Origin of the sequence: Janthinobacterium glycogeni, assembly GCF_051380725.1 — a bacterium.
Classification (GTDB): domain Bacteria; phylum Pseudomonadota; class Gammaproteobacteria; order Burkholderiales; family Burkholderiaceae_D; genus Janthinobacterium.
Genome location: NZ_JBNYXP010000012.1, coordinates 1 through 110,326, shown reverse-complemented (window position 1 = coordinate 110,326; position 110,326 = coordinate 1). Strand labels below are relative to the sequence as shown.

Annotated in this window: 113 protein-coding genes, 1 other RNA gene and 1 pseudogene (1 of these 115 cut by a window edge); 43 read left to right on the top strand and 72 right to left on the bottom strand. The window is 63.3% G+C overall.

Translation table 11 applies throughout. The features are described from left to right. The 7 genes from ACQ4W4_RS23155 to ACQ4W4_RS23125 all read left to right on the top strand — a co-directional run. Window positions 1–1,831 carry the 3' portion of a 4Fe-4S binding protein gene (locus tag ACQ4W4_RS23155; protein ID WP_436543940.1) on the top strand. Its footprint begins 347 nt before the window's first position, so only the last 1,831 of its 2,178 coding nucleotides appear in the window; its start codon lies beyond the left edge, outside the window; it ends in the stop codon at window positions 1,829–1,831. Continuing rightward, window positions 1,831–3,129 (top strand): nitrous oxide reductase family maturation protein NosD, encoded by a 1,299-nt coding sequence (locus ACQ4W4_RS23150; protein WP_436543974.1) that lies wholly within the window; start codon window positions 1,831–1,833, stop codon window positions 3,127–3,129. The genes ACQ4W4_RS23155 and ACQ4W4_RS23150 overlap by 1 nt, the downstream gene beginning before the upstream one ends. Then, complete coding sequence (locus tag ACQ4W4_RS23145) at window positions 3,098–4,057, top strand: ABC transporter ATP-binding protein (protein ID WP_436543939.1); 960 nt, start codon at window positions 3,098–3,100, stop codon at window positions 4,055–4,057. The genes ACQ4W4_RS23150 and ACQ4W4_RS23145 overlap by 32 nt, the downstream gene beginning before the upstream one ends. Further along, window positions 4,041–4,865 (top strand): ABC transporter permease, encoded by an 825-nt coding sequence (locus ACQ4W4_RS23140; RefSeq protein ID WP_207780972.1) that lies wholly within the window; start codon window positions 4,041–4,043, stop codon window positions 4,863–4,865. Before ACQ4W4_RS23145 ends, ACQ4W4_RS23140 begins: the two co-directional genes overlap by 17 nt. Beyond that, complete coding sequence (locus tag ACQ4W4_RS23135) at window positions 4,862–5,383, top strand: nitrous oxide reductase accessory protein NosL (protein WP_099760590.1); 522 nt, start codon at window positions 4,862–4,864, stop codon at window positions 5,381–5,383. Before ACQ4W4_RS23140 ends, ACQ4W4_RS23135 begins: the two co-directional genes overlap by 4 nt. 96 nt (window positions 5,384–5,479) lie before the next feature. Next, window positions 5,480–5,797, top strand: coding sequence for a c-type cytochrome (locus tag ACQ4W4_RS23130; RefSeq protein WP_099760591.1), 318 nt, complete (start codon window positions 5,480–5,482; stop codon window positions 5,795–5,797). A 48-nt stretch (window positions 5,798–5,845) separates the two neighbouring features. Then, window positions 5,846–6,952 carry an FAD:protein FMN transferase gene (locus ACQ4W4_RS23125; protein WP_436543938.1) on the top strand — a complete coding sequence of 369 codons (1,107 nt, stop codon included), beginning with the start codon at window positions 5,846–5,848 and terminating at the stop codon, window positions 6,950–6,952. Here the strand turns inward: ACQ4W4_RS23125 and ACQ4W4_RS23120 are convergent. Then, complete coding sequence (locus ACQ4W4_RS23120; protein WP_436543937.1) at window positions 6,891–7,664, bottom strand: helix-turn-helix transcriptional regulator; 774 nt, start codon at window positions 7,662–7,664, stop codon at window positions 6,891–6,893. The two genes, ACQ4W4_RS23125 and ACQ4W4_RS23120, sit on opposite strands and share 62 nt — an antisense overlap. 104 nt (window positions 7,665–7,768) lie before the next feature. On the opposite strand from ACQ4W4_RS23120, the gene ACQ4W4_RS23115 reads away from it, so the two are divergent. Continuing rightward, entirely contained in the window at window positions 7,769–8,536 is a 768-nt protein-coding gene (locus tag ACQ4W4_RS23115; protein ID WP_436543936.1) for a class I SAM-dependent methyltransferase, read from the top strand. Window positions 8,537–8,694: 158 nt separating this feature from the next. Here ACQ4W4_RS23115 and ACQ4W4_RS23110 read toward each other — a convergent pair whose 3' ends face one another. The 17 genes from ACQ4W4_RS23110 to rnpB all read right to left on the bottom strand — a co-directional run bounded on the left by ACQ4W4_RS23110 (window position 8,695) and on the right by rnpB (window position 27,671). Continuing rightward, on the bottom strand, window positions 8,695–9,201 hold the full coding sequence (locus ACQ4W4_RS23110; protein ID WP_086139099.1) for a peroxiredoxin: 507 nt from the start codon (window positions 9,199–9,201) through the stop codon (window positions 8,695–8,697). A gap of 184 nt (window positions 9,202–9,385) precedes the next feature. Continuing rightward, a complete protein-coding gene (gene ftsZ / locus ACQ4W4_RS23105; RefSeq protein ID WP_034784974.1) occupies window positions 9,386–10,594 on the bottom strand; it encodes a cell division protein FtsZ in 1,209 nt (402 codons plus the stop codon). A 152-nt stretch (window positions 10,595–10,746) separates the two neighbouring features. Continuing rightward, the gene (gene ftsA / locus ACQ4W4_RS23100; RefSeq protein WP_010394955.1) at window positions 10,747–11,979 is read right to left on the bottom strand and encodes a cell division protein FtsA; all 1,233 of its coding nucleotides are present in this window, start codon (window positions 11,977–11,979) and stop codon (window positions 10,747–10,749) included. A gap of 49 nt (window positions 11,980–12,028) precedes the next feature. Then, window positions 12,029–12,847: a cell division protein FtsQ/DivIB gene (locus tag ACQ4W4_RS23095; protein WP_070222481.1), complete on the bottom strand. Its 819-nt coding sequence runs from the start codon at window positions 12,845–12,847 to the stop codon at window positions 12,029–12,031. A 1-nt stretch (window position 12,848) separates the two neighbouring features. Then, entirely contained in the window at window positions 12,849–13,817 is a 969-nt protein-coding gene (locus ACQ4W4_RS23090; RefSeq protein WP_436543935.1) for a D-alanine--D-alanine ligase, read from the bottom strand. Between the two features lies 1 nt (window position 13,818). Then, on the bottom strand, window positions 13,819–15,222 hold the full coding sequence (gene murC / locus ACQ4W4_RS23085; RefSeq protein WP_076568413.1) for a UDP-N-acetylmuramate--L-alanine ligase: 1,404 nt from the start codon (window positions 15,220–15,222) through the stop codon (window positions 13,819–13,821). A 10-nt stretch (window positions 15,223–15,232) separates the two neighbouring features. Beyond that, the gene (gene murG, locus ACQ4W4_RS23080) at window positions 15,233–16,327 is read right to left on the bottom strand and encodes an undecaprenyldiphospho-muramoylpentapeptide beta-N-acetylglucosaminyltransferase (RefSeq protein WP_436543934.1); all 1,095 of its coding nucleotides are present in this window, start codon (window positions 16,325–16,327) and stop codon (window positions 15,233–15,235) included. Continuing rightward, window positions 16,324–17,535: a putative lipid II flippase FtsW gene (gene ftsW, locus ACQ4W4_RS23075; protein WP_436543933.1), complete on the bottom strand. Its 1,212-nt coding sequence runs from the start codon at window positions 17,533–17,535 to the stop codon at window positions 16,324–16,326. The genes murG and ftsW overlap by 4 nt, the downstream gene beginning before the upstream one ends. Beyond that, on the bottom strand, window positions 17,535–19,091 hold the full coding sequence (gene murD, locus ACQ4W4_RS23070) for a UDP-N-acetylmuramoyl-L-alanine--D-glutamate ligase (RefSeq protein WP_436543932.1): 1,557 nt from the start codon (window positions 19,089–19,091) through the stop codon (window positions 17,535–17,537). The genes ftsW and murD overlap by 1 nt, the downstream gene beginning before the upstream one ends. Then, the gene (gene mraY, locus ACQ4W4_RS23065) at window positions 19,091–20,266 is read right to left on the bottom strand and encodes a phospho-N-acetylmuramoyl-pentapeptide-transferase (protein ID WP_070222491.1); all 1,176 of its coding nucleotides are present in this window, start codon (window positions 20,264–20,266) and stop codon (window positions 19,091–19,093) included. The genes murD and mraY overlap by 1 nt, the downstream gene beginning before the upstream one ends. Before the next feature lie 2 nt (window positions 20,267–20,268). Then, entirely contained in the window at window positions 20,269–21,699 is a 1,431-nt protein-coding gene (locus ACQ4W4_RS23060; protein ID WP_436543931.1) for a UDP-N-acetylmuramoyl-tripeptide--D-alanyl-D-alanine ligase, read from the bottom strand. Beyond that, window positions 21,699–23,207, bottom strand: a complete 1,509-nt coding sequence (locus ACQ4W4_RS23055) for a UDP-N-acetylmuramoyl-L-alanyl-D-glutamate--2,6-diaminopimelate ligase (RefSeq protein WP_436543930.1) — start codon at window positions 23,205–23,207, stop codon at window positions 21,699–21,701. The genes ACQ4W4_RS23060 and ACQ4W4_RS23055 overlap by 1 nt, the downstream gene beginning before the upstream one ends. A gap of 8 nt (window positions 23,208–23,215) precedes the next feature. After that, entirely contained in the window at window positions 23,216–24,994 is a 1,779-nt protein-coding gene (locus tag ACQ4W4_RS23050; protein WP_152254313.1) for a peptidoglycan D,D-transpeptidase FtsI family protein, read from the bottom strand. Further along, window positions 24,994–25,263, bottom strand: coding sequence for a cell division protein FtsL (gene ftsL / locus ACQ4W4_RS23045; protein WP_034748894.1), 270 nt, complete (start codon window positions 25,261–25,263; stop codon window positions 24,994–24,996). Before ftsL ends, ACQ4W4_RS23050 begins: the two co-directional genes overlap by 1 nt. Further along, complete coding sequence (gene rsmH / locus ACQ4W4_RS23040) at window positions 25,260–26,231, bottom strand: 16S rRNA (cytosine(1402)-N(4))-methyltransferase RsmH (RefSeq protein WP_436543929.1); 972 nt, start codon at window positions 26,229–26,231, stop codon at window positions 25,260–25,262. Before rsmH ends, ftsL begins: the two co-directional genes overlap by 4 nt. Window positions 26,232–26,240: 9 nt before the next feature. Then, window positions 26,241–26,669, bottom strand: a complete 429-nt coding sequence (mraZ, locus tag ACQ4W4_RS23035; RefSeq protein WP_034748899.1) for a division/cell wall cluster transcriptional repressor MraZ — start codon at window positions 26,667–26,669, stop codon at window positions 26,241–26,243. Window positions 26,670–27,331: 662 nt separating this feature from the next. Then, an RNA gene (rnpB, locus tag ACQ4W4_RS23030) (RNase P RNA component class A) lies at window positions 27,332–27,671 on the bottom strand. Between the two features lie 203 nt (window positions 27,672–27,874). Between rnpB and ACQ4W4_RS23025 the strand changes: the two genes are divergently transcribed. After that, entirely contained in the window at window positions 27,875–29,578 is a 1,704-nt protein-coding gene (locus ACQ4W4_RS23025) for a thiamine pyrophosphate-binding protein (protein WP_436543928.1), read from the top strand. Window positions 29,579–29,651: 73 nt separating this feature from the next. Here ACQ4W4_RS23025 and ACQ4W4_RS23020 read toward each other — a convergent pair whose 3' ends face one another. From ACQ4W4_RS23020 to ACQ4W4_RS22975, 10 genes are all read right to left on the bottom strand, one after another. Continuing rightward, window positions 29,652–30,194, bottom strand: coding sequence for a hypothetical protein (locus ACQ4W4_RS23020; protein ID WP_436543927.1), 543 nt, complete (start codon window positions 30,192–30,194; stop codon window positions 29,652–29,654). Between the two features lie 151 nt (window positions 30,195–30,345). After that, a complete protein-coding gene (locus ACQ4W4_RS23015) occupies window positions 30,346–31,443 on the bottom strand; it encodes a porin (protein WP_099409845.1) in 1,098 nt (365 codons plus the stop codon). Between the two features lie 973 nt (window positions 31,444–32,416). Beyond that, window positions 32,417–32,872, bottom strand: a complete 456-nt coding sequence (locus tag ACQ4W4_RS23010) for a nuclear transport factor 2 family protein (protein WP_436543926.1) — start codon at window positions 32,870–32,872, stop codon at window positions 32,417–32,419. Further along, the gene (locus tag ACQ4W4_RS23005; protein WP_436543925.1) at window positions 32,869–33,636 is read right to left on the bottom strand and encodes an SDR family NAD(P)-dependent oxidoreductase; all 768 of its coding nucleotides are present in this window, start codon (window positions 33,634–33,636) and stop codon (window positions 32,869–32,871) included. The genes ACQ4W4_RS23010 and ACQ4W4_RS23005 overlap by 4 nt, the downstream gene beginning before the upstream one ends. Further along, window positions 33,633–34,193 carry a DUF3833 domain-containing protein gene (locus tag ACQ4W4_RS23000; RefSeq protein WP_436543924.1) on the bottom strand — a complete coding sequence of 187 codons (561 nt, stop codon included), beginning with the start codon at window positions 34,191–34,193 and terminating at the stop codon, window positions 33,633–33,635. Before ACQ4W4_RS23000 ends, ACQ4W4_RS23005 begins: the two co-directional genes overlap by 4 nt. Continuing rightward, a complete protein-coding gene (locus ACQ4W4_RS22995) occupies window positions 34,181–35,464 on the bottom strand; it encodes an MFS transporter (protein WP_436543923.1) in 1,284 nt (427 codons plus the stop codon). Before ACQ4W4_RS22995 ends, ACQ4W4_RS23000 begins: the two co-directional genes overlap by 13 nt. Further along, window positions 35,461–36,009 (bottom strand): chalcone isomerase family protein, encoded by a 549-nt coding sequence (locus ACQ4W4_RS22990; protein WP_436543922.1) that lies wholly within the window; start codon window positions 36,007–36,009, stop codon window positions 35,461–35,463. Before ACQ4W4_RS22990 ends, ACQ4W4_RS22995 begins: the two co-directional genes overlap by 4 nt. A 2-nt stretch (window positions 36,010–36,011) precedes the next feature. Then, window positions 36,012–37,253: a class I SAM-dependent methyltransferase gene (locus tag ACQ4W4_RS22985; RefSeq protein WP_436543921.1), complete on the bottom strand. Its 1,242-nt coding sequence runs from the start codon at window positions 37,251–37,253 to the stop codon at window positions 36,012–36,014. Continuing rightward, window positions 37,250–38,047, bottom strand: a complete 798-nt coding sequence (locus ACQ4W4_RS22980) for a DUF1365 domain-containing protein (protein ID WP_436543920.1) — start codon at window positions 38,045–38,047, stop codon at window positions 37,250–37,252. The genes ACQ4W4_RS22985 and ACQ4W4_RS22980 overlap by 4 nt, the downstream gene beginning before the upstream one ends. After that, window positions 38,037–39,350, bottom strand: a complete 1,314-nt coding sequence (locus ACQ4W4_RS22975; protein WP_436543919.1) for an NAD(P)/FAD-dependent oxidoreductase — start codon at window positions 39,348–39,350, stop codon at window positions 38,037–38,039. The genes ACQ4W4_RS22980 and ACQ4W4_RS22975 overlap by 11 nt, the downstream gene beginning before the upstream one ends. Before the next feature lie 185 nt (window positions 39,351–39,535). Here ACQ4W4_RS22975 and ACQ4W4_RS22970 point away from each other — a divergent pair. The 6 genes and pseudogenes from ACQ4W4_RS22970 to rpoH form a co-directional block, all read left to right on the top strand. Further along, window positions 39,536–39,760: pseudogene (locus ACQ4W4_RS22970) on the top strand (MerR family transcriptional regulator); the annotation flags it as partial. Between the two features lie 123 nt (window positions 39,761–39,883). Then, window positions 39,884–40,495 (top strand): cobalamin B12-binding domain-containing protein, encoded by a 612-nt coding sequence (locus ACQ4W4_RS22965; RefSeq protein WP_436543973.1) that lies wholly within the window; start codon window positions 39,884–39,886, stop codon window positions 40,493–40,495. Between the two features lie 164 nt (window positions 40,496–40,659). After that, window positions 40,660–41,718 carry a signal recognition particle-docking protein FtsY gene (gene ftsY, locus ACQ4W4_RS22960; protein ID WP_436543918.1) on the top strand — a complete coding sequence of 353 codons (1,059 nt, stop codon included), beginning with the start codon at window positions 40,660–40,662 and terminating at the stop codon, window positions 41,716–41,718. 8 nt (window positions 41,719–41,726) lie between these two features. Beyond that, window positions 41,727–42,470 carry a cell division ATP-binding protein FtsE gene (locus ACQ4W4_RS22955; RefSeq protein ID WP_436543917.1) on the top strand — a complete coding sequence of 248 codons (744 nt, stop codon included), beginning with the start codon at window positions 41,727–41,729 and terminating at the stop codon, window positions 42,468–42,470. Further along, window positions 42,467–43,387, top strand: coding sequence for a permease-like cell division protein FtsX (gene ftsX / locus ACQ4W4_RS22950; RefSeq protein WP_070222518.1), 921 nt, complete (start codon window positions 42,467–42,469; stop codon window positions 43,385–43,387). The genes ACQ4W4_RS22955 and ftsX overlap by 4 nt, the downstream gene beginning before the upstream one ends. A gap of 405 nt (window positions 43,388–43,792) precedes the next feature. After that, on the top strand, window positions 43,793–44,686 hold the full coding sequence (rpoH, locus tag ACQ4W4_RS22945) for an RNA polymerase sigma factor RpoH (RefSeq protein ID WP_070222520.1): 894 nt from the start codon (window positions 43,793–43,795) through the stop codon (window positions 44,684–44,686). A gap of 89 nt (window positions 44,687–44,775) precedes the next feature. On the opposite strand, the gene ACQ4W4_RS22940 is transcribed toward rpoH, so the two are convergent. After that, on the bottom strand, window positions 44,776–45,042 hold the full coding sequence (locus ACQ4W4_RS22940; RefSeq protein ID WP_436543916.1) for a hypothetical protein: 267 nt from the start codon (window positions 45,040–45,042) through the stop codon (window positions 44,776–44,778). Between the two features lie 178 nt (window positions 45,043–45,220). Between ACQ4W4_RS22940 and ACQ4W4_RS22935 the strand changes: the two genes are divergently transcribed. Beyond that, the gene (locus tag ACQ4W4_RS22935) at window positions 45,221–45,673 is read left to right on the top strand and encodes a hypothetical protein (protein WP_436543915.1); all 453 of its coding nucleotides are present in this window, start codon (window positions 45,221–45,223) and stop codon (window positions 45,671–45,673) included. On the opposite strand, the gene ACQ4W4_RS22930 is transcribed toward ACQ4W4_RS22935, so the two are convergent. Together ACQ4W4_RS22930 and ACQ4W4_RS22925 are read right to left on the bottom strand one after the other, a co-directional pair. After that, complete coding sequence (locus ACQ4W4_RS22930) at window positions 45,670–46,017, bottom strand: antibiotic biosynthesis monooxygenase family protein (RefSeq protein ID WP_436543914.1); 348 nt, start codon at window positions 46,015–46,017, stop codon at window positions 45,670–45,672. The genes ACQ4W4_RS22935 and ACQ4W4_RS22930 overlap by 4 nt on opposite strands. Next, the gene (locus ACQ4W4_RS22925) at window positions 46,014–47,141 is read right to left on the bottom strand and encodes a cytochrome P450 family protein (protein WP_436543913.1); all 1,128 of its coding nucleotides are present in this window, start codon (window positions 47,139–47,141) and stop codon (window positions 46,014–46,016) included. The genes ACQ4W4_RS22930 and ACQ4W4_RS22925 overlap by 4 nt, the downstream gene beginning before the upstream one ends. A gap of 76 nt (window positions 47,142–47,217) precedes the next feature. Between ACQ4W4_RS22925 and ACQ4W4_RS22920 the strand changes: the two genes are divergently transcribed. From ACQ4W4_RS22920 to ACQ4W4_RS22905, 4 genes are all read left to right on the top strand, one after another. Beyond that, window positions 47,218–47,922 carry an ArsR/SmtB family transcription factor gene (locus tag ACQ4W4_RS22920; protein WP_436543912.1) on the top strand — a complete coding sequence of 235 codons (705 nt, stop codon included), beginning with the start codon at window positions 47,218–47,220 and terminating at the stop codon, window positions 47,920–47,922. Further along, window positions 47,919–48,644: an ABC transporter ATP-binding protein gene (locus tag ACQ4W4_RS22915; RefSeq protein WP_436543911.1), complete on the top strand. Its 726-nt coding sequence runs from the start codon at window positions 47,919–47,921 to the stop codon at window positions 48,642–48,644. The genes ACQ4W4_RS22920 and ACQ4W4_RS22915 overlap by 4 nt, the downstream gene beginning before the upstream one ends. Then, window positions 48,641–50,962, top strand: a complete 2,322-nt coding sequence (locus ACQ4W4_RS22910; protein WP_436543910.1) for a CPBP family intramembrane glutamic endopeptidase — start codon at window positions 48,641–48,643, stop codon at window positions 50,960–50,962. The genes ACQ4W4_RS22915 and ACQ4W4_RS22910 overlap by 4 nt, the downstream gene beginning before the upstream one ends. Window positions 50,963–51,034: 72 nt before the next feature. Continuing rightward, complete coding sequence (locus ACQ4W4_RS22905; protein ID WP_436543909.1) at window positions 51,035–52,687, top strand: patatin-like phospholipase family protein; 1,653 nt, start codon at window positions 51,035–51,037, stop codon at window positions 52,685–52,687. A gap of 70 nt (window positions 52,688–52,757) precedes the next feature. Here the strand turns inward: ACQ4W4_RS22905 and ACQ4W4_RS22900 are convergent, their stop codons facing one another. The 5 genes from ACQ4W4_RS22900 to ACQ4W4_RS22880 form a co-directional block, all read right to left on the bottom strand. Further along, a complete protein-coding gene (locus ACQ4W4_RS22900; RefSeq protein ID WP_034784905.1) occupies window positions 52,758–52,976 on the bottom strand; it encodes a hypothetical protein in 219 nt (72 codons plus the stop codon). Between the two features lie 93 nt (window positions 52,977–53,069). After that, entirely contained in the window at window positions 53,070–53,651 is a 582-nt protein-coding gene (locus tag ACQ4W4_RS22895; RefSeq protein ID WP_436543908.1) for a TerD family protein, read from the bottom strand. Between the two features lie 34 nt (window positions 53,652–53,685). Beyond that, the gene (locus ACQ4W4_RS22890; protein ID WP_436543907.1) at window positions 53,686–54,381 is read right to left on the bottom strand and encodes a TIGR00266 family protein; all 696 of its coding nucleotides are present in this window, start codon (window positions 54,379–54,381) and stop codon (window positions 53,686–53,688) included. 185 nt (window positions 54,382–54,566) lie between these two features. Then, window positions 54,567–55,142, bottom strand: coding sequence for a TerD family protein (locus tag ACQ4W4_RS22885; RefSeq protein WP_314606262.1), 576 nt, complete (start codon window positions 55,140–55,142; stop codon window positions 54,567–54,569). Window positions 55,143–55,273: 131 nt separating this feature from the next. Next, window positions 55,274–56,347, bottom strand: a complete 1,074-nt coding sequence (locus ACQ4W4_RS22880) for a DUF475 domain-containing protein (protein WP_436543906.1) — start codon at window positions 56,345–56,347, stop codon at window positions 55,274–55,276. Window positions 56,348–56,464: 117 nt separating this feature from the next. Here ACQ4W4_RS22880 and nhaR point away from each other — a divergent pair, with 117 nt between their 5' ends. The 3 genes from nhaR to ACQ4W4_RS22865 all read left to right on the top strand — a co-directional run bounded on the left by nhaR (window position 56,465) and on the right by ACQ4W4_RS22865 (window position 60,266). Then, window positions 56,465–57,379, top strand: coding sequence for a transcriptional activator NhaR (gene nhaR / locus ACQ4W4_RS22875; protein WP_436543905.1), 915 nt, complete (start codon window positions 56,465–56,467; stop codon window positions 57,377–57,379). Between the two features lie 123 nt (window positions 57,380–57,502). Further along, complete coding sequence (locus ACQ4W4_RS22870) at window positions 57,503–58,837, top strand: MFS transporter (RefSeq protein ID WP_436543904.1); 1,335 nt, start codon at window positions 57,503–57,505, stop codon at window positions 58,835–58,837. A gap of 88 nt (window positions 58,838–58,925) precedes the next feature. Further along, complete coding sequence (locus tag ACQ4W4_RS22865; protein WP_436543903.1) at window positions 58,926–60,266, top strand: hemolysin family protein; 1,341 nt, start codon at window positions 58,926–58,928, stop codon at window positions 60,264–60,266. Here ACQ4W4_RS22865 and ACQ4W4_RS22860 read toward each other — a convergent pair. The 6 genes from ACQ4W4_RS22860 to ACQ4W4_RS22835 are packed head-to-tail and all read right to left on the bottom strand — an operon-like array spanning window position 60,263 to window position 65,383. Further along, window positions 60,263–61,342, bottom strand: a complete 1,080-nt coding sequence (locus ACQ4W4_RS22860; RefSeq protein ID WP_436543902.1) for an AI-2E family transporter — start codon at window positions 61,340–61,342, stop codon at window positions 60,263–60,265. The genes ACQ4W4_RS22865 and ACQ4W4_RS22860 overlap by 4 nt on opposite strands. A gap of 42 nt (window positions 61,343–61,384) precedes the next feature. Beyond that, entirely contained in the window at window positions 61,385–61,978 is a 594-nt protein-coding gene (locus ACQ4W4_RS22855; RefSeq protein ID WP_436543901.1) for an SCO family protein, read from the bottom strand. Next, complete coding sequence (gene cyoE / locus ACQ4W4_RS22850) at window positions 61,975–62,874, bottom strand: heme o synthase (protein WP_436543900.1); 900 nt, start codon at window positions 62,872–62,874, stop codon at window positions 61,975–61,977. The genes ACQ4W4_RS22855 and cyoE overlap by 4 nt, the downstream gene beginning before the upstream one ends. Then, window positions 62,875–64,050 carry a COX15/CtaA family protein gene (locus tag ACQ4W4_RS22845; protein ID WP_436543972.1) on the bottom strand — a complete coding sequence of 392 codons (1,176 nt, stop codon included), beginning with the start codon at window positions 64,048–64,050 and terminating at the stop codon, window positions 62,875–62,877. It lies immediately after the preceding gene. A gap of 18 nt (window positions 64,051–64,068) precedes the next feature. Then, entirely contained in the window at window positions 64,069–64,698 is a 630-nt protein-coding gene (locus tag ACQ4W4_RS22840; RefSeq protein ID WP_436543899.1) for an SCO family protein, read from the bottom strand. Further along, window positions 64,679–65,383: an SURF1 family protein gene (locus ACQ4W4_RS22835; protein WP_436543898.1), complete on the bottom strand. Its 705-nt coding sequence runs from the start codon at window positions 65,381–65,383 to the stop codon at window positions 64,679–64,681. The genes ACQ4W4_RS22840 and ACQ4W4_RS22835 overlap by 20 nt, the downstream gene beginning before the upstream one ends. Window positions 65,384–65,461: 78 nt before the next feature. On the opposite strand from ACQ4W4_RS22835, the gene ACQ4W4_RS22830 reads away from it, so the two are divergent. Continuing rightward, window positions 65,462–65,662, top strand: a complete 201-nt coding sequence (locus ACQ4W4_RS22830) for a twin transmembrane helix small protein (RefSeq protein ID WP_034748996.1) — start codon at window positions 65,462–65,464, stop codon at window positions 65,660–65,662. Between the two features lie 119 nt (window positions 65,663–65,781). Here the strand turns inward: ACQ4W4_RS22830 and ACQ4W4_RS22825 are convergent, their stop codons facing one another. The 6 genes from ACQ4W4_RS22825 to coxB all read right to left on the bottom strand — a co-directional run bounded on the left by ACQ4W4_RS22825 (window position 65,782) and on the right by coxB (window position 70,484). After that, a complete protein-coding gene (locus ACQ4W4_RS22825) occupies window positions 65,782–66,642 on the bottom strand; it encodes a cytochrome c oxidase subunit 3 (RefSeq protein WP_070222559.1) in 861 nt (286 codons plus the stop codon). 40 nt (window positions 66,643–66,682) lie between these two features. Continuing rightward, entirely contained in the window at window positions 66,683–66,889 is a 207-nt protein-coding gene (locus ACQ4W4_RS22820) for a DUF2970 domain-containing protein (RefSeq protein ID WP_077399736.1), read from the bottom strand. A 9-nt stretch (window positions 66,890–66,898) separates the two neighbouring features. Further along, window positions 66,899–67,459 carry a cytochrome c oxidase assembly protein gene (locus ACQ4W4_RS22815; protein WP_035828639.1) on the bottom strand — a complete coding sequence of 187 codons (561 nt, stop codon included), beginning with the start codon at window positions 67,457–67,459 and terminating at the stop codon, window positions 66,899–66,901. Between the two features lie 13 nt (window positions 67,460–67,472). Beyond that, entirely contained in the window at window positions 67,473–67,589 is a 117-nt protein-coding gene (locus tag ACQ4W4_RS22810; protein WP_216350353.1) for a cytochrome oxidase small assembly protein, read from the bottom strand. Window positions 67,590–67,657: 68 nt separating this feature from the next. Beyond that, entirely contained in the window at window positions 67,658–69,262 is a 1,605-nt protein-coding gene (ctaD, locus tag ACQ4W4_RS22805; protein WP_219330106.1) for a cytochrome c oxidase subunit I, read from the bottom strand. A 13-nt stretch (window positions 69,263–69,275) separates the two neighbouring features. Then, window positions 69,276–70,484 (bottom strand): cytochrome c oxidase subunit II, encoded by a 1,209-nt coding sequence (coxB, locus tag ACQ4W4_RS22800; RefSeq protein WP_152254278.1) that lies wholly within the window; start codon window positions 70,482–70,484, stop codon window positions 69,276–69,278. Window positions 70,485–70,562: 78 nt separating this feature from the next. Here coxB and ACQ4W4_RS22795 point away from each other — a divergent pair, with 78 nt between their 5' ends. Further along, window positions 70,563–70,817: a hypothetical protein gene (locus ACQ4W4_RS22795; protein ID WP_436543897.1), complete on the top strand. Its 255-nt coding sequence runs from the start codon at window positions 70,563–70,565 to the stop codon at window positions 70,815–70,817. 131 nt (window positions 70,818–70,948) lie between these two features. On the opposite strand, the gene ACQ4W4_RS22790 is transcribed toward ACQ4W4_RS22795, so the two are convergent. Continuing rightward, window positions 70,949–71,872, bottom strand: coding sequence for a methyltransferase domain-containing protein (locus ACQ4W4_RS22790; protein WP_436543896.1), 924 nt, complete (start codon window positions 71,870–71,872; stop codon window positions 70,949–70,951). A 57-nt stretch (window positions 71,873–71,929) separates the two neighbouring features. Between ACQ4W4_RS22790 and ACQ4W4_RS22785 the strand changes: the two genes are divergently transcribed. Both ACQ4W4_RS22785 and trmL read left to right on the top strand, forming a co-directional pair. Further along, on the top strand, window positions 71,930–72,697 hold the full coding sequence (locus tag ACQ4W4_RS22785; RefSeq protein WP_436543895.1) for a ComF family protein: 768 nt from the start codon (window positions 71,930–71,932) through the stop codon (window positions 72,695–72,697). Window positions 72,698–72,728: 31 nt separating this feature from the next. Further along, a complete protein-coding gene (trmL, locus tag ACQ4W4_RS22780; protein ID WP_436543894.1) occupies window positions 72,729–73,199 on the top strand; it encodes a tRNA (uridine(34)/cytosine(34)/5-carboxymethylaminomethyluridine(34)-2'-O)-methyltransferase TrmL in 471 nt (156 codons plus the stop codon). A gap of 113 nt (window positions 73,200–73,312) precedes the next feature. On the opposite strand, the gene ACQ4W4_RS22775 is transcribed toward trmL, so the two are convergent. The 8 genes from ACQ4W4_RS22775 to ACQ4W4_RS22740 form a co-directional block, all read right to left on the bottom strand. Beyond that, window positions 73,313–74,062 carry a hypothetical protein gene (locus ACQ4W4_RS22775; protein WP_436543893.1) on the bottom strand — a complete coding sequence of 250 codons (750 nt, stop codon included), beginning with the start codon at window positions 74,060–74,062 and terminating at the stop codon, window positions 73,313–73,315. A gap of 16 nt (window positions 74,063–74,078) precedes the next feature. Next, window positions 74,079–75,311: a hypothetical protein gene (locus ACQ4W4_RS22770; RefSeq protein WP_436543892.1), complete on the bottom strand. Its 1,233-nt coding sequence runs from the start codon at window positions 75,309–75,311 to the stop codon at window positions 74,079–74,081. Window positions 75,312–75,344: 33 nt separating this feature from the next. Beyond that, window positions 75,345–79,043, bottom strand: a complete 3,699-nt coding sequence (locus ACQ4W4_RS22765; protein ID WP_436543891.1) for a tubulin-like doman-containing protein — start codon at window positions 79,041–79,043, stop codon at window positions 75,345–75,347. A gap of 36 nt (window positions 79,044–79,079) precedes the next feature. Further along, complete coding sequence (locus tag ACQ4W4_RS22760; protein ID WP_436543890.1) at window positions 79,080–79,523, bottom strand: hypothetical protein; 444 nt, start codon at window positions 79,521–79,523, stop codon at window positions 79,080–79,082. Window positions 79,524–79,567: 44 nt separating this feature from the next. Next, entirely contained in the window at window positions 79,568–81,037 is a 1,470-nt protein-coding gene (locus tag ACQ4W4_RS22755; protein ID WP_436543889.1) for a hypothetical protein, read from the bottom strand. Next, window positions 81,034–82,530: a hypothetical protein gene (locus ACQ4W4_RS22750; RefSeq protein ID WP_436543888.1), complete on the bottom strand. Its 1,497-nt coding sequence runs from the start codon at window positions 82,528–82,530 to the stop codon at window positions 81,034–81,036. The genes ACQ4W4_RS22755 and ACQ4W4_RS22750 overlap by 4 nt, the downstream gene beginning before the upstream one ends. A gap of 127 nt (window positions 82,531–82,657) precedes the next feature. After that, window positions 82,658–83,140: a D-glycero-beta-D-manno-heptose 1-phosphate adenylyltransferase gene (gene rfaE2 / locus ACQ4W4_RS22745; protein WP_436543887.1), complete on the bottom strand. Its 483-nt coding sequence runs from the start codon at window positions 83,138–83,140 to the stop codon at window positions 82,658–82,660. Window positions 83,141–83,184: 44 nt separating this feature from the next. Further along, a complete protein-coding gene (locus ACQ4W4_RS22740; protein ID WP_436543886.1) occupies window positions 83,185–83,424 on the bottom strand; it encodes a DUF3717 domain-containing protein in 240 nt (79 codons plus the stop codon). A gap of 134 nt (window positions 83,425–83,558) precedes the next feature. Between ACQ4W4_RS22740 and ACQ4W4_RS22735 the strand changes: the two genes are divergently transcribed. The 8 genes from ACQ4W4_RS22735 (at window position 83,559) to ACQ4W4_RS22700 (ending at window position 88,686) form a co-directional block, all read left to right on the top strand. Then, window positions 83,559–84,497, top strand: a complete 939-nt coding sequence (locus ACQ4W4_RS22735) for a hydrogen peroxide-inducible genes activator (protein WP_436543885.1) — start codon at window positions 83,559–83,561, stop codon at window positions 84,495–84,497. 58 nt (window positions 84,498–84,555) lie between these two features. Beyond that, complete coding sequence (gene ubiA, locus ACQ4W4_RS22730) at window positions 84,556–85,410, top strand: 4-hydroxybenzoate octaprenyltransferase (protein WP_436543884.1); 855 nt, start codon at window positions 84,556–84,558, stop codon at window positions 85,408–85,410. Window positions 85,411–85,518: 108 nt separating this feature from the next. Continuing rightward, window positions 85,519–85,875, top strand: a complete 357-nt coding sequence (locus ACQ4W4_RS22725) for an ElaB/YgaM/YqjD family protein (protein WP_436543883.1) — start codon at window positions 85,519–85,521, stop codon at window positions 85,873–85,875. Window positions 85,876–85,947: 72 nt separating this feature from the next. Then, window positions 85,948–86,325, top strand: a complete 378-nt coding sequence (locus tag ACQ4W4_RS22720) for a phage holin family protein (protein ID WP_436543882.1) — start codon at window positions 85,948–85,950, stop codon at window positions 86,323–86,325. Further along, a complete protein-coding gene (locus tag ACQ4W4_RS22715) occupies window positions 86,322–86,669 on the top strand; it encodes a hypothetical protein (RefSeq protein ID WP_436543881.1) in 348 nt (115 codons plus the stop codon). The genes ACQ4W4_RS22720 and ACQ4W4_RS22715 overlap by 4 nt, the downstream gene beginning before the upstream one ends. Window positions 86,670–86,758: 89 nt before the next feature. Next, window positions 86,759–87,316, top strand: a complete 558-nt coding sequence (locus tag ACQ4W4_RS22710) for a DUF3455 domain-containing protein (RefSeq protein WP_436543880.1) — start codon at window positions 86,759–86,761, stop codon at window positions 87,314–87,316. Between the two features lie 90 nt (window positions 87,317–87,406). Then, on the top strand, window positions 87,407–87,973 hold the full coding sequence (locus tag ACQ4W4_RS22705) for a sigma-70 family RNA polymerase sigma factor (protein WP_436543879.1): 567 nt from the start codon (window positions 87,407–87,409) through the stop codon (window positions 87,971–87,973). Beyond that, window positions 87,970–88,686 carry an anti-sigma factor gene (locus tag ACQ4W4_RS22700; RefSeq protein WP_436543878.1) on the top strand — a complete coding sequence of 239 codons (717 nt, stop codon included), beginning with the start codon at window positions 87,970–87,972 and terminating at the stop codon, window positions 88,684–88,686. The genes ACQ4W4_RS22705 and ACQ4W4_RS22700 overlap by 4 nt, the downstream gene beginning before the upstream one ends. Here the strand turns inward: ACQ4W4_RS22700 and proC are convergent, their stop codons facing one another. Further along, window positions 88,687–89,517: a pyrroline-5-carboxylate reductase gene (gene proC, locus ACQ4W4_RS22695; RefSeq protein WP_436543877.1), complete on the bottom strand. Its 831-nt coding sequence runs from the start codon at window positions 89,515–89,517 to the stop codon at window positions 88,687–88,689. A gap of 22 nt (window positions 89,518–89,539) precedes the next feature. Further along, window positions 89,540–90,241: a YggS family pyridoxal phosphate-dependent enzyme gene (locus ACQ4W4_RS22690; RefSeq protein WP_436543876.1), complete on the bottom strand. Its 702-nt coding sequence runs from the start codon at window positions 90,239–90,241 to the stop codon at window positions 89,540–89,542. 70 nt (window positions 90,242–90,311) lie between these two features. Between ACQ4W4_RS22690 and ACQ4W4_RS22685 the strand changes: the two genes are divergently transcribed. From ACQ4W4_RS22685 to ACQ4W4_RS22670, 4 genes are all read left to right on the top strand, one after another. Further along, window positions 90,312–91,355, top strand: a complete 1,044-nt coding sequence (locus tag ACQ4W4_RS22685; RefSeq protein WP_436543875.1) for a type IV pilus twitching motility protein PilT — start codon at window positions 90,312–90,314, stop codon at window positions 91,353–91,355. A gap of 3 nt (window positions 91,356–91,358) precedes the next feature. Continuing rightward, complete coding sequence (locus ACQ4W4_RS22680; RefSeq protein WP_436543874.1) at window positions 91,359–92,498, top strand: PilT/PilU family type 4a pilus ATPase; 1,140 nt, start codon at window positions 91,359–91,361, stop codon at window positions 92,496–92,498. A 1-nt stretch (window position 92,499) separates the two neighbouring features. Next, on the top strand, window positions 92,500–92,985 hold the full coding sequence (locus tag ACQ4W4_RS22675) for a glutathione peroxidase (protein WP_436543873.1): 486 nt from the start codon (window positions 92,500–92,502) through the stop codon (window positions 92,983–92,985). A gap of 184 nt (window positions 92,986–93,169) precedes the next feature. Further along, complete coding sequence (locus ACQ4W4_RS22670; protein ID WP_436543872.1) at window positions 93,170–95,278, top strand: putative bifunctional diguanylate cyclase/phosphodiesterase; 2,109 nt, start codon at window positions 93,170–93,172, stop codon at window positions 95,276–95,278. On the opposite strand, the gene glcF is transcribed toward ACQ4W4_RS22670, so the two are convergent. The 3 genes from glcF to ACQ4W4_RS22655 are packed head-to-tail and all read right to left on the bottom strand — an operon-like array spanning window position 95,271 to window position 99,093. Next, entirely contained in the window at window positions 95,271–96,509 is a 1,239-nt protein-coding gene (glcF, locus tag ACQ4W4_RS22665; RefSeq protein ID WP_436543871.1) for a glycolate oxidase subunit GlcF, read from the bottom strand. The two genes, ACQ4W4_RS22670 and glcF, sit on opposite strands and share 8 nt — an antisense overlap. Before the next feature lie 6 nt (window positions 96,510–96,515). Beyond that, window positions 96,516–97,586 carry a glycolate oxidase subunit GlcE gene (glcE, locus tag ACQ4W4_RS22660; RefSeq protein ID WP_436543870.1) on the bottom strand — a complete coding sequence of 357 codons (1,071 nt, stop codon included), beginning with the start codon at window positions 97,584–97,586 and terminating at the stop codon, window positions 96,516–96,518. A gap of 16 nt (window positions 97,587–97,602) precedes the next feature. Then, window positions 97,603–99,093 (bottom strand): FAD-linked oxidase C-terminal domain-containing protein, encoded by a 1,491-nt coding sequence (locus ACQ4W4_RS22655; protein ID WP_436543971.1) that lies wholly within the window; start codon window positions 99,091–99,093, stop codon window positions 97,603–97,605. Window positions 99,094–99,244: 151 nt separating this feature from the next. Between ACQ4W4_RS22655 and ACQ4W4_RS22650 the strand changes: the two genes are divergently transcribed. Next, a complete protein-coding gene (locus ACQ4W4_RS22650; RefSeq protein WP_436543869.1) occupies window positions 99,245–99,799 on the top strand; it encodes a cob(I)yrinic acid a,c-diamide adenosyltransferase in 555 nt (184 codons plus the stop codon). Window positions 99,800–99,862: 63 nt separating this feature from the next. Here the strand turns inward: ACQ4W4_RS22650 and ACQ4W4_RS22645 are convergent, their stop codons facing one another. The 9 genes from ACQ4W4_RS22645 to ACQ4W4_RS22605 all read right to left on the bottom strand — a co-directional run bounded on the left by ACQ4W4_RS22645 (window position 99,863) and on the right by ACQ4W4_RS22605 (window position 106,864). After that, complete coding sequence (locus tag ACQ4W4_RS22645) at window positions 99,863–100,051, bottom strand: hypothetical protein (protein ID WP_099665483.1); 189 nt, start codon at window positions 100,049–100,051, stop codon at window positions 99,863–99,865. A gap of 96 nt (window positions 100,052–100,147) precedes the next feature. Then, window positions 100,148–100,339 (bottom strand): hypothetical protein, encoded by a 192-nt coding sequence (locus tag ACQ4W4_RS22640; protein ID WP_436543868.1) that lies wholly within the window; start codon window positions 100,337–100,339, stop codon window positions 100,148–100,150. 91 nt (window positions 100,340–100,430) lie between these two features. Further along, window positions 100,431–100,622 carry a hypothetical protein gene (locus ACQ4W4_RS22635; protein ID WP_436543867.1) on the bottom strand — a complete coding sequence of 64 codons (192 nt, stop codon included), beginning with the start codon at window positions 100,620–100,622 and terminating at the stop codon, window positions 100,431–100,433. Between the two features lie 30 nt (window positions 100,623–100,652). Beyond that, window positions 100,653–101,018 (bottom strand): glutaredoxin family protein, encoded by a 366-nt coding sequence (locus tag ACQ4W4_RS22630; protein WP_436543866.1) that lies wholly within the window; start codon window positions 101,016–101,018, stop codon window positions 100,653–100,655. A gap of 90 nt (window positions 101,019–101,108) precedes the next feature. Beyond that, window positions 101,109–101,294, bottom strand: coding sequence for a hypothetical protein (locus tag ACQ4W4_RS22625; RefSeq protein WP_436543865.1), 186 nt, complete (start codon window positions 101,292–101,294; stop codon window positions 101,109–101,111). A gap of 280 nt (window positions 101,295–101,574) precedes the next feature. Beyond that, window positions 101,575–103,668, bottom strand: a complete 2,094-nt coding sequence (locus ACQ4W4_RS22620; protein WP_436543864.1) for an FUSC family protein — start codon at window positions 103,666–103,668, stop codon at window positions 101,575–101,577. Between the two features lie 167 nt (window positions 103,669–103,835). Continuing rightward, window positions 103,836–105,704 carry a 1-deoxy-D-xylulose-5-phosphate synthase gene (dxs, locus tag ACQ4W4_RS22615; RefSeq protein ID WP_436543863.1) on the bottom strand — a complete coding sequence of 623 codons (1,869 nt, stop codon included), beginning with the start codon at window positions 105,702–105,704 and terminating at the stop codon, window positions 103,836–103,838. Beyond that, window positions 105,705–106,616 carry a polyprenyl synthetase family protein gene (locus ACQ4W4_RS22610; protein ID WP_436543862.1) on the bottom strand — a complete coding sequence of 304 codons (912 nt, stop codon included), beginning with the start codon at window positions 106,614–106,616 and terminating at the stop codon, window positions 105,705–105,707. Beyond that, the gene (locus ACQ4W4_RS22605; RefSeq protein WP_034784821.1) at window positions 106,613–106,864 is read right to left on the bottom strand and encodes an exodeoxyribonuclease VII small subunit; all 252 of its coding nucleotides are present in this window, start codon (window positions 106,862–106,864) and stop codon (window positions 106,613–106,615) included. The genes ACQ4W4_RS22610 and ACQ4W4_RS22605 overlap by 4 nt, the downstream gene beginning before the upstream one ends. Window positions 106,865–107,269: 405 nt before the next feature. Here ACQ4W4_RS22605 and ACQ4W4_RS22600 point away from each other — a divergent pair, with 405 nt between their 5' ends. From ACQ4W4_RS22600 to ACQ4W4_RS22590, 3 genes are read left to right on the top strand one after another with little or no spacing between them, the layout of a single operon-like run. Then, window positions 107,270–108,370, top strand: a complete 1,101-nt coding sequence (locus tag ACQ4W4_RS22600) for an aromatic ring-hydroxylating oxygenase subunit alpha (protein WP_436543861.1) — start codon at window positions 107,270–107,272, stop codon at window positions 108,368–108,370. A 56-nt stretch (window positions 108,371–108,426) separates the two neighbouring features. Beyond that, complete coding sequence (locus ACQ4W4_RS22595) at window positions 108,427–109,350, top strand: DMT family transporter (RefSeq protein ID WP_436543860.1); 924 nt, start codon at window positions 108,427–108,429, stop codon at window positions 109,348–109,350. 13 nt (window positions 109,351–109,363) lie between these two features. Beyond that, complete coding sequence (locus tag ACQ4W4_RS22590) at window positions 109,364–110,227, top strand: sulfurtransferase (protein ID WP_436543859.1); 864 nt, start codon at window positions 109,364–109,366, stop codon at window positions 110,225–110,227. Between the two features lie 11 nt (window positions 110,228–110,238). Here ACQ4W4_RS22590 and ACQ4W4_RS27575 read toward each other — a convergent pair. After that, a partial coding sequence (locus ACQ4W4_RS27575; RefSeq protein ID WP_495542793.1) for an integrase core domain-containing protein occupies window positions 110,239–110,326 on the bottom strand: 88 nt, incomplete at its 5' end.

The following is a 110,326-nucleotide window of genomic DNA, read 5'->3' as shown; positions in this document are numbered from 1 at the left end:
CGTGCGCGTGATCAAGCATTCCGAACCGATCCTGCTGGCCGGCATACCGGAATCGGCGCTGCTCAAGTTCATCGGACAATATGTCGGCCTGCGCGGTGACGCCAGGCTAGAAATTGGCCGTGGCGGCGATGGCAGCGTGGGATTGGACGCGATCAGCGGCGCCACCGTGACGGCCATCGCCGAGAACCAGGTAATTTCCCGCAGCGCCTATGAGATCGGCCGCCAGGTCGGCATCTTCACTGCGGCGGCGCGGCCGCCAGCCCGCTTCACGCCGCTCGACGAGCGCCTCAACTGGGGCAAGCTGGCCGACGAGGGCTCGGTCGGCCGCCTGACGATCACCGCGCGCGAAGTCGGCGCCGACAGCGCACGCGGCGACTACATCGATCTCTACTTCGGCTACCTCAACACGCCGACGCTGGGCAACAGCCTGCTGGGCGAGGACAACTACCAGCGCCTGATGCGCGACCTCAAGCCGGACGAGCATGCGATCTTCGTCATCGCCATCGGCCAGACGTCGTTCAAGGGCTCGGGCTTTGTGCGCGGCGGCATCTACGACCGCATCCAGGTGCGGCAAGATCCTGAAACCTACACCTTCCGCGATACCGACTATCTCAATCTGTATCACCTGCAGCCCGGCGATGTGCCCCAATACCGCGAATCGGGCATCTTCATCGTCCGCTCGAAACACTTCAATCCGGCGTGGCCCTGGACGCTGACGCTGCTGGTCAATCAGTTGGACGCCAAGGGCGCCAAGACCTTCACCCACTACGACCAGACATACTGGCTGCCGGCCCGCTATCTGGAAGGCGGCCATCCGAAAGTGGTGACGGCGCGCCCGGCGTGGCAAAACATCTGGCTGGACCGGATTCCGCAAATCGGCTTCTTCGTCGCCACCCTGTTGTTTACCGCCATCTGGTACGCACGACGCGACCGGCTGGTGCGTGCATCGACGCGCAAGCACAAGCCTTTGATCAGCTGGCCGCGGCTGGTGCTGTGGCTCATCAGCGCCGGCTTCATCGGTTTCTACCTGAAGGCGCAGCCCAGCATCACGCAGATCATGACCTGGCTCCATTCGCTGATCCATCAATGGCGCTGGGAGCTGTTCCTGTCCGATCCGTTCATCTTTTTGTTCTGGTGGTTCATCATCATCACGGTGCTGATCTGGGGACGCGGCCTGTTCTGCGGCTGGTTATGTCCATTCGGCTCGCTGCAGCACCTGATGCTGAAACTCGGTTCCGCCATCGGCCTGAAACGCTGGCAGAAACTGCTGCCAAAACCACTGCACGACAAGCTGCGCTGGCTGAAGTACGCCATCTTCTTCGGCCTGATCGGCGTATCCATGTTCTCAATGGAGACGGCCGAACATCTGGCCGAAATCGAACCCTTCAAGACCACTTTCCTGGTCGGCGTATGGAACCGCAGCTGGCCATTCTGGCTCTTTATCGGCGCCATTCTGGGCCTGTCGCTGTTCAGCGAGCGCCCCTACTGCAAATACCTGTGCCCGATGGGCGCGGGCCTGGCGCTGCCCGGCAAGTTCCGTCTGTTCGGTCTGAAGCGCAAGGCAGAATGCACCAGCTGCCACGCCTGCGCCGCCGGTTGCGGCTCGCACGCCATCGACAGCCAAGGCAAAATCGATCAGATGGAATGCATGCTGTGCCTGGACTGCATGGTGATGTACTACGACGATCACGCCTGTCCCCCCCTGGTGAAAGAGCGCAAGCGGCGCGCTGCCAAGGGCGAAGCGCTGACGCGTATCGGCGCCGACGGCTACTTCCTTACGCTCGACAGCTTGCGCTCAACGCTGCCGTCGCAAGGCAAGGAAGACGCATGATGTTGGCGCCTTCCGCCCTGCTGGCGCTGATGCGCGCGCTGGTGCTGGCACTCATACTGGCCGGCTATGGGCCGAGCCTGGCCGCCGCCGTGCTGGAAGTGGCGCCGGGCACGTCGATCAATGCGGCCATCGCCAGTGCGCAGAAAGGCGACACACTGCTGATCGCACCCGGCAGATATAACGAACACGTGCTGGTCGACAAGGCGCTGACGCTGCAAGGGCGCGGCCACCCCACCATCAGCGGCCGAGGACACGGCGACACCATCCGCATCACCGCCCCCGACGTCACCCTGATCGGCCTGATCGTGATCGACAGCGGCGCGGACCTCACTGCGCAGAACGCCGGCATTTACATCGTGCCTGGCGCGCATCGCGTGCAGATCAACAACTGTCGACTGGTCGCCAACCTGTTCGGCATCTGGCTGCAAGGCGTTGACGATGCGCGCTTGCTGAACAACACCATCACCGGCCGGCGCGACCTGCAATCGGCGCAGCGCGGCAATGGCATCCAGGTGTACGACACGCGCGGAGCGCGCGTCACCGGCAACGAAATCAGCGGCACGCGCGACGGCATCTATGTCGACGTTTCGCGCGACGCGCAATTTCGCCACAACCGCATCCACCATGTCCGCTACGGCACGCACTACATGAACACCCACCACAGTATCTGGGAAGACAACGAGGTATATCTGAGCCGGGCCGGGCTGGCGCTGATGGAGGTGCGCAGCCTGACCGTGCGCCGCAATATCGCGTGGGGCAATACCGATCACGGCATCATGCTGCGCACCATCCAGGACTCGCTGATCGAAGACAACGTGGTGGCCGGCAACGACCGTGGTTTTTTCATCTATGACGCCGAGTACAACACGCTGCGCCACAACCTGATCATCAATAACCGCACCGGCGTGCACCTGTCGGCCGGCTCGTCGAACAACCAAGTCGATGGCAACGACTTCATCGGCAACCAGGAGCAGGTGCGCTTTGTTGCCGCGCGCGATGTCGAATGGGGCAAACAGGAAGGCAACTACTGGAGCAATTACAACGGCTGGGACCAGAACGGCGACGGCCAGGGTGACGTGGCGTATGAAGCGAACGACCTGGTTGACCGTCTGAACTGGCAATACCCGCTGCTCAAGCTGCTCGGCGCCAGCCCCGCGCTGCAGACGCTGCGCTTTGCCGCGCGTCAGTTTCCGCTGCTGCGCGCGCCAAGCGTAGTCGACCGCCATCCGCGCATGCGCCCGCTCTCACAGAATTGGAAGAAATGGAATGACATCGCTCCCCGCATCGAATACAACTGAAGCCGCCGTCAGCCTGCGCGGCATCCGGCATCGCTACGGCGCGCTCACGGTGCTGCAGGACGTCAGCTTTGACATCGCCCATGGCGCCATGTTCGGCCTGATCGGCCACAATGGCGCCGGCAAGAGCACGCTATTCAAGCTGATGCTCGGTCTGATCACGCCCTGCGCCGGCACGCTGCACGTACTGGGCCAGAACGCGGCCGAACCTGCCTTTCGCCAGACGCGCCGGCGCGTCGGCTATCTGCCGGAAAGTTTTCTCACCTACGATAACCTGAGTGGCCAGGAAGTACTGCACTTTTTTGCGGACTTGAAGCACATTGCGCGCGCTGCTTGCGCACCGTTGCTCGACCTGGTGGGCCTGACGCATGCCGCCGCGCGGCCGGTACAGGCGTACTCCAAGGGCATGCGCCAGCGGCTCGGCCTGGCGCAGGCTCTGCTGGGCGAGCCGGACCTGATCTTCCTCGATGAGCCGACCAACGGATTGGACCCGCAAGGCATCGCCGACTTTTACGCCATCTTGCGCACCGCGCAGGAACGCGGCGCCACCATCGTCATCACCTCGCACATCCTGGCAGAGATCGAGCACCGGGTCGACCAGCTGCTCATCATGCAAGGCGGCACGGTGGCCGCGCAAGGCACGCTGAGGCAGCTGCGGACGGGTACCCATGCGCCCCGGATGCTGACCATTACCGCCACGATTGCGCCTGCGCTGCAGGCGGGCGTGCGCGTGGCGCTGGCCGCGTTGCCGCTGGAGCTGGAGCTGGCGCTGGAGGTGCATGGCGAACAGCTGCGCGTGCGCTGCGCCAGGGCCGACAAGATGGCGGTGCTGCGCCAGCTGGCTGCTTGCGCCGACGACATCGCGATTCAGGAATCGACACTGGAACAAGTATTTCTCGGCTACGGAGGCACCCATGCGCGCACGCATTGAATGGCGCCAGGTCGGCGTGCTGGCCGCAAAAGAATGGCGTGACCGGCTGCGCAACCGCTGGGTGCTGGCCGTGGCGCTGGTGTTTGCCTTCTTCGCGCTGGCCATCGCCTACTTCGGCGCAGCCCAGCAGGGACAGGTTGGTTTCCACGGCATCGACGCCACTATCGCCAGCCTGTCCAGCCTGGTGATCTATCTGGTGCCGCTGATCGCGCTGATACTCGGCTATGACGCGATTGTCGGCGAGCGTGAGCGCGGCACGCTGGAACTACTGCTGTCGATGCCGGTGACGCCGCTGGAAGTGCTGCTCGGAAAATATCTCGGCCTGGCGGCGGCGCTCACCAGCGCCACTGCGATCGGCTTTGGCGCCGGCCTGCTGCCGCTGTTCTCGCAACTGACTGTGGCCGAGGGCTGGCGCTACGCCCAATTCGTCGCCAGCGCCGTGCTGATGGGACTGGCCTTCCTCAGCATTGCCATGCTGGTATCGGTCAGCACCCGCGACCGCGTCCGCGCCAGCGGCATTGCACTGGCGCTGTGGTTCCTGTTCGTGCTGGTGTTCGACCTGCTGCTGATGGGGGTGATGGTGCTCAGCCAGGGCCAGCTCGGTAGCGGCCTGTTCGCCGCCATGCTGATGCTGAACCCGGCCGACGTATTTCGCCTGCTGAACGTGTTCAGCTCGGACCAGGCGCAAGCCATGTATGGCCTGGCCACCGTGATGCCGCAAGGCTGGACCCACCCGGCGCTGCTGTCGGGCGTGATGCTGGCCTGGATTTTTTTACCGTTTTCTATCGCACTCAGGAGATTTTCATGACTATTTTCCACCTGCGCAGGAGCGCACTGGCCACACTGGCCACCCTTGCGCTGGCCGCCTGCACGTACAGCGCCACCAACCTGCCAGCCATTGATCCGTCCGACGAAGCCGCGTGTGCGCTGGACGGCATGCTGCTGCGCGACTTCCCTGGGCCGAAAGCGCAGGTTCGCTTCGCCGACGGCAAGACCAGCTACTTCTGTGACGTAAAAGAACTGCTCGGCGAAATGCTGGCGCCGGAACAGCGTCGCGCCACCAGCGCCTTCTACGTGCAGGACATGGGCAGCGCCAACTGGCAACAGCCGCAAGGCCACTGGATCGGGGCACACGACGCGCTCTATGTATTAGGCAGCAAGGCGCAGGGTTCGATGGGCCCGGCCATCGCCTCGTTCAGCCGGCAGGTAGACGCGGAAGCGTTTGTTCGCAAGGAAGGCGGCCGCGTGCTGCGCTTCAAGCAGATCACGCCGGCCCTGCTGAACGAAGCCAGCGGCGCCATGCCGACGCACGCCATGGCGCATTGAAGCACCACCGCCTGGGCCGGCATTGCCGTTCGGCGGAAAGCGCCGGTCCGTTTTTACCCCGGCATTTGCCGACTTACTTTTGAAAAGAGACAGACCATGAAGAAACTACTTGCACTGGCAGCAATGCTGGCAGCCATCACCTCTGCCACCAGCGCCGCCGCCGCGCCGGACGCCGCCAAGGTTGAGAAAACCTACTCCACCACCTGCCTGGCCTGCCACGGCAGCGGCATCATGGGCGCGCCCAAGGTTGGCGACAAGGCGGGATGGAAACCGCGTATCGCCAAAGGCAAGCCGGCGCTGTACCTGAGCGCCATCAACGGCGTGAAAATGATGCCGCCACGCGGCGGCAATCCAGGCCTGAAGGATGATGAAATGAAAGCACTGGTCGACTACATGGTCGCCAAGAGCAATTAAGACTGCTGGCCGCCGCCTGCGCGCGGCGGCCACACCCGGAGACATACCATGTTCACCCGCACGCTGCTGGCGCTACTGCTGTTCCTGACTGCCTGTTCCGGCGAGGAACGCCTCTACAAAACCCGGGGCCACGTGTTCGGCACCACGGTCGACATCACCATCTACGGTGGTTCGCAGCAACGCGCCGACCTGCTTGGCGCCGAGGTATTGAAAGAATTCGATCGCCTGCACCGTAAATTCCACGCGTGGGAGCCAAGCATGCTCACCGCCCTCAACGACAGCATCGCCAAAGGCGAGCCAATGCGCGCCGACGCTGAAATGGTCGGCCTGCTAAAATCGGCCGAGAAGCTGTCAGTGCGTTCCGGCCTGCTGTTCAACCCCACCATTGGGCATCTGATCAGGCTGTGGGGCTTCCAGAAAAACGACATCGGCGCGCAGGGACCGCCGGCCGCCGAAATCAAGCGCTGGGTCGACGCGCGGCCATCGCTGTCCGACCTGCGCTACAACGGCAACATCATCAGCAGCGTCAACCCTGCCGTCATGATCGACCTCGGCGGCTACGCCAAAGGTTACGCGCTCGACCGCGCCGCCGCGCTGCTGCGCAACGCGCACGTCAAGGCGGCGCTGGTCAACATCGGTGGCAACGTCATCGCCATCGGCCAGCCCGGTGAACGACCGTGGCAGGTCGGCATCCGCGATCCGCGTGGCGCCGGGACAGTTGCGCAGATCGCTTTGCGCGACAACGAAGCGATCGGCACCAGCGGTGATTATGAACGCTACTTCATGAAGGACGGCAAGCGCCGCCCGCACATCATCGACCCGCGCAGCGGCTACCCGATCGATCTGGTCGCTTCGGTCACCATCATCGCCAGCGGCGGCCGCGACCCTGGCCTGCGCTCGGACGGCCACTCCAAACCGCTGTTCATCACCGGCCCCCGAGACTGGCAAGCGATGGCGGAAAAACTCGACCTGAAAGAAGTGCTGATGGTTGACGCACAGCGCAATGTCCACATGACAGCAGCCATGCAAGCGCGCATTGCAGGTGCAGAGCGGCGCGAGCACGCAGGGAACCTGGCAAGCACACGAGTGACATTTACGACACTGGCAACAGCATCACCAGCTTCAGTTCATGCTGGCGCGCCAGATGCAAGGTGATCTGATTGAAACTGAGCGCACCTTGCAGCGGATGCTGGAAGCTGCGCAGGCCGCCATCGCGCCCCAGTACTTGCTGCGCACGCCACCACAGCCGGAATTCCAGGCTGGCGCCGGTCAGTTCCGAAATCAGGCCGGCCAGTGGCGCCTGGTCTGCGTGGCGACCGATATCGGCGCGAAATTCGGCCACCAGGCGGCGCGCACGCTCGGGCCAGTCCTGCACCAGCACGCGCGCCTGCGGCGACAGAAACATAAAGCGCAACTGGTTGGGCGCGTGCCCATTGTCTGCCAGCCAACTGGAAAACAGCGTCGCCGCATCGCCATTCCAGGCCACCGCATTCCATTGGCGATCAAGAATATAGGCTGGCGCATTGATGGCGGCAACGATGGCGACGAGCTCGCCGGCTGCAGGCCCCGTGCCCTCGCCAGCGCCGTGGTCAGGATCGGCTTTGTCAGCTACCTCGAACAAATACGCACGCTCGGCCGCGCTCAGCTGCAGCACCTGCGCCAGGCGGGCCAGCATCTTGGCCGACGCCGACACGGGCCGTCCCTGCTCCAGCCACGTCAGCCACGTGGGACTGACGTCGCACAGCTGCGCCAGCTCTTCGCGCCGCAAGCCCGGCGTGCGCCGACGCCCGCCACCGGGCAAGCCAGCCATGGCGGGGGTGACGGCTTCGCGCCGGGCGCGGATGAATTCAGCGAGCTTGTTCGACATCGGATGCCTGCATGGTAGTGAATATACCAGTATAAGTTATGGTCTTGTTACAGGATAATTTTATCCCTATTCTGCAGGAACTCACCCATCACCAGGAGAAAACCATGCAGCAGCACGATGTCGTTACCGAACAGTTTGGCAAGACGGCGAATGCCTACCTGAGCAGCGCGGTCCACGCGCAAGGGGCCGACCTGGTGCTGATGCAGGAATGCGCGCGCCGCCACGGCAAGCCGGCCGTCCTGGACCTGGGTTGCGGCGCCGGCCACGCCAGCTTCGCCGTCGCCCCCGTGGCGCAATCGGTGGTCGCCTACGACCTGGCGCAGCCCATGCTCGACGTGGTGGACTGCGCCCGGGTGCAGCGCGGCTTGCACAACATCAGCACGCAACAGGGCGACGTGGCGCGTCTGCCGTTTGCCGACGCCAGCTTCGACATGGTCGTCACGCGCTTTTCCGCGCACCACTGGAACGACGTGGCCGGAGCCTTGGCCGAAGCGTGGCGCGTGCTGCGCCCGAACGGCACCTTGCTGGTGGTCGACATCGTCGCGCCCAAGACGGCCCTGTACGACAGCACCCTGCAGGCGGTGGAAATGCTGCGCGACGCCTCCCACGTGCGCGACTACCGTACGTGCGAATGGGGCGCCAAGTTCGACAACGCGGGCTTTACGCACAGCTTGCGCAGCGTATGGAAGCTGACCATGCAGTTCGACGAGTGGGTGGCGCGCATGCGCACGCCGAACGAGCGCGTGGCGGCCATCCGCAACCTGTTCGATGGCGCGCCCGAGGAAGCGCGCCGGTATTTCGCGCTGCAGGACGATTATTCGTTCAGCATCGATGCGGCCATGTTCGAGGCGACCAAGCCATCGGTACAGTAAACGTAAAAACGGCGCCGATGGCGCCGTTTTTTATTGCATAGGTTGGATTAGCGCGCAGCGCGTAATCCAACAATGCCAGAGCAAACGTGATGCCAATTCCGCTCGTCGGCTTACGCTGCGCTAAGCCGACCTACGCCGACCTGCGATCTAAGATCTGCTTAGGCCAGCTGGCCCAGCAAGGTCTCGGCGTTCGACACTTCAAACTTGCCGCCTTGCTCGACGTTCAATTGCGTCACGACGCCATTGTCGACCAGCATCGAGTAGCGCTGCGAGCGCGTGCCCATGCCGTGCTTGGAAAAATCGGCATCCAGGCCCAGGGCCTTGCTGTAGGCGGCGTTGCCGTCAGCCATCATGCGCACGACGCCGGTGGCTTTCTGGTCGCGGCCCCAGGCGCCCATCACGAACGCGTCGTTGACGGAGATGCACCAGATTTCATCGACGCCCTTGGCTTTCAGGTCGGCGGCGTGCTTGACGTAGCCTGGCACGTGCTGTGCGGAGCAGGTCGGGGTGTAGGCGCCTGGCAGGCCGAAGATGGCGATCTTCTTGCCCTTGACCAGGTCTTGCACGTTGAACGTGTTCGGGCCCAGTGCGCAACCTTCGGTTTCGCTTTCGATGAATTCAGCCAGGGTGCCTTCTGGCAGGGTGTCGCCGATCTTGATGGTCATGTTGACTCCTTGTGTACTTGTCGGTTGAGGATGCTGCCGGCATGATGCCGACACTGCGCGATAGTATGCCTGACTTGCCGTATTTGTGCAGAAAATGGCCGGAAAGGCAAAGACAGAAGTCAAAAAAAGTCAAAAAAAACGGCGGCCCTCAGGCCGCCGTCATGGTTGCATACATCAAACCACCTTAGTCAGCTTGCTTGCGCAGGAACGCTGGAATGTCGTAGGTTTCCATGCCATTCTTTTCCATCGCGCGCACCTGCTCGGAAGCCGATTCGCGGCGCCATACCGCCGGCGCTTTCATGCCGTCGAAACCGGCTGCCGGCGTGGCCACGCCTACCGTCGTCGTCGCCGCTTGCGCGCTACCCATGGCAGCCGAAGGGGTCAACGGGCTGTTGTGGGTGCCGGTGCGCAGCACTTGCTGCGGTACCAGCTGGATGTTTTTCTTCGCGCGGCCCAGGCCCGTGGCCACCACGGTGACGCGGATGTCGTCGCCCATGGCGTCGTCGTAGGCGATACCTTGCGCGATCGACGCGTCCGGCGCGGCAAACGCGCGCACGGCGGCCATGACTTCCTTGATCTCTTTACCTTTCAAGCCACGGCTGGCCGTGACGTTGACCAGCACGCCGCGCGCGCCAGACAGATCGATGCCGTCCAGCAGCGGCGAAGCGACAGCCTGTTCGGCGGCGATGCGCGCGCGGTCGACGCCGGACGCCGTCGCCGTGCCCATCATGGCCTTGCCCTGCTCGCCCATGATGGTTTTCACGTCGTTGAAGTCGACGTTGATATGGCCAGGCACGTTGATGATCTCGGCAATGCCGGCCACCGCGTTGTTGAGCACATCATCGGCGTGCTGCATCCATTCCAGCATGCTTTCGTCTTCGTAGATCTCTTCCAGTTTTTCATTGAGGATGATAATCAGCGAATCGACGTGCAGCGACAGCTGCTCCAGGCCTTCGTCAGCGATGTCCATGCACTTCTGGCCTTCGTAAGAGAATGGCTTGGAAACCACGGCCACCGTCAGCGCGCCCAGTTCCTTGGCCACTTCGGCCACGATAGGAGCGGCGCCCGTGCCCGTGCCGCCGCCCATGCCGGCGGCGATGAAGACCATGTGCGCGCCGCGCAGCGAATCGGCGATGCGTGCGCGCGATTCTTCGGCCAGCTGGCGGCCGACGGCAGGCTTCATGCCGGCGCCCAGACCGGTATCGCCGATCTGGATGATGTTATGGGCCTTCGATGTCGACAGGGCCTGTGCGTCGGTGTTGGCGGCAATGAACTCCACACCCGACATGCCTTTGTTGATCATGTGTTGGACTGCATTGCCACCCGCACCGCCGACGCCGACGACCTTGATGACGGTACCTAAAGCTGTGTTATCGACCATATCGAACTCCATGATGTGCTCCTATCAGATGCGGTTTCCAAGCGCCAGGCCTCATATTGGTAGGAGAACTGGAGATTGAAAACTGCGGTTAAATATAAAAAAGTTATGTGTGTGTACCTGCGATGCTGCCAAAAAAACTGTGCTGCCGGGCGTAAATCATGCCCTTAGAAATTCCCTAAAAACCATTCCTTCATGCGTTGCCAGACTGCCTTCACCGAGCCGTCCTGGCGCGTCACGATGTGGCCGCGCAGGTATTGCTTCTTCGCTTCCAGCAGCAGGCCCAATACCGTGGCATAGCGCGGACTGCGCACCACGTCGGCCAGCTGGCCCCGATACTCTGGCGTGCCCAGGCGCGCCGGTTTCAGGAAAATATCTTCCGCCATTTCCACCATGCCGGGCATGATGGACGTGCCGCCCGTGAGCACGATGCCCGACGACAGCACGCCTTCGTAGCCGGATTCGCGCACCACCTGATGCACCATCGCGAACAGCTCCTCGACCCTCGGCTCGATCACTGCCGCCAGCGCCTGGCGCGACAGGTTGCGCGGGCCGCGGTCGCCCAGGCCAGGCACTTCCAGCGATTCGCCGGGATCGGCCAGGACCTGCTTGGCCACGCCATAGCGGATCTTGATTTCTTCCGCTTCCGCGGTCGGGGTGCGCAAGGCCATGGCGATGTCGTTGGTGATCTGGTCGCCGGCGATGGGAATGACTGCCGTATGGCGGATCGCGCCATCGGAAAATACCGCCACATCGGTCGTGCCGCCGCCGATGTCGATCAGCACCACGCCCAGTTCCTTCTCGTCGGGCGTGAGCACCGCATCGGCCGACGCCATCGGCTGCAGGATCAGGTCCGACACTTCCAGGCCGCAGCGGCGCACGCACTTGACGATGTTCTGCACCGCCGACACGGCGCCGGTGACGATATGCACCTTCACCTCCAGGCGGATGCCGCTCATGCCGATAGGCTCGCGCACATCTTCCTGGCTGTCGACGATGAACTCTTGCGGCACCGTGTGCAGCAATTGCTGATCGGTCGGAATGTTAACCGCTTTTGCCGTCTCGATGACGCGCGCCACGTCGGTCGCCGTCACTTCCTTGTCCTTGATGGCCACCATGCCGCTGGAATTGAAGCTGCGGATATGGCTGCCCGCAATGCCCGCGTACACATTGCGGATCTTGCAGTCGGCCATCAGCTCGGCCTCTTCCAGCGCGCGCTGGATGGACTCCACCGTGGCCTCGATATTGACCACCACGCCTTTTTTCAGGCCCTTCGATTCGTGCTGGCCCAGCCCGATCACTTCGTGGCGCCCATCGGACATCACTTCGGCTACCACCGCCACCACTTTCGAGGTGCCGATGTCGAGGCCGACGATCAGGTTTTTCGCGTCTTTTGTCATTTCTTTCGCCTAGTTTTTTGGGCTATTAATTGATTAATTGAGTATTCGGTTAAGCCGGTTTTTTAATCGGACTGCCATTTTTCTTCTTGATCGCCGGCGCCGGCCTGCCATCCTTGCCTTCGGCCGGTATCACCAGGCCGGCCGAACTGAGCGCCAGGCCATTCTGGTAGCGCATATCGATCGTGTCGATATTTTCCAGCCGGCTCGCCAGCTGCGGGTAGATGCCCACCAGCCGGTCGACCCGCGCTTTCAGGGTTGTATGATTCTGTTCGCGTCCCAGCGCCACGCTCATGCCGTTATTCAGTTTCACCGTCCACGCATAGCGGCTCGACAGCGACAGCGATTCAGGCACCATCTTCAACGGTGAAAACCACTTTGCCAGCTGCACGTAGGTGGTCAGTACTTCCTTCTCGCTGCCATCGGGGCCGGCAAACGCAGGCAACTCATGGTCGTCCTCCGCTTCGGCCACATTGGCGGTAAATACATCGCCCTTGACCGACAGCAGGCGTCCATCTTCGCCCCAGGTGCCCAGCGCTTCATGTTCTTCCAGCGCCACGATCAGCTGGTTCGGCCACTCGCGCCGCACGCTGGCGCGGCGCACCCAGGGCACCGATTCAAACACGCCGCGCACGCTTTCCAGGTTGGTCGTGAAAAAATTGCCTTTGATGCGGCCCAAAGTGCCGCTGCGCAGGGTCAGGTAATTCACGTGGCGCAGGCCCTTGTCGTCCGCGCTCTCCACCTTGATCGTGCGCAGGTCGAACATGGGACGCTGCGACACCCACCAGACGCCGGCGGCCACGCACACGACCAGAACCGCGGCCAGCAAGCCGTTGGCAGTCGTATTGAGGCTTTTAGCGTCATGCCACATATCAGCGCTGTCCCTTGTGCATTTTCAGGCTTGCGCCGGAAACGATTTCCAGGCACAGGTCTTCATAGCTGGTGCCTTCCGCGCGCGCCGCCATCGGCACGAGCGAGTGGCCCGTCATGCCGGGCGACGTATTCACTTCCAGCAAAAACAGCTTGCTGTCGGCCGCGCGCATCAGCACATCGACCCGTCCCCAGCCTTCGCAGCCGAGGGCGCGGTAGGCGGCCAGGGCGATGCGTTCCATCTCGGCGATGATGGCCGGGTCCAGCTGCGGCGGGCAGAAATACTGCGTATCGTCCGTGAAGTACTTGTTCTGGTAATCGTAATTGCCCTGCGGTGCGACGATTTCGATCGGCGGCAGCGCGCGCGCCGCGGCGCCCTTGCCCAGGATCGCGACGGTGAACTCGCGGCCCTTGATGAATTCCTCGGCCAGCACCGAATCATCGAGCCCGGCGGCGATGTCGTAGGCGGCCTGGAAGGCCGAGGCCTCGTTGACCGTCGTGATGCCGATGCTCGAACCTTCATGCGGCGGCTTGACGATCAGCGGCAAGCCCAGTTCCGCGGCCACCTTGGCCAGGTCGGAGCTGTCGTCCAGCACCGCATACTTCGGCGTCGGCAGCTGGTGCATCAGCCAGATCATCTTGGTGTAGACCTTGTCCATGCCCACCGAGCACGCCATCACGCCGCTGCCCGTGTACGGGATGCCCAGCTGTTCCAGCGCGCCCTGCAGACTGCCGTCTTCGCCGAAGCGGCCATGCAGCGCGATGAAGACGCGGTCGAATTTTTCAGCGGCCAGTTCGGCCAGGCTGCGTTCGCCCGTGTCGAAGCCATGCGCATCCACGCCGCGGCTTGTCAAGGCGGCCAGCACGCCCGCGCCGGACATCAGCGACACTTCGCGCTCGGCCGAACGGCCGCCGAACAGGACGCCGACCTTGCCCAATTGTTTAACGTCGATAGCTGAAGCTTGGTTCACGTCAGGCCTTTACAGTGTGAGATTGATACGTTGTCAGTTGATTCGGGATGCCGCTGATGGAACCGGCGCCCATGGTGAGCACGACGTCGCCGTCGCGCGCCACGCTCATGATGGTGTCGGCCATGTCCGTCATGGACTCGACGAAGATCGGTTCGATCTTGCCGCGCGCGCGCAGCGCATGCGCCAGTGCGCGGCCGTCGGCGGCGACGATAGGCGCCTCGCCCGCCGCATACACTTCGGACAAGAGCAGCACGTCGGGCGCACCGAGCACCTTGACGAAATCCTCGAACAGGTCGCGCGTGCGGCTGTAGCGGTGCGGCTGGAAAGCCAGCACCAGGCGGCGGCCCGGATAGGCGGCGCGCGCGGCGGCCAGAGTCACTTCCGTTTCCACCGGATGGTGGCCGAAATCGTCGACCAGGGCGAAGCTGCCGCCGTTCGGCAGCGCCACGTCGCCGTAGCGCGTGAAGCGGCGGCCCACGCCGGAAAATTCGGCCAGGCCCTGCTGCGTGGCGCTGTCGGCGATGCCGATTTCGCGCGCGATGGCGATCGCCGAGCAGGCATTCTGCACATTGTGCATGCCGGGCTGGTTCAGCACCACGTCCAGGTCCGGATAACCTTCCTGCAGCACCGTGAAATGCATTTCCAGGCCCACGGCGCGCGCATTGATGGCGCGCACCTGCGCATCTTCCGCGAAACCGTAGGTGGTGACAGGCTTGGTGACGGACGGGATGATGGCGCGCACGTGCGGATCATCGATGCACAGCATGGCGCGGCCATAGAAAGGCAAGCGGTGCGTGAACTGCACGAAGGCCTGCTTGAGCTTTTCGAAATCGTGCTCGTAGGTGTCCATGTGATCGGCGTCGATATTCGTGATCACTTCGATCATCGGCGTCAGGTTCAGGAACGAGGCGTCCGACTCATCGGCTTCGGCCACCAGGTAGTCGCCGGAACCGAGCTTGGCGTTCGCGCCGGCGCTGGTCAGGCGGCCGCCGATGACGAAAGTCGGGTCGAGACCGCCCTGCGCCAGCACGGAAGCGACCAGGCTGGTGGTGGTGGTTTTGCCGTGCGTGCCGGCGATGGCGATACCGCGCTTCAGGCGCATCAACTCGCCCAGCATCACGGCGCGCGGCACCAGCGGAATCTTGCGCGCGCGCGCTGCCGCCACTTCGGGATTGTCTTGCGGGACGGCGCCCGACGTCACCACCGCGTCGGCGTCGCCGATATTCTCGGCCGCGTGGCCGAGCATGACGGTCGCGCCCAGGCTCGCCAGGCGCTGCGTCGCCGCATTGCTGCCCAGGTCGGAGCCCGACACCTTGTAGCCGAGGTTGACCAGCACTTCGGCGATGCCGCTCATGCCGCTGCCGCCAATGCCGACAAAGTGGATATTGTTTACTTTATGCTTCACAGAGCTAACCTCATGCCAATTTTTCCAATACGTGTGCGATCGCCTCATTGGCGTCGCGCTTGCCTGCTGCCAGTGCCGCCTGCGCCATCTGCCGGCAAGTGTCGCGGCTCAGCGACGCCAGCAGCGCGCTCAGCGACACCGCACTCATTTCCGTCTGCGGCAGATGAATCGCCGCGCCTTGCTTCGCCATCCATTGCGCGTTGTCGCGCTGGTGGCTGGTGGTCGACGCCACCAGCGGCACGAGCACGCTGGCCACGCCGGCCGCCGTCAATTCCGACAGGGTGATCGCGCCCGCGCGGCAAATCACCAGGTCGGCCTCGGTATACGCCCTGGCCATGTCGTCGATGAAGTCGACCACGTTCGCTTGCACGCCCGCCTGCGCATACGCGGCATGCAGGGCATCGATATTCTTCTTGCCCGACTGGTGCGTCACCACAGGGCGTTCGCCCTCCGGCATCAGCGCCAGTGCGGCAGGCAGGCTGTCGTTCAGCGCTTTCGCGCCCAGGCTGCCGCCCACCACGAGGATGCGCAACGGTCCGCTGCGCCCCGCGAAACGCGAGGCTGGCGGCGCCATCGCGAGGATCTCGGCGCGCACTGGATTGCCCGTGACGACAGCCTTGCCGGCGGCGCTGCCGAAATCGGCGGGGAAACCAAAGCACACCTGCTGCGCCAGCGGCACCAGGGTCTTGTTCGACAGCAGCAGCGCCGCGTCGGCATTGACCAGCACCAGCGGCACGCCCTTCAGGCGCGCCATCAGGCCGCCCGGCACGGTGACGTAGCCGCCCATGCCCATCACCACGTCCGGCTTGCGGCTGGCGATGAAACGGCGGATGGCAAAAAAGCTGGCCAGCATCTTGAAGCCGCCTTTGACCGTGTGCGCCAGACCCTTGCCGCGCATGCCGGAGAACGCGATGGCATCCATGGGAATGCCGCTTTTCGGCACCAGATCCTGCTCCATGCCATGGGTCGTGCCCAGCCAGCTCACTTCCCAGCCGCGCGCGCGCATCGTCTGCGCAATCGCCAGGCCCGGGAAGATATGGCCACCGGTGCCGGCCGCCATGATCATCAGTCTTTTCGTCGTTTTCAAATTCGTCACGTTGTTCATAGCCGGCCTCCGCGCATCAGGATCCGGTTTTCGTAATCGATGCGCAGCAAAATCGCCAGGCCGATACAGTTAATCAGTACGCCCGTGCCGCCATAACTCATCAAGGGCAAGGTCAAGCCCTTGGTCGGCAACAGGCCCAGGTTCACGCCCATGTTGATGAAGGTCTGCACGCCGATCCAGATGGCGATGCCCTTCGCCGTCAGGCCGGCAAAGGTCTGGTCGATGGCGATCGCCTGGCGGCCGATGTCGAACGCCCGCTTGATAATCCAGTAGAACATGCCGATCACGACCAGCACGCCCACCAGGCCCAGTTCCTCGCCGATCACGGCCAGCAAAAAGTCCGTATGGGCTTCGGGCAGGTAGTGCAGTTTTTCCACGCTGCCGCCCAGCCCCACGCCAAACAGTTCGCCGCGCCCGAAAGCGATCAAGGAGTGCGTCAGCTGATACGCCTTGTTCAGCGCATTGTCTTCCTGCCACGGATCGAGATACGCAAAAAACCGCTCGCGGCGGAATTTCGACAGGGCGATGATGGTGACGAAGATCGCCGTCAGCATGGCGCCGATGCCGCCGAACCAGATGGCGTTGACGCCACCCAAAAACAGGATGCCCATGGCGATGCAGACGATCACGCCGAAGGCGCCCAGATCGGGTTCCATCAGCAGCAGCAAGCCGACGAAGCTGACGGCCAGGGCCATCGGCATGAAGCCCTTGGTCAGCTTGTGCATGTATTCCTGCTTGCGCACCGTGTAGTCGGCCGCGTACAGCACCATCACCACCTTCATCAGCTCGGACGGCTGCGGCCGCAGGCCAGGCAAATTCAGCCAGCGGCGACCGCCGTTGACCGACACGCCCAGGCCCGGTATCAGGACCATCACCAGCAGCACCAGCGTGCCGATGAACAGCCACGGCGCGATCTTTTGCCAGGTGGCGACGGGGATGCGGAACACCAGCGCGCCTGCGATCACCGACACGCCGATGAACAGCGCCTGGCGCACGACAAAATAATTGTTCGTATAGGCGGCAAACTTGCGTGCGTCCGACAGCGAGATCGACGCCGAATACACCATCACCATGCCCAGCAACATGAGCAGCAGGACCACCCACACCAGCGGCTTGTCGTAATCCATCATCTTCGACTGCCGCGCGCGGCTGTCCAGCGGCTTGGCAGCCGAGCCGGAACCGAAGCGGAAAGGCAGCTGGAAGGCCATCAGATATCCTGTCCGTTTTCCAGGGCGATGTCGCGCACGGCGTCGACAAACACCTGCGCGCGGTGCGCATAGTTCTTGAACATGTCCAGGCTGGCGCATGCGGGCGACAGCAGCACGGCGTCGCCGGCCAGCGCCAGACCGCTGGCGCGCTTGACGGCTTCCGGCAAGGTGGCGCAGTCGACGATGTCCACCCCGGCCGGCTCCAGCGCCGCGCGCAAGGCCGGTGCATCGCGGCCGATCAGCACCACGGCGCGCACGTAGCGCGACACGGGTTCGGCCAGCGGCGAGAAATCCTGCCCCTTGCCGTCGCCGCCGGCGATCAGCACCAGACGCTGTTCCGCGCCGCCAAACGCCTTGCCCAGGCCCGACAACGCGGCCACTGTCGCGCCCACGTTGGTGCCCTTGCTGTCGTCGTAGTATTCGACCTCGCCCACGGCCGTGATCAGCTCCACCCGGTGCGGTTCGCCCTGGTATTCGCGCAAGCCATGCAGCAGCGGCGCGAACGGCAGGCCGATGGCGCGGCACAGGGCCAGCGCCGCCAGCGCATTCGCGGCATTGTGCTGGCCGCGGATTTTCAGCGCGTCGGCCGGCATCAGCTTTTTCGCCATCGTCGGCACCGGTTCCGGCGCCGGATCGTTCTTCCTGCGTTTTTTCTCGATCACTTCTTCGCTGGGCACGGCTTGCGCCAGCCAGAAGATGCCGCGTTCATTCACCAGGCCAAAGCTGTCTACTTCCGCCGGCTCGCCCGTGCCGAAGGTGACCGTCTCGGCCAGCGGATCGGCCATGTGCATGACCAAGGCATCGTCGCGGTTCAGGATGCGCACGGTCTGCTCGCCGAAGATGCGCCCCTTGTCGGCAGCGTAGGCGGCCATGTCGCCATGCCAGTCCAGGTGGTCCTGCGACAGATTCAAGACCGTGGCCGCATCGGCCTGCAGGCTGAACGTCGTGTGCAGCTGGAAGCTGGACAGCTCCAAAATCCACGCCTGCGGCAAGGTGCTGGCGACGGGTTCCGCCACGTCAGCTTCCGCCTCCACCGGCTGCGGCGCAGGCTCGGCATCGAGCACTTCGCGCAGCACGTCCAGCGCGGCCGGGCTGATATTGCCGGCCACGCGCGTGGCCAGACCCGCGCGTTCGCACAGCAAGCCTACCAGGCTGGTGACTGTCGTCTTGCCATTCGTGCCCGTGATGGCGATGACTTTCGGCGCATAGCCGCGTTCCGCCTTGAGCGCGGCCAGCGCCTGTGCGAACAGTTCGATCTCGCCCCACACGGGGATGTTTTTTTCCTGCACGGCCGGGGCGATTCCAGCCAGTTCGCGGCCCGGCGCCAGGCCGGGGCTGACGGCAACGAAGTCGACGCCATCGAGCAGGTCGGCCGTAAAGGCGCCGGCGATGAACTGCGCCTGCGGCACTGCGGCCTGCAGCGCGGCCAGGCGCTCCGGGGTTTCCCTTGTGTCGGCCACGCGCACGGACGCACCGCCGCGGGCCAGCCACAGGGCCATCGCCAGCCCCGATTCGCCGAGGCCCAGTACCAGTGCGGTTTTAGCGTCGTACATCATCAGCGCAGCTTCAAGGTGGTCAGGCCGAGCAGCACCAGCATCATGGTGATGATCCAGAAACGCACGACAACCTGCGTCTCCTTCCAGCCTTTTTGTTCAAAATGGTGATGCAATGGCGCCATCAGGAAGACGCGGCGGCCCGCGCCAAAGCGCTTCTTCGTGTACTTGAACCAGACGACCTGGATGATGACGGACAGCGTTTCGACGACGAAGATGCCGCCCATGATGAACAGGACGATTTCCTGGCGCACGATGACGGCGACGGTACCCAGTGCACCGCCCAGTGCCAGCGCGCCCACGTCGCCCATGAACACTTTCGCGGGGTGCGTGTTATACCAGAGGAAGGCCAGGCCTGAACCGGCCAGCGCGCCGCAAAAGATCACCAGTTCGCCGGCGCCCGGAATGTGCGGGATGAACAGGTAGCGCGCATACGTGGCGTTACCCGTCAGGTAGGCGAACAGGCCCAGGGCCGTGCCCACCATCACGGTAGGCATGATGGCCAGGCCATCGAGACCATCCGTGAAGTTGACGGCATTGCTGGTGCCGACGATGACGCAATAGGTCAGCGCAATGAAGCCCCACACGCCCAGCGGATAGCTGATGGTCTTGAAGAACGGCACGATCAAATCGGCCTTCGGCGGCAGGTCCATGGCGAAGCCCGACTGCACCCAGGCGTAGATCAGATTCCACACGTGGCCCGCGTCAGGCTCCGACACGGAGACGGAAAACGCCAGGTAAAACGCGGCGACGATGCCGATCAGCGACTGCCAGAAGTATTTTTCGCGCGAGCGCATGCCTTCCGGGTCCTGGTGTACTACCTTGCGGTAATCGTCGGCCCAGCCCACGGCGCCAAAGCCCAGCGTGACGATCAGGACCGGCCAGATGAAGCGGTTCGACAGGTCGGCCCACAGCAAGGTGGAAATGCCGATGGCGATGAGGATCAGCACACCGCCCATGGTGGGCGTGCCGTGTTTTTTCAGATGCGTTTGCGGGCCGTCGGTACGCACGGCCTGGCCGACCTTCATGCGCGTGAGCATGCGGATCACGGCGGGGCCGGCACACAGGCCGATCAGAATCGCCGTCAAGGTGGCAAAGACGGCGCGGAACGTGATGAAGTTAAAGACCCGCAATGGGCCAATGTCGTCCTGGAAATAATGAGCGAGCCAGAGCAGCATGATTAGTGAGCTTCCTTGTTATTGTTGTTTGAACCAATCAAATGCTGCACGGCCCGTTCCATCTTCATGAAGCGGGAGCCCTTGATTAATACTGTTGCATCCGAACGGCCGGACAAATGCGCATCGAGCGCCGCCAGCAAACCGTCGAACTGTTCGAAATACTCCACGACCGTGCCCGATTCCTGGCTGGCGGCTGCCTGCGCCGCACTCACCAGATGGCGCGCCAGGCCGCCCGTCGCCAGCACGTGTTCGATGCCTTTGGCGGCGGCGTAGGCGCCGATCTCTTCGTGGAACTGCTGCCCCTGCGTGCCGACTTCGCCCATCTCGCCCAGCACCAGGATGCGCGGTGCCGCGGCCTGCGCCAGTACATCGATGGCCGCGCGCGCCGAATCCGGATTGGCGTTATACGTGTCGTCGATGATGGTGGCGCCGTTGGCGGCACGTTTTTTCTGCAGGCGGCCGTTCACGGGCGCGAACGCCTCCAGGCCCTGCTTGATATGTTCGATGGCGATGCCGGCGCCCACGGCGCATGCCACAGCGGCCAGCGCATTGCGCACATTGTGTTCGCCCGCCGCCTGCAGGCCAACGAGGAACTGGCGCAAGGCGCCGTCCTGCGCGCGCACGCTGACGAACAGGTCGCTGCCAAAATCCTCGGCCGCGCGGTGCGTGCAGCTCACGTCCGCCTCTTTCGACAGGCCGAAGGTGATGACGGCGCGCGCGCCAGCCAGCTCGCGCCACAGCGCCGTGAATTCGTCGCCATGTGGGAAGACGGCCACGCCGTCGTCGGCCAATGCCGCCAGCGCGGCGCCGTTTTCGCGCGCCACCGCTTCGACCGTATGCATGAACTCCTGGTGCTCGCGCTGCGCATTGTTGACCATCGCCAGGGTCGGCGCGGCGATCGCCGCCAGGCGCGCAATTTCTCCCGGATGGTTCATGCCCATCTCGATGACGGCCGCCTTGTGTTCCTGATTCAGGCGGAACAGGGTCAATGGCACGCCGATCTCGTTATTCAGGTTACCGCGCGTGGCCAGGCGCGCCTCTTCGCCGAAGGCCGCCGCCAGGATCGCTGAAATCATCTCCTTGACGGTGGTCTTGCCATTGCTGCCGGTCACGCCGATGACGGGCAAATTGAAACGGCCGCGCCAGTGGTTGGCGATGCGGCCCAGCGCCACCAGGGTATCGGGCACCACGATGGCCGCTACCCGTCCGCTGTCCCAGCCTTCGGGCAGGCGCTCGACCACCACGGCGGCGACGCCGCGCGCGGCCACCTGGTCGAGGAAATCATGGGCGTCGAAACTCTCGCCGCGCAAGGCGACGAACAGCGAACCGGCTTGGGCGCTGCGGCTGTCGGTGGAGACACCGTCAAAAACGGCGTCGCCCTTCAGCTGCGCGCCGTCCAGCGACGGCATCAGTTCTGTCAGGGTGCCGCGCATCAGTTCGTCCTCATCATGGTCAGGCGCGCGGACAGGGCCAGTTGCGCATGGTCGGCGTCGGAGAACGGCAGTTTCTTGCCCTTGATTTCCTGATACGGTTCATGGCCCTTGCCCGCCAACAGGATCACATCCGGCTTGGCGGCGTGCTTGATGGCCGACAGGATGGCCGCGGCACGGTCTTCGATGGCCTGCGGCTGCGGGCCGTCTGCGCGCATGCCGGCGACGATCTGCGCGATGATGGCGTGCGGGTCTTCGCTGCGCGGATTGTCGCTGGTTACGAGCACGTGATCGGCCAGTTGCGCGATGGCGCCCATCTGCGGACGCTTGCCCGGATCGCGGTCGCCGCCGCAGCCGAACACGCACCACAGCTGGCCGCCCCGGTCCTGCGCCACCTGGCGCAAGGCGGCCAGGGTTTTTTCCAGCGCGTCCGGCGTATGCGCGTAATCGATGACGACCATCGGCGCTTCCTGGCCGCCCACCTGCTGCATGCGGCCCGGAGCCGGCTGCAGCGATTCGATGCCGTCGATGGCGGCGCGCAGGCCGGTGCCGTGCGCCAGCAAGGCGCCCAGCACGGCCAGCGCGTTGCTGATATTGAAGTGGCCCACCAGCTGCGTCTTGACCAGCGCCACGCCCAGCGCGCATTCGAGGTGGAAATCGGTGCCGGCATTGCGGCTGCGGAACTGGCTGGCGCGCAGCATCAGCACACCAGGCAGGTCGGGCAAGGCTGCCGCATCCTGCAAGGTATAGCCGATGACCGGGTACTCGCCCGCCAGCTTGCCGTTCACGTGGCGCGCCAGGCGCAGGCCCATGGGGTCGTCCAGGTTGATGACGGCCGTTTTCAGGCCGGGCCAGTCGAACAGCTTGACCTTGGCCGCCTCGTAGGCCGCCATATCGCCATGGTAGTCGAGGTGGTCGCGCGTCAGATTGGTAAACATGGCGACGTCGAAATGCATGCCGGCCGCGCGATCCTGGTCCAGGCCGATCGACGACACTTCGATGGCGACGGCCTTGGCGCCTGCGTCACGCATGGCGGCCAGCTTGCGCGCCAGCAGCACGGCGTCCGGCGTGGTGTAGCCAGTGACGTCGAATTCGATGGCGCCGCGCGGCTTGCACAGGCCCACGCCCAAAGTCCCGATGACGGACGATGTTTGGCCCAGGCGCGCCAGGGCTTGCGCCAGCCACAAGGCGCACGAGGTCTTGCCATTCGTGCCCGTCACGCCGGCGCTGAACATGACGCTGTCGGGCATGTCGTAGAAAGCATGCGCCACTGGGCCGGCCAGGCGTTTCAGGTCGCTGACCAGCAGGTGCGGCACGCTCCATGCGGCGTTCCATTCGACGGCGTCATGCACGATGGCGGCGGCGCCCTGCGCGATGGCGGCGGCGATGAAATCGGTGGCGCCGGCATAGGCGAAAAACACGTCGCCGCGCTGCACGCGGCGCGAATCGGACGTCAGCTGCCCGGACGGGGCAGCCGTTTTGATCCACAAACTGATGTCTTGTATGGTCATGAGTGACTTCACATGGCCTCCGGGCCGGCATTGGCCGGGACCACGATTTCGGTAACAGAGGAATCGGGCGGTACGTTCATCGCGCGCAGCGCGTTGGTCGCAATCGCCGCGAAAGCGGGAGCGGCGACCTGGCCGCCATAGTGGGCAGGGCCGGTCGGTTCATCGATCATCACGGCAATGATGAAGCGCGGCGCCGACATCGGCACCATGCCCACGAAAGAGCCGATGTATTTGCGCGGCATCGCGTAGCGGCCGTTTTCGACCTTATAAGCGGTACCCGTCTTGCCGCCCACGCGGTAGCCGGCGACCTGGGCGCGCTTGGCCGAGCCGTGCGCGCCGGAGACGACCAGTTCGAGCATGGCGCGCATTTCGGCGGCCGTCTTTGGCTTGATCACCTGCTGGCCCACAGGCAGTTCATTGACCTTCTGGAACGACAGCGGAATCGTGTCGCCGTCGCGCGCGAACATCATGTAGGAGCGCGCCAGCTGGATCAGCGACACGGAAATGCCGTTACCGTAGCTCATGGTCGCCTGTTCCACCGGGCGCCACGATTTATACGGACGCACGCGGCCGGCCACGGCGCCGGGGAAGCCCCATTTCGGCTGCTGGCCGAAGCCCACCTTGGTAAACATTTCCCACATTTCCTGCGACGGCATGCCCAGCGCGATCTTCGAGGTGCCGATGTTCGACGACATCTCGATGATTTCGGAGACATTGATCACGCCGTGCGGCTTGGTGTCGGTAATCGTGCGGTCGGCGATGGTGTAGCGGCCCGGGCCCGTGTCGATCAGGGTGGTCGGTTTGACCCGGCCCGTGTCGAGCGCCAGGGACACCGTGATCGGCTTCAGGGTCGAACCGGGTTCGAAGGTATCGGTCATGACGCGGTTGCGCAGCTGCTGGCCCGTGAGCTTGCGGCGGTCGTTCGGGTCGTAGCTGGGGTAATTGGCCAGGGCCAGCACTTCGCCCGTGTGCACGTCGAGCACCACGGCGCCGCCGGCCTTGGCGTTGAATTTCTCCACCGCTTCCTTCAACTGCGTGAAGGCGATGTACTGGATCTTGCTGTCGACGGACAGGGTCAGGTCCTTGCCGTCATGCGGTTCGTGGATGAAGCCGATGTCTTCGACGATGTGGCCCAGGCGGTCCTTGATCACGCGGCGGCTGCCGGTGGTGCCGACGAGGGTTTTCTGCTGCGCCAGTTCCATGCTTTCCTGGCCCACGTCTTCCACGTTGGTAAAGCCCACCACGTGGGTCATCACTTCGCCCTGTGGATAGAAGCGCTTGTATTCCTTGCGCTCGTCGATGCCGTCGATGCCGAGCTTGGAGATCTTGTCGGCCACGTCCATCTCGACCTGGCGTTTCAGGTAAACGAAGCTGCGGTCCGAATCGAGCTTCTTGCGCAATTCGTTGACGTTCATTTCCAGCAGGCCGGCCAGCGCATTGATTTTCTCGGGCGACGCCTGCAGCACGTCGTCGGGAATCGCCCAGATGGCCTTCACGGGCACGGACGAAGCGAGCACCTGGCCGTTGCGGTCGGTGATCTTGCCGCGCGTGGCCGGCAGTTCCAGCGTGCGCTCATAGCGCGCCTTGCCCTGCTTTTGCAGGAACTGCGTCGACACGCCCTGCAGCCACAGGGCGCGCGCGCCCAGGCCGGCGAAAGCGAAGAACAGCAGGAACAGCACGACGCGCGAACGCCAGACGGGCAGACGCACCGCCAGTACGGGGTTCTTCGAAAATGGCACACCTTTCGATGCCGCCACCCGGCCGTTGCTATTACCGCCCAACTTCATTATTCACCCTCCGTCAGGTATTGCGTACGCGCCGCCGTCAGCGGCGTCATGCTCAAGTCGCGCCGCGCGATCGATTCGATGCGTTCATGCTTGCCCAAAGTGGACTGGTCCAGCTGCAGTTGCGCCCAGTCGATGTCGAGCTGGCGCGACAGCGCTTGCGCGCGTTCCAGGTCGATCAGCAGGTGGCGCGACTGGTACTGCGCGTTCACCAGCGACAGACCGCAGCACACCAGCAGGGCCGACAGCACGACACACAGCTTGCCAGTCATCGAGCGCCGCCACTAACTGGAATGGGCAAACGCTGCGCCACGCGCATCACGGCCGAACGCGAACGGGGATTGCCCTCGATCTCGGCGTCGGACGGCTTCATTTTCGAAATCAGCTTCATTTCCGGCTGCGGCAAGTCGACCGCGCGTATCGGCAGACGGCGGTCAGGCTGCTCCACGTTCGCCTTCGAGGCGAAGAAGCGCTTGACCATGCGGTCTTCCAGCGAATGAAAACTGATCACGGCCATGCGCGCGCCGGGCGCCAGGCAGGCATACGCCTGGTTCAGACCGATCTCGAGATCCTCGAGCTCTTTGTTAATGAAAATGCGTATGGCCTGAAAGGTGCGGGTAGCGGGGTCCTTACCCTTCTCGCGGGTCTTGACGGCGCCTGCCACGATGCCGGCAAGCTGTCGTGTGCTTGAAATTGGCTGGACTGCCCGGCCAGCAACAATCGCCTTTGCAATCTGAAAAGCAAACCGTTCTTCCCCATAATCGCGTATCACTTTCTCTAAATTCTGCTCGGTTTCCACCGCCAGCCACTCGGCCGCGGAGACGCCGCGCGTGGTATCCATGCGCATGTCCAGCGGTCCGTCGTTACGGAAGCTGAAACCGCGCGCCGCGTCGTCGACCTGCGGCGACGAGATGCCCAGGTCGAGCAAAATGCCGTCCACCTGCCGCACACCGCGTTCGGCCAGGCTGGCCGTCATGGTGGCAAAGCTGTCATGGACGATCTGGAAACGGGGGTCGGCAATCTGTTCGGCCGTGGCGATGGCCTGCAAATCCTTGTCGAAGCCGATCAGGCGCGCGTCATCGGCCAGGCGCGAGAGGATCAAGCGGCTATGGCCGCCTCGGCCAAACGTGCCGTCGACGTAAATGCCGTGCGCGCGGTCGCCCGTCAGGTCGAGCGCATCGACCGCTTCATCGAGCAGCACCGTGCGATGCTGAAATTCCGGCACCGTGAGTTGTGTCATTACGGAGCCTTAGAAAGAAAAATTGGAAAGTACATCGGGGGTGCCGGCATCGATCGCCTGCTGTTCTTTGTCGGCCAATTTGGCGGCATCCCATATTTCAAAGTGGCTGCCCATGCCGATCATCATCACTTCGCGCGCCAGCCCGACGGCATTGCGCAATTCAGGCGAAATCAGCACGCGGCCCGCCGAGTCCAGCTCGACGTCGACGGCGTTGCCGAGGAAGATGCGCTGCCAGGCGCGCGCCGACATGGGCCAGGCGGCGATTTGCTGGCGGTGGCTTTCCCACACGGGACGGGGGAAAAACAGCAGGCAGCCATCGGGGTGTTTGGTCAGGGTCAAACGGCCTTCGCATTGAATCGCCAGCGCGTCACGGTGCTTGGCAGGGATAGACATCCTGCCTTTGGCATCGAGATTGATTGCGGACGCGCCTTGAAACACGGAAGACCTTTTTTTGAGCTTGGCTTGCGACGCTTGCGCATCGCGATGGAAAGGGAAAATTTCCCACAAAAACACACTTTTTCACACAGTTGCCCACTTTAGAGGAAGCAAAGATAGTGGTCAAGCGGTTTCCGATTGGCAAAACAGGAATTTTATTAATGAAATTAAGGACTTAGCGCAGATCGTTGAAGGAGTCTCAAATAAAAATATATCGATAAATTAGATACTTATGAAAGATAGTGAATGTGCTACCTCATCTGCACACATGTGTTTTCCTACCGTAAACATCGAAAAAAACGAAATCAAAAAATTGAATTTTTTACAGTTAGTTGACACATGACAATACTTTCGTCATCCAGGCACAACGGCCAGCAGCGGCAGAGAAAGACTTGGTTTAAAGCAAAAAACAATCGCCCATGGTGCATACCCGCCCTGTTTTCCGGGCCTGGCCTGACACGGGAAAATTATTTTTGCGCTGCAGCAATTAATTGGAACTAAGAAACTTTAACCAATTGTTCATCTTTAGTTGTATATACAACTTTATCTTCGTTGCTATATTTTTAGAAACAAAAAAAGCCCCGTTGCGGGGGCTTTTGCTTGGTGCGCAGCATGCAAAATGCTGTGATCAAGATACTCCCCGACAAGCCAGGGAACAGGAATTCAAGTGAAGCAGGCCGATAGGCCGGATTTTGTTACGGCGCCTTCCCTTGCAGGTTGGCGCTATGACAGTCATTCCTCTAGGCGCCAGATTACTCGGGCGCTCAAGCTTTCTACCCGCACGCTCCGCGAGCAGCATCATCGCGTGCCTATTTGAAATTGCACCAGGTGGAGGTTACCGCGTTTCACCGTAACTTAATACGCTCGTCTCTGTGGCCCTATTCCTCGCCTTATACCTTGCGGCTTTCGACGGACGGCCGTTAACCGTCACCCCGCTCTATGGAGTCCGGACCTTCCTCCCGCCAGCGCATTGCTGCGCCGGCCAGCGACTGTCTGGCCTGCTTCACCCGCCATTGTACCGCGCCGCAGCATGTTTCTGCAAAAGCGCGCCGCACCAGCCGGGCGATTGTGTAATTCGGTGTCGCCATTTCAAAAGCCGGGCCAAATCGGCTCACATAGAATGAATGGGGCAAGCTGCCTGCATGCAGGCGCATGCGCACCGCTTGCCCCATTTCTTTGCCACCCAACTAGAATATAAAGAGCCGAACATGACGCAACAACCCCGTACCGGCGGCCAGATCCTGGTCGATGCCCTGCAGATCCACGGTGTCGACACCGCCTTTGGCGTGCCTGGCGAAAGCTACCTGGATGTGCTCGACGCCCTGCACGACTCGGGCATCCGCTTCATCATCAACCGCCAGGAAGGCGGCGCCGCCTTCATGGCCGAAGCCTACGGCAAGCTGACGGGCAAGCCGGGCATCTGTTTCGTCACGCGCGGTCCGGGCGCCACCAACGCCTCGATCGGCGTGCACACGGCTTACCAGGACTCCACCCCGATGATCCTGTTCATCGGCCAGGTGGGCAACGATTTCGTCGACCGCGAAGCATTCCAGGAAATCGACTACCGCCGCATGTACGGCCAGATGGCCAAGTGGGTGGCGCAGATCGACCGCGCCGAGCGCATCCCCGAATACCTGGCGCGCGCCTTCCAGGTGGCCACCAGCGGGCGTCCCGGCCCCGTCGTGCTGGCCTTGCCCGAAGACATGCTCATTTCGCTGGCCACGGTGGCCGACACGCGCGCCTACCAGAGCGTGCAGGCGGCGCCATCGGACGCCCAGCTGCAGCAGCTGCGCAGCATGCTGGCCGCCGCGAAACAGCCGCTGGTGTTGCTCGGCGGCACCACCTGGACGCCGCAAGCGTGCGCCGACCTGCAGCAGTTCGCGGAAAGCAACCAGCTGCCCGTCGCCTGCGCCTTCCGCTTCCAGGACTTGCTCGACAATGCACACCCGAACTACATCGGCGACGTCGGCATCGGCATCAACCCGAAACTGGCCGCGCGCGTGAAAAATGCCGATCTGGTCATCGCCATCGGCCCCCGTCTGGGCGAAATGACGACGGGCGGCTACACGCTGTTCGACTCGCCCGTGCCGCGCCAGCGCCTGGTGCACATCCATACGGACGCCGAGGAGCTGGGCAGCGTTTACCAGGCCGAACTGATGATTAACAGCGGCATGCCGCAAGTGTGCGCCATGCTGGCCGCCATGGCCCCCGTCGACGCATCCGCCTGGCAACATACGCCCGCGGAAGCCAAGGCCGAGCTGGCCGCCTACCAGGAGCAGCCGCCCATCTTCCGCGATGGCCAGTCGCCGCTGGACCTGTGGCAGGTGACGCAGGAGATCATGGCGCAAGCACCTCTTGATACCATCCTGACGAACGGCGCCGGCAACTACGCCTCATGGGCGCACCGTTTTTATCGCTACGGCGGCCTGCGCACCCAGCTGGCGCCGACGAACGGCGCCATGGGCTACGGCGTGCCGTCCGGCGTGGCGGCGAAGATCGTGCACCCGGATCGCACCGTGATTACGTTCGCCGGCGATGGCGAATACATGATGAATGGCCAGGAACTGGCCACCGCCGTCCAATACCAGGCGGGCGTGGTCATCATCGTCTTCAATAACCAGATGTTCGGCACCATCCGCATGCACCAGGAACGCGACTACCCGGGCCGCGTGTCGGGCACGACCCTGCACAACCCCGATTTTGCGGCGCTGGCGCAGGCATACGGCGCGCACGGCGAAGTGGTCAATACGACGGAAGAGTTCGCCCCTGCCCTGCAGCGGGCGCTGGCGCATGCCAGGGCGCACAACTTGCCGGCCCTGATCGAGCTGCGCTACGACGGCAACCTGATCACGCCGAACGCGACACTCGCCACCATCCGCGCGAATGCGGAAAAGGCGCAAGCGGCCAAATAAGCCCCTTGCGAGGCTGAAAATAGCAAAGGCCCGGTCGATACCGGGCCTTTTTCTTGTTGACGGCGGTGATCGCTCAGGCGGCGGGCACTGGCGCGCTTTCCTGGGACGGCACTGCCTCGGCCGGCGCTTCCGGCATCGGCGGGCACGGCGTGCAGTTTTTCAGGGGGCGGCCGAAATCGCGCACGCGGCTCAGCTTCATCGGCATGCGCACGTTGCCGCCGCAGTAATCGCCTTCCAGGGTCAGGGTCTGGCCATCTTTGGAAAACTTGCCGACGATGGTGCGCTCTTCGCTGTCGGCGCCGGCGATGGTGAAGTCGAAGGCGCCCGTGGCAGCGTCCAGGTTGACGTCGTTGGCCACGATAGGCCAGCTCAGGGCGCCTGCCGTGAATTCATAGATGACGGAATCGGCCTCGGCAAAGCGGTGCAGGGTGACGCGCTGGCCGCCGATTTCGCCGCTATCCTTTTGCAGGCACAGGTCGGAGTAGACGGCCACGCCATAGCGCTCCAGTCCGGCCGGCTTCTTGCCCTTGACGGCGGCAAAAGCGGCGCCCGTGGCGCCAGCGAGCAGCAGCGCGGCCAGCATGGCGGCCAGGCGCGGCGAGGTGAATGAATACATGGCATTCCTTTACTTGGGTAACGGCGCCATTATAACTGGCGCCGCACATGCAAAAACGCGCCGCCAGGACTAGCCTGGAGACGCGTTTCTTTGCTGGCAGACATCCCCGGAGGGATGGCTGCAGCGGAACTAAGCTTCGCTTGCGCGAGTATTAGAACGAGTGACGAACGCCAACGTTGAAGGCTTTGTCGCCCGTACCAACATTGCTGTTGTTACCAACGGTGTAGCCAGCGTTGTTTTTGTTCTTGATTTTAGCGTACGAAGCGTAGGTGCTGGTGCGCTTCGACAGAGCGTACGAGTAGCCCAGTGCCCATTGATCAGCATCAGCGTTCGTACCAGCTTTGTCGTTCGTGCGGATGAACGAAGCCATTACGGTGCCAGCTGGGCCAACAGGTACGGTAGCGCCAACCAGGATGTTGTTGCTGTCGTTGCTGTAAGCAGCGGTATTGTAGTTGAACGAGTTGACGGTCGAGAACGTGCCGTCAGCGTTTTCCTTGGCGTTGTTAGCTACAGCGCTGTTGTTACCTTTGTTGGAACCGTATGCGATGTAAGCTTTAGCAACTGCGAAGTCGTAGTTAGCTGCAGCCAACCAGTTACGTGCGCTACCGGATTCGGTCGTTGCGGTGTCGTTGCTGGTGGTGTTGTAAGCCAGACGTGCGTTCAAAGGACCGTTCGAGTAGCCAACCGACGCGCCGATTTGACGACCGATTTTGTTCGACTCAGCTTTTTCGCCGAAGGTGTAAGCCACGTCAGCGTCAAAGCCGTTGAAGTTTGGCGTGGTGTACAGCACGGTGTTGCTGGTGCGGGTCAGTGCTTTCGATGGGAACAAGTTCTTGGCCGAACCAGCGTAGCCCACTGCGAATGGATCAGCAACTTTCGACAGGGTGTTGTACCAAGGCGTGTATTGACGACCCAGGGTCAGGGTACCGGTCGTTTTGCTGCTCAGGCCGATGTACGATTGACGATTGAAGATCGAACCAGCTTTGTCTTGCGTACCATTGTCTACGCCGAAGCCCGATTCCAGAACGAACAGTGCCGACAGGCCGCTGCCCAGATCTTCGGTGCCTTTGAAGCCGATACGGGAAGCCGAAGCAATGCCGCTGTCCAGTTTGTTAACGTTGCCGTTAACGCCGCCGCGCTCGCTGACGAAACCAGCGTCAACGGTACCGTAGATAACAACGCTCGATTGAGCTTGGGCTACGCCGGTGGCTGCTGCCAGAACTGCCAGGGTGATCAGAGTTTTTTTCATTGCGATTTCCTTTAATTTTTGAAGCAAAAAGTAATACAGCCTATGCATCTCGAGCTGCGCTCTAGCAGAGCGCTTTTTATGAGTGAGGGCAAGGTCTCCACCTGCCACATTGCTGTTCCGGTCAGAGGAACATTCATATCGGTATCGGCACGCTATTGCACCGATAAGCTTGAAGGCTGCATAACGACCGTCATTCGTGCGCCGGTTCGGTGCTCAAACGGCACCGGAAGCGGCACTATAACGACCGTTTCACATTCCATCAAGTTCCAACATGTTACTTCCGGTACCAGGCCGGGGGCTTTTTCAGGCATCCCGACCATCGCCAACCGTACTACGCGACAGAGCCAGTGCCCCTTGCCAACCAATGCATTGGCCTGATTGACCATTCCATCATAGCGCATGCCTAGTCGACACCCGTTGTATTAGTGCAACAGTATCAGGCGAGTGATTAAAACGTCAACATGCTTTACCCCTCATTTGCCCTCCAAGATTTACGCGACAAAGCGCACAATTTGTCAGGCGATAATGGATAAACGGGATGAAGCATACACGGCATCGGCAATGTTTGCTGCCGAACGCCCAAAAACGGGAATGCATGTGCCCATTTTTGGTGCGTTGCCGCATTATTCAGGGGCGTAGGAGCTATTTTCGACGTCGGCGCACGCGTCAAAAAAATAGGCAGAGTATCAACACAATTACTGACTTTCCGGTAATTTAAATTGCTCACATAGAAATGTTTTCCATGTTTTCCAGCCTACGCTTCCACCATCCGATTGGAACGGATGAGTACGACTCTTGCTTGCAAATTGCGCATCACTTGAAACAATTTCTTACAATGTTGCCTTCTCAATATTTTGAGATATTTGTGTCAAAAAAACGACACTTTGACCGAAATCAAGTTTTCAGCGGCTCCATTCCACACCTTTTACTTTTCTTTTTTGCATTTTTTTCTTAAAGGCATAGAAAAACAAGCTTAGCGCTGGCTTGCCCGCCGGAGCAGGCGCATGAAACCGCCCAGCAACGGCAGTTTTTCATACAACTCTTCCGCCACATCCCAATAATCGCGGTGCACGAGCACCCGTCCCTGCGCATCGAAGCGCACATGTGTCGCGCCGCGTATGCATTGTTCGCCAGATACCAGTCGTTTCATGCGGAAGCGAAACTCCCAGGTCAGGAAGGCTTGCTGCCCCTGCCCCAGGCTTTCCAGCACGACAAACCGGGGCGCATCGACCTGCGCGAACATGTGCTCGAAGATGGCCAGAATGGCGGCATGCCCCGCCACCTCGTTGAACGGGTCCTTGAAATGGGCGTCTGGCGCGTACACGGCGCCCAGCTGAGCCAGGCTTTCCAGACTCAGGTGCTCGTAAAATGCCACCAGACGCGCCAGCGCCTGTTCCACGCCTTCCGTGTCCAGCATGCTTGTGCTCATACGCCCGTCACCTTGCGGATCAGCCAGAAATAGGCGCGGTACGGCAACAGCCGCGCCAGGCGCATGGTATTGGTAAAGCGTTTGGGAAAGTGGATGTGAAACTGCCCCCGCTCGATGCCGTCGAGCATGGCGGCCGCCGCATCCTGCGCCGTCATCAGGGCCGGCATGGTGAAATCGTTGTTCGCTGTCAAAGGCGTGGCGACAAAACCGGGGTTGATTTGATACACATCAATCCCGCGTGGATGTAAATCCAGATACAGCGACTCCGTCAGGTTGATCAGCGCGGCCTTGCTGGCGCCGTACGCGAGCGCCTTGGGCAAGCCGCCATAGCCGGCCACCGAGGCGACGATGCCGATGCCACCGCTGCCCTGGCGCAACAGCCACGGCAAAGCCTGTTCCAGGCAATTGAAGACGCCGCCCACATTCAGGGCCAGCAAGCCTTGGGCCGCCTCAAGGTCGAAGCTATCGGCGCGCATGGCCTGATAGCCGCCAGCGACCACCAGTATCAGGTCGATATGCGTCCACTGCCGCTGCAACTCCACGCACACGGCCCGCACTTGCGCATGCTCGGTGATATCGAGCGGCAATGCCTGCGCCAGCGGCTGTCCCTCGCACAACTGCTCGAGGCTGGCGCGGTGACGGGCCGACAGGGCCACGCTGGCGCCTTGCCCCAGCAGCAAGGTGGCGCAGGCGGCGCCGATGCCGCTGGAAGCGCCGATGATCCACACGCGTTTGCCGGCCCAGCTGGTGATCTTGCGATTCATGGGGCCGCCTGCGGACGCTTGCTGAACGATAGAGTGACAGCGCCCAGGCTGAAGCCGAACTTGCTCATGGCGGCGCGGTTCAGCATGACCTTGTCGTCCATCAAGAACATCCAGTCCTCGAAGTCGACGTGGTAGACCGTGCCATCGACGGGCAGCGCCAGCACGTATTGCCAGCGCAAGGCATTGCCAGCCACTTCGCCGACGGCCTCGCCGATCACGTCGGGCGCCGTGCCGATGAAGCGCCCGGGCGCCGTCTTGCGCAAGGTCCACACGCGCCGTTGGCGGCTGCCGTCCGAATACGTGAAATCCTCGTCCAGAATACCCGTCTCACCCTGCCAGCTGGCGCGCATGACCACGGTAAAACGTTTCACGACCTTGCCGGAGCGGTCCTGGAAGATGCCGTGGGCGTCGAGCGTGCCGTTGAAGTACTGTTGCAGGTCCAGCTTGGGTGTTTCCTGCGCGTAGGTGGCGGGCGTGGGCGGCGTGGAACAGGCGGCCAGCGCCAGCAGCAAGGCGGCGGCCGTCATGCCGCGCCGGCAGCATTTCATGAGGTACATGGTCGATACTCCCCGGGTTCACTATATATATGTTGTAGCGGCGCGCGCCACAGCAGCAGCGCCGCCAGCAATTTCAAGGCGCAGGGCAGCAAGGCGTAGGCGGCAGCCAGGGCCGGCAAGCCGCTGCTGCTGTTGCCTGGCACATAGCCGAGCCAGGCCAGCAGGGGCAAGGCGATCCCGGCCGCCAGCGCCAGGCTCATTTGCACGCCCCAGTTCCACCAGCCGAAGTATGCCGCTTCGTGCCGCCCGGCATGGCCTGCCGCGGCTATCAGCCCTGTCAGCAGGGCTGGCGGCAAGGCCAGGTCGGCGCCCAGCGCCAGGCTCGACAGCAGGCAAATCGCGGCAAAGCCCCAGACGGCGCCCGCGCCCAGGCCATATGCCCAGACAAACACGGTCGCGGCCAGCAGCATGGCGCCGCCCCAGGCGCGCGCCTCGCCAAAGCGGCGCGCCAGCGCCACCCACACGGGCATCGAGGCGGCCGCCGCGCAAAAGTAGACGATCAGGAACGGTCCCGCGTAATGCCCCAGGCGCAGATAATCGCTGGCAAAGAACAGGAACAGGGTGGCGGGGATGGCGGCCGCCACGCCGTTGACGAGCAGGACGGCAAACAGCCAGCGAAACGCGCGCTGGCGAAAGGGCAGCTTCCAGCCTTTGCCGGAAACCGCTTCCCCGGCGCTGCGCAAGGCGGGACGCGGTGCGCGCGCCAGCAGCAGCGCACCCGCCCCCAGCAGGCAGAAGGCAAAGGCCAGCGACAAGCCGTCATAGCCGAGCACGGAAGTCAGGCCGGCCGCCAGGATCACGCCGAGCAAGCCGCAGCCTTCGCGCACGGCCGCCACGCGCGCACGCTGGCCGCGCGCCTGGCTCAGGGCCGCGCCCCAGCTCTGGTGCGCGATGCCGGCCAGGCCATAGGCGGTGTAGACGAGCAGCAAGGCGGCCAGGAACCAGGCCAGGGTAGCCGCTTGCGGCATGGACGGCGGATGGAACAGGGCCCCGAAGCCCAGCAGCAGCAAGGGCAAGGCGGCGCCGACAAGCACGGCATAACTGCGCCCGCCGCGCGCCATCCAGGCGCCCAGGGCCGGATCGATGAAGGCGGCGGCGATGCGCGCCGCCAGCAGCACGGCGCCGATCTGCGCCAGGTCAAGACTGCTGCGCTGCGCATAAAACGGCGCCACATAAATATAGATGGGCAGCGCCAGCATGGCCAGCGGCAAGCCGAACAGGCCATAACTGAACAAGGCCGGCAAGGTCAACGCGCTAGCCACCGATTTCATGGCAGCGGCGCCGCATTCAGCAGCAAGGCCGCGCGCAGCTTGGGCGCCGTGGTCGACGGCGCGAGCCAGATGGCGAAAAATGCGCGCGCGAAATCCCCATCGCTCACGTCGGCCAGCACCTTGCCATCGAGATAAAAGCGCACGCCGGGCGCGATGCCGGCCCGGTAGACGCCCGCGATACGCTGGTCCTCCTTGACGTCAGGAAAGATGCGCTGCATGGTGGCCAGCCACGCCAGGCGCTGCTCCGGCGTGCCGGCGCCGATTTTCTGCATCTGTTCATAACTGGCTTCGGCGATCTTCTTGCCGTCGAGCGAGCGCGCGTAGCGCAATTCCAGCACGAAGGGCGCCGTCTCGGACGCCGCGCCCTGGTAGCCTTGCGGTCCCACCCACAGTTGTGCCCGATAAATACGCATGCCGAACCACGTGTATTCGCCCTCCCCCGCCAGCCGGGCCTCGGGCACGTCGGCGGCGATAAAGGCAGGCGGCGCGGCCGCGGCGCCCAACATGGTCAATGACAGCACAACAGTGGCAAGCAGGCGGCGCATGGTCAGTCCTTCACCAGGGTAAATTGCATCACATCCGTGTTGTGCGCCTGGAACGCGGCCTCGCAATATGCGAGGTAAAACTCCCAGGTCAACAGGAAACGGCCATCGAAACCCTGCTTTTCCAGCGCCGTGCGCTGGGCCAGGAAGCTGGCGCGCCACTGGCGCAAGGTTTCCGCGTAATCGAGGCCAAAGCGGAAAGCATCTTCCACGCGCAAGCCCTGCGCCTCGGCGGCGCGGCGAAATTCGGCCGGAGAAGGCAGCATGCCGCCCGGGAAAATGTACTGTTGAATGAAATCCGTGCTCTTGCTGTAGCGCTCGAACAAGTCGTCGGCGATGACGATGGTCTGGATGCAGGCGCGACCGCCCGGCTTCAGGTTGCGCGCCACACAGGCGAAATAGCCGGGCCAGTAGCGTTGCCCCACGGCTTCGAACATCTCGATCGAGGCGATGGCGTCGTACTGGCCGGCGCTGTCGCGGTAATCGCGCAGCTGCAGGTCGGCCTGCCCTGCCAGCCCCGCATCCTGCAGGCGCTGGCGCGCATATGCCAGCTGTTCTGTCGACAAGGTCAGGCCCGTCACGTGGGCGCCGTAGCTGCGCGCCGCCGTTTCCGCGAAACCGCCCCAGCCGCAGCCGATTTCCAGCACCTTGGCGCCTGGCTGCAATTGCAGCTGCTCGGCGATGCGCCGGTATTTCGCCCCTTGCGCCTGCTCCAGGCTGGCGCCTTCGCTAAACAGCGCACTCGAATACGTCATCGACGGATCCAGCCACAGTTGATAAAAGGCGTTGCCGATGTCGTAATGGGCGTGGATATTTTTCCTGCTGCCCGCGCGCGAATTGCGGTTGAGCAAATGCCGCAGCTTGTAGAGCAGATTGCCCCACCAGTTGCCGTAGATCAAGGACTCTATCTGTGCGCGGTTGCGTATCATCAGCTCGATCAAACCCGGCAAATTGTCCGTGCGCCAGTCGCCGGCGATAAACGTTTCCGCAAAACCGATGTCGCCCGAGCGCAGGACGGCCGCGCACAGCCGCCAGTTGTGCAAGTCCAGGGTAACGGGGTGGCTGGCGTCGCCGTACAGCAAGATGCTGCCATCGGGCGTGCGCAGGCGCAGCGCGCCATGCTGCAGTTTTTGCAACAGGCGCACGATCATGCGCCCGGCAGCGGGCATGTCCAGGTGCGCATGCCCATGCGAGGGAGTGGAACTGCTGCGCGCATGCAGGCCGGTCGGCAGGGAGTCGGAGCTCATCGGGACACCTTTTCTTGTGGAGGGTGGGGTTTGCTGAAAAACGGCACACGGCGCAGCCACAGGCGCAAGGCTTGCCAATGGATGCGCGCCATCACGCCAAACGTCATCAGCGGGTAGCGCAGCAGAGCCCAGGCGATGGCGCCATCGCGCAGCGGCTGCGCCGTGCCGGACAAGCTCGTCTGCAAAATAGGACCGTCGAGGTCGTCATAATCGACCCGCGCCAGGTGGCGCTCGCCATCCTGTTCACTGTTGCGCAGGAAATGGAAACGATAATTTCCTTCCACTTTGCAAAACGGCGACACGTGGAAAATCTTATTGGCGCGCAACTCGCTGCCATACGCGATGGCCCCGCCCTGCTCGAGCAAGTACAGGTGGCGCTCGCCGAAGGTATTGCGCACGTCGCAGACCACGGCGCGCAGCGCGCCGTCCGGGCGGTGGCAAAACCAGAAACTGACGGGATTGAAGACGTAGCCGAACAGGCGCGGCATGGTTTGCAGCCAGATTTCGCCGCCCGCGTCATCCACGCCGTGCTGGCGCAGGAGGCCGTCGATCCAGTCCAGCAGCGGCGTCGTGCCGTCGCCATGGTCGCTGTCGCGGAAGGACAGCACATTGGCGCGGTTGCGCGAGATCAGGCGGGCAGGAAAATCGTGCGCGCCCAGGCTGCGCAAGGGCAGGCGCAGATAAAACATGCCGTAACTGAAAGCATGGGCACGCGGACGCAGCCGCGCATGCCGCACCTGTCCCAGGCACAGCTGCGGCTGCGGCGGCACGGGCGGCGATGAGTTACGCGGCATGGCCGAGCTCCGCCGCCGCCATGCCATTGAGTATTTGCGCCACGGCCAGGCCCGACTTCAAGCCGTCTTCATGGAAACCGTAGCCCGTCCAGGCGCCCGCGAACCACGTGTGCTGCGCGCCCTGGAAACCGGCCAGGCGCGCCTGGGCGGCAATGGCCGCGCCATCGAACACGGGGTGGGCATACGAAAACGCGTCGATGATGCTGGCCGGATCGGGCTCGTCAAGCGGATTGAGCGAGACGATGACGGGCGTGGCAAAGGGCAAAGGCTGCAACTGGTTCAGCAAATAATGCACGCAGACCTGCGGCGATTCGCCCTCCTGCGCGGCCGGACGGCCCTGGTAATTCCAGGCCGACCAGGCGCGGCGGCGCTGCGGCAGGCAGGAGGAGTCCGTATGCAGCACGGCCCGGTTGGGCTGGTAGCGCACGGCTTCAAGCACGGAGCGCTCGTCGTCGCGGATGTCCGCCAGCAACGCCAGCGACTGGTCGCTGTGGCAGGCGAGCACGACGTGATCGGCATGCTCGACGCCGGCCGCCGTGTGTAGCTCGACCATGCGCGCGCCGCCGTGCGGCTGGCGTCGCACGGCCAGCACGGGGCACGCCAGGCGCTGCTGCGGAATGCCGGCCAGCAGTTTTTCCACGTACACGCGCGCGCCGCCCCGCACGGTGCGCCATTGCGGCCGGTTGCTCACTTGCAGCAAGCCGTGGTTGTGGCAGAAACGGATGAAAGTGGCCAAGGGAAAGGCCAGCATCTGGCGCGCCGGGCACGACCAGATGCAGGCGGCCATCGGCAGCAGATACCAGTGGCGGAACTCGTCACCATAGCCGTGCAGGTCGAGAAACTCGCCCAGCGACATGGCCGGCGCCAGTACGCCGGCCATGGCCAGCGCGCTGGCCTGGCGGTTGAAACGCACGATATCGCGCAGCATGCGCAGGAAGGCGGGGCGCAGCAGATTGCTGCGCTGCGTGAACACGGTATCGAAATTGGCGCCCGCCCATTCCAGCACGCGGGCATCGGACGAGGTGCCCAGCGGCATCTTCACGGAAAACGACATGTCGCTGTCGGCCGCCTCGACACCGAGTTCGTCAAACAGTTGCACCAGGTTCGGATAGGTGGCGTGGTTAAACACGAGAAAACCCGTGTCGACGCCATGCGTGACGCCGTCGAGCGTGACATCGACCGTATGACTGTGGCCGCCAAAATAGTCGCCCGCCTCGTACAAGGTAACATCCTGGCCCGCCTGCGCCAGGCGATAGGCACACGACAAACCTGCAATTCCTGCTCCGACGACGGCAATCTTCATGAGTACACCTGTATTAAGTTTGTCCTGGACAAAACGAGCCTCACGGATAATCGATTAAATATTGATTTATGTCAATGAGCGCGCTCGGCCGTGCAACAACTTATACGTCGGCAATTTCCAATCGGATTCAGCTATTTGGTCCGGGGCGGCGGAAGGCGTAAAATGCACTCCACGTTCTTTTTGGCATGCGAGCAAGCCCCGGTATGGATACTGACCTGCAACCTACTTCCGCCTTCAGCATCAGCGATGTCGAGCGCGATACCGGGCTGGCCAAGGAAACCTTGCGTGTCTGGGAGCGCCGCTACGCTTTTCCCCAGCCTCAGCGCGACGCCTTTGGCGAGCGCAGCTACCCGGCCGAGCAAGTGCAGAAGTTGCGCGTGGTCAAGCGCCTGCTGGACCTCGGTTTTCGTCCGGGCAAAATCATGCAGCACAGCACCGTGCAACTGCAGCAGCTGGCCAGCGCCGGCAGCGCGGCGCCGTCGACGCCGCCCCCGCAGCTCGAACACTACCTGTCGCTGTGCCGTGGCCACCAGATGGCGGAACTGGGCAACGCCCTGCGCCAGGCGCTGGCCGTGCTGGGCTTGAAAGCGTTCACCATCGATGTGATCGCCCCCCTCACCGGCATGGTCGGCGAGGCGTGGGCCTGCGGCGACCTGGCCGTGTATGAAGAGCATCTGTATAGCGAAACCTTGCAAACGGTGATGCGCCACGCCATCTTTTCCCTGCCACAGGCAAGCACCCCATCGACGCGCACGCCGCGCATCGTCCTCAGCACCCTGCCGCAGGAGCGCCATGGCCTGGGGCTGCTGATGGCCGAGGCGCTGTGCGCGGCGGCCGGCGCCCATTGCATGTCGCTGGGGGTGGAAACGCCGCTGACGGACATCGTCGCGGCCGCCCGCGCGCAGCGGGCCGATATCGTGGCGCTGTCGTTTTCCAGCGCCAGCAAGCAGCGGCAGACACGCGACAGCCTGCAGCAATTGCATGCGAATTTGCCGCCAAGCATGGAATTGTGGGCAGGGGGACGCAGTCCCGTGCTGACCAGGCAGCCGCCCTCTTTCCTGCATGTGCTGGACTTGCGGCAAGTCGACGAAAGCATCGCCGACTGGCGCCGCCGCCACCAGGCGCTGGCCCTGCAAACGCACTGAACCCGTTGAAAAGCGCGGCAACTGCGGCGATCTTCGTGGATAGGCACGCAATGTTGCCAATCGAACAGTAAAGCATGAAGGGCCGGGCGCGCTCTGGTAGAATAGCCCGTAACACAGTGTCCGGCGCCGCCGGGCCTTAGGTCAGCACCCGCCACCACACATCCATGTTTAGTTTCTTCAAGAAAAAACCCATCGCTCCCGAGGCTGCCGCAGCCGAGCCCCTCGTCCCTCCCGCCGCCACGCCGCCTGCCCCGCAGCCTGCCGCCACGCCCCTGAGCGGCGCGCCGGCCGAGCTCGTTCCTGTGATCGTGGCCGCCGAACCCGAGAAAAAATCGTGGATGACGCGCCTGAAAGCGGGCCTGTCGAAAACCTCGAACACCCTGTCCGTGCTGTTCGTCGGCGCGAAGATCGACGACGCCCTGTACGAAGAGCTGGAAGCGGCGCTGCTGATGTCCGACGCCGGCATCGACGCCACCGAATTCCTGCTGACGGAATTGAAGAAAAAGGTCAAGGAAGACAAGCTGCTCGACGCCGCCGCCGTGAAGGCCGCGCTGAAAGTGCTGCTGATCGACCTGCTCTCGCCGCTGGAAAAGCGTTTCGAGCTGGGCCGCCACAAGCCGCTGGTGATGATGATTTCCGGCGTGAATGGCGCCGGCAAGACCACCACCATCGGCAAGCTGGCCAAACACATGCAGTCGAACAAGCAATCCGTGCTGCTGGCGGCGGGCGACACCTTCCGCGCCGCCGCGCGCGAGCAGCTGATGGTCTGGGGCGAGCGCAACAACGTCACCGTGATTTCGCAGGAATCGGGCGATCCGGCCGCCGTGGCCTATGACTCCGTGCAGTCGGCAAAGGCGCGCGGCATCGACGTGGTCATGGTCGACACGGCGGGCCGCCTGCCGACGCAGTTGCACCTGATGGAAGAATTGAAGAAAATCAAGCGCGTGATCGGCAAGGGCATGGATGGCGCGCCCCATGAAACGCTGCTCGTGATCGACGGCAACACGGGTCAGAACGCCCTCATGCAAGTGAAAGCCTTCGACGACGCCCTGCAGTTGAGCGGCCTGGTGATCACCAAACTGGACGGCACGGCCAAGGGCGGCGTGCTGGCGGCAATTGCCCGCGTACGCCCCGTGCCCGTGTATTTCATCGGCATCGGTGAGAAAATTGAAGACTTGCAGCCCTTCGTGGCTGCCGAATTTGTCGAAGCGCTGCTCGGATAAGCCTATACATGATTGAATTTCAGCACGTCTCCAAGCAATACTCCCCCGACGCCGTGGCGCTCAGCGACATTTCGCTCAGTATTGGCAAAGGCGAGCTGGTCTTCCTGGCCGGCCCGTCCGGCGCCGGCAAGTCCACCCTGCTGAAAATGATCGCCGCCATGGAACGCCCCACGTCGGGCAAGCTGATCGTCAATGGCCAGGACATGGCGAAGATCAAGCCGGCCGGCGTGCCTTTCCTGCGCCGCAACATGGGCCTGATCTTCCAGCAGCAAAAATTGCTGAACGACCGCTCCATCCTGGCCAACGTCATGCTGCCGCTGCTCGTCGTCGGCGCGCATAAAGTTGCCGCCGAGCAGCGCGCGCGCGCCGCGCTCGACAAGGTGGGATTGCTGGACCGCGCCATGGCGCGTCCGCTGTCGCTGTCGGGCGGCGAGCAGCAGCGCGTGTCGATCGCGCGCGCCATCGTCAACCGGCCGCAGATCATCCTGGCCGACGAACCGACGGCCAACCTGGACCGCGCCAGCGCCAACAAGGTGCTCGACGCCATCAAAGCATTTCACTCGGTAGGCGTGACCTGCCTCATTTCCAGCCATGACGAACAGATGCTCGACGCCGCCGCCCGCGTGATCCACCTGAAGAACGGCCAGCTGGTCGCCATCGACAAGGCTACGCAAGCGCCCGTCTTCGCCCCGCCCGATCCCGACTTTGCGCCCGCCCCCGACCAGGACGACGCGCAGGGAGAACAGACATGAGAGGCTGGTTCCGTCAACACCGCTTCGCGCTCGGTTCGGCGCTGATTCACTTGCGCAAGTCGCCAGGCGGCTTTCTCTTGAACGTGCTCGTCGTCGCCATCGCCCTGTCGCTGCCGTTCGCCGGCTTGACCATGCTCGACAATGTGCGCCCGATGTCGGAACAGATGTCGGTCGACCCGGAAATCAGCGTCTTCCTGAAGATCGACACGCCGCGCGAGCAAGCCGTGGCCCTGGCCAGCGCGATGCGCAAGATCGTCGGCGAGCAGAAGGCGAAGATCGTCTTCATCCCGCGCGAACAGGCGCTCGACACGCTGAAAAACAAGAACGGCCTGGCCGACGTGCTCAGCACCCTGGGCGACAATCCCCTGCCCGACAGCTATGTGCTGAAACTCGACGCCTTCAGCAGCGCTAGTGAAGCGCAGGATGTCGATGCCGTGGCGGAACAGCTGCGCCACCTGCCCGGCGTGGAATCGGCGCAAGTCGATTCGGCCTGGGTCAAGCGCCTCGCGGCCCTGCTGGGCGTGCTGCGCCTGGTGCTGCTGCTGCTGGCGATCACCCTGGGCGTGGCCGTCATCGCCGTGGTCTTCAATACCATCCGCCTGCAGGTGATGCAGCAGCGCGATGAAATCAGCATCTCGAAACTGATCGGCGCCACGGACACCTTCATCCACCGCCCCTTCTATTACACGGGCGCCCTGCTGGGCCTGTGCGCGGGCGCGCTGGCGCTGGGCGCCGTGGCGCTGGCCTTGCAGCCGCTCAATACCGCGATTGCCGAATTCGCCCGCCTGTATGCGTCCGAATTCCAGCTGGTACCGCTGGCGCCGCTGCCGATGGCAGGCTTGCTGGCCGTCAGCGCCGGCCTGGGCCTGATCGGCGCCTTCCTCTGCGTGCAGCGCCACCTGGCGCGCCTGAACTGACCTTCCCTCCCATGGCGGCGCCTGCGGTGCCGCCATGCGCCTCGCCCCATCTGCTGTTATCTTGATATTTAGCAAGTATTCTTAAGGCTCGCTTCAGCCAGAGGCCGTAGACTAGCTACGTTGTCGTAAAGCGCTATCTCGCGCTGTTCATAGATAGATATCAAGCATTAGATCACCATAGTATTTAAGCTATCAGGACGATTAAATGTGCTGATTGGCACTCTCAGGCAGAGAGTGCTAATATAGGGACATACCAACAGCAGAACCGCCATGGACGCCAGATCAAGATGGTGCCGCGATCTGCAAAGTGCAAGACCGAATACGCAAAAACGAAGATACAAGCTGCCACGTCGCGTGATGTGGCCAACTGGAACAAAGCAAGACTACGAGGGAGAAAACATGACTATGATGTCCGCAACGTCCGCATTGGTTCCGACCAAAAGTAATGCGCTGGGCCTCGGATTCACTGGCAATCTGGGCAATATCGATGCCTATATTTCGGCCGTGAACCGTCTGCCCATGTTGACCCACGACGAAGAAATTTCGCTGGCGAAACGCCTGCGCGAAAAAAATGACCTGGCCGCCGCGCAAGAGCTGGTGCTGTCGCACCTGCGTCTGGTGGTCTCGATTGCCCGCGGCTATCTGGGCTATGGCTTGCCGCATGCCGACCTGATTCAGGAAGGCAATATCGGCTTGATGAAAGCCGTGAAACGTTTCGATCCGGACCAGGGCGTGCGCCTGGTGTCGTACGCCATGCACTGGGTGAAAGCCGAGATGCATGAGTACATCCTGAAAAACTGGCGCCTGGTCAAGGTCGCGACGACGAAGGCGCAGCGCAAGCTGTTCTTCAATCTGCGCAGCCACAAGACGGGCCTCGATGCGATGACGCCGAAGCAGATCGATGCGCTGGCCAAGCTGCTTGACGTGAAGCGCGAAGAAGTGATCGAAATGGAAACGCGCTTGAGCGGCCGCGACATCGCGCTGGAGTCGCCGACCGACGATGAAGACGACAAGTTTTCGCCGATCGCCTACCTGTCGTCGGAGCAAAGCGAGCCGACCAAGGTGCTGGAAGCGGAGCAAGTGACGCGCCTGCAATCGGAAGGCCTGGAAACGGCCCTGTCGAAGCTGGACGCCCGTTCGCGCCGCATCATCGAAGCGCGCTGGCTGGCCAACGACGACGGCTCGGGCGCCACCCTGCACGCCTTGGCGGAAGAGTTCGGCGTATCGGCCGAGCGCATCCGCCAGATCGAAGTGGCGGCGCTGAAAAAAATGAAGGGCGCCCTGGCCGCCTACGTGTAATCGAAAGCAATGCCATAATGCAAAAGGCGCCGCAAGGCGCCTTTTAGTTTTATAAATGATATTTATCAACAGATAAACATTGTCAGCCCTTATGCTGCAGCCAAGCCCTTGGTGATCAGCTCGGCGACGACTTCATTCAGATCCGCGCCGCGCTCCTTGGCGATGTTCTGCAATTGCAAGACCAGATCGCTGTTCAGCTTGACGGCGAAGGGTACCAGGCCCAGGGCCTGATCGCGCTTGCGCTGCTCGCGGCGGTCGACGACCACCGCTTCCTTACCGAATGCACCGGCGCCGGGAACATTCATCTTTCCCATCAGTTTCTTGGCATCGCTTTTGGCCAGGTCGGTTTTTTTCATGGTTGTTTCCTGATTTTCAAAACAGCCATTCTACGCAGTAATCGGCGCGCCGCGTGGCCGGCGCGTCAATTCATCGGCAATGCACCAATGGTGCGCCGGAAAAATATCATTTTGCTATTATCATTTTCATCCCACGCGTAGACGCCACGCCGGGGACGCTCCACCTGAAAGGAAAACCATGCATTACCTGAGCCACTCTTATCGTACTTTGCTGCTCCCCCTGTTCATCGCCTGCCTGGCCGTGCTGGCGGGCTGCGGCGCGGCCGGCAGCGCCGGCGACGCGGAAAACACGCCGCGCAGCGTCACCCACGTGCTCTCGCCGGGCGAACAGGTCGCCATCACGGCCACCGATACCCTGAAACTCGAGCGCGTCAACGACAGCCGCTGCCGCAAGGGCGCCGTGTGCGTGTGGAAAGGCTACGTCAGCTACAGTTTCAGTTTGCTCAACAGCGCGGGCGCCACCGACATCGTCTTGTCCGAGTCCATGCCCGGCGCCGCCAGTTCCGTGACCGTCAACCATCTGACGTTCACCCTGCTCGATGTCGATCCGGCCACGCCGCCCGCCCTCAACGCGGCCGAGCCCACCTACCGGGTCAAAGTGAAAATCACGCAGGGCGCACTGCCACGCTAAACGCTGTGGCGCCGCCGGCTGTCGGCCGGCGCCTGCTGCCGGTCCAGCATGCCGTAATCGCGCACGACGGCGGCAATGCGCAGCCGGTAGTCGTCAAACACGCCCTGCCGGCCGGCCGTTTGCGCCGCGCGGTGCGCTTCCAGCTGCCGCCATTGCGCCAGCGCCGCTTCATCGCGAAAAAACGATAGCGACAGCAATTTGCCTGGCTCGCTCAGGCTGCTGAAGCGTTCGATGGAAATGAAACCATCGACTTCATCGAGCAAGGGACGCAGTGCCGCCGCCAGGTCCAGATACTGCTGCCGCCCTTCGGCGCTGGGCCAGACTTCGAAGATCACGGCGATCATGCTCTTTCTCCATCGCTGAAGAGGGGGATGCGGGCGTTCAGCGAAGGCCGGTACGACCAGGCCAGCGGCATGTCTTCCAGCCCGCCGGCCCATGCCTGCAGGCATGCAGTGGCGATGGAGTGTGCGATGGACTGGCCCGGACAGGCGTGACGGCCATGGCCAAAGCCTGACTCCGCACAGCCGGCGCTGGCCAGCACCACGACGATCATCTGCCCGGCCGGTATGCGCACGCCGAGCAATTCCACGGCATCGGCCGTGTAGCGGCGCGTGTTGTGGATGGGGGGATCATGCCGGCTGACCTCGCGCAGCACAGCCGGCCACAGCCGGGGCGCGGCACGCAGTTGCGCGGATAAATCCGGCTGCGCGCGCAAGGCCACGACGGCATTGCCCAGCAAGCCGGCCGTGGCGTCGCACGTCTGCGACAGCAAGCCCACGAGGTTGGCCAGCACGCCGCCAGACGCCTGCCAGCCGACGGCATCCGCCCCGGTCACGATGTCGTGCAGCAAGCTGCCGGGCAAGGCATCCGCCTCGCGCAGCAACACGGTAAAACCGTGCAGCAAGGCGTTGGCCGCGTCCTGGGCGCCGGCCACTTGTTCCTCATTGCTCAGCGGCGACAAACAAGCGACAAAATCGCGCGTCCAGGCGGCCAGCGCCGGCCACTGCGCTGGCGCAAAGCCCAGCAAGTCCGCCATGCCGAACAGGGGCAGCTCGAACAGCGCATCGTTCAGCTGGGCGGCGCTGGCGGGAACGCGCTTGCCGGCAATCTGCAGCACCCGCTCCTGCAGGCGCGCCAGGTCCACCTGGGCCAAGGCGCGCGCCAGCACCTGTTTTGGCACGGTATGCCGTTCGCCGTCGTTCATGCGCACCAGTTCGGCAAAAATTGCGCCGCACGGCGTGCCCGCCAGGTTGAGCGGCACGCCCAAGCCCGGCGGGCGCACGCGGCAAGCGGGATGCTCGAGCACGGTCCGCACGCCGGCCGTGCCCGTCGCCAGCCAGCAATCGAGCGACGCCTCGAAACGCAGCGGCGGGCCGTCCGCCAGGCGGCGATAGTAGTCATACGGCGCCGCGTGGGTGACGGCGGAAAAAGGGTCGGCGGGGGCGAGAACAAAGTCGGGCAGCGGCATGCGCATTCCATTGCAGTAAGGTGGGGACACGAGTATGCTGCCCCTTCCACGACAACACTTCGCCCACGAACGAATCATGGATGACACACTTCCCTCGGCCGACATGGGCCTGGCGCAACTGGCCGGCGCCATCGCCGAACCGGCCCGCGCGCGCATGCTGTGCAGCCTGCTCGATGGCCATGCGCGCACGGCCACGGAATTGTCCACGCTGGCCGACGTGGGCGCCTCGACGGCCAGCGCCCATCTGGCGCGCTTGCGCGACGACGGTTTGCTGTCGATGCTGGCGCAGGGCAAGCACCGCTACTACCGTCTGGCCAGTACGGAAGTGGCGCGGGCGCTGGAAGCGCTGCTGGTGGTGGCTGGCGTAGCCGCAACGCCGTTTACGCCCTCCACGCCGGACCGCTTGCGCCATGCGCGCACCTGCTACGACCACATGGCCGGCACGGTCGCCGTCGCCATGCACGACCAGTTGCAGGCGCAAGGCTGGCTGCTCGACGATGACGGCGAAGGCGAAGGAGAGTATCGCCTGTCGGAAACGGGCGCGGCCGGCATGGCGGCGCTGGGCATCGACGTGCCGCAACTGCAGCGCCAGCGCCGCCGCTTCGCCTGTGCCTGCCTGGACTGGAGCGAACGGCGCGCCCACTTGGGCGGCGCGCTGGGGGCGGCCCTGCTGCAGCTGGCCCTGCGCCAGCGCTGGGCAGAGCGCGAGCTCGACAGCCGCGCCCTGCGCCTCACGCCGGCCGGTGAACGGCGCCTGCTGGCGGCCTTGGGGGCACCATGATCGCCTTCGAAGACTTGTCGAAACAGTACGGCACGTTCGAGGCCGTCAAGCCGTTGACCTTGCAAGTGGGCAAAGGAGAGGTCTTCGGCTTCCTGGGTCCGAACGGGGCGGGCAAGACCACCACCATCCGCATGCTGATGGGCATCCTCGTGCCCAGCAGCGGGCGCGTGCTGGTCGATGGCCTCGATTGCCATCGCGACGGCGCCGCCGTCAAGCGCAAGGTGGGCTACCTGCCCGACAATCCCGTCTTCTACGATTATTTGCGCGGCCGCGAAATCCTGCAATTCGTGGCTGAAATGCACGGCTATCCACGCGCCGAGGCGGGCGCGCGCGCCGCGCGCCTGCTGACGGAATTCGGCCTCGACGAGGCGAGCGAGGATTTTGCCGTCAATTACTCGCTGGGCATGAAGAAAAAACTGGGCCTGGCCTGCGCGCTGATCCACGATCCGGCCGTGCTGATCCTCGACGAACCGATCAACGGCCTCGACCCGCGTGCCTCGCGCGACGTGCAGGAACGCTTGCTGCGCTGCGCCGCCGCCGGCACGACGATCTTCGTTTCCACGCATTTGCTCGATATGGCGCAAAAGCTGTGCAGCCGGGTCGCCATCATCCACCGTGGCGCCCTGGTCGCCACCGGCAGCCTGGACGAGATCCGCCAGCAGCTGTCCAGCGACGGCAGCCTGGAAGAGATCTTTTTGCAACTCACCGACGAAACCGCATGACACCGGCGCCGCCCACCGCCTGGCGCGCCGTCTGGCTGCTGACCCGCTTGCGGCTGCAGCGCCTGCTCAACGTCAGCGGCAAGGGCTTGGCGTTCCATCGGGGCGGCAAGAGCCGACCCGCCACGCCAGGAAAGAAACGAGGACGCTGGCTGCTGAGCGCGCTGCTGCTCTTGCCCATGCTATTTGCCTCCGGCAATATCGCCCGCCACAACCTGCTGAACATGCATTGCCTGCTCGACCAGGTGAGCGTTTGCCAGGCCAAGGGCAGCCTGCAGGCGGGCGAGCGCGTGCTCGCGCCCGTCATCGCCCACTTGATCGAGCAACCGTTCAGTACGGCGCTGGCGGGCGCCCTGACGCTGCAATTGACGCTGCTGTGGCTGGTAAGCCTGCTGCTGCCGCTGGGCATGGGAGAACTGTCGAAGCCGGACTGGGACCTGGAATGGCTGGTCACCCTGCCCGTCGACAAGGGCACCCTGCTGTGGGCGCGCGTGCTCGAGCGCACGCTGGTCAACCCGCTCGGCCTGCTGGTGCTGTGGCCCGGCACCACCATGATCGCCTGGTATTCGGGCCAGGGCTGGTTTTCGCCGCTGTCGGGGCTGTTTGCCTGCCTGCTCCTGCTGGCCCTGGCGGCCATGTTGCGTACCCTGATCGACACGGGCTTGCGCCTGTCGCTCAGTCCTGCGCAGCTGGGCAACTTGCAGGCGCTGCTGTCGGTGGCCGGCCTGTTTCCCATGTATATGGGCATGTCGTTCGGCATGGGCACGGGCGGCTTTGCCCACGCGTGGGCGGCGGCCATGCCGGCCTGGAGCGCCTGGACGCCACCGGGCCTGCTGGTGAGTTTGCTCAATGCCCAAGGTGCGGCAGCGGCCTTGCCGGCCGTCCTGCTGCTGGCGCAATGCCTGTGCTTGATGTTGCTGGGCATGGCCCTGCTGCGCCGCCAGTTGCGCCACGGCGTGGTGGGCGCGGGCCAGCGCGAGGCCGGCCGCAGGCGCTCCCCTGCGAGCCAGTCCGCTGGCAAGTGGCGCGCCCGCCTCGGCACGGTGATCCAGCGCCGCGAGCTGACCTTGCTGCTGCGCGACCGCAACTTTCTCGTGCAAACCCTGCTGATGCCCTTGCTCATCCTCGGCGGCCAGGCCGTGTTCTCGGGCCAGGCGCGCGACCTGCACGCGCTGCTGTCCAATCCCGCCTTGCTGGCCTCTACCGGCTTTTTCCTCGGCACTTATGTGCTGATGATGTCGGCCTTCCAGACCCTCAACAAGGAAGGCGGCGCGCTGTGGCTGCTGTACACGTTTCCCGTCGCCGTCGACCAGGCGCTGCGGCAAAAAGCCCAGCTGTGGGCCGCGCTGGCCCTGCTCTACCCCCTGATCCTGTTCAGCGCGGCGCTGGCCTGGCAAGACGCCTGGCGGTGGGACATGGCGGGTTTGATGCTGCTGGCCCTGGCCGGCATCCCCCTGTACTCGGCAATCGCCGTGGCGCTGGGCGTGTTTGCCAGCGATCCGCTGGCCACCGAGGCGGCGGTAAAGATACGGCCCGCCTACACCTATCTATACCTGCTGCTGACCGGCCTGTACATCGCCGCGCTGGCGGCCGGCAGCCTGGCGCAGCAGCTGGTGTTTGTCGTGCTGGCGGCGGCGCTGGCCGTGGCCCTGTGGCAAAAAGCACGCGATGAAGTGCCCTACTTGCTCGACCCGGCCGCCTCGCCACCGGCCCGCGTTTCCGCGTCGGACGGCCTGATCGCCGCCATGCTGTTCTTCACCCTGCAGACCCTGGCCTTGCTCCTGCTCAAAGGCAAGGTGGCCGCGCCGCTGGCGCAAATGGCCATCGCCTTCGGCGGCGCTGGCGCGCTCACGTATGTGCTGCTGCGCCTGGTCTACTGGCGCAGCAAGACTGCCAGCGTGCCGCGCATGGCACGGGGCCGGCACCCCTGGCGCTGGGGTACGGCAGGCGCGGCAGTATCGGCTCTCTGCGGCATCGCCTATACGCTCGTGCTGCAACCGCCTGCGGCGGCAGTGGGCGGCAGTTCGTGGGACAGCCTGTGGCTGCTGGCCCTGGGCGTGCTGGCCGCCCCCCTGTGCGAGGAATTCATTTTCCGCGGCCTGATCCAGGGCGGCCTGCGCCGCTCGCTGCCAGCCTGGCAAGCGATCGGCACCGGCGCCGCCCTGTTTGCCATCGTGCATCCCCCCGCGTCGATGCTGCCCGTCTTCGTGCTGGGCGTGTGCACGGGCATCGCGTACGAGCGCAGCGGCGCGCTGCTGGCGCCCATGCTCACGCACGCGCTGTACAACGCCGCCATGCTCGGCTATCAGCTCAATAGGTGATTGCCACCGGTTTTGCTAGAATCGCACTCGTTTCCGTCCGTATCCCAACCAATGACTACGCACAGATCACGCATGAAGCCACGCTTGTTCGCCCCATTTATCCTCGTCGCGCTGCTGAGCGGCTGCACGGTACTCGCCCTGCGCCCCAACAGCGGCGTCGAAAACCGCACGTTCACCGTGCAGGAAGCCCCGCGCCTGCGCATCGACGCACCCAAGGCACGCATCCAGAATCCGATGCCCAACGACCACTTCATCGGCATCGCCCTGTCCGGCGGGGGCAGCCGCGCAGCCAATTTCTCGGCCGCCTCGCTGGAGCAGCTGGAGCAGTTCGGCCTCGTCAGCGGCGCCTCGGCCATCTCCGGCGTCTCGGGCGGCGCCATCGCGGGCGGCTACTATGCGCTGCATGGCAAGCAGACGGACTGGCCCTTGCTGCGCAGCAAACTCAAGACGGATTTCTTTGGCCAGACCATTTTAAAACCGGCCAACCTGACGACGATGTTGTTGACGAACAAGACTCGCACCTCCTTCCTGTCCGACGTGTTCGACGATGTGCTGTACGACAAGAAAACCTACGAGGACTTGCCGCACGACGGCCCCATTTTCCTGGCCAACGCGACGGACGCCACCGATGGCGGCAAGCGCGTGGTGTTTTCTTATGAGTATTTTTACGGCACCCTGCATTCGCCGATCCAGGATATCCGCCTGGCCACGGCCGTGGCCACCTCGGCTGCCTTCCCCGGCGTGTTCGATTCCGTCACCTTCGAGCGTTTCCGCCCGAAAAACAGTTTCGTGCCGGAACTCGGTTCCGAGTCGCGCGAATCGCCGTCCTACGTGCACCTGTTCGACGGCGGCGCGGCCGACAACCTGGGCGTGGAAACCCTGTGGGACGTGGCCCTGACGCAGCTGTACGGCAACGACATGGCCGTCGTGCCGCCGCGCCTGAACAGCAAGCCCTTCATCCTCATTTCCATCGATGCCAACGCCCCCAATTCCAGCGCCGTATTCGAAAAGATGTCGGACGAACGCCAGCCGCTGGACCGCATCTTCAACAAGAATATCTACGACGCCGTCGACGCCCTGTTTTCGCGCCAGCGCAAGGAAAACCTCGTCAAGATGGGTTTTGGGCAAGCCCGCTTCGATACCATCACGCATGAAAACTTCGGCGACCTGAGCCAGAAATTCGTCAAGGGCAAGCGCACCTCGGCCTTTGCCATTCCCGTGCTGTGCCGCCCGCACCTGGGCCAGTACCGCTGCGAAGTCGATGCGGCCGATCCCTTGCCGGGCCAGATCCGCACGCGACTCGAAGGCTTTGCCTGGCATATTTCCATCGACCAGATCGCCTCGCTGGCGCTGCGCCTGGCCAGCGGCGATGCGCAAGTCGACAGTGCGCGCAAGGAAGAACGCGCCGCCCTCGTCAAGCTGCAGCGCCTGGCCACGCAAACGAAGACCCATTTAAAACTGACGGGTCCGGAAAACTGCAGCCCGGACGTGCTGCAATCGGCGCTGTACAGCGCCGCGCGCGTGCTGATCCTCGACGACGAGGAATCGCGCTTCGCCCTGTGCGACTACATGCTGACGGGAAAGCTGATCAACGACGACACCGTCTGCAAGCAGCGCTACGTGCACGCCGTGCCCCGCTTCGCCATCGAGAGCGAAGATTTGCAGTACCGCAACCTGAGTTCGGACGGCAATTCCGTCAACGTGCCGATCCGCTGCAAGAAGTGAACGCGCACAAAAAAGCCCGCACGATCGCTCGTGCGGGCTTTAGCGCAAGGATTCCAAGCGCCCGGTTGATTTAGATCAACCGACTACGCCTGCGCATGTAGCTGCGGCTTAACGCACCTTCCAGTTCCTGCTCCGTCTTATGCTGGTTCACCGTGTACAGGGCCCACAGGGCCGCCGGCGCCCAGCCGATCACAGTGCACTGCAAGATCAAGGCGGCGGCACCGGCCAGCGGGCGCCCCAGCATGAAAAACGTGAGACACGGAAGTAGCAAGGCTATCAGCAATCGCATCACGACATACTCTCCTTCAATATAGAGCAGCGGACAAGGGCCGGTATCCGGTCCGTCCCCCGCCCGCTGCGTACTGCTCCTTACAACTACAATTTATAGATGCACGGCAATCTGCGGCATCAAGTCGTCAAACGTGCGACCGTTGCCGTTTTCTCCGATGGCGTGCATCTTCCATTCGCCGTTATGGCGGTACAGCTTGGCCATGATCTGTGCCGTGTGGGAACCTTGCACAGACAGGTTGAAACGCGCGACTTCCTGGTTATTGCTGGCATTCAAGATTCGGCAATAGGCGTTTTCCACCTGCGAGAAGTTCTGGCCAGTAAAGCTGTTGACGGTAAAGACCAGGCTTTTCACGTGCGCCGGCACTTTCGACAGATCGACATTGATCTGTTCGTCGTCGCCATCGCCCGCGCCCGTGCGGTTGTCGCCCGTGTGGACGATGCTGCCGTCCTTGCTTTTCAGCTGGCGGAACCAGACGATATCGGACGTGCCCTTGTTTTCATCGAACATGACGCACGAGGCGTCCAGGTCGACGGCTTCCGTCTTCGAACCGAAACCGAGGAAACCTTTGGTCTTGACGGCATCCCAGCCCAGGCCCATGGTGATACGGGTCAGGGTGGCACCAGCTTCTTTATCCAGAGAAATCTTCTGGCCCTTGCTCAAATTGACAGACATACGCATAGCTCCTGTTCGGTTAGTTACTGCTTGATTACGCCGGCTTGCTTTGGGTCCAGGCGAGGAAGGCCGCGCGGTTGCGCGAACACACGAGGATTTTTCCCGTGCCTGAAAACTTCAGCACCATGCCCTCGCCGCTGGTCTGGCTATTGATCAAATTGCCCAGAAAGCCGCCGCTGCTGCCGGTCGTCATGGAAATTTCGTATTGCAGGCGGTTGTCCCAGCACACGACGTGCGAGTTATCGATCACCACGTCCTTGCCAGGCGTCACTTCCAGTATCGACATCGCGCCGAAACCGGATACCGCCAACTGGCCGCTGCCTGCCGTCTCGGTGATGAAAAACCCACCGCTCTGGGCAAACAGCGCATTGCCAAGGCTTTGCGTGCGCACCTTCAATTCCACGCCAGACGTGGCCGCCACGAAGGCGCCGTCGCTGATCATGTATTGCTGGGCGCCCACCTCGAGCACCCGCATCGCGCCGGGCAAGGTGGGCGACAGCAGACAATCGCCGTCGCCCCGCATGGCCTCGATATGCTGCTGAAAGAACGATTCGCCGTTGGCAAAGGTGCGCATCAGCGCGGCGCCTATGCCGCCCGTCATCTTGCCTTTCAGCTCAAGATTGGTTTCCATCATCACCATCGCGTTGGATTCGCAATAAATCTTCTCGCCCCTGGCAAGCGACACATGCAGAAACGGGTCGACGTCCCCGGTAATATTGAAAACTGGCATCTGACTGTTCCTTCCTTGACGATGATGATGATGTCGGGCTAAACCGCCCTTACTACAGAATAACGGTGCAGCACAAAACCGTAGCGAGCGGATGTGATTTGTGGCCGAGAAGCGCAACCGTACTTGAGTACGGTGAGCATCGCCGGCCGCAAAGCGCACCGCGCAGTAGGTTTGGTGTGGCTACCTTACACGCCGACGCCGAACGAGGCAGCTAATGGGCCCAGGCCGCCCTTGTAACCCTGGCCGATGGCCTTGAATTTCCAATCGCCGCCATTGCGGTAGATTTCACCGAAGACCATCGCCGTTTCCGCCGAGCCGTCTTCCGACAGGTCGAAACGGGCGATTTCCGTGTTGCCGTTGGCATTGACGCAACGCACGTAGGCCTTCGATACCATACCAAAGTTTTGCTTGCGCGCTTCGGCATCGTGAATCGTGACGCAGACGGCGATCTTGTCGATCTCGGCTGGCACCGTGGCCAGGTCGACGACGACGGTTTCATCGTCGCCATCGCCGGCGCCGGTGGTGTTGTCGCCCGAGTGGGTGACGGAACCGTCGCTCGACTTCAGGTTGTTGTAGAAAATCATGTCGAGGTCGGCGCGAACCTTGCCGTCGGCCTTCAGCAGGAACACGGAGCCGTCGATGTCGAACGCGGCGCCGTCGGTGGCGCGGGCATCCCAGCCCAGGCCGATGATCATCTTCGAAATGCCAGGTGCTTCCTTGCTCAGGTTGACGTTGCCGCCTTTTTGCAGACTGATTGCCATGATGTATTACTCCTATGTGGGTTGTGTATGACCAAACACCTGGCGTCCTCCACCGGCCCGACTCCCCAGGCCGGCGGCGACGCTTGCTACAACTTGCCGACAAACGGGTGTAGTCGTTTGTCGCGCATTCTTTACACTGCCTTGACCGTTTCCAGCGCTTCCGTCCGGTCTTCCTCGAGGGCCATCCTGCGCTTGTAGCGGATCGACGACCACAGCGAGGCGAGAATGAAGGCCACCCCGATCAGACCCGTGAAAATCTCGGGAATGTGGAACTTCATGCTGACCAACATGATCACGGCCAGGATACCGATCGCATAGTGCGCGCCGTGCTCCAGATAAACGAACTCGTCGAGCGTGCCCTTGCGCACCAGGAACACCGTCATCGAACGCACGAACATCGCGCCAATTGCCAGGCCCAGCATGATGATCACGACGTCCTTGGTGATGGCGAACGCGCCGATCACGCCGTCAAAGCTGAACGAGGCGTCGAGCACTTCCAGGTACAGGAAGCCGCCAATACCGCCGCGCTTGATGATGTCGCCCATGTTGCCGTCGCCGTTATCGCCTTCCAGCAAGCCGCTGATCACATCGACGCCCACGTAGGTCAGGATGCCCCACAAGCCGGCCGTCAGGACCACCAGTTTCTGGCCTTCTTCGATCATCGACAGGCTGACCATCAGGGTACCGAGCGCGATCATCACGGAAATCGACGAAATCTTGCCCAGCGCGCCCAATTTTTCTTCAATACGGCCCAGCCAGTGCGTTTCTTTTTCCGAGTCCAGCAGGAAGTTCAGGAAGACCAGCAGCAGGAAAATGCCGCCGAATGCCGCCACTTCCGCGTGGTGGTTCGTCAGGTGCATCGAATACTGTTCCGGATTGCTCAGTGCCAGATTCCATACTTCCATCAAGCCGAGGTCCGCCGCCTGCGCCACGATGACCAGCGGGAACAGCAGACGCATGCCGAACACGGCGATGATGATGCCCACGCCCAGGAACAGGTTCTGCCAGAACTTGTCCCAGTTCTTCAGCACCGAGGCGTTGACCACCGCGTTGTCGAACGACAGCGACACTTCCATCACGCCCAGGATCACCGCGATACCGAGCGCCGCCAGCATCGTCTGCACGCCACCGTGCGTGTAACCCCACCAGGCGGAAATGCCCAGGCAGATGAATGTCACTAGAAAGGACACTCTGAAATGTTTCATCGATAGTTCCTCTATATCCAAATTCAATGGGACGTAGTATAGGGACGTGTGACACATTTAAAAATAGAAGATAATGGAAGTATTACTTCGTAAAAACAGAAGATAGAGGATGCAGCGATGAAAACCACGGGCTTCAATTACCGCCATTTGTACTTCTTTTGGGTGGTCGCCAAGGAAGGCGGCGTGACGCGCGCGGCCGAACGGCTGGGATTGGCCGTGCAAACCATCAGCACCCAGCTGGCCTTGCTGGAAAAGGAACTGGGTCGCTCCCTGCTGCAGCCGCAGGGACGCCGCCTCGTGCCCACCGAGGCGGGCCGGCTGGCGCTCGGCTATGCCGACCAGATTTTTTTGCTGGGCGAGCAGATGCAGGATGCGCTGGCCGATGCGGACGCGGAAAAGATGCGTTTGACGGTGGGTATTTCCGATTCCCTGCCGAAACTGATGGCCTACCGCATGCTCGACGCCACGCGCAGCCTGGCCCAGCCCGTCAAGCTCGTGTGCCTGGAAGACGAATTCGAATCCTTGCTGGCCGACCTGGCCCTGCACAAGCTGGATCTGGTGTTGACGGACCGCGCCGTGCCGGCCGGGGCGAGCCTGCGCGTGTCCAGCCACCTGTGGGGCGAAAGCGCCATGAAACTGTTCGGCGTCCCCGCGCTGGCGGGACAGTATCGCGAGAATTTCCCGCACAGCCTGCATGGCGCGCCGTTTCTGCTACCCGCGCGCAATAACGCCTTGCGCGGACGCATCGACGAATGGATGGTGCAGCAAGGTGTGCGCCCCGACGTGGTCGGCGAATTCGAGGACAACGCCATGCTCAACGCGTTCGGCCGCAAGGGCCTGGGCCTGTTCTTCGCCCCGGCCAGCCTGGCGGCCGATATCGAGGAGCAATTCGGCGCCGTGCTGGTCGGCGACGCCTCGTCCCTGCGCGAACAGTTTTACGTCATCTCGAACGAACGCAAGATCATGCATCCGGCGCTCGATGTCATCCTGGCGGCCATCCAGGACCATCCAAAGATTCACAAGGAAACCTGATAAATCCATTCGAAAATAACGTTTGAATAATCAATCAAAAGCGATTGTAATAAAGCCTGAGACAAACACGCGCCCCTCCCTCGCCGGAAGGGCGCGATCACCATAAAAAACAGGAGCATCACCATGTCCACGGCAGGCAAGACGATCGATATTCCCGATCTCATCAATAACAACAAGATCGGCTCCTTCCAGATCGGCATGCTGATACTGTGCGGGCTATGCGTCATCATGGATGGCTTCGATGTACAGGCGATGGGCTATGTGGCGCCCGCCATCATTGCCGATTGGCATGTGAGCAAGGCCAACCTGGGCCCCGTGTTTGGCGCGGGTTTGCTGGGCATGCTGGTCGGCTCGCTCGTCTTCAGCATCACGGCCGACAAGTTTGGCCGCCGTCCCGTGCTGATCGGCTCGACCATCTTCTTTTCGCTGTGCATGCTGGCCACGCCGCTGGCCACCACCATCGAGCAATTGCAGCTGATCCGCTTTATCACGGGACTGGGCCTGGGCGCCGTGATGCCGAACGCCATGGCGCTGGCCGGCGAATACAGCCCCCTGCGCAAGAAAGTCACCCTGATGATGCTCGTCTCGTGCGGCTTTACCCTGGGCGCCGTGCTCGGTGGCTTGCTGTCCGCCGCGCTGATTCCCGCCTTCGGCTGGCAATCCGTGTTTTACGTGGGCGGCGTGGTGCCGCTGGTGATCGGCGTGCTGATGTTCTTCCTGCTGCCGGAATCGATGCAATTTCTGGTACTGAAGAAACGCAAGCTCGATAAAGTCGCCCAGTGGCTCAAGCGCATCGACCCCACCGTCACCATCACGGCTGACACCCAATACGTCGTGCATGAGAAGGAACACAAGGGCGCGCCCGTGCTGCAATTGTTTACGGGCGGCCGCGCGAAGATGACGATACTGCTGTGGGTCATCAACTTCATGAACTTGCTCAATTTATATTTCCTGTCCAACTGGCTGCCGACGATTGCCAAGGAAGCGGGCCTGTCGACGGCCAACGCCGTGCTGGCGGGCACGGCCCTGCAAGTGGGCGGCACCATCGGCACCCTCGTCATGGGCCAGCTGATCGACCGCTCGAGCTTCCGCCGTATCCTGCTGCCGTGCTTCCTGGTTGCTGCAGTCGCCATTGCCCTGATCGGCCGTCCGGACGTGTCGCTGGCTTTCCTGTTCATCACGATTTTCATCGCCGGTTTCTGCGTGGTGGGCGGCCAGCCTGCCGTCAACGCCCTGGCGGCCAGCTACTACCCGACCACGCTGCGCTCGACGGGCATCGGCTGGAGCCTGGGCGTGGGCCGCATCGGTTCCATCATCGGCCCTGTGCTCGGTGGCGAGCTGATCCGCCTGAACTGGCCCAACAGCACGATCTTCCTCGTCGTCGCCATCCCGGCCATCGTCTCGGCCGTCATGGTCTTTGCCATGCGCGGCGGGCCGCAAACGGCGGCCCAGGCATAAGCGCAGCGGGGGCACGCGTGGCTAAATTAGGCTATGGCGCCCTTCGTCGTTTAAGATGTCGTTTTTACAGCCCATCTTCAGCGCCCCCATGCACAATGTCTTGCTAGTCCTGCTCGCCCTCTTCCTGGTCGCGCTGAACGGTTTTTTTGTTGCCGCCGAGTTTGGCATCGTCACCTTGCGCCGCACGCGCATCCGCGCCATCGCCAAGACACAGGGATTGCGGGGCCGCATCCTGGCCAAGGTGCATGGCCAGCTGGACGCCTACCTGTCCGCCTGCCAGTTGGGCATCACGCTGGCGTCGCTGGGCCTGGGCTGGGTCGGCGAACCGGCATTCGCCGGTCTGCTGGAGCCGCTGTTCGGCGCCATCGGCGTCACCTCGCAAGAGCTGATCCACGGCATCTCCTTTGTCCTCGCCTTCAGCGTGATTTCCTTCCTGCACATCGTCGTGGGCGAACTGGCACCCAAGTCGATGGCCATCCGCAACCCGGAAGCCGTCGGCCTGTGGAGCGCGATTCCCCTGTATGGTTTCTATTGGGCCATGTATCCGGCCATCTATCTGCTCAACGCCAGCGCCAACTGGGTGCTGCGCCTGGCCGGCCTGTCCGGCAAGGGCGGCCACGATGCCCATTACTCGTCGGAAGAATTGAAACTGATCCTGCGCACCAGCCAGCCCGGCGAGAAATTTACGCGCGACGAACGCAACATCCTGGCGCAATCGCTCGATTTCGAGCAGATGACGGTATCGGACCTGATGCGCCCGATCAATGAAGTGATCGCCCTGCACGCCTCGAACACGCTGGAAGAAAATCTCGACACGGTGCTGCGCAACCGCTTCAGCCGCTACCCGTATTTCGACACGAATGAAGACGACGTCCTGGGCGTGGTGCACCTGAAGGACCTGTTCTTTGCCCAGCAGGCGGGTAAACCGATCACCTCGCTCACGCCTTTCCTGCGCCCCGTGGACATCATTTCCGCGCGCACGCCGGCGCTGGAGCTGTTCCGGCGCTTCCGCGACGGCGCGCCCCACTTCGCCCTGATCGGCGAAAAGGGCAAGCGCCCGCTGGGTTTCATCACCCTGGATAACTTGCTCGGCGCCATGGTCGGCGAAATCCGCGACGAATTCCGCCGCAATGAGAACGACTGGCTCAAGCAAAGCGACGGCACCCTGATCGGCAAGGCCAGCCTGCCCATCTTTTCGCTCGAACGCATCCTCGGCATCGATATCGAAAACGAGGAACTGGGACTGGACGACGTGGAATCGGTGGGCGGCTTGATCATGGTCAAGCTGGGCGACATTCCGAAGCAGGGCCAGCGCATCACCTTCGTCGACTTCGACATCGTCGTCAAGAAGATGAACGGGCCCCGCATCGTGCTGATCAAGGTGATCCCGAAGCAGGAACGCGACCTCGACGCGGACTTGCGCGATTAGTCTTTTTTCAAGGTAATCGTATCTTTGCCCTGCGGCACGGTGGTTTCGCCCACCGTCCACGTTTGCAGCAGGCTGTACAGCACGGCCAACAGGGTCGGGCCGATAAAGATGCCGACGAAGCCGAAGGCCAGCACGCCGCCCAGCACGCCGAGCAACACCAGCAGGAACGGCAAGCTGCTGCCGCGGCTGATCAGCATGGGTTTGACCACGTTATCCACGCCGCTGATCAGCAGCGCGCCCCACACCAGCATGAAAATGCCCCAGCCCATCTGGCCGTCTGAAAACAGCCAGATGGCGGCGCCGCCCCAGATCAGGGGCGGGCCGACGGGGATCAGCGAAAAGATGAAGGTGGCCACGCCCAGCAGCGCTACGGCCGGCACGCCGGCGATCAGGAAGCCCACCACGGCCACCAGCGCTTGCGCCAGCGCCGTGCCCAGCAAGCCGTACATGACGCCGCGCACGGTGCGGCTGATGGTCAGGCCCACGCCGGGCGCGCTGTCGCCGATGATGCGGCCGGCGCCCGTCATCAAGGCGCGGCTCAGCTGCTGCCCGTCGCGGTAAAGGAAGAAGCTGACGAACACGGCCAGGCTGGTCTGCGCCAGGCCCGTGCCCAGCAGGATGCCGCCGGAAGCGAGGAAATGGCGCGCCGGCTCCAGCATCGTCTTGCCCAGATTCAGTAATTCCTCACGGTCAGCGAGCAGGCGCTCCACGTAGCCGGCGATGGTTTCGCCCACCACGGGAATGCTGGCCAGCCAGGCCGGCGGATGCAGGCCGCCCGCTTCCAGCGCGGCGCGCAACTGTTCATAGATGCGCGAGACGTTATCGGCCAGGTTGTAGGTGACGAGGGCCAGCGGCAGCACGATGACCAGGAGCAATGACAGGGTCATGATGGCGGCCGCCCAGTTGCGCCGGCCTTTCAGGCGGTCGAGCAGGAGGATATACAAGGGCCAGCTGGAAATGCCCACGCAGGCGGCAAACAGCATGGCGGCGAGGAAGGGCCGCAAGACGAAAAAGCAGCCGATCAGCAAGAAGATGATGGCTGCCAGGCGGGCGTGCGGCTCGAAACGTTTGTCCATGTACTGCAAATCCTGAAGATGGCGCCCGGGGGCGCGACCGGGTCAGGATAGCAGAAGTTTAAGATCGTGCGCGATGGCGGCAGGCTTTTCGCCGTGCCGCACGAACAGACGGATCTTGCCTTCGCGGTCGAAGACATAGGTGCCGGCCGTGTGGTCAACCGTGTAGCTGCTGTCCGTTTCGCCTTCGACCTTGGCGTAATACACCTTGAATTCCTTGGCCACCTTGGCCGTCGCGGCTGCATCGCCATACAGGCCCACGAAACGCTTGTCGAAGGCGGGCACGTACTGGGCCAGCAAGGCTTGCGTGTCGCGCTCGGGGTCGACGGTGACGAACAGCACTTGCACCTGGTCCGCCTGCGGGCCCATTTCCCGCATCACCTGCGCCATGTCGGCCATGGTGGTGGGGCAAACGTCCGGGCATTGCGTGTAACCGAAGAACATCAGCACCAGCTTGCCCTTGTAGTCGGCCAGGGTGCGCGGGTGGCCCGTATGGTCCGTCAGCGCGAACTCGCGCGCATAGCCGAGGCCCGTCACGTCCGTGTTCTTGAAGGCCAGCTTCGGTGCGGCAGGCTTGCCGCAGCCGGCCAGGACGACGGCCAGCGCGGCCGCCAACAACAGAGTCAGGATTTTTTTCATGTGCCGAGGGGAATGTAGTGGTCGACCAGCAAAGCCGCGAATAGCAAGGCCAGGTAGATGATGGAAAAAGTAAACGCTTTGCGCGCGATCAAGTCCGTGTAATGGCGGTACATCTTCCACGCGTAATACAGGAAGCCGGCGTTGAGCACCACGGCCGCAGCCAGGTAGATCAGGCCGCTCATGCGCACGGCGTACGGCAGCAAGGTGGTGGCGGCCAGCGCGATCGAGTACAGCCAGACGTGAAATTGCGTGAATTTCAAGCCGTGCGTGACGGGCAGCATGGGCAGGCCCGAGCGCGCGTAATCGTCGCGCCGGTACATGGCCAGCGCCCAGAAGTGCGGCGGCGTCCACACAAAGATGATCAGGACCAGCAGCCAGGCCTGCATCGGCACGTCGTTGGCGACGGCCGCCCAGCCCAGCGCGGGCGGCATGGCGCCGGACAGGCCGCCGATGACGATATTTTGCGGCGTGGCGGGTTTCAGCACCATGGTGTAGATCAGCGCATAGCCGACAAACGTGACAAAGGTCAGCCACATGGTCAGCGGATTGACGAGGTGATACAGGATCGCCATGCCCAGGCCGCCGATCACGAGCGCGAACACCACTGTCTGTTTCACCGTGATGTCGCCCATGGCCATCGGGCGGCGCGCCGTGCGGGCCATGCGCGCATCGATTTCGCGCTCGGCCAGGCAATTGACGGCAAACGCGGCGCCCGCCAGCAGCCAGATGCCGATGGTGCCGAACACCACCGCATGCCAGTCGGGCAACTCCTCGCTGGCCAGGAACATGCCGATGACGGCGCAAAATACGGCCAGCTGCGTCACGCGGGGCTTGGTCAGCGCCCAGTACTGGGCGATGCGGGGGGAGGGTTTACGGCTGATGGTCTGAGTAGTCATTTATGCGGTACGGGAAGGACTGGCTGGTGCCGGGGGCACTGGCGCGGCGGCGCAAGCGCGCTGAACATTGCGCGCAACATCGAGTTGGAATTTAGCCTTGTAGTTTAACATGGTCAGCAATAACACGAGCAGCGCCGCCCCGCCGTTATGCAGGACGGCAATCGACAATGGCCAGCTCAGGTAAATCGTCGCCAGGCCCGTGGCCGCCTGCAGGGCCAGCACCAGCGCCACCCAGCGGGCCGTGCCGCGCAGGGACGGCAGCTTCCACGCGCGCAACACGGTATAGCCGACGCCGGCCAGCACGATGAAGGCGAAATTGCGGTGCACCCAGTGGATGGCCGTCAGCGCGGAAAACGGCAGGTAGTGGCCGGCGGCCGTCTTGCCCAGTTCGCGCCACAGATGGAAACCATGCTCGAAATCCATCTCCGGAATGACCTTGCCGCCGCACAGGGGGAAATCCGTGCAGGCCAGGGTGGCGTAGTTGGTGCTCACCCAGCCGCCGAGCGCGATCTGCACGGTCAGCAGCACGAGCGACAGGACGGCCAGCGCGCGCACGGGGCGCAGCACGGCAGCATCCGCATCGGCGCGCAGCAAGGGTTTGACGGCATGGTCCTGGCGCCCGCCCAGCCACGTCAGCATGGCCAGCAAGCCCATACCCAGCAACAGGTGGATGGTGACGATCACCGGCTGCAGTTTCAGGGTCACCGTCCAGGCGCCGAACGCGCCCTGCAGGCAGACGAACAAAAACAGCGCCGTCGGCAGGGCCGGGGCGAATTCCTGCCGCTTGCTTTTGCGCCACTGGCGCCACGCCTGCACCATCATCGCCACGATCAGCACGCCGATGGCCATGGCCAGGTAGCGGTGCGTCATTTCGATCCACGCCTTGACCACCGTCACGGGGCCCGTCGGCATCAGGGTTTCCGCCGCCACGATATGCTCGTGCGCGAGGAAAGGATTGGCCGAGCCATAGCAGCCGGGCCAGTCCGGACAGCCGAGGCCGGAATCGGACAGGCGCGTAAAGCCGCCAAACATGATCAGGTCGACCGTCAAGAAGACGGCGATCCACACGAGCTTGCGGTATTTATTGGCGTCCGCGGACACCCAGACCATGGTCAAAGGCAGCAGCGCCACCAGCAAGCCCGTCAAACCCAGCTGGGCCAGCGCGGAGAGATGCATCGTCGGCATGCGGACTCCTCAACCGATCGCCGAAGCTTTGAGCAGCTTGGCGATGTCTTTCTTGATCTTGTTCGGGTCCGCGTCCTTCGGAAAGCGCATCATCAGGTTGCCCAGCGGATCGATCAGGTACAGATGGTCGCTGGTCTTGCCGCCCGGCTCCACGGGCAGCCAGGCTTTCAGGGCGTCGCTATTGACGCGCAGCATGCTGGTGCCGTCGAATTCGCGCATCACCAGGGTGTCGAGCGGCTGGGCATCCGTCACCAGCCAGACCCGCTCCAGGCGTTCGCGTTCTTTGCCCTGCATGAGGCGCAGTTGTTGCATGTCAAACAATTGCTTCTTGCACGCTTCCTGGCAATCGGACGGTCCCGTCTGCAACAACACCCACTTGCCCTTGAACTGGGCCAGCGGCGCCGCCTTGCCGTCCAGCTCCGTCACCTGCAGCTGCGCTTCCGGTATCGGGTGCAAACGGGGGTCGATCAGGGCGCCGTAGTTGTTGCGGCCCGTGGGCTTGATGATGTAATACGTGAAATACGAAGCGATGATGGGAAACGCGCACACGGCCACCACGGCCAGCAGTTTCCACCGTCCCGTATTTTGCAGCTGCTTGTTGCTGTTGTCTTGCGTTGCTTCAGGGCTGTTTGTTTGCACGTCGAAATCCTGTAAAGACAAAAAATAGAAAAGCCATCAGTGCCAGTGCGTACCACTGGAATGCATAGCCGCGGTGCTTGTCGGCGCCCAGGTCCGGCGCCGGCCAGTCGCGCACGGGAAGCTGGCTGGACGCTGGCGCCGTCACTCCGTCGACTGTTTGTTCAAGGATAAAAGGCTGCAAGGCCAGGCCGCTGGCCTGGGCCAGCTGGCCGATATCGGCATTTTGCACGATGGCGTGCGGCGCCAGGGCCGGCGCCGTGCCCAGTTCCATCACGTGGCCCGCGTTCAGGCGCGCGATGCCGGAAATCGTCACCGTGCCGGCCGGCGTGGCGTAATCGGGAATGCGTGTGCGTTCGGCATTGTTGCGCGGCAGCCAGCCCTGCGCCACCAGCACGTGCATGCTCGAACCGTCGATCTGAAATGGCGTGAGCACGTGAAAGCCCGCCTGCCCCTTGTAGGGACGGTTGTCCAGGTAGACCGTCCAGGCGGGCACGAAATGGCCCGTGACGGTGAAGCGGCGGTATTCGATCGCCTGCGCATCGGACGGCGACAGGGGCGCGGCCGTCAACGCCAGCGGCGCGGCCTGGTTGCCCGCTTCGAGTTTGGCCGCGCGGGCGACCTTCTCGTCGCCACGGCGCTGCTGCCATTGCGCCAGCGATACCCCCAGGGCCACCAGTAGCAGCATTACAACAAATGGAATCCATCTAAAATGGAAGCGGATACGCATTACAATGAAACCTCCTCAAGCCTGGCGCTACCATCCATGAAAATCCTCGTTGCCATCGCCTTCATCCTGATCCTGGGCAGCCTGGGCTCGGCCCTGTTCTTCCTCATGCGCGACAAGGGCAAGAGCAACCGCACCGTGCAGGCGCTGGCCCTGCGCGTGGGCTTGTCGATCACCCTGTTTTTGCTGATCCTGCTGGCGCACAAGCTCGGCTATATCCAGCCGACGGGCATACATTAAGCTTCTTCTTGCCTGATTAGCAAATTCTTCACACTAAGAAAAAAGCCGTACCCAGGATGTCCCGGTACGGCTTTTTTTATGGTGCCGGCGCGCCTAACAACGCGCGCCCTGCCCCGCCATTATAACCAATACACGACCACGTACAGGCCCAGCCAGACGACGTCGACAAAGTGCCAGTACCAGGCGGCGCCTTCGAAGCCGAAGTGGTGCTCGGGCGTGAAGTGGCCTTTCAGCACGCGGTACAGGATGACGGACAACATGATGGCGCCCAGGGTCACGTGGAAGCCGTGGAAGCCCGTCAGCATGAAGAAGGTGGCGCCGTAGATGCCGGACGTCAATTTCAAATTCAGTTCGCTGTAGGCGTGCATGTATTCGTAGACCTGGAAGCCCATGAAGATGGCGCCCAGCACGATGGTGGCGAACAGGAACAGGGCCGTCATGGCGCGGTGGCCGGCGCGCAGCGCGTGGTGCGAAATGGTCAGGGTCACGCCCGACGTCAGCAGCAGGGCCGTGTTGATGGTCGGAATCCAGAACGGCGTCATGGTGGTGAATTCCTGCACCGTGCCGGCCGGGCCCGTATTGCCCCAGTGAGCGGCGAAATCGGGCCAGATCACCTTGTGGTCGAGGTCGGCCAGCCACGGCATCGAGATGCTGCGCGCATAGAACAGGGCGCCGAAGAAGGCGGCGAAGAACATGACTTCTGAAAAGATGAACCAGCTCATGCTCCAGCGGAAGGAGTGATCGATGCGCTCGCTGTACAGGCCCTGCTCCGATTCGCTGATGGCGTCGCCGAACCAGAAATACAGCACCAGCAGGATGCCGGCGATGCCCAGGTAATTCACGTACGGGCCCCAGGAGACGTCGTTGACCCAGGCCGAGGCGCCGATCATGGTCAGCAGCAGGCTGGCGCCGCCCAGCATGGGCCAGCGCGACGGGCCGGGCACGAAATAATAAGGTACGGCGGCGTGGTTGGAACTCATCATCATCTCCTCAAAAACTTATAGGGTGGTTTTTTATAATTTATAAAACGACGAATTTAACAATCGAAATCAGGATGCCGATCAGGCAAGCCACCACCAGGAAGCCGGCGATGACGATGTGCACGGGATTGAGCTTGGCCGAGTCCGTGTCGAAATCGCTCTTGCGGCGCAGTCCCGTAAACGACCACACGACGGCCCGCAGCGAATACAGGAACGACGCTTTTTCCGGTTTGGCGGATTCGCCCATGGCACTCTCCTATTGGACGGCCGGCGTCTGAGCCTGGCTCAGACCGGCAATCTCGAAAAACGTGTACGACAGGGTGATGGTTTTCACCTCTTTCGGCAGGGCCGGATCGAGGAAGAACACCACCGGCATCTGCCGCGCCTCCTTCGGTTTCAAGGTCTGCTGCTTGAAGCAGAAGCACTCGACCTTCTTGAAATGCGGCGTGGCGCTCTGCGGCGCGTAGCTGGGAATGGCTTGCGCGTTGACGACGCGGTTTTGCGTGTTGACCACTTCATACATGACGGTCACCAGTTCGCCCGGATGCACCTGCATGCTCGACACGGTCGGGCGGAAGCGCCATGGGCCCTGCGCATTGCCGTCGAACTCGACGGTGATGCTGCGCGTCGTGTCGACCTGCGTATTGTTGTCGTAAGCCACCGTGCCATCTTTCTGCGTCAGCACGTTGATGCCCATCACTTCGCAAATCTGCTTGTAGACGGGGATCAGGGCATAGCCAAAGCCAAACATCAGCACGGCAATGACGAGCAGCTTGCCCAGCATCTTGCGGTTCAGGCCGCGTGTTTCCTGTTGCATCGGCGTCGTCACGTCAGAGCCACATGCGTTTGACGAATACGGACAGGAAGAAGAAGGCCGCCAGGGCCCCCAGTATCAGCCCCGTACGCAGGTTGTTCGGTTTCTTGCGTTCAGTTTTCACTTCGGTCATGGCAGGCACTCTATTCAAAGGGACCGGCAGCGGCGCCGGCCCGTGACACTGGCATTGCTTGAGGATGACTACTTGACGGTTGGCGGCGTTTCAAACGTGTGGAACGGCGCCGGGCTCGGCACGGTCCATTCCAGGCCTTCCGCGCCTTCCCATGGTTTCGCCGGTGCAGCCTTGCCGCCGCGGATGGTCGGCAAGACAACAAAGAACAGGAAGTACACCTGCATCAGGCCAAAACCGAAGCCGCCGATCGAGGCAATCATGTTGAAGTCCGTGAACTGCGCTGGATAGTCGGCGTAGCGGCGCGGCATGCCGGCCAGGCCCAGGAAGTGCATCGGGAAGAAGGTCACGTTGAACGTGATCAGGGACAGCCAGAAGTGGATCTTGCCGCGCGTCTCGTTGTACATATGGCCCGTCCATTTCGGCGACCAGTAGTAGAAACCGGCGAACAGGGCGAACAGCGAACCGGCCACCAGCACGTAGTGGAAATGCGCCACCACATAATAGGTGTCCTGCAGCTGGATGTCGATCGGCGTGACGGCCAGGATCAGGCCCGTGAAACCGCCCATGGTAAACACGAAGATGAAGCCCACCGAGAACAGCATCGGCGTTTCGAACGTCATCGAGCCCTTCCACATCGTGGCGATCCAGTTGAACACTTTCACGCCCGTCGGCACGGCGATCAGCATGGTCGCGTACATGAAGAACAGCTGGCTGGTCACCGGCATGCCGGTGGTAAACATGTGGTGCGCCCAGACGATGAAGGACAGAATCGCGATGGAAGCGGTAGCGTAGACCATCGAGGCGTAGCCGAACAAAGGTTTACGGGCAAACGCGGGCAGGATCTGCGAGACGATGCCGAAAGCCGGCAGAATCATGATGTAGACCTCGGGGTGGCCGAAGAACCAGAAGATGTGCTGGTACATGACGGGGTCGCCGCCGCCAGCCGCGTTAAAGAAGGAGGTGCCGAAATGGCGATCCGTCAGGGTCATGGTGATGGCGCCGGCCAGCACGGGCATGACGGCGATCAACAGATACGCGGTAATCAGCCAGGTCCAGCAAAACATCGGCATTTTCATCAGGGTCATGCCGGGGGCGCGCATGTTCAGGATGGTGACGATGATGTTGATCGAACCCATGATGGACGAGGCGCCCATCAGGTGCATGGCAAAAATCGCCATGTCCATGCCGGGGCCCATCTGCGTCGACAGCGGCGCATACAGGGTCCAGCCGGCGGCGGTGGCGCCGCCCGGCACGAGGAAGGACGTGGCCAGCAGCAGCGCGGCCGGCGGCAGCAGCCAGAACGAGAAGTTGTTCATGCGGGCAAAGGCCATGTCGGAGGCGCCCACTTGCAGCGGGATCATCCAGTTGGCATAGCCGACGAAGGCCGGCATGATGGCGCCGAACACCATCACCAGGCCGTGCATGGTGGTCAGTTGATTAAAAAATTCTGGGTGAAAGAATTGCAAGCCCGGATGAAACAGTTCCGTACGGATCATCAGGGCCAGCACGCCGCCCGACAGCAGCATGATGAACGAGAACCACAGGTACAGGGTGCCGATATCCTTGTGGTTGGTGGCAAACAGCCAGCGGCGGTAGCCAGTGGGATGATCGTGGGCATGGTCGTGATCGTGACCGGCGTGGTCCAAGGTGCTAGTGCTCGTGCTAGTACTCATCTGCGGCTCCTAATTACTTGCGTGCAGCCACGACTTCGGCTGGTTGAACGATGTTCTCTGCGGCCTTGTTCGACCAGGAATTGCGCGTGTAAGTGATCACTGCGGCAATTTCCGTGTCGGACAGCTGTTTCCATGCTGGCATTTCAGCGGGATACTTGCCGCTCTTTTGCCCGTTCAGCAAGACGTGGATCTGATCGGCTTTCGGGCCGTTCACCACGGCCGAGCCGTCCAGCGGCGCAAACGCCCCCGGTACGCCCTTGCCCGTTGCCTGGTGGCAGACCACGCAGTTGGCCGTATACACTTTCTCGCCCTTGACCTTCAATTCGTCGATGGTCCACACCTTGCTTGGATCATCAGCCAATGCCGCCATTTCCTTTTGTTTTACATCAACCCAAGCCTTGTAGTCGTCTGCCGAGACGACCTTGACAACGATGGGCATGAACGCGTGTTCCTTGCCGCACAGCTCGGCGCAATTGCCGCGGAAGGTGCCGATATGGTCGGACTTGAACCAGGTATCGCGCACGAAACCGGGAATCGCATCCTGCTTGACGCCGAAGGCGGGCACGGACCAGGCGTGGATGACGTCGTTGGCCGTCAGCACCACGCGGATCTTCTTGTTGACCGGCACAACGACTTCGTTGTCGACTTCGATCAGGTAGTTTTCGCCCCGTTTTTCCGTCGGCGGCGCGCCTGGCGCACCCACTTGCGAGCGCGGCGTGGCCAGGTTGGAGAGGAAGGAAATGCCTTCGCCCTCGCCTTTCAGGTAGTCATAGCCCCATTTCCACTGCATGCCGGTGGCCTTGATGGTGATGTCGGCGTTCGACGTATCCTTCATGCCGACCACGGTGCGCGTGGCAGGCAGGGCCATGCCGATGACGATCAGGAAAGGCACGACGGTCCAGGCGATCTCGACGGTGGTGCTTTCGTGGAAGGTGGCCGGCTTGTGGCCCAGAGACTTGCGGTGCTTGAAGATGGAATAGAACATGACGCCGAACACGGCTACGAAGATCACCAGGCAGATGATCATCATCAGGGTGTGCAAATCGTAGATTTCATGGGCGATCTGTGTCGCCGGCGGTTGCAGATTCATTTCGAACGGCACGGGACCGCCGGTGCCGGGATAGGTGCCGGCAGCCGGTGCCGCCGTGGCCCATCGCCCGATGCCAAACGCTGTCAAAGACAGCCCGAGCAGCAACGATTGAAGTCGCTTTGCATGTGTCATGTTTTCCCCAACCACCCAAAAATAATGATATTTTAAACGGCTGCGGATTTCTCCGTACTGGACCGCTGCCGCTCCTCCATGAAAGCAACACGGCCGGAATGCGGCCATGTGCGTCAAGCACCAGCGAATTCCATGCTGGCTGCCGCAACAAAAACGGCGGCGCGCAACCATGCTGGAACCCTGTTTTTCTTCCCCACCTGGAAATGGCCTCGTGTGGAAGATGGTTACTATACTAATGCAGTAACTTCGAATAAGTCTCGCTTTGTTTTTTTTATTTTGTATGCAGCCCTTGTTTTTGTACTTAACAAGCTGACAAACAATCAACGATTATAATCAAGTAAACTTGAATCCATCAAGCAATAATCGGCTTTGTGCGCGCCCTTCTCCCGGCCGCCGCGCGCTTTGCAACGCCAAGCTGCCACATTGTGCGCGGATGCCGACCAAGTATCGGTTTCTTTGCCCTGTTATTTGGGTTTGCGCGGCAGGTCAAAACGGATGATGGCCTCGCCATTGCGCGTCACGCGCGGCGCGGGACGGAAGGCGTGGCCATAGATCACTTCGAAACTCAGGCCCAGCTTGCCATCTGGACGGCGCGTCTTTTCCAGCGCGGCCAGCATGCGCTGCCAGGCCGCCTTGCCCATCAGGCCGCGCCGGCGCGTGGTCAGCGGGTTGCCGCCGAAGGCGCGCACGTCCGCCAGCAGTTTTTCCGCCGTGTCGTAGGTGACGGTAATGATTTCCATGTCCAGCACGGGCGTGGAAAAGCCCGTCTCGACCAGCATGTCGCCAAAGTCGTGCATGTCGACAAAGGGCAAGGCGTGCGGATACAAATCGGCCTCGGCAAACGCGTCGCGCACTTCGCGGAAGGTGTCGGGACCGAAGCAGGAAAACATCAGCAGACCGTCCAGGCGCAGCGCGCGCCGCCATTCCGCGAACACGCGGTCGGGCTGGGCATGCCAGTGCAGCGCCAGATTCGACCACACGAGGTCGATGCTGCCCTGCGCCAGCGGCAAGTCGCCCAGGTCGCCGCACAATAAATCCACGCCCGCCTTGGCCGGCAAGAGTTTGCTGAGGAACTGGTTCAGGCTGGCCAGTTTCGACGCGGGCGCGCGCGCCGCCTGCATCATCGCTTGCGCTGCATCGAGACCGATAATCTGCGCGGCGGGATAATCCTTTTGCAGCTGCGCCAGGTCCGCGCCGGGGCCGCAGCCGGCGTCGAGCACGCGATGCGGCGTGATCTTCACCAGCTCCAGGCGCTCGTGCATGCGCTGTGACACTTCGCGGCGCAGGAAGTCCGACGGCGCGACGCGCGCCGGACGGGAAAAGAAATCGCGTACTTGCACCGCATCGATGGGCGCACTCATTTTGGGCGGACTGGTGGGAACTGGCATGTTGAATCGGGTGAGGTGAGATAATGTCGGCAGTGTACATGGAACGACGCCATCGCGATGCGGACCGCCGCCCTGCCCCGCCTTGACGCCGCCTGGCGGGCGCTGCGACTGTGGCTGGGCGCCACGGTGCTGCCGGCGCAATGCGCGCTGTGCGGCATGGGCTGCCCGCAAGTGATGTGCCCGCCTTGCCGCGCGCAGTACCTGGGGCAAGGACGCGGGCAACTGCGCCACCGCTGCCGCCAGTGCGCCAATCCGCTCGCTGACATTGAGGTGGCTCAACTCTGCGGGCGCTGTTTGCGCCAGCGGCCCGCATATGACGCCACGATCACGGCGTTTGACTATGCGGCGCCCGTCGACCAGTTGCTGCTGCAGCTGAAATTCGGCGCGCGCCTGGCGTTGGCGCCCCTGTTCGCAGAACTGCTGCATGTTGCCATTCAGCAACAGCAAGCGTGGCAGGCGCCACAATTGCTCTGTCCGGTGCCCTTGGGCCCGGCACGGCTGGCCGAGCGGGGTTTTAATCAGGCGCTGGAAATCGCGCGTCCGCTGGCGCGCCTGCTGGACGTGCCTTTACAACCGCGCCTGGCGCTGCGCGTGCGCGAGACCCGGGCGCAAAGCGGCGTGGCGCCGCAGGAGCGGCAAGCCAACCTGGCGCACGCATTCGCCATCGCGCCCGAATACGCGCCGTTATTGCAAGGATGTCATGTGGGCATCGTCGACGACGTGATGAGCAGCGGCCATACCGTCAATGCCCTGGCCACCGCCTGCAAGCGCGCGGGGGCGGCCAGGGTCAGCATATTGGTGGTGGCGCGCACGCCGCCACATTGAATTCGCTACAGATATATATGAGGAGAGCATTTTGTTTCACGTTGTTTTGGTAGAACCTGAAATCCCGCCCAATACGGGCAACGTCATCCGCCTGTGCGCGAACACGGGCGCGCAGCTGCACCTGGTCGAACCGCTGGGCTTTCCGCTCGACGATGCCAAGATGAAGCGCGCCGGCCTCGATTATCACGATTACGCCAAGATGAAGGTGCACAAGAACTGGGAGGCGTTCCTGGCCGACACCCAGCCCGACCCGGCCCGCATGTTCGCCATGACGACGCGCGGTTCGCGCCCGTTCGGCGAGGTGGCCTTCCTGCCCGGCGACGTGTTTGTATTCGGCTCGGAAACGAAAGGCCTGGATCCGGCCCTGCGCGACGGCTTTCCGGAAGAGCAGCGCATCCGCCTGCCCATGCGCCCGGACAACCGCAGCCTGAATTTATCGAATACGGTGGCCGTCGTCGTCTACGAGGCCTGGCGCCAGCATGGATACGCCGGCGGCGCGTAGGTCGGATGAGGCCCAAGGGGCCGTTATCCGACAACATTGTTGGCGTTAGTGGTGTTGTCGGACTACGCGGGGCTTTACCCCGCTAATCCGACCTACGCGTTTGCATACGGCAATCAGCGCAGCGCCAGCTGCGCGTCAACGCCCGTATCCACATCCAGCATCACCAGCTGCGTGCGCAGGTCGCGCGTGGCGGCCAGCTTGCCGTTCACGTACAGATTCGTCTTGACACCGTACACGCCTTGCGACACGCCGGCCGGCAAGGTCAGCTCGAACGAGTTTTCAAAGCGCCCGCCCGATTTGTTGTTGCTGGCCAGGGCTTTCGAGCCGGACTTGAACGGCTGGCCTTGCGGGTCGAGCACCACCAGCTCTTCGCGCACGTCGCTGACGCTTTGCGCGCTGCCGTTGACCAGCTCCACCACGGAGGTGACCTTGAACGGCTGGCCACGCTTGACGGTCGACGCGCTCAGCTGCGGCGTGTACGACACCACTTGCGGCTCGCGCGGCAAGGCGCCGCGCGTGCGGATATAGTCGCGGTCCGCCTGCGCCGCCGTCTTGGTCTGGCGCGAATTGACATTGATGGCCAGGCAACCGGCCGCCGCCAGGCCGCCGCCGATGGCCGCGCCCTTCAGCGCGCCATTTTTTCCGCCCGCCAGCGCGCCCAGCAGCGCCCCCACGGCCGCGCCGGCTGCGGCCGACGTGCCCACGCTGCACGGGTCCTCATCCGTGGCCGCCTGGGCGCCGCCTTGCGGATAGGAACTGTCCTGCCGCACGCCGTTCGGGTTCATAGTCGCCGTGGCGCAGCCGGCCAGCATGGCCGCGATGGTCAGCGCAGCGACGGCGCGCAAGGTGGTGTGATTCAGCATGGTGACTCCCAGATACCTAATTGATCGTTGTTTCCGTCTGCAGCACTTGCCGTTCGCGCTCGCGGATGCGGCGCGACAGATTGTCGATGCGCGCATTGCCCGGATCGATGCGGCGCGCGCTTTCCAGATACGTCTTGGCCGCATCGAACTTACCTTCCAGCAATGAACGCTCGGCATCGCGCAGGAACGATTGCGCCATCTCGTTGCGCATGGCCGCGCCGCTATCGACGGGCGACGTTTCCAGCGGACGGCGTTCGGCCACCGCTGGACGTTCGACCGCGCGCGCGGGGGTCGGTTCCAGTGCTGCCGGGACCGGTACAGAAACGGGCGCGGGGGCAGGCACAGCGGCCGCCGACAAGGCCTGCACGTCAGCCTTCAGCTGCGGCAATTCCACCGCTTCGCGGTCGATCGCTTCCAGCCTGGCGATGCCATTGCGGGCCGTCGTCGCATCCTTGCCATCGAGCGCCTGGCGCACCCCGACCAGCACGGACGCGGCTGCCGCCTGCTGGCGCGCCAGCTGCTTGCGCAGGGAATCCACGCTGGCAGCGCCCGCGCAATCGGCGTCGAGCGCGGCGATGCCCCTGGCCGCGCTTTGCAATTGATGGCCATCAATATGGCGTTCGATGGCGCGCACGCTGCGCTGGCAACTGCCCGATGCGGCGCCGGCCTTGCCGATCGCCGCCTGCAAATCGTCCGCCTTGGCGCTGGACTTGCCCGTGCACACATTCTTCGCCGTCGCCAGCTTCTGCCGGGCGCCATCCAGGCTGCCATTTGCCACCAGCTTCAAGCCGCTGTCGATGGCGTCGTTGCAAGCCGATTCATTCTTGCCGCCCGGCTTGCCATTCATGTAGACGATGACGGCCGCCAGCACGGCGATGCCGCCCAGCCAGCGCAGCCACTTGCGCGGCGGTGGCGGCGGTTCGGCCGGCGCCGGTGGCGGCACAGGCGCGGACTGCGGCACGGCTTTCGGCTGGGCCGGCTTCGGCGGCGTTGGCGGCACGGCAGGCGGCGCGGATGCAGGCACGGGCAGCGGCACCGGCGGCGCTTTCGGCGCAGGAGCAGGCGCCACCGGCACGGGCGGCGGCTTGGGCGCAGGCGGCGGCGCTACCGGCGTCGGCGCGGACACGGCCGGCAGCGGCGGCGGCACGGCCGCGGCGGGCCGGGCAGCACCAGCCTGCGCCTGACCGCAGTACGGGCAATGGCTGACAACGGTCCACAGGCCCGTCTTGCATTTGTTGCAGATATCCAAAACTAATCCTTCATTCCAACGTCATTCCAGCGTTCACAAGGGCGGCGGCATCAACGGTGGCGGCGCGCTGAGGAACAAGGGCGCCAGCTCGGGGAACTGGGCCAGCTCGGCCCAGGCCGGCAAACCGGCGCGCCACACCTTGGTGGTGGCCGGCACGACCTGCCCCGCCTGCACGTATTGCACGATCTGCTGGGCCGTGAACGGTCCCTGCTGCTGGCCGTTAATGCCCAGGAAATACTGGTGTTCCACCAGGGGCGGCGGCATGCCGCCCAGCGGTGGCGGCGCCATGCCGAACGCGGGTGCCGCCGGGGCGGCGGCCGCGGCAGCCGGGCGCAGCAATTGCTCGAGGCGCCCCGCTTCCAGCATTTCCCCCTTGATCGCATATTTCAAACGGGGCTGGCCGTCCGCTTCCGGTTCGCGCACTTCCCAGTCGTAGGCGTCGCCGTCGGAGTCGCCGATGACGTTCGCCCACTCCTTCAGGCGGCCCAGCAAGGCTTGCACCGTGCGGTCGAGCTCATCGCCGGCCATGCCCTTGCGGCGCGCCGACTCGCGCAGGCGCGCGCCCAGTTCGGCGGAAATGGCGCTGCCAAAGCCGACGTACGGCAGTTGCGAGCCATCGGCCTGTGCCACCAGCTTGGGCGCATACACCGTGCGTTCATAGTATTTTGCCAGCGCCGCCATGGCCGCCGTCTGCACGGCGTCAAGCGCCGTCAATTTTTCCTCGATGCGCAGGGCAATATTTTTCTCGTACGAGGCCGGCATGCCGTTCTGGCGGATGGCCCGCTCATTGCCGATGCGGCGCAGGTCGCCCGGTTCGACGGCAAACTGATACTGGCCGGGCGGCACGACTCTGCCCGTGTGGCGCGTCAGCACGCCCAGCATGATCGCTTGCAGAAACTCGCCGAAATCCTCGGCCAGGCGCTTCATCTCGTCCGTGTTCGGCGCGATCGGGTGCGTGAATTGCGTCGGATCGATATGCGTGTGGGTCGGCGCCTTGTCGTTGTCGCCTTCCTTGCGGTAACTGGTGCGCCAGCCTTCCAGGCCGCGCAGCACCGTCATCGGCACGCCGGCCAGCTCGCAATAGCAGACGGCGCGCCCGCGGATGCCCGTCTCGACGATTTCCAGCTGGCTCACCGTGATGCCCACCTGGGTCGGCACGCACGATTCGAGCTCGGCGCCGAACTTCGCCTTGAAGGCGGCCGCGTTGGCCACGCCGATCACGCACTTGAACTGGTCCGACACGACCGTGAAGTCGCCCGCCATATTGGCGTCGATCCACGGCATGGAACAGGCCAGCAGCTTGCGGAAGCGGTCCAGGCGTTCGGACACATCCATCTGTTCCAGCGCCTCGAACAGGGGATCGGGCGTGCTCGTCGCCCCTTCCGCCAGGCCCGCCGTGGCGATCATGTTCTCGGCCATGCGCGTGACCTTGGCCAGGATCAAACCGCGTTGCGCCGGTTCGCCCAGCATGGGGAACAGCGCTTTCGAGCCGCCCATGTCCTTGAACGCGTCATCGGCCCACTGGCGCAAGGTGGCCGCCGACGGCAGCGCAATGTCTTTTTCCGTGACGGGAATGACGATCAGGGTCGCGTGTTCCTTGTCCAGGTCTTTTTGCAGGATGGTATTGGCTGTTTTCAATTCCGCCAGCATGGCCAGCACGCCTTCGCGGCCCGTTTGCAGCTCGCCCACCAGGCCATTCCACTGCGCGCGCCCCTGTGCATCGACACCGACCCGGTTGCCCAGCCAGCGTGACAGTTCGCCCAGCAGGATGACGGACTCGTCCGCCGCCTTGGCCCGCAGATGGAATTTCAGCGCATTCGCCATTTCCGTGCGCAGATGGTCCATCACCACGCCCGCCTGCTTTTCGCCATTGCTGAGGAAGCCGAAGGTGCTGCGCGTCTGCTCCAGGTTGTTCAGCAGGCGCTCGTATTCGCGCGAACGCACGGCTTCCTTGATTTCGCGGTAGCGCTCGGCATTGTTGCCGATCTGCGCTGTCAAGCCGCTGCCCGGCGCCTCGATGCGGTCCTTGATCTGTTCCACCAGCGACAGCACGTATTCCAGGCCGCCGAATTCTTTATTATCAAGATAGCCGTACAGCTGGTCGCGCACGACTTTCTTGACGTCGTCGAGCACTTCGCGGCGACGCTTGCTGATGCGGTCTTCCGTCGTGTCGGCCGTGGAATCCTGGTCGCGCACGGCGTCGCGTTCCAGGTGTTTCATGGCGTCGCGCACCTGCGCCGGCCATTCGCTGCGGTCGAAACCCGTGCGGATATCGTTGATGCGCGTATTGACCCTGTTTTCCACGCCGGCCAGCAAGTGACCGTGGCGGTCTTCCAGCAATTCGTCGACGACGCGGAAATCGATGAAGTCGCCGCTGGAGCGCTTCAGTTCGATGCTCTTGTCGGAAAACTCGGGGAAATCGCTGAAGGGCGTGCCCTTCAGGAACATATTGGCGGCGAGGAAATTATCGCGCTGCGTATCCGTGGCGCGGTTGGCGCCCGCATCCGTGCCGCCCACGCCGAAGAACGCCTGAAGCATGGCGCCGGCCCAGCGGTGGGCCCGCTCGTCGCGCGCCGCTTCCTGGCGCGTATCGAGCACGGCCATGCCGAACGAGGAAAAACGCTTCGAGAAATACAGGCGCATGTCGCCGAAGCGGTCTTGCGGCACGGGCGCGTTGTACAGCGAGTTCTTGTGCTGCGCCTGGTTGACGGCGATCGAGCGCTTGGCGCGCGCGAAGTCGGCCGAGGCGAAGTCCTCGAACAGCGAATCGGCCACCATGTGGTAGACGTCGCTGACATCCTTGGTGTGCTGCTGGGCAAGGTTGCCCGAATCGATCAGGTACACCTCGCTGTAGGGCTCGCGCGTCAGTTCCGGGCGGTCATACGCATCCCAGCGGCCCACATAACCCTTGTTGCCCATCATGGCCGATTCCAGCTCCATCAGCGCCGCATAACCGTTGGCCTCGACCCGGTCCTTGTTGGCCTTGGTGTAGCCGGTCGGCAAGAACAGCATCAGCTCCACATCGGCCGCGCCCACTTCGCTGCGCGCCAGCCAGCGCGCCAGCAAACCCATGTCGAGGAAGGAACCGGAACCCGTGCCGCCCGCGACGGAACCGACGATGACGATGCGGAAACGGTTCGTTTCCATGCGCAAACCCAGTTCGGCCAGCTGGCGCTCGTGCGACAGGCCCGCCTTTAAGGCTTTCAATTTCAAGCGGATCTTGTCGCGGATCTTCGCGTACTTGTCGAAGAAATACAGGCGCGACACGGCGCGGATCTGGCCGGCGCCGCTGCTCATGTCGAAACGCAATTCGCGGATGCGCTGCGGCGTCAGTGGCAGCCATTCCTTGATGTGCGGATACTTCTCCAGCGAATCTTCATCGCGGCTGTACTTGTCCATGTCGAACGATTCGACCACCTTGTCATCGTCCGTGAACTTCACCTGGTCGAACTGCAAGTCCTTCGCCTGTGACTCGCCGCTTTCGATCACGGCGCCATTGTCGAGGTCGAAATGGATGAATTGCGCGATGGGAAAGTCGGCCAGGCCCTCGATGCGCGTGCGGTTGCCCGCGCCGCCCCACAGCGTGTTGAGGATGCGCCGGCGCACGCGCATCAGCACCTGCATGCCCGTGCCGCCGATGCCGATGAACAGGGTCGGGCGCAGTTCGATGATCTTGTCCTGCTTGCGCTCGCTGGCGCCGCCGGTGATGGTTTGGTTCAGGTTCTCTGCCATGGTGATTCCTTCGATGATGCGTGCAACGGCGTGTTCTTAGCGGCGGCTCGAGGTAAATGTCAGCAACAGGGCGACCAGGCCCACCAGCACCAGCGGTCCCATGAACAATGGCGCGAGGAATTTATGCGCGTTCACGGCCGCCAGGACGACACCGGTTGCCAGGCTGGCCAGGAAGATGAACAGCCACCAGCCCGAGGCATTGGCCTTGTTCGGCGGCACGCGCTTGGCCACCAGGCCATTCGCGTAGGCATTCTTGGCAAAGAAAAAGGCGATGAACAGCAGCAACAGCACGACGCCGCCGATCAAGGTGTCGCGCGACGAGGTATCGGTCGTGCCGGCAGCGTCCAACGCGGGCGCCGCTTCAATGGTAGCCGTGGTGGTGGCGGCGCTGGCCGCGGCGGAGGCGTCCGCAGCGGGCGGAGCCGATGCCGGGGCCGGCAAAGTAAAACCTGCGTTGTCTTTTGGAGTGTCTTGCGCCATGGTATGCCTCTGATGGGTTTGAATAGTTTAAAAAGAAATATTGCTCAGGCCAGGGTCAAGGTATGGCCTTCGGCCACGCGCACGACGGACGGCTTGCCCAGGCCACGCTTGAGTTCACCAATGTCGCGGCCGTCATCGTCGCGGATCTGCACGCTCTTGAACGGTTTGAGCAGCACTTGCCGCTGCACGCCGTCGGCCATCACCTTGTAGCGCGTGGCGCGCGTGCTGACCAGACCCAGCGCCAGCAAGCCCAGCACGAGCGCCAGCACGCCGCCCAGTATCACCAGCACGGGCAGCAGCGGATACTGGATGCGCACCAGCAACGGGATCGTCGCCTGCGACGCACGCACGCTGTCGGGCGGCGTAAACATGTCCGAGATCGGGTCGCCGGGGAACAGTTCCTGCAAATCCTTGCCAAAGCTCGACGCCAGCGCCAGCCGCTGTTCCGACAGGCCCACCTGCGCCCGCATCGGCAGCAGCACCTGCTTGCCCATGGCGGCCATCGCCTGCGCCGACCACGGCGACGGGATCTGCGCCATCGGCAGAGAAAATTGCACCTGCACGGATTGGCTGGCGCCCGGTTGCAGCTGGCGGATCTGATCCGGCGCCACGTGCAGCGGTGCGTTCCGGCCCGCCAGGCTGGCGTGCACCTTGGCGCTGTCGATCACGTACGGGAAAAACATGTTTTGCAAGGACGCCTGCAGCACCACTTGCGGCACCAGCTTGGCCGCGTCGACGTCGAGCACGATGGTGCGCCCGTCGCGGCGCAGGCTGGCGTGCACGTTGGGACTGTTCTTGACGGACTGGGGCACGATGCGCACGGCATCCTGGTCCACCGGTTTCAAGCGCGCAGGCGGACGCGTCAGCACTTGCGACAGCCGCCCTTCGGCCAGGATACGGTTCAAAGCCTCGGATGCGGGCTGGCCATACGCGAGTGCGTACACCATCAAGCCCTTGGCGCTGTACAGCTTGCCCTGCACGGGCATGCGCAACGGAAACACCACCGTCTTGGTGATCGACGGCTCCAGATGCAGCAAGCGGTAAAAGTCGCGGTTGCGCTCGGCAGTCTGGCTGTCGTTGTTGGGGCTGTTCTTGTTATTGGTAAATATCCACACGATGCCGGACGCGGACTGGAACGGACCCGTGATGGTCTTGGTGACGGCTTCCTGGAAATCCGTGTCGGCCAGCGCGCCGCCGGCGCCCTTGCGCGCCAGGCCGAGATGGGCCAGCTGGCCCGCCACGCCGGCGCCACCCTGCCCTTGGCCAATCAGCGCGGGCGACACATTGCTGCCGCTGCTCTGGCTGAAGGCCAGGGTATAGACCTTGTCGGACGGGCTCGTGGCAGCCTGCGCCACGGCGCCCACCAGGGCTTTCAGCTGCGAATGCTCATCCGTGTAAAACGGCTCCATCCAGCCCGAGTTTTGCACGAGAAACGCTTGCTGGATGCCGGCTGCGTGCGCGGCGGCAGCGCTGAAAAACGCGGCGCAGGCCACGGTCAGTAAGCGCGCCTTCATGCCTGCAAGGCCCAGCCATCGATACGCGACAGCAGCGGGTGATAGGCCCACAGCATGCCTTCATGGACAAACAGGCGTACGCGCCACGGCTCGCTGACGGCAAAGGTGTGGAACACGGTTTCGCGCAACTCGTCGTCCTGCACCAGCTGCGCCGCCAGGCGCTCGTTCGAGCGCAGCACGCTCGACAGGCCGGCGCTGGTGGCGAACTTCACGCCAAACACGCTGTTGCCGGCGCCGGATTCCAGCAGCGGCATGACGGCCTGGTTCTTGCCGCCATCGTCGCCGTGTTCAGGCTCCTCCCACGGCGCCGTTTTCAGCTTGGTGGCGAAGCGGTAATTGAAGCTGCCCGAACACAGGCGCGGCGCCAGCGCATCGGCCCGTTCGGACTGCGCGCCCAGTTTCACGTAGACATAGGTGCCGCGGCTGCGCTCGAAGCACAGCTGCCACAGTCCCCCATCGCGCGACACGTACGGGCTGCCGAATTCGAAATGCGGCACCAGCCCTTCGGGCCACGGCGTGAACGAGGCGGCCACGTTGCCGTCCGGCTGCAGCTGCAGGCGCAGCTGGCCGTTGGCGCAGGGCCACACGGCCATGCGGTTGTAAGCGACGGGCGCGCTGACGGCGCCCAGGTCAAACAGGCCGTCGAGCAGCACGTCGCTGCCCGGCTTTTGCGCGGCGTCCAGGTTGACGAAGCGGATGCGGCCGTCATCGTCGCGCAGCGGCGCCCACAGGCGGTTCTGGAACCAGACGGGCGCGGCCACGCACGGCGCGCCGCCCACGTGCTCGACCACGTAAGTCAGCGAAGGCACGTCGGGACGGATGCAGGCCAGGCCATGGCTGGTCGGCAAGACCAGCACGCTATTGAACTCCGGCACCAGCTCGGCGCGCCAGGCGCCGTGGGCCAGGTCCGATTCAGCCAGCAAGCCGCCATGGTCGGGGTCCAGCGCCAGCCAGCGTTTCGAGGCGGGCAGCCAGGCGTGCACGACGGCCTTGCGCGGGTCGAGCGCCAGCAGCGCGGGCGCGCTGGTGCCGAACCGGGCAGAAAAGAATTCGTATTCGCCCGGCGGCGGCATGGGCAGCGAGGCATCGGCTTGCGCATGCTCCTCGCGCGCGCGCTGGTCGGCCAGCTTTAACGGCACGCCGGCCTGGCGCAAGCCGGCCGGACCGGCCGGCGGCACGTCGCTGACGGGATAGGCGCCGAAAGGAGGAACCCAAGGCGCCACTCCGGACGGCGTGGCGGACGCCTCGGGCGGCACTTGCAAGGCCGCGCCCGAGGCGGGGTCGAACGCAAATTCGGGCGGAAACTGCCGCACGGGCGCGCCGGCCGCCGCAGGCAGGCGCCGCGCCAGCATCAGCTTGCCGATATCGGCCTGACTCACCAAGGGCGAGACGTTCTGGCCGTCCGCGCTGCGCTGCATGCTCCACGCGCCCGCGTCATCGACGTACCAGACGCCGGAAGGCAGTGGCCAATCCCCAGAAGTTTTATGATCCATGTATTTTCTATGACAAGCAATGCATATCAGACGGTGTATCGTGCTGGGGCTGTCGCAACGAAGTCGCAGCCCTGGCAGTTCTCATAGTAACGTCTTTTTATCTGTATGGAAACATTGACGACGGTCCTCAGCCCTGCTGCGTCCGCACTTTCGTCAACAGCTTGGTGGTCGAGCGGTCATGCTCGAAATCGATGGCCACGGCCTGGCCGCCATACGCCAGCACGGCGCGTCCTTCGGGAATGGCCGCCATGTCGTAGTCCCCGCCCTTGGCATAGATGTCCGGCTGGACTTCCTGCACCACTTCCAGGGCGCTGTCTTCCGAGAACGGCACGACCAGGCTCACCGCTTCCAGCGCGGCCAGCACGGCCATGCGGTCTTCGCAGTTGTTCAGGGGACGGTCGTCGCCCTTGCCCAGGCGTTTCACTGAGGCATCGGTATTCACGGCAACGATCAGCGAGGCGCCCAATGCGCGCGCCTGCGCCAGATAGGTCACGTGGCCGCGGTGCAGGATGTCGAACACGCCGTTCGTCACCACTACCGGTTTCGGCAGCGCCGCGGCGCGGGCGCGCAATTCGTCACGGCCGCACAGTTTGTTTTCAAAATCAGGCATGAATATCTCTGGTTGGGTTAAATACGGTCACGCTATGGTCACGTTCAGGTGTGGCTATCGCCTTGGATGCCGCCGGCATCCTGGCGCCAGGCATCGATCAAGGCCAGAATGGCAGGATCCAGGCCCTCTTCGGCGATGCGATCTTGCCGGTAATAAATCATCAGCGCATACACGCCGGCCAGGCGGCTGACGGATGGCGACAGCGCATATTCATTGCCGCGCGCCGGTTGCCTGGCACGCCAGTAATTGATCGCCGCTTCCAGCGCCTGCATCCGCAGTTCCATCGCCCTCTCCTTCCGCCGCCCGCCCCCGCATTATAGGGGGCGATCCGCTACAATACGCCATCGGCGCCACAGTTTCACGTTTGCGCCACCTTTCATTCATTGCAAGTAAGTACTTCCTGTGTTTCAATCAACCTATGACACTGACTGAACTGAAATATATCGTTGCAGTCGCGCGAGCGAAGCACTTCGGCCATGCCGCCGAAGCCTGCTTCGTTGCCCAGCCCACCCTGTCAGTGGCCATCAAGAAACTCGAAGACGAATTGGGCGTGGTCCTGTTTGAACGGGGCGGCGCGGAAATCTCCGTCACACCCCTGGGCGCGCAGATCATCGCGCAAGCCGAGCGCGTGCTGGAACAGACGGCCGCCATCAAGGAACTCGCCAAGCAGAACAAGGACCCGCTGGCCGGCCCCCTGCGCCTGGGCGTGATCTATACGATCGGCCCCTACCTGCTGCCGCCGCTGGTCAAAGCCATGATAGACCAGGTACCGCAAATGCCTTTGATTTTGCAGGAAAACTTCACGGTTCGCCTGCTCGAATTGCTGCGCCAGGGCGAACTGGACGTGGCCATCATGGCCCTGCCCCTGCCCGAACACGGCATGGCCATGCAGGAACTGTATGACGAACCGTTCGTCGTCGCCATGCCGCGCCAGCATCCATGGACGGCGCGCGCAAAAATCGCCGCACAGGATTTGAAATCGGAAACCATGCTACTGCTGGGCAATGGCCACTGCTTCCGCGACCAGGTGCTGGAAGTGTGCCCCGAAATGGCGCGTTTTTCCTCGCCCGGCAATGGCATGCAGCGCACGTTTGAAGGTTCCTCACTGGAAACCATCCGCCACATGGTGGCCAGCGGCATCGGCCTGACGGTCTTGCCGCGCGCCTCCGTTGCGAATATGCACGCCACCGACGGCATGCTCGCATACCGGCCCTTCGCCGATCCTGTGCCGTCGCGCCGGGTGGTCATGCTGTGGCGCAAGAGTTTTACGCGCAAGGCCGCCATCGACGCCCTGTGCGCCGCCATCGCCAGCTGCAACTTGCCTGGCATCACCCCCTTGTGCGAAGACGACGAATAGTACATTTACATACTATTTGCGATAATCGACCTTTCTCTTCAACAAGATCGAGTCTTTCATGAACAAGCTGGCGCTGTATTTCCGCCTGATACGGCTGGACAAGCCTATCGGTACCGTATTGCTGCTGTGGCCCACCCTGTGCGCGCTGTGGCTGGCGCAGCAAGGCGTGCCGGACTGGCGGCTGCTGCTCATCTTCACTCTTGGCACTTTCCTGATGCGCTCGGCAGGCTGCGCCATCAATGACTACGCCGACCAGGATATCGACAAATTCGTCAAGCGCACGGCCGACCGCCCCATCACCAGCGGACGCATCAGCGGCAAGGAAGCGCTGGCCGTGGCCGGCGTACTGACCGTGCTGGCCTTTTGCCTGATCCTGCCCCTGAATGCGCTGACCAAGCAACTGTCGGTGGCCGCCGTCATCATCGCCGGCACCTATCCCTACTTCAAGCGCTTCTTTGCGATTCCGCAAGCGTACCTGGGCATCGCCTTCGGCTTCGGCATTCCCATGGGCTTTGCCGCCATCACGGATGCCGTGCCCGTCGTTGCCTGGCTGCTGCTGCTAGGTAATGTTTTCTGGGCCGTGGCCTACGACACGGAATACGCGATGGTCGACCGCGACGACGACTTGAAAATCGGCATCAAGACCTCGGCCATTACCTTCGGCCGCTACGACGTGGCCATCGTCATGCTGTGCTATGCCGTGTTTCTGCTGCTGTGGCTGGGATGCGGCTGGTACCTGGGCTTGCGTTACTGGTACGTCGCGGGCTTGCTGGTGGCGGCCGGCTGCGCCGTTTATCACTACACCCTGATCCGCGCACGCGAGCGTATGCCGTGTTTTGCGGCATTCCGGCATAATAACTGGCTAGGAGCAGCGGTGTTTGCGGGCGTGGTACTGGACTTTGCTTTCCGTTAAGCAACGATCCTTGCGCTGCGGCATCCCTTGAGGCGGCGCAAGACAGGCCTGGCCGCAGCTGCCTACACTGGCATTTCACTGTGCAGTTTCACTTCCATGAGGTAATACATGAGCTCGATACATACCGGAAAATCCAGCAGCGACAACATCCTCGCCGACGCCGACAAGGCCCGCGACAAACTGGTCGGCGACCTGAAAACCGTCATCAATGAAGCGGAAGGCTGGCTCGATGGCGCCAAGGATCAGACGGGCGAGAATGTCAAAGCCGTCAAGGACAAGTTCATCGCCACCCTGGAAACGGCCAAGAAAGACTTGATCAAGCTGGAAGAAGACTTGCTCGAACGTACCAAGAAGGCGGCCAAGGCCACCGACGAATACGTGCAGGACAATCCATGGAAAGCTGTCGGTGCGGGCGCCGTCGTCGGCGTGCTGTTCGGCCTGCTGCTCTCCTCGTCGCGCCGCTAGAAAGTAACCAGTAACGACGCCGTACCGACGGCGCAGGCCGTCTCCTGACGCGAAAGGCAGCATATGGCCATCATGCACCATGTCGCCCAAGTCGCAGCGACCCTCGCCGCCATCGTCCAGACCCGTCTGGCCCTGGCGGCCGTGGAAATGGAAGAAGAGTCGCTGCGCTTCCTGTCCTATCTGGCGCTGGCCATGCTGGCACTGCTGTGCCTGTTTGTCGGCCTCGTCCTGATCGTGTTCCTCGTCATCGTGCTGTTCTGGGATACGCACCGCATCGCCGCCATCGCCATCACGGCCGCCGTCTTCATCGGCGCCGCCATCGCCACCCTGCTGGGCGTGCGCGCCAGTTTCCGCAGCAAGCCGAAACTGCTGTCCTTCACACTTTCCGAACTGAACAAAGACCTGGACGAGCTGCAACTGCTGGCCCGCCGGGGAGCGGAGCGGCCATGACCACGCATCCCACCAAACTGTCGCATGTGCACACGGCCGCCAGCCTGGCGCAGCGGCGCGACGCGCTGCTGGCCGAATGCGCGCTGCAGCGCCTGGCCCTGGGCGTGCAGACCCGCCAATTGCTGGAACCGCTGACGGGCGGCAACTTGCGCCACACCCTGGCCACGCGTTTTAAAGTTCCCCTGATGGTGGGCGGCGCCGTGCTGGGCCTGGCGCTGGTGCGGCCGCGCCGCGTCCTGCCCCTGTTGCGGGCCAGCGGCGCGCTGCTCAAGCACGCGACGACCGCCCTGCCCGTCGTGCTGGCGCTGGCGCGGCGGTTCAGCAAGAAAGACACGCCGCCTTAAAATATTTTTTCCTGGCTGCATCCAAATGGCCGGCCCATGCGTAGTAATGGTATCAACCAGCCGGTTGAGCCAACTACCAGGAGCTTGCCATGCATGCCACCACCGCCCCACGCCATACCGCCCCTACGCTCACCGTCCTGTGCGCCGCCCTGCTCGTGGCCGCCTGCGCCCCCATGAGCGCGCGCTATTCGCAGGAACAATTGCCCAACGCAGTGAAAGTGCCCGATGGCCATCAGGTGGCCATGCAGACGGTGGGCGTGGGCAAGATCGCCTACGAATGCCGGGCGAAGAAAGACATGACGGGGCATGAATGGGTCTTCGTGGGACCGGACGCGGCCCTGAACGACCGCAGCGGCATGCAAGTGGGCACGTATGTGGGACCGCCCGCCACCTGGGCCAACCTGGACGGCTCGAAAGTGACGGCGACGCAAGTGGCCGTGGCACCGGCCGGCGCGGGCAATATCCCGTATCAGCTGGTGAAAGCCAATCCGGCAACTGGCAGCGGCGCCATGCAGGGCGTCAGCTACATCCAGCGCGTCGCCACCCGCGGCGGCGTGGCGCCAAGCAGCCCCTGCGGCATGGAGTCCGTCGGCGCCAAACAATGGGTGCCCTACCAGGCCGACTACATTTTTTGGAAATCGGCATAAATCCTTTCAAGCGACGGTTGGCAAGCGGATTTCTGACCTATACTCGGCCTTGAAAACTTGCTAACCGTTCACTCAACGATTGCGCCACCCTTGCCAGCCCCAGCCGCCCCCTACGATTACGATGCCGCCCTGCGCGCCTGCGCCCGGGGCGAGCAGCAGGCATTGCATGGCCTGTACCAGCAGGAAGCACGCTACCTGCTGGGCGTGGCCCTGCGCATCGTGCGCCAGCGGGCGCTGGCCGAAGACGTGCTGCACGACGCCTTCCTGAACATCTGGCGCCGCGCCGGCAGCTTCGACGCCACGCGCGGCAGCGGCAAGGGCTGGATCTATGTGGTGGTGCGGCACCAGGCGCTGAGCGTGGCGCGCGCCCGCGCCCATGAAGTATCGGCCGACGAGGATACCGTGGAAACCCTGCTGCATGAACGCGAAGGCAACGATGCCGACGCCACCTCGGACGCCTACGCCCTGCAGGCGAACATGGGCAAGCTGCACGATTGCCTCGGCCACCTGGACGAATCCAAGCGCAACAGCATCCTGTACGCCTATGTCGATGGCTGTTCCCACAGTGAAATCGCGCAGCGCCTGCAAGCGCCGCTGGGCACCGTCAAGGCATGGGTCAAGCGGGGCCTGGCCGCCTTGCGGGAGTGTATGGGATGATCAATAGCGACGAGGAATGGAAAAGGCTGGCCAGCGAATACGTGCTGGGCACCCTGGAGCTGGCCGAACGGGCGGCAGTGGAACAGCGCTTGCCGCGCGACGCCGCCTTGCGCGACGCCGTCGATGCCTGGGAACGGCGCCTGCTGCCCTTGACGACGCTGGCGCCAGCCGAGCCGCCCTCCGCCCAGCTGTGGCCGCGCATCAGCGCCAGCCTGTTCACGCCGCAAGCTGTCAAACAGGCGGGCGGCTGGCGGGCGTGGTGGAACAGCCTGGCATTCTGGAGAATACTGGCCGGCGGCAGCCTGGCGGCCACGGCCGCGCTGGCCGTGCTCGTTGCCGTGCAGCTGCAGGCGCCAGCCGGACCCGGCTACCTGGTGGTGCTGGTGGCGCCGCAGGATAAATCGCCGGGCTGGATCGTGCAGGCGGGCGGACGGGGCGGCAAGGACCGCGCCCTGAGCCTGATCCCGCTGGGCCCGACTAGCGTGCCGCAGCAGAAAGCCCTGCAATTCTGGACCAAGGGCAAGGACTGGGGCGCGCCCGTCTCGCTGGGCCTCGTCAAGCCGGGGCAAAGCCTCAAGCTGACCCTGGACAAGCTGCCGCCGCTGCAGCCGGAGCAATTGTTTGAAATCACCTTGGAGCCGGCAACCGGCTCGCCCACGGGCAGGCCGACGGGGCCGGTGCTTTACATCGGCCGCGCCGTCAAGGTCATCTGATTATTTACCCAGCTCGTCCCCCATCTCGCGTCCGCGCTGCGCGGCCGCCTTGATGCCCTTGACGATGGCCGCCTTGACGCCGCTCTCTTCCATGCTGGTCAAGGCCGCATAGGTCGTGCCGCCCTTCGACGTGACCCGCTCGCGCAGCAAGGACACGGGTTCGCTGGAGTTCGCCGCCAGCTGCGCCGCGCCCGTAAACGTGGCGATGGCCAGCTGCGTGCCCTGCTCCGGCGTCAAGCCCAGCTCGGCGGCCGCCTGCTGCATCGCTTCGATAAAGTAAAACACATAGGCGGGGCCGCTGCCGGACACGGCCGTGACGGGGTCGATCTTGGCTTCGTCAGCTAGCCAGACGGTCTGGCCGACGGCGCGCAGGATGGCGTCCGCCGTCTTTTTCTGTTCTTCGCTCACGCCGCCGCTGGCCACCATGCCCGTGATGCCCATGCCGATCAGGGCCGGCGTGTTCGGCATGCAGCGCACGATGGCGGGATAATCGCCGAGCCAGCGCGACAGGTCCGCGGCGCGGATGCCGGCCGCGATCGACAGGATCAATGGCGCCCGCTCGCCGTCGAGGAAAGGCAGCAATTGCGCCGCCACGTCGCGCATGCTTTGCGGTTTCACGGCCAGCACGATCACATCCACGCCGCGCAGCACGTCATTGGCGGACGTTGCCGTCGTGACGCCGAATTGCGCCTGCAGTTTTTCCAGCGCGGGCGCGTGCGGGTCGATCACGTGGATGTTGCCGCCCAGGGTCAGCTTGCCCGCCAGGCCGGCGATCAGGGCGGCGGCCATGTTGCCGCCGCCTACAAAGGCGATATTCAATTCTGTCGTCATGGCTATGCTTTCTATCAATCAGTTAAGAGTAATTGCGGGAACCGAAGATGGCGCTGCCCACGCGCACGATGGTGGCGCCTTCCAGCACGGCGGCGCGCAAGTCGGCCGACATGCCCATCGACAGGGTGTCGAGCGCCAGGCCTTCGGCCTTCAATTGTTCGTACAGCGCGCGCAATTGCGCAAACGCACGCCGCTGCAGGGCGACATCCGTTTCCGGCTCGGGAATGGCCATCAGGCCGCGCAGTCGCAGACGGGGCAGCCGCGCCACGGCATGCGCCAGCGCCGGCAAGTCAAACGGCGTCACGCCGCTCTTGCTCGCTTCGCCGCTGATATTGACTTGCAGACAAATATTCAGGTCCGGCAAGCCGGCCGGGCGCTGCTCGGACAGGCGGACAGCGATCTTTTCCCGTTCCACCGTGTGCACCCAGTCAAAATGTTCGGCGATGGGGCGCGTCTTGTTGCTCTGGATGGGGCCGATGAAATGCCATGCCGGGACATGCTGCGGCGCGGCCGCCTTCACCAAGGCGATCTTGTCGAGCGCTTCCTGCAGATAGTTTTCGCCAAACGCCGCCTGGCCAGCGCGCATGGCCGCCAGCACGGCGTCCGCGCCGAAGGTTTTCGAGACGGCCAGCAGGGTCACGTCCTCGGGCGCGCGCCGCGCCTCCAGGGCCGCCTGCGCAATACTGTCGCGCACGGCTTGCAAGTTCTGTTCGATTGTGGACATAATCATTTTCTAGTGTATAGGGGCGGCGGCACAGTGCGCCAGCCCATCAATGCAGGCACAGGGATTATAAATGGACATCTCCGAACTTCTCGCTTTCTCCGTCAGCAACAAGGCTTCCGACCTGCACCTGTCTTCCGGCCTGCCGCCGATGATACGGGTCCATGGCGACGTGCGCCGCCTGAACGTGGCGCCGCTCGAGCACAAGGAAGTGCACAGCATGATCTACGACATCATGAACGACAGCCAGCGCAAGGCGTATGAAGAAGCGCTCGAGTGCGATTTCTCGTTCGAGATTCCCGGCCTGGCCCGCTTCCGCGTCAACGCCTACAACCAGGAACGCGGCGCCTCGGCCGTGCTGCGCACGATTCCGTCGAAGGTGCTGAGCCTGGAAGACCTGAACGCGCCGCGCATCTTCGGCGAACTGGCCATGCGGCCACGGGGCCTCGTGCTGGTGACGGGCCCGACGGGTTCGGGTAAGTCGACCACCCTCGCGGCCATGGTGAACCACGTCAACGAGCGCCTGAATCACCATATTCTGACCATCGAAGACCCGATCGAATTCGTGCATGACCCGAAGAAATGCCTGATCAACCAGCGTGAAGTCGGTTCGCACACGCATTCGTTCAGCAATGCGCTGCGCTCGGCCCTGCGCGAAGACCCGGACGTGATTCTGGTGGGCGAATTGCGCGACCTGGAAACCATCCGCCTGGCGCTGACGGCGGCCGAGACGGGCCACCTGGTGTTCGGCACCCTGCACACCTCGTCGGCGGCGAAATCGATCGACCGCATCATCGACGTCTTCCCCGCCGAGGAAAAGGAAATGGTGCGCGCCATGCTGTCCGAATCCTTGCAAGCCGTCATTTCGCAGAACTTGCTCAAAACCAAGGACGGCGCCGGGCGCGTGGCCGCGCATGAAATCATGCTGGCCACGCCGGCCGTGCGCAACCTGATCCGCGAAGCGAAAGTGGCGCAAATGTATTCGGCCATCCAGACGGGCAGCAACGTGGGCATGCAGACGCTGGACCAGTGCCTCACCGACCTGGTGCGGCGCGGCACGATCTCGGCGGAAACGGCGCGCTCGGCCGCCAAGTCGCCTGAAAACTTCCCCGGATAAGCCATGCAGACGACGCACGAACACTATGGCGCCATGCACGCGCTGCTGGCGCAGATGCGCGCACAAGGCGGCTCCGACCTGTTCATCACGGCCGGCTTTCCGCCCGCCATCAAGCTCGACGGCAAGCTGACGCCGCTGGCGGGCGGCGCACTCACCGCGCAGCAGGCGGCCGGCTACGTGCGCGCCGTCATGAACGCGCGCCAGGCGGCCGAGTTCGAATCCAGCCGCGAAGCCAATTTCGCCATCAGTCCGGACGGCCTCGGGCGTTTCCGCGTGTCCGCCTTCGTGCAGATGGGCCAGGCAGGCATGGTCTTGCGACTCATCAATACCGCCATTCCCACGCTCGATGGGCTCGGTTTACCCGCCATCCTGCAAGACATCGTGATGAGCAAGCGGGGCCTCGTCATCATGGTGGGCGCCACGAGCTGCGGCAAGTCGACCACCCTGGCCGCCATGGTGGGCCACCGCAACGCGCACAGCCACGGCCACATCATCACCATCGAAGACCCCGTGGAATTCATCCATCCGCACGGCAACTGCATCGTCACCCAGCGCGAAGTGGGCGTCGATACGGACGACTGGGCCACGGCCCTGAAAAACACCCTGCGCCAGGCGCCCGACGTGATCCAGATCGGCGAAATACGCGACCGCGACACGATGGACCACGCCATCGCATTTGCCGAGACGGGCCACCTGTGCCTGGCCACCCTGCACGCGAACAATGCCAACCAAGCCTTGGACCGCATCATCAATTTCTTCCCCGAAGAGCGTCGCCAGCAATTGCTGATGGATTTGTCGCTGAATTTGAAGGGCATGATTTCGCAGCGCTTGATTCCCAACAAGGACGGCGGCGGGCGCAAGGCGGCGCTGGAAATCCTGCTCAACTCGCCGCTGATGAGCGACCTGATCTTCAAGGGCCAGGTGCACGAGATCAAGGAATTGATGAAAAAATCGCGCGAGCATGGCATGCAGACGTTCGACCAGGCCCTGTTCGATCTGCACGAAGCGGGCGCCATCACCTATGAAGACGCGCTGCGCAATGCGGACTCCGTCAACGACCTGCGCCTGGCGATCAAACTCAAGGGCGCAACGGCGCCCGAACCCGCCCCGCAAACGGGCGCCACCAAACTGGGACTCCTCTGACATGACCAGCATCCACGATTTCCAGGCCGAGGCGCTGGACGGCACGCCGATCGACCTGGCGCGCTACAAGGGCAAGGTACTGCTGATCGTCAACACGGCCAGCGCCTGCGGCTTCACGCCGCAATACCAGGGACTCGAAGCGCTGTACCGCGAATTCCACGCGCAAGGCCTGGTCGTGCTGGGCTTTCCCTGCAATCAATTCCGCCAGCAGGAACCGGGCTCGAACGCGGAAATCGGCGCCTTTTGCGAAAAGAACTTCGGCGTCACCTTTCCCCTGTTTGCCAAGATCGACGTGAATGGCCCGCATACGCACCCTGTATTTGCGCAATTAAAACAGGCGGCGCCCGGCATATTGGGCACGCAGTCGATCAAATGGAATTTCACCAAGTTTTTGGTGCGCAAGGATGGCAGCGTATTTCGCCGCTACGCGACGGCCAGCAAACCGGCCAGCCTGGCGGACGACATTCGGCAATTGCTACAGGAATAGCAATTCGACGGTTTGATTAAAAACAATAATTGCTCAAATCAATGAATCCGTGTTTATTTCATGCTTGACATCAATATTGTGTTTCCAATAGCAAATTTCGGTGATAATGTTTACATAATTATTCGCAGATATCGATCAAAAAACGATGCCAGTCTTTGGGAAAATATTATCTTCATGGATGCGGATGGGAATTTATTCCCGCCTCTTTCTTCCTATTTTTTTCCTCATACTCGCCGTTTCCGCCGTTCGCTATCACGCCCTGCTCGGCACGGAGACGGCGCTGGCCAATGCGCGCTACCAGAGCGATGCGCGGCAACTCGACCTGTTCCTCGCCAATAGCGTGCTGCCGCTGGCCGTGCACGCGGACAGTCATGCGATGCACGACAGCGTGCGCCAGGTACTGCGCAGCGCCCTGCCACTGAACCGCAGCCTCGTTTCCGCCCGCTGGGACACGGCTGGCGGGCATGTCGAGGTGCTGGCCGACAGCAAGCTTGGCGACACCCTGGCCACGGTGCCGGCGTGGTTCGCGCGCCTGGCGGGCATCAATGCCATCCGCAGCCGCCTGACGGTGGCGCTGCCGGACGGCGGCGACGGCACCCTGAACCTGCACTACACGCCCGGCCTGCCCCTGGCGCAAGTGTGGCACCGGGTGCGCGATCAAGCCGTCCTCAGCAGCATCAATATCGTGCTCGTCTTCCTGCTGCTGGGCTTGATCCTGGCCACGCACCGCAAGCTGCTGGCGCGGTTCGTGCAAGCGACCGACCGCTTCCGCGAAGGCAACTTCGCCGTGCGCCTGGCGGCCGGCGCCACGCCCGAGGCGCAAGCCGTGTCGCAGTCGTTCAACGGCATGGCCGGCGATATCGAAGAACTGTTGACCTCACTCAAGACCAGCCAGCGCCAGCTGGGCGAACAGCTGAATGAAACCGTGCACATGCAGCAGGCGCTGCAAAAGCTGTCCTGGCAAAACTACAATGATGTGCTGACGGGCCTGCCCAACCGCGCCGCGCTGGCCGCCCGCTTTGAACAGGAACTGTTCCTCGCGCGCGAACGCCAGCGCCTGCTGGCCGTCTGCCTGTTCGACCTCGATCATTTTCAGGCCATCAACGACCGCTACGGCGCCGAGGCGGGCGATGAAATCCTCAAGCAGGTAGCGGGCCGCCTGCACGGCTTCACGGGCCAGGTCCACTACGCGGCGCGCCTGGGCGGCGATGAATTCGTCATGCTGCTGTGCGGCCAGGCCAGCATCGCCTGCATCGAACAGAACGTCACGCAGCTGATGGCTGAGCTGAGCCGGCCCTACCAGTGCGACCAGCAGGCGCTGCACATGACGGCCAGCGCCGGCATCGCCGTCTACGCGGGCAAGGACCTGAATACGGAAAGCCTGCTGCGCCACGCCGACCACGCCGTCTACCAGGCGAAATTGACGGGGCGCAACCAGTACCACTTCTTCGACACCAACCTCGACGAGGAAGTACGCACCCACCACAACCAGCGCACGGAAGTGCGCCACGCCCTGATCAACGGCGAACTGCGGCTGTACTACCAGCCCAAGGTGAATATGCGCGCCGGCACGGTGGTGGGCATGGAAGCGCTGCTGCGCTGGCAGCATCCGCGCCGCGGCGTGCTGGCGCCGGCGCAATTCCTGCCGCTGGTGGAACAGACGGATTTGATCATCGACATCGGCGAATGGGTACTGCGCCAGGCCCTGTGGCAGATGCAGCGCTGGAGCGCGACCGGCAAGCACTGGGTGGTCAGCGTGAACATCGCGGCGCGCCATTTCCAGCAACCGGACTTCGTCTCGCGCCTGGAAACCATCCTCGGCGAATTTCCCGGCGTGCGCGCGAGCATGCTGGAACTGGAAATCCTCGAATCGTCGGCCCTGCACGACATCGAGGACGTGCGCCGCATCATCCGCGCCTGCCAGGCGCTGGGCATCACGTTCGCGCTCGACGATTTCGGCACCGGCTATTCGTCGATGTCCTACCTGAAACGCCTGCCGGCCAACATCGTCAAGATCGACCAGAGCTTCGTGCGCAATATGCTCAACGACCGCGACGACCTGCACCTGGTGCGCGCCGTCATCGGCCTGGCCCGCTCCTTCAGCTTGACGGTGATCGCCGAAGGCGTGGAAAGCGTCGAGCATGGCGCGCGCCTGATCCAGCTGGGCTGCGACCTGGCGCAAGGCTACGGCATCGCCCGCCCCATGCCGGCCGACGCCGTGCTGGAGTGGGCCAACACTTTCATCCCTGCGCCGCAATGGCGCATCGCGCAGTACAGCGAAATACCTATCTGACGGACGTCAAGGCCGAGTCGATCAGCTCGATCCAGTGCCGCACCGGCGTCTGCGTGCCGGACTGCAAATGGCTCAGGCAGCCGATATTGGCCGACACGATCATCTCCGGCTCGCACGCTTCCAGCTTGGCCACCTTGTTGTCGCGCAGTTGCTGCGACAGTGCCGGCTGCAGGATCGAATACGTGCCCGCCGAACCGCAGCATAAATGGCTGTCCGCGCACAGGCGCACGTCGACGCCGACGGCGCGCAGCACCTGCTCCACCTTGCCGCGCACCTGCTGGCCGTGCTGCAGGGTGCAGGGCGGGTGATACGCCACTCTTTTTCCGATGCGCCCCTTCAGCAACGCCGCCAGCTCGTTTTCAAACGCCGGCATGATCTCGGACAGATCGCGCGTCAGTGCCGCGATGCGCCGCGCCTTGTCCGCATACTGCGCGTCGTGCGCCAGCAGATGGCCGTATTCCTTGACCGTGGCGCCGCAGCCGGACGCCGTCATGACGATGGCTTCGGCGCTGTCTACGCAGTCTACGTAGGGCCACCAGGCGTCGATATTGCGGCGCATGTCGTCCAGCGCCGCGTCCTGGTCGTTCAGGTGATGGCGCAGCGCGCCGCAGCAGCCCGCCTTCGGCGCGACGATCAGCTGCACCCCGAGCGCGTCGAGCACGCGCGCCGTGGCCGCGTTGATGTTCGGCGACATGGCCGGCTGCACGCAGCCGTCGAGCAGCAGCATGGTGCGCGCATGCCGGCGCGCGGGCCATGCGCCGGCCTTTTCACCGGGACGCAGCTTGTCCTGCAAGCCTTGCGACAGCAGCGGGCGCAGCGCCTGGCCCGCCTTGTACACGGGCGTAAACAGCCAGCGGCGCGGCAAGGCTTCCTTCAGGGCGAAGCGCAAGGCGCGCTCGCGCAAGGGACGCTGCACGCGCTGCTCGACGACGTTGCGGCCGATGTCGACCAGGCGCCCGTACTGCACCCCGGACGGACAGGTCGACTCGCAATTGCGGCAGGTCAGACAGCGGTCCAGGTGCGTCTGCGTCTTGGCCGTGACGGGCGCGCCTTCGAGCACTTGTTTGATCAGGTAGATGCGCCCGCGGGGGCCATCGAGTTCGTCGCCCAGCAACTGGTAGGTGGGACAGGTGGCCGTGCAAAAGCCGCAATGCACGCAGGCGCGCAGGATGGCTTCGGCTTCGTCGCCTGCCGGCGTATTCTTGATGAAATCGGCGAGATTGGTTTGCATGCGCGCTCAATACATTCTGTGCGGGTTGAAGATGCCGGCCGGGTCGAAAGCTTGCCGCAGGCGCTGGTGGATTTTTTCAACGGCCGGCGCCAGCGGATGGAATACGCCCACGGCCTTGTCGCCGCCGCGGAACAGGGTGGCGTGGCCGCCAGCCGCAGCCACGGCCTGGCGGATGTGCTGCGTCCCGGCCGCATCGGCGTCGGCGTCGAGCTTGAGCCAGCGCTGCGCCCCGCCCCACTCGATCAACTGGCGTCCCTTGACAATCACGGCGCTGGCGTGCGGCGGCAGCGACAGGCGCCACAGGCTGCCCGCGCCCGCAAAGAAGGCGTGCGTCTGCTCGCGCACGGACAGCCAGAAGGCGGCCGCGTCATCGGGCGCCAGCACCTCGCCGCCCAGCGCGTGCAGCGCCGCCGACACGGCCGCCTCGGCGCCGGACAGGCGCACCGTCAACACGCCGTCATGCCAGCAGCTGGCCGAAATGGGCAGCGGCTTGCCCGCCCATTCATTGAGCATGCGCAAGGCGGCGATTTCCGCGCACGCCACGCGCAAGGTCGCTTCGCGCAGCGGCAGGGGCAGCACCTTCAGCGACACTTCCAGGATCAGGCCCAGGGTGCCCAGGGATCCCGCGAGCAGGCGCGAGACATCGTAGCCGGCCACGTTTTTCATCACCTGCCCGCCAAAGGCCAGGCGTTCGCCGTGGCCATCCATCAGCACGGCGCCCAGGACGAAATCGCGCAGCGCGCCCGCGCTGGCGCGGCGCGGGCCGGACAGGGCGCTGGCGACGACGCCGCCCACCGTGGCGCCCGGCCCGAAATGGGGCGGCTCGAAGGCCAGCATCTGGTTGCGCGCGGCCAGCGCCGCCTCGATCTCGGCAAGCGGCGTGCCGCAGCGGGCCGTGATCACCAGCTCCGTCGGTTCATAGTCGATGATGCCCGCATACGCGCGCGTATCGAGCACCTCGCCTGCCAGCTGCTGGCCATACCAGTCTTTCGTGCCGCCGCCGCGCAGGCGCAAGGGCTTGCCTGCCGCGCTGGCCGCCAGAATCTGCTGCCTGAATTGTTCCGCTATCGCTTGCAATGGGGTCTCCGGAGAATTAAAAACGGGGCAGGTTGGCGAACGGCAGGCGCCCCGCCGTCACATGCATCTTGCCGAATTCGGCGCAGCGGTTCAAGGTGGGAATCGCCTTGTCCGGGTTCAGCAAGGCGTGGGGATCGAAGGCGCGCTTGACGGCAAAGAAGGCATCGAGTTCGGCGCGCGTAAATTGCACGCACATGGAATTGATCTTTTCCATGCCCACGCCATGTTCGCCCGTGATGGTGCCGCCCACGGCCACGCACAGGGCCAGGATGTCCGCGCCAAACGCTTCGGCGCGCTCGAATTCGCCGGGCATGTTGGCGTCGAACAGGATCAGCGGGTGCAGATTGCCGTCGCCCGCGTGGAACACGTTGGCGCAGCGCAAGCCATGCGTCGTTTCCATGCCGGCGATGCCCGTCAGCACTTCCGCCAGGCGCTTGCGCGGGATGGTGCCGTCCATGCAGTAATAGTCGGGCGAGATGCGCCCGGCGGCGGGAAACGCGTTCTTGCGACCGGACCAGAACTTCATGCGCTCCGCTTCCGACTGCGAGACGGCGATGGCGCTGGCGCCCGCGCCTTCCAGCACGGCCGTCATGCGGGCGATTTCCTCTTCCACTTCCTCGTGCGTGCCGTCCGCTTCGCACAGCAAAATGGCGGCCGCGTCGATGTCGTAGCCGGCCTTGACGAACGGCTCGACCATGCGCGACGAGGTCTGGTCCATCATTTCCAGCCCCGCCGGGATGATGCCGGCGGCGATCACGTTGGCCACCGCATTGCCGCCCGTGACGACGTCGTCAAAGGACGCCATGATGACCCTCGCCGTGGCCGGTTTCGGTATCAGTTTCACCGTCACTTCCGTGACGATGCCCAGCATGCCTTCGGAACCGATGAAGACGGCCAGCAGATCCAGGCCGGGCGAGTCCAGGCATTCGCCGCCCAGTTCCAGCACGTCGCCATCGATGGTGACGACGCGCACGCGCAGCACGTTGTGCACGGTCAAACCGTATTTCAGGCAATGCACGCCGCCCGAGTTTTCCGCCACGTTGCCGCCGATGCTGCAGGCGATCTGCGACGACGGGTCGGGCGCGTAGTACAGCGCGTGGGGCGCGGCCGCTTCGGAAATGGCCAGGTTGCGCACGCCCGGCTGCACCACGGCCGTGCGTGCATAGGCGTCGAGGCGCACGATGCGGTTCAGGCGCGCCGTCGACAGCACCACGCCGTCGGCAATCGGCAAGGCGCCGCCAGACAATCCCGTGCCCGCGCCGCGCGGCACGATCGGCACGCCAAGTTCGCGGCAGACGCCGAGGATGGCGATGACCTGCTCCTCCGTGTCCGGCAGGGTCACCACCATCGGCAACTGGCGGTAGGCGGCCAGGCCGTCGCATTCGTACGGGCGCGTATCTTCGGCGTCGGACAGCACGCAGCGGGCCGGCAGCACGGTCAGCAGGGCCGCGACGACGGCTTGCTGGCGCGCGGCGGTCAATCCGGATTCAGGGGCGGCATTGAGCATAAGATGGGGGGCAAGAGGCATGGGCGTGCAACGATTGTAAGCACAAAAGTGGCGCGCACCGTACTTTTTTGTCCGATTTGCCGGCAAATCCGGCGCCGGGCGGCGCACAGTGTCGTATGCTGCCCCCATTCTTCTTTACAGGATCAGCATCATGGGCAACCGACTTTCGAAAATCGCCACGCGCACGGGCGACAATGGCAGCACCGGCCTGGGCGACGGCAGCCGCACCAGCAAGGACAATGTCCGCATCCACGCCATGGGCGACGTGGACGAACTGAACTCGCATATCGGCTTGCTGCTGTGCGAAGCCATGCCCGACGCCTTGCGCGAGGAACTGGTGGCCATCCAGCACGACCTGTTCGACCTGGGCGGAGAAATCTGCATCCCCGGCTACCAGCTGATCAAGGAAGAGCACGTGCTGCGCCTCGACGACCTGCTGGCGAAATACAATGCGGACTTGCCGGCCCTCTCCGAATTCATCCTGCCGGCCGGCTCGCGCGCCGCCTCGCTGGCGCATGTGTGCCGCACCGTGTGCCGCCGCGCCGAGCGCAGCATCGTCGCGCTGGCCAATGCGGAGCCCCTGCACGAACATCCGCGCCAGTACGTCAACCGCCTGTCGGACCTGCTGTTCGTGCTGTCGCGCGTGCTCAACCGCTTTGCCGGCGGCAGCGACGTGCTGTGGCGGCATGACCGCACGCGGGGATAGAATCAAAAACGGCGATGCCGGTCTAACCGCATCGCCGTGCCTTTCCCGCTGACCGGGTGTTACTTAGCCGCAGGCCTGCAGACACGCTTTATTGGCGCGGACGCATGAAGGAACACTGAACTCCATGACGCAGGCATCGAGCGCCATATAGCACTCGGATTGGCATTCCGATATGTCGGCGGTACTGCTGGCCATGGCATACGAGGCGCTGACGCCCGTGGCAAACAAAAAGAAACCCAGCTTTTTGAACATAAGCACTCCTTTGTGGCGATAAGGGACGGCAGGATGGATGAAGTGATGCAGCCGGCCTGGCCAGCGTCCAGGCCAGCCGGCAAACTTTATTGAATGCTAATCTTGCGCGCAGCGGTCATAGCACATCTGATGAATCTTGGTGCAGGCGCCTGGCGACCTCGGATGGTCGGTCATGCACTGGTCCAGCCCTTCATCGCATTGCGTATAGCATTCCGGCCCGCCGCCAGCAATCGCATACGAAGCGCTGACGCCCATGGCAAACAAAAAGAAACCCAGTTTTTTAAACATTGGTACTCCTTATTGAATATCAGACGATGAGCAACATCCATGGCGCGCCGTCCCTTACGCGCCATCCATAACTTGGGATTGCGTCCAGGCGTCAAGCACGCGGCGGGCGCAGGCATTCCTTCTGGCAAGCCTGATAATTTTCCATGCAGGCCGGCTGGCCGAATTCCACGCAATCGAGCAGGTTGCGTTCGCAGACAAAAGTGCAGTCAGGACCAAATGCCTGGGCACTGAAGGACAGCGCGGCGCCGGTGGCAAACAGGAAAGCGGCAATTTTTTTGAACATGGTCAGCCTTTCAAGTTAACAATTGGAGCGTCAGATTTTCTTCAGCGCCGCTTCCAGCGCGCCCGCATTGAAACCCTGGATCTTGCGGTTGCCGATCAACACCACGGGCACGCCGCCGCCGCCGAGTGCTTCATGGGCTTTTTTCGCGTCCGGGGATTTCTCGATATCGAGATCGACGAAGTCGATCTTGTTTTCCTTGAAGTACGCGCGCGTCTTGGCGCAATAGCCGCACCAGTCCGTGCCGTACAGCACCACTTTCGCCTGGGCATTCGGGAAGTACGCCGCGTAATTGCCCTCGGTGTAATTCGACTTGAGCAAGCCAGGTAACAAGGACAGGCCATAACCGCTGCCCAGGCCGGCAGCGAGGATCAAGCCATACATGGCGATGGTTTTCATTTTTTTCTGCATCATAGGTATCAGAGACGTAGATGATCGAGGGCGGCCGACGCAGCATGCGCCTGCCGGCCGCCTGGCAATGCACGGAGATCAGGAGCCGATGTCGCAGACCCGCAGACAGGCTTTGTAACTGCCGATGCAAAATGGGGATCTGTCGCCATTTTGCATCGTGCATTCCCGCAGCTCCTCCTCGCAGGTAGAGCAGCCGATATCGGAAGCCATGGCATAGGAAGCGCTCAATCCCAGAGTGAAAATAAGTGCTGCAATCTTTTTCATTTACTACTCTCCATGTGAGCGATTGCCTCAGGCAATCGCGGCAGACCAGTCGTAAAAAAAACCAGACAGATTTCGTCATTGCTTGCTACGAAAACGAATATAGACCGCACTTATTTTAGAGTCAACGTTTCCTTTCGATAAATTCCCAGTTTGGAAAATATACCGGCAAAGCGCATGGAATGTGGAATTTGGAGAGATTGGGAGGCGCCAAACGTCTATACAATATCGGCGCCGCAAGCAGGAGAGGCCGGTTGCGGGCGCAGCCGGCCGGCGGCCATATTCAGGCCGGCACAGGCAGGCTCACGGGCTGCACATGCACATGTTCGCGCAATAATCCACGCAGCAACTGCACCTGGGCCACCGCGTCGGCTTGCAGGGCCGTCAAGCCCTCGGCAACGCAGGGACCAGGCGCGCCGGCATCGGCGTCACCGCGCAGCAAGGCATCGATTTCCCCGCTGACGGCGGCGATCCAGTGTTGCAATTCGGGCGGCGCAGGCTCAGCCTGCGGGCTCAGACTGATGCGCGCCGTGCTGCCCGCCACGCGGCGCAGCAGCGGCAAGGTGCGCAGCGCCGCCAGGCCCACGCCGCTGCTGCGGTCGAGGCGGCGCTCGATGCGCAAGCGCTGCAAGACCTGTTCCGCGTTATTGCTGGCCAACCCCGCCTCGCGGCGCAGGCGCGCGATGGCGCTATCCCATTTACCACCGGCCGCCAGCACGGCCAGCAGGTATTTCAGGTTGGCCGATACGGCTTTCGCCAGGCGCTGGTCCAGGTCGTCCGCCTCGCGGTCCGGCCACAGGAAAAACGTGGCCAGCAGGGCCAGCACGCAGCCGAGCACATTGTTGCCCAGGCGGCTCATTGCATACACCATCTCGCTGGCCGGCGCCGCATAGTCGGCCACCAGCACGAAGGCCGGCGTCATGAACAGCACGTGCAGGCTGTAGCTGACGCGGCGCAAGGCCATGGTGGCGACGATCAGGGGAAACACCACCAGCGAGATACCCAGCGGCGTGTAAATGACGAGGCCGATCAGCACGGCCAGCACGGCGCCCAGCACGCTGCCCGCCACGCGTTCGATGCCGCGCGGCCAGGTGGTCGATACGGACGGCTGCAAGATCAATAAGGTGGCCATGGTGGCCCAGTAGCCGAAGGGAATGTGCAAGGTCTCGACCAGCAGGAAGCCGGCCGTCGTCGCCAGCGACACGCGCGCCGCGTGGCGCCAGCTCAGCGACTGCGGCGTGGCGTTGACTTTCGCCGTTTGCCACGCCTGCCCCAGCGCCAGGAAGGCCGCCTCGCGCCACGGCAGCTGCGCCGCGCGCGGCAAGCCCAGCTCCATGAATTCGACGTTCAGGCGCAAGGGCAGCAAGGCGCCCAGCGCCGCTTCCAGGCGCCGTCCGCAGCCGGCCAGGCGACGCTGCAGTTCCAGGGGCGGCGTTTCCGGCTGGCGCTGCACGGCTTGCCCGAGGCGGCGCAGCAGCACGGCCATCACTTCCAGGCTGCGCCGCGCGCGCGGGTCCTGGCGCAGCCGGTGCTGCTCGCGCTCGCACGTATGCGTGACGGCAATGAGGTAGGCGAAGATGCGCTCGGCGTCGCTGAGCGCCAGCAGCAGGTTGTCGTACAGGGCGCTGCGGCCCGCGCGCGCGGGCGGCACGGCGGCCAGCGCCACGCGCGCCGCTTCCAGCGCGGCGCGGGCCTGCGAACGGTAGCTGGCGCCATGCGCGGCCGCGTCCGGCAATGCCGGGCCCTGTTCCAGGAAGCGCGCATTGTCGCGCGCGATGCCGGCCAGGCGCGAATACGCGGCACGGATGGCGCGCCTGCTGGGGCCGAACGGGTGGATGCGCCACACCGTAAAGCTGAGCACGGTGGCAAACAGGCAGCCGAACATGTACAGGCCCAGGAAAGGCGCCGTCTGCGTCATCGATGCCAATGGGTGCGTGACCATCACCACGCAGGCCGTGGCCGCCAGGATGGCCACCTGCGCCGTGGCCGCGCCCCAGATGCGCGCCAGCGCCCCGGCCCAGGAAAACAGCAGCACGGCGATGGCCGCCGCCACCACGCCATGGCCGGCCGCCAGCGCCGTCAGGCCGCCCGCCACGGTCGACAGCAAGCCAAAGCCCACCATCGACACGAAGCGCATGCGCCGTGTGCCGGCCGCGTCGGCCAGGCAGGTCCAGAAGGCGCCGATGGCGGCCCAGGAAAAATCGGGTTGGTCGAACAGCAGGCCCAGCAGCAGCATGGCGCTCGAGGCACAGGCGGCGCGCAAGCCTTCGGACAGATTCGTTTCGTCGATGGCCAGGCTGACCATCCACAGGGGTCGGCGCTGCGCCAGGGTATCGGTATAGGCGTGCATGCCCGTCAGCCAGCGGCTGGCCAGCATGCGGGAACGGCGGTGGAGTTTCCTGAAATGCAAGATCGGCTTTGAAAGGGTATCAAAGCGTCATCGTAGCATTCCCGGACGAAAAATGTTGCAGTGCAGCGTAAAATCCCTGCGGGCGAAAAAAAAGCGCCACCGCGGTGTCGCTTTTTTTCTCGTGCCCGGGCGTCTTAGCTGACCATCGCCAGGCGCGGCCCTGCTGCCGGGAAACGCTGTTCGATCGACGCGGCGATGCCGGCAGCGTCCAGGCCCACGCTTTTCAGCAGCTGCACGGGGTCGCCATGGTCGATGAAGGTGTCGGGCAAGCCCAGCATCAAAATCGGCTTGACGATGCCCTCCGCCGCCAGAGCCTCGGCCACGGCCGAACCGGCGCCGCCCATGATGCAGCCCTCTTCCACCGTCACCAGGTAATCGTGTTCTGCGGCAAGCTGTTTCACCAGCGCCACGTCGAGCGGCTTGACGAAGCGCATGTTGGCCACCGTCGCGTCGAGCTTGTCGCCCGCCGCCATTGCCGGCGCCACCATCGAACCGAAGGCCAGGATGGCGATGCGCTTGCCGTGGCGCTTGGTCTCGCCCTTGCCGATCTCGATGCTGGTCAGTTCCGGCACGATGGCCACGCCGGCGCCGGCGCCGCGTGGATAGCGGATGGCGGCCGGGCCCGGATAATGGTAGCCCGTGGTGAGCATTTGACGGCATTCGTTTTCGTCCGACGCGGCCATGACGACCATGTTCGGGATGCAGCGCAGGAACGCCATGTCGTAATTGCCTGCGTGGGTGGCGCCGTCGGCGCCCACCAGGCCGGCGCGGTCCAGCGCGAACGTCACGTCCAGGTTTTGCAGCGCCACGTCGTGGATCAGCTGGTCGTAGGCGCGCTGCAGGAAGGTGGAATAGATGGCCACGACGGGTTTCAAGCCTTCGCAAGCCAGGCCCGCGCCAAACGTCACGGAATGCTGCTCGGCGATGCCGACGTCAAAGTAGCGGTTGGGGAACTGCTGTTCGAACTTCACCATGCCCGAGCCTTCGCGCATGGCCGGCGTGATGCCCACCAGGCGCTTGTCGTGCGCGGCCATGTCGCACAGCCAGTTGCCGAACACTTCCGTGTACGTCATCTTGCCCGGCGCCGTGGCCGGCTTGATGCCTTCCAGGGGATTGAATTTCGGCGTGCCGTGGTACAGGATAGGCTCCGCCTCGGCCAGCTTGTAGCCCTGCCCCTTCTTGGTCACCACGTGCAGGAATTGCGGGCCCTTCAATTGCTTGATATTTTGCAAGGTCGGGATCAGCGAATCGAGGTCGTGGCCATCGATGGGGCCGATGTAGTTAAAACCGAATTCCTCGAACATGGTTGCGGGCACGACCATGCCTTTGGCGTGCTCTTCGAAGCGTTTCGCCAGTTCCAGCACGGGGCCGGGCAAGACGGACTTGCCGACATTTTTCGCTGCTGCATAGAACTGGCCCGACATCAGGCGCGCCAGGTGGCGGTTCAGCGCGCCCACGGGCGGCGAGATCGACATGTCGTTGTCGTTCAGGATCACCAGCAGGTTGACGTCTTCCTGCACGCCCGCATTGTTCATCGCCTCGAACGCCATGCCGGCCGTCATCGAGCCGTCGCCAATCACGGCGATCGCATGCAGCGGGTCGCCCTTGATCTTGGCCGCTTGCGCCATGCCCAGCGCGGCGGAAATGGACGTCGACGAGTGCGCCGTGCCGAAGGTGTCGTATTCGCTCTCGTCGCGCTTCGGGAAGCCGGAGATGCCATCCTTCTGGCGCAAGGTGTGCATGCGCTCGCGGCGGCCCGTGAGGATCTTGTGCGAATAGGTCTGATGGCCCACATCCCAGACGATGCGGTCGTGCGGCGTGTTGAAGACGTAATGCAGCGCGACGGTCAGCTCGACCGTGCCCAGGTTGGACGACAGGTGGCCGCCCGTCTTGGAGACGGAGTCGAGCAGGAAACTGCGCAATTCCTGCGCCAGCGGCACCAGTTGCGAGCGGGCCAGCTTGCGCACTTGCGCTGGTTCATTGATGGTTTCTAACAGTTTCATTTATGCCTTCCGCTGCACGACCAGGTCCGCCAGCTCGCGCAGACGGCGTGCCTGGTCCCCGAATGGCGCCAGCGCCGCATGGGCGTCGCACCGCAATTGTTCTGCCAGGGCTCTCGATGGTTCCAGCCCCAGTATCGATACGTAAGTAGGCTTGTTGGCGGCCGCATCCTTGCCCGCCGTCTTGCCCAGGGTGGCCGAGTCGGCCGTTGCGTCGAGCACGTCGTCGACCACCTGGAACGCCAGCCCGACGGCGCGCGCATAGGCGTTCAGCGCCGTCATCTCGTCTGGCGTCAAGTCCTTGCCGGCCAGCGCGCCGAGAATCACGGCCGCGCGCAGCAAGGCGCCCGTTTTCAGTTGATGCATCTGTTCCAGCTGCGGCAAGGTCAAGGCCAGGCCGACGCTGTCGAGGTCGATCGCCTGGCCGCCGCACATGCCGCCTGACCCGGAGGCGTGCGCCAGCAGCTTGACCATGGCCATTTGCCGCGCCGGCGGAATGGCCGCGCCATCGGCCAGCAGCATGAACGCCTGCGATTGCAGCGCGTCGCCGACCAGCAGGGCCGTCGCTTCGTCGTAGGCGATGTGCACGGTGGGCTTGCCACGGCGCAAGGCATCGTCATCCATGCACGGCATGTCGTCATGCACGAGCGAATACACGTGAATCATTTCCAGCGCGCAAGCTGCGCGCGCGAGGGTATCTTGATCGGCATCAAACAATTCGCCAGCCGCCATCACCAGCAGCGGGCGCACGCGCTTGCCGCCGCCCAGCAGCGCATAGCGCATGGCCGCGTGCAGCTTGTGCGGTACGGCGTCAAGCGCAGGCAAAAATTGGTCGAGCCGGCTTTCCACGCCAGACTGGGTCGCTTGCATCCAGTCGCCGAAGGTCACGCCATCCTGTTGCACGCTGGCCATCATTGGGCGGCCTCGCCGGCATCCACGAACGGTTTCAACATGTCGCCTTCCAATACTTTCACCTGCGCTTCGACGCTGTCGAGCTGGCTTGCGCAATACTTGACCAGTTCCGAGCCGCGCTGATACGCCGCGACCGATGCTTCCAGCGGCAACTGGCCCGCTTCCATTTGCGTTACCAGCTGCGCCAGTTCCGCCATCGCCTCTTCAAACGAGGCCGGCGCTGCGGCAGCGGCAGTTAATTTCTTCGACATAGACTCAGATCTCTTCGTGGCACGAGGGGCTTGTAGGGAGACGCCGGGGACTCCCGGCCAGCATAGAAGCGTTATTTTAGAACAAACCACACTATTAAGTGAAAACTTAAGCGCAATCGACGCGCTCAAAGTCAATAGCGTTGCCAGCTTGTCAGTGGATTTTAGCCGAATACCCCCTTGCTACCGGAAATTGCGCGCCAAATGACAATGTTTCTCATTAAAAGCGTATTTACCGGGCGGGTTTGATAATGCCGAGGCCGATCCGCGCTATAATCGCCGGTTCTGTCCGAAATACCGTTTCAACAAATTTGAATTCAGGTCTTTGCGGATTCTTTCTCTCTGTAGCGGTTGCCCAGGGAATGGCCTGGGGCACTGCTGACCGTTGTACATTTATGGGGGGTTGGGATGTCCGATCTGGCTACTCACGCCAAGCTGGCGCGTTCAAACGCGCAACTTCCGGTCCACGTCTATTTTGACGAAACGCTGTTGCAGCGTGAAATGCAGCAATTGTTCCAAGCCGGCCCGCGTTATGTCGGGCATGCGCTGATGGTGCCGGAAACCGGCGATTTTGCGACCCTGGCGTCTGAGAACGAAGGGCGTATGCTCGTGCGCAACGCCAACGGCATCGAAGTGCTGTCCAACGTATGCCGCCACCGGCAGGCGCTGATGTTCAATGGCCGCGGCAACGCGAACCATATCGTCTGCCCGCTGCACCGCTGGACCTACGACCTCAAGGGTGAATTGATCGGCGCGCCGCATTTCCCCGAGACGCCGTGCCTGAACCTGTCGAAAACGCCGCTGCAAAGCTGGAATGGCTTGCTGTTCGAGCAAAATGGCTACAACGTGATGGAAAAATTGAAAGATTTGTCCGTCTCGAAAGACCTCGATTTCTCCGGCTACATGTTCGACCACGTGGAAATTCACGAGTGCGACTACAACTGGAAGACTTTCATCGAAGTCTACCTCGAGGATTATCACGTGGAACCGTTCCACCCGGGCCTGGGCAGCTTCGTCAGCTGCGACGACCTGCGCTGGGAATTCGGCAAGGATTACAGCGTGCAGACGGTGGGCGTGCACCGCGGCCTGCAGCAAGCCGGCTCGCCTGCCTACAAGAAATGGCAGGAGCAGGTGCTGCAATTCCGTGGCGGCGAAGCGCCGCCGTATGGCGCCATCTGGCTGACCCTGTATCCGAACATCATGGTCGAATGGTATCCGCACGTGCTGATCGTCTCGACCCTGTGGCCAGACGGTCCGCAAAAGACGCGCAACGTGGTGGAGTTCTATTACCCGGAAGAAATCGTGCTGTTCGAGCGCGACTTCGTCGAAGCGGAACGGGCCGCCTACATGGAAACCTGCGTCGAGGACGATGAAATCGCCCAGCGCATGGATGCGGGCCGCAAGGTCCTGATGCAGCGCGGCGTGAACGAAGTGGGCCCTTACCAATCGCCGATGGAAGACGGCATGCAGCATTTCCATGAGTGGTACCGCAGCAATATCGAACTGTAACTCCCTCAAGGGCCGCATTGCGCGGCCTTTTTCATTTTCATCGTCAGGATTTACTCATGCAATCTTTATGGATGCTGTTTGCCAGCTTTATGTTCGCCATCATGGGCGTGTGCGTGAAACTGGCCTCGGAGATGTATTCGACGTCCGAAATCGTCATGTACCGCGGCATCATCGGCATGATCGTCATGAGCTGCACGATTTTGTACCAGGGCGGCAGTTTTAAAACCACGATGCCGGGCCAGCATCTGTGGCGCGGCGTGGTGGGCGTGATCGCCCTGTGGCTGTGGTTTTATGCCATCGCCATCCTGCCGCTGGCCACGGCCATGACGCTCAATTACATGGCGCCCATCTGGATTGCCGTGATTTTGCTGGTGGGCGGCTGGTGGAAAGGCATGCAACAGGTCGAGTGGCCGCTGGTGGCGGCCATTGCCATGAGCTTTGTCGGCGTGACCCTGCTGCTGCAACCGGTGTTCGAGACGGACCAGGCGGCTGGCGCCATCACGGCCCTGATTTCCGGCATGCTGTCGGCCCTCGCCTATTTGCAGGTGCGCAAGCTGGGCCTGCTGGGCGAACCCGAATACCGGGTCGTGTTTTACTTCTCGGTCGTCAATTTCCTGGCCGGCGTGATCGGCCACGTGGCCAGCGCCGGCGGCGGCCCCGTCGTCTGGCATGCACACACGAGCGCCTACGGCATCGGTTTGCTGGCCGCCATCGGCCTGTGCGCCACCATGGCACAGATGGCCATGACGCGCGCCTACCGCCTGGGCAAGACCCTCGTGGTTGCCAATTTACAGTACACGGGTATCGTCTTTTCAAGCTTCTGGGGCGTGGTGATCTTTGGCGACCTGTTCGACTGGCATGGCTGGACCGGCATCGCCATCATTCTCGCCTCCGGTATCGCGGCAACCTATTACAATACCCGCAACACGGCCCGTGGCGCCGCCATCGCGCGCACGGATCCCATCGCCAGCGAAGTGTAAAGGAGCGTTGCTGATGTACACCACCTTGATCCAGGCCAGCGAACTGGCCAGCCACCTGAATGACAGCCGCTGGGTCATCCTCGATTGCCGCCACGACTTGCTCAATCCGACCGCCGGCAGCGACGCGTTTGCCGCCGGCCACATCCAGAACGCGCAGTTCGCCGATATCGACACGGCCCTGTCCGGCCCCAAGACGGCGCGCGGCCCGGCCTTCACGGGACGCCATCCCCTGCCCGACCGCAACGCCCTGCTGGCCACCTTGCGCGGCTGGGGCATCAACGACGACACGCAAGTGGTCGCCTATGACGGCCAGGGCGGCATGTTCGCCGCGCGCCTGTGGTGGCTGCTGCGCTGGGTCGGCCACCCGGCCGTCGCCGTACTCGACGGCGGCCTGGCCGCCTGGCAGGCGCAGGGTTTACCGCTGGTCACGCCGGTGGCGCCCCGCCCTGCCGGCAATCTGACGGAAAAAGCCAGCCTGACGCGCACGGTCACGGTGCAGGACGTCATCGCCAACCTGGAAACCCGGGCCTTGACGGTGATCGATGCGCGCGCGCCCGACCGTTACCGGGGAGAAAACGAAACCATCGACCCCGTGGGCGGCCATATCCCCGGCGCGAAAAACCGTTTCTTCAAGGATAACCTGCAGACGGACGGCCGCTTCAAATCCGCTAAAGAACTGGAGCAGGAATTCGCGGGCCTAATCAGCACGGCTGAATCTACTATCCTGCAATGCGGCTCCGGCGTGACGGCCTGCCACAACCTGCTGGCCCTGGAAGTGGCCGGTTTGCCTGGCGCGGCCCTGTATCCAGGTTCGTGGAGCGAATGGTGCGCCGATCCGGCGCGGCCTGTGGCGATGGGCTGTCCAGTCCTAAAATAGGTTGACAGTATTTATTGCTGCACAAACGCCCGATGCACCGCATCGGGCGTTTTGTACTTCAAGGCCATATGTGGTCGTTCCTGGTTGTATATCCGCACC

Excerpts from the sequence above, each read along its gene's own strand:
- ACQ4W4_RS23150 (WP_436543974.1), top strand. The coding sequence starts at position 1,831 with ATGTTGGCGCCTTCCGCCCTGCTGGCGCTGATGCGCGCGCTGGTGCTG.
- ACQ4W4_RS23145 (WP_436543939.1), top strand. The coding sequence starts at position 3,098 with ATGACATCGCTCCCCGCATCGAATACAACTGAAGCCGCCGTCAGCCTG.
- ACQ4W4_RS23140 (WP_207780972.1), top strand. The coding sequence starts at position 4,041 with ATGCGCGCACGCATTGAATGGCGCCAGGTCGGCGTGCTGGCCGCAAAA.
- ACQ4W4_RS23135 (WP_099760590.1), top strand. The coding sequence starts at position 4,862 with ATGACTATTTTCCACCTGCGCAGGAGCGCACTGGCCACACTGGCCACC.
- ACQ4W4_RS23130 (WP_099760591.1), top strand. The coding sequence starts at position 5,480 with ATGAAGAAACTACTTGCACTGGCAGCAATGCTGGCAGCCATCACCTCT.
- ACQ4W4_RS23125 (WP_436543938.1), top strand. The coding sequence starts at position 5,846 with ATGTTCACCCGCACGCTGCTGGCGCTACTGCTGTTCCTGACTGCCTGT.
- ACQ4W4_RS23120 (WP_436543937.1), bottom strand. The coding sequence starts at position 7,664 with ATGTCGAACAAGCTCGCTGAATTCATCCGCGCCCGGCGCGAAGCCGTC.
- ACQ4W4_RS23115 (WP_436543936.1), top strand. The coding sequence starts at position 7,769 with ATGCAGCAGCACGATGTCGTTACCGAACAGTTTGGCAAGACGGCGAAT.
- ACQ4W4_RS23110 (WP_086139099.1), bottom strand. The coding sequence starts at position 9,201 with ATGACCATCAAGATCGGCGACACCCTGCCAGAAGGCACCCTGGCTGAA.
- ftsZ (WP_034784974.1), bottom strand. The coding sequence starts at position 10,594 with ATGGAGTTCGATATGGTCGATAACACAGCTTTAGGTACCGTCATCAAG.
- ftsA (WP_010394955.1), bottom strand. The coding sequence starts at position 11,979 with ATGACAAAAGACGCGAAAAACCTGATCGTCGGCCTCGACATCGGCACC.
- ACQ4W4_RS23095 (WP_070222481.1), bottom strand. The coding sequence starts at position 12,847 with ATGTGGCATGACGCTAAAAGCCTCAATACGACTGCCAACGGCTTGCTG.
- murG (WP_436543934.1), bottom strand. The coding sequence starts at position 16,327 with ATGAACAACGTGACGAATTTGAAAACGACGAAAAGACTGATGATCATG.
- ftsW (WP_436543933.1), bottom strand. The coding sequence starts at position 17,535 with ATGGCCTTCCAGCTGCCTTTCCGCTTCGGTTCCGGCTCGGCTGCCAAG.
- murD (WP_436543932.1), bottom strand. The coding sequence starts at position 19,091 with ATGATGTACGACGCTAAAACCGCACTGGTACTGGGCCTCGGCGAATCG.
- mraY (WP_070222491.1), bottom strand. The coding sequence starts at position 20,266 with ATGCTGCTCTGGCTCGCTCATTATTTCCAGGACGACATTGGCCCATTG.
- ACQ4W4_RS23060 (WP_436543931.1), bottom strand. The coding sequence starts at position 21,699 with ATGCGCGGCACCCTGACAGAACTGATGCCGTCGCTGGACGGCGCGCAG.
- ACQ4W4_RS23055 (WP_436543930.1), bottom strand. The coding sequence starts at position 23,207 with ATGACCATACAAGACATCAGTTTGTGGATCAAAACGGCTGCCCCGTCC.
- ACQ4W4_RS23050 (WP_152254313.1), bottom strand. The coding sequence starts at position 24,994 with ATGAAGTTGGGCGGTAATAGCAACGGCCGGGTGGCGGCATCGAAAGGT.
- ftsL (WP_034748894.1), bottom strand. The coding sequence starts at position 25,263 with ATGACTGGCAAGCTGTGTGTCGTGCTGTCGGCCCTGCTGGTGTGCTGC.
- rsmH (WP_436543929.1), bottom strand. The coding sequence starts at position 26,231 with ATGACACAACTCACGGTGCCGGAATTTCAGCATCGCACGGTGCTGCTC.
- ACQ4W4_RS23025 (WP_436543928.1), top strand. The coding sequence starts at position 27,875 with ATGACGCAACAACCCCGTACCGGCGGCCAGATCCTGGTCGATGCCCTG.
- ACQ4W4_RS23020 (WP_436543927.1), bottom strand. The coding sequence starts at position 30,194 with ATGTATTCATTCACCTCGCCGCGCCTGGCCGCCATGCTGGCCGCGCTG.
- ACQ4W4_RS23015 (WP_099409845.1), bottom strand. The coding sequence starts at position 31,443 with ATGAAAAAAACTCTGATCACCCTGGCAGTTCTGGCAGCAGCCACCGGC.
- ACQ4W4_RS23010 (WP_436543926.1), bottom strand. The coding sequence starts at position 32,872 with ATGAGCACAAGCATGCTGGACACGGAAGGCGTGGAACAGGCGCTGGCG.
- ACQ4W4_RS23005 (WP_436543925.1), bottom strand. The coding sequence starts at position 33,636 with ATGAATCGCAAGATCACCAGCTGGGCCGGCAAACGCGTGTGGATCATC.
- ACQ4W4_RS23000 (WP_436543924.1), bottom strand. The coding sequence starts at position 34,193 with ATGTACCTCATGAAATGCTGCCGGCGCGGCATGACGGCCGCCGCCTTG.
- ACQ4W4_RS22995 (WP_436543923.1), bottom strand. The coding sequence starts at position 35,464 with ATGAAATCGGTGGCTAGCGCGTTGACCTTGCCGGCCTTGTTCAGTTAT.
- ACQ4W4_RS22990 (WP_436543922.1), bottom strand. The coding sequence starts at position 36,009 with ATGCGCCGCCTGCTTGCCACTGTTGTGCTGTCATTGACCATGTTGGGC.
- ACQ4W4_RS22985 (WP_436543921.1), bottom strand. The coding sequence starts at position 37,253 with ATGAGCTCCGACTCCCTGCCGACCGGCCTGCATGCGCGCAGCAGTTCC.
- ACQ4W4_RS22980 (WP_436543920.1), bottom strand. The coding sequence starts at position 38,047 with ATGCCGCGTAACTCATCGCCGCCCGTGCCGCCGCAGCCGCAGCTGTGC.
- ACQ4W4_RS22975 (WP_436543919.1), bottom strand. The coding sequence starts at position 39,350 with ATGAAGATTGCCGTCGTCGGAGCAGGAATTGCAGGTTTGTCGTGTGCC.
- ACQ4W4_RS22965 (WP_436543973.1), top strand. The coding sequence starts at position 39,884 with ATGGCGGAACTGGGCAACGCCCTGCGCCAGGCGCTGGCCGTGCTGGGC.
- ftsY (WP_436543918.1), top strand. The coding sequence starts at position 40,660 with ATGTTTAGTTTCTTCAAGAAAAAACCCATCGCTCCCGAGGCTGCCGCA.
- ACQ4W4_RS22955 (WP_436543917.1), top strand. The coding sequence starts at position 41,727 with ATGATTGAATTTCAGCACGTCTCCAAGCAATACTCCCCCGACGCCGTG.
- ftsX (WP_070222518.1), top strand. The coding sequence starts at position 42,467 with ATGAGAGGCTGGTTCCGTCAACACCGCTTCGCGCTCGGTTCGGCGCTG.
- rpoH (WP_070222520.1), top strand. The coding sequence starts at position 43,793 with ATGATGTCCGCAACGTCCGCATTGGTTCCGACCAAAAGTAATGCGCTG.
- ACQ4W4_RS22940 (WP_436543916.1), bottom strand. The coding sequence starts at position 45,042 with ATGAAAAAAACCGACCTGGCCAAAAGCGATGCCAAGAAACTGATGGGA.
- ACQ4W4_RS22935 (WP_436543915.1), top strand. The coding sequence starts at position 45,221 with ATGCATTACCTGAGCCACTCTTATCGTACTTTGCTGCTCCCCCTGTTC.
- ACQ4W4_RS22930 (WP_436543914.1), bottom strand. The coding sequence starts at position 46,017 with ATGATCGCCGTGATCTTCGAAGTCTGGCCCAGCGCCGAAGGGCGGCAG.
- ACQ4W4_RS22925 (WP_436543913.1), bottom strand. The coding sequence starts at position 47,141 with ATGCCGCTGCCCGACTTTGTTCTCGCCCCCGCCGACCCTTTTTCCGCC.
- ACQ4W4_RS22920 (WP_436543912.1), top strand. The coding sequence starts at position 47,218 with ATGGATGACACACTTCCCTCGGCCGACATGGGCCTGGCGCAACTGGCC.
- ACQ4W4_RS22915 (WP_436543911.1), top strand. The coding sequence starts at position 47,919 with ATGATCGCCTTCGAAGACTTGTCGAAACAGTACGGCACGTTCGAGGCC.
- ACQ4W4_RS22910 (WP_436543910.1), top strand. The coding sequence starts at position 48,641 with ATGACACCGGCGCCGCCCACCGCCTGGCGCGCCGTCTGGCTGCTGACC.
- ACQ4W4_RS22905 (WP_436543909.1), top strand. The coding sequence starts at position 51,035 with ATGAAGCCACGCTTGTTCGCCCCATTTATCCTCGTCGCGCTGCTGAGC.
- ACQ4W4_RS22900 (WP_034784905.1), bottom strand. The coding sequence starts at position 52,976 with ATGCGATTGCTGATAGCCTTGCTACTTCCGTGTCTCACGTTTTTCATG.
- ACQ4W4_RS22895 (WP_436543908.1), bottom strand. The coding sequence starts at position 53,651 with ATGTCTGTCAATTTGAGCAAGGGCCAGAAGATTTCTCTGGATAAAGAA.
- ACQ4W4_RS22890 (WP_436543907.1), bottom strand. The coding sequence starts at position 54,381 with ATGCCAGTTTTCAATATTACCGGGGACGTCGACCCGTTTCTGCATGTG.
- ACQ4W4_RS22885 (WP_314606262.1), bottom strand. The coding sequence starts at position 55,142 with ATGGCAATCAGTCTGCAAAAAGGCGGCAACGTCAACCTGAGCAAGGAA.
- ACQ4W4_RS22880 (WP_436543906.1), bottom strand. The coding sequence starts at position 56,347 with ATGAAACATTTCAGAGTGTCCTTTCTAGTGACATTCATCTGCCTGGGC.
- nhaR (WP_436543905.1), top strand. The coding sequence starts at position 56,465 with ATGAAAACCACGGGCTTCAATTACCGCCATTTGTACTTCTTTTGGGTG.
- ACQ4W4_RS22870 (WP_436543904.1), top strand. The coding sequence starts at position 57,503 with ATGTCCACGGCAGGCAAGACGATCGATATTCCCGATCTCATCAATAAC.
- ACQ4W4_RS22865 (WP_436543903.1), top strand. The coding sequence starts at position 58,926 with ATGCACAATGTCTTGCTAGTCCTGCTCGCCCTCTTCCTGGTCGCGCTG.
- ACQ4W4_RS22860 (WP_436543902.1), bottom strand. The coding sequence starts at position 61,342 with ATGGACAAACGTTTCGAGCCGCACGCCCGCCTGGCAGCCATCATCTTC.
- ACQ4W4_RS22855 (WP_436543901.1), bottom strand. The coding sequence starts at position 61,978 with ATGAAAAAAATCCTGACTCTGTTGTTGGCGGCCGCGCTGGCCGTCGTC.
- cyoE (WP_436543900.1), bottom strand. The coding sequence starts at position 62,874 with ATGACTACTCAGACCATCAGCCGTAAACCCTCCCCCCGCATCGCCCAG.
- ACQ4W4_RS22845 (WP_436543972.1), bottom strand. The coding sequence starts at position 64,050 with ATGCATCTCTCCGCGCTGGCCCAGCTGGGTTTGACGGGCTTGCTGGTG.
- ACQ4W4_RS22835 (WP_436543898.1), bottom strand. The coding sequence starts at position 65,383 with ATGCTGCTACTGGTGGCCCTGGGGGTATCGCTGGCGCAATGGCAGCAG.
- ACQ4W4_RS22830 (WP_034748996.1), top strand. The coding sequence starts at position 65,462 with ATGAAAATCCTCGTTGCCATCGCCTTCATCCTGATCCTGGGCAGCCTG.
- ACQ4W4_RS22825 (WP_070222559.1), bottom strand. The coding sequence starts at position 66,642 with ATGAGTTCCAACCACGCCGCCGTACCTTATTATTTCGTGCCCGGCCCG.
- ACQ4W4_RS22820 (WP_077399736.1), bottom strand. The coding sequence starts at position 66,889 with ATGGGCGAATCCGCCAAACCGGAAAAAGCGTCGTTCCTGTATTCGCTG.
- ACQ4W4_RS22815 (WP_035828639.1), bottom strand. The coding sequence starts at position 67,459 with ATGCAACAGGAAACACGCGGCCTGAACCGCAAGATGCTGGGCAAGCTG.
- ACQ4W4_RS22810 (WP_216350353.1), bottom strand. The coding sequence starts at position 67,589 with ATGACCGAAGTGAAAACTGAACGCAAGAAACCGAACAACCTGCGTACG.
- ctaD (WP_219330106.1), bottom strand. The coding sequence starts at position 69,262 with ATGAGTACTAGCACGAGCACTAGCACCTTGGACCACGCCGGTCACGAT.
- coxB (WP_152254278.1), bottom strand. The coding sequence starts at position 70,484 with ATGACACATGCAAAGCGACTTCAATCGTTGCTGCTCGGGCTGTCTTTG.
- ACQ4W4_RS22795 (WP_436543897.1), top strand. The coding sequence starts at position 70,563 with ATGAAAGCAACACGGCCGGAATGCGGCCATGTGCGTCAAGCACCAGCG.
- ACQ4W4_RS22790 (WP_436543896.1), bottom strand. The coding sequence starts at position 71,872 with ATGCCAGTTCCCACCAGTCCGCCCAAAATGAGTGCGCCCATCGATGCG.
- ACQ4W4_RS22785 (WP_436543895.1), top strand. The coding sequence starts at position 71,930 with ATGCGGACCGCCGCCCTGCCCCGCCTTGACGCCGCCTGGCGGGCGCTG.
- ACQ4W4_RS22775 (WP_436543893.1), bottom strand. The coding sequence starts at position 74,062 with ATGCTGAATCACACCACCTTGCGCGCCGTCGCTGCGCTGACCATCGCG.
- ACQ4W4_RS22765 (WP_436543891.1), bottom strand. The coding sequence starts at position 79,043 with ATGGCAGAGAACCTGAACCAAACCATCACCGGCGGCGCCAGCGAGCGC.
- ACQ4W4_RS22760 (WP_436543890.1), bottom strand. The coding sequence starts at position 79,523 with ATGGCGCAAGACACTCCAAAAGACAACGCAGGTTTTACTTTGCCGGCC.
- ACQ4W4_RS22755 (WP_436543889.1), bottom strand. The coding sequence starts at position 81,037 with ATGAAGGCGCGCTTACTGACCGTGGCCTGCGCCGCGTTTTTCAGCGCT.
- ACQ4W4_RS22750 (WP_436543888.1), bottom strand. The coding sequence starts at position 82,530 with ATGGATCATAAAACTTCTGGGGATTGGCCACTGCCTTCCGGCGTCTGG.
- rfaE2 (WP_436543887.1), bottom strand. The coding sequence starts at position 83,140 with ATGCCTGATTTTGAAAACAAACTGTGCGGCCGTGACGAATTGCGCGCC.
- ACQ4W4_RS22740 (WP_436543886.1), bottom strand. The coding sequence starts at position 83,424 with ATGGAACTGCGGATGCAGGCGCTGGAAGCGGCGATCAATTACTGGCGT.
- ACQ4W4_RS22735 (WP_436543885.1), top strand. The coding sequence starts at position 83,559 with ATGACACTGACTGAACTGAAATATATCGTTGCAGTCGCGCGAGCGAAG.
- ubiA (WP_436543884.1), top strand. The coding sequence starts at position 84,556 with ATGAACAAGCTGGCGCTGTATTTCCGCCTGATACGGCTGGACAAGCCT.
- ACQ4W4_RS22725 (WP_436543883.1), top strand. The coding sequence starts at position 85,519 with ATGAGCTCGATACATACCGGAAAATCCAGCAGCGACAACATCCTCGCC.
- ACQ4W4_RS22720 (WP_436543882.1), top strand. The coding sequence starts at position 85,948 with ATGCACCATGTCGCCCAAGTCGCAGCGACCCTCGCCGCCATCGTCCAG.
- ACQ4W4_RS22715 (WP_436543881.1), top strand. The coding sequence starts at position 86,322 with ATGACCACGCATCCCACCAAACTGTCGCATGTGCACACGGCCGCCAGC.
- ACQ4W4_RS22710 (WP_436543880.1), top strand. The coding sequence starts at position 86,759 with ATGCATGCCACCACCGCCCCACGCCATACCGCCCCTACGCTCACCGTC.
- ACQ4W4_RS22700 (WP_436543878.1), top strand. The coding sequence starts at position 87,970 with ATGATCAATAGCGACGAGGAATGGAAAAGGCTGGCCAGCGAATACGTG.
- proC (WP_436543877.1), bottom strand. The coding sequence starts at position 89,517 with ATGACGACAGAATTGAATATCGCCTTTGTAGGCGGCGGCAACATGGCC.
- ACQ4W4_RS22690 (WP_436543876.1), bottom strand. The coding sequence starts at position 90,241 with ATGTCCACAATCGAACAGAACTTGCAAGCCGTGCGCGACAGTATTGCG.
- ACQ4W4_RS22685 (WP_436543875.1), top strand. The coding sequence starts at position 90,312 with ATGGACATCTCCGAACTTCTCGCTTTCTCCGTCAGCAACAAGGCTTCC.
- ACQ4W4_RS22680 (WP_436543874.1), top strand. The coding sequence starts at position 91,359 with ATGCAGACGACGCACGAACACTATGGCGCCATGCACGCGCTGCTGGCG.
- ACQ4W4_RS22675 (WP_436543873.1), top strand. The coding sequence starts at position 92,500 with ATGACCAGCATCCACGATTTCCAGGCCGAGGCGCTGGACGGCACGCCG.
- ACQ4W4_RS22670 (WP_436543872.1), top strand. The coding sequence starts at position 93,170 with ATGGGAATTTATTCCCGCCTCTTTCTTCCTATTTTTTTCCTCATACTC.
- glcF (WP_436543871.1), bottom strand. The coding sequence starts at position 96,509 with ATGCAAACCAATCTCGCCGATTTCATCAAGAATACGCCGGCAGGCGAC.
- ACQ4W4_RS22655 (WP_436543971.1), bottom strand. The coding sequence starts at position 99,093 with ATGCTCAATGCCGCCCCTGAATCCGGATTGACCGCCGCGCGCCAGCAA.
- ACQ4W4_RS22650 (WP_436543869.1), top strand. The coding sequence starts at position 99,245 with ATGGGCAACCGACTTTCGAAAATCGCCACGCGCACGGGCGACAATGGC.
- ACQ4W4_RS22645 (WP_099665483.1), bottom strand. The coding sequence starts at position 100,051 with ATGTTCAAAAAGCTGGGTTTCTTTTTGTTTGCCACGGGCGTCAGCGCC.
- ACQ4W4_RS22640 (WP_436543868.1), bottom strand. The coding sequence starts at position 100,339 with ATGTTTAAAAAACTGGGTTTCTTTTTGTTTGCCATGGGCGTCAGCGCT.
- ACQ4W4_RS22635 (WP_436543867.1), bottom strand. The coding sequence starts at position 100,622 with ATGTTCAAAAAAATTGCCGCTTTCCTGTTTGCCACCGGCGCCGCGCTG.
- ACQ4W4_RS22630 (WP_436543866.1), bottom strand. The coding sequence starts at position 101,018 with ATGAAAACCATCGCCATGTATGGCTTGATCCTCGCTGCCGGCCTGGGC.
- ACQ4W4_RS22625 (WP_436543865.1), bottom strand. The coding sequence starts at position 101,294 with ATGAAAAAGATTGCAGCACTTATTTTCACTCTGGGATTGAGCGCTTCC.
- ACQ4W4_RS22620 (WP_436543864.1), bottom strand. The coding sequence starts at position 103,668 with ATGCTGGCCAGCCGCTGGCTGACGGGCATGCACGCCTATACCGATACC.
- dxs (WP_436543863.1), bottom strand. The coding sequence starts at position 105,704 with ATGAAACTGTTAGAAACCATCAATGAACCAGCGCAAGTGCGCAAGCTG.
- ACQ4W4_RS22610 (WP_436543862.1), bottom strand. The coding sequence starts at position 106,616 with ATGATGGCCAGCGTGCAACAGGATGGCGTGACCTTCGGCGACTGGATG.
- ACQ4W4_RS22605 (WP_034784821.1), bottom strand. The coding sequence starts at position 106,864 with ATGTCGAAGAAATTAACTGCCGCTGCCGCAGCGCCGGCCTCGTTTGAA.
- ACQ4W4_RS22600 (WP_436543861.1), top strand. The coding sequence starts at position 107,270 with ATGTCCGATCTGGCTACTCACGCCAAGCTGGCGCGTTCAAACGCGCAA.
- ACQ4W4_RS22595 (WP_436543860.1), top strand. The coding sequence starts at position 108,427 with ATGCAATCTTTATGGATGCTGTTTGCCAGCTTTATGTTCGCCATCATG.
- ACQ4W4_RS22590 (WP_436543859.1), top strand. The coding sequence starts at position 109,364 with ATGTACACCACCTTGATCCAGGCCAGCGAACTGGCCAGCCACCTGAAT.